At 52.6% G+C, this 112,887-nt stretch carries 120 protein-coding genes and 1 riboswitch (1 of these 121 cut by a window edge); of the genes, 77 read left to right on the top strand and 43 right to left on the bottom strand.

The annotated features are described in order from the left end of the window. The first annotated feature begins 107 nt into the window (after positions 1–107). Entirely contained in the window at positions 108–326 is a 219-nt protein-coding gene (locus tag KNP79_RS05325) for a hypothetical protein (RefSeq protein WP_034780509.1), read from the top strand. Positions 327–387: 61 nt separating this feature from the next. After that, positions 388–858, top strand: coding sequence for a hypothetical protein (locus KNP79_RS05330; protein ID WP_214797379.1), 471 nt, complete (start codon positions 388–390; stop codon positions 856–858). A 17-nt stretch (positions 859–875) separates the two neighbouring features. Here KNP79_RS05330 and KNP79_RS05335 read toward each other — a convergent pair whose 3' ends face one another. Continuing rightward, positions 876–1,982, bottom strand: a complete 1,107-nt coding sequence (locus KNP79_RS05335; RefSeq protein ID WP_034780513.1) for a glycerol dehydrogenase — start codon at positions 1,980–1,982, stop codon at positions 876–878. A gap of 373 nt (positions 1,983–2,355) precedes the next feature. On the opposite strand from KNP79_RS05335, the gene KNP79_RS05340 reads away from it, so the two are divergent. The 5 genes from KNP79_RS05340 to KNP79_RS05360 all read left to right on the top strand — a co-directional run bounded on the left by KNP79_RS05340 (position 2,356) and on the right by KNP79_RS05360 (position 6,135). After that, on the top strand, positions 2,356–3,015 hold the full coding sequence (locus KNP79_RS05340; RefSeq protein ID WP_034780515.1) for a type 1 glutamine amidotransferase domain-containing protein: 660 nt from the start codon (positions 2,356–2,358) through the stop codon (positions 3,013–3,015). Between the two features lie 109 nt (positions 3,016–3,124). Then, the gene (locus tag KNP79_RS05345; protein ID WP_034780518.1) at positions 3,125–3,550 is read left to right on the top strand and encodes a DMT family transporter; all 426 of its coding nucleotides are present in this window, start codon (positions 3,125–3,127) and stop codon (positions 3,548–3,550) included. An 11-nt stretch (positions 3,551–3,561) separates the two neighbouring features. Next, a complete protein-coding gene (locus KNP79_RS05350) occupies positions 3,562–4,233 on the top strand; it encodes a Crp/Fnr family transcriptional regulator (protein ID WP_215191471.1) in 672 nt (223 codons plus the stop codon). Between the two features lie 11 nt (positions 4,234–4,244). Beyond that, positions 4,245–4,721, top strand: coding sequence for a DMT family transporter (locus tag KNP79_RS05355; protein WP_215191473.1), 477 nt, complete (start codon positions 4,245–4,247; stop codon positions 4,719–4,721). Between the two features lie 112 nt (positions 4,722–4,833). Further along, positions 4,834–6,135: a hemolysin family protein gene (locus KNP79_RS05360; RefSeq protein ID WP_371743419.1), complete on the top strand. Its 1,302-nt coding sequence runs from the start codon at positions 4,834–4,836 to the stop codon at positions 6,133–6,135. Between the two features lie 10 nt (positions 6,136–6,145). Here the strand turns inward: KNP79_RS05360 and KNP79_RS05365 are convergent, their stop codons facing one another. After that, positions 6,146–7,330 carry a M20 metallopeptidase family protein gene (locus tag KNP79_RS05365; RefSeq protein ID WP_138860143.1) on the bottom strand — a complete coding sequence of 395 codons (1,185 nt, stop codon included), beginning with the start codon at positions 7,328–7,330 and terminating at the stop codon, positions 6,146–6,148. After that, complete coding sequence (locus KNP79_RS05370; protein WP_138860142.1) at positions 7,321–7,773, bottom strand: NUDIX hydrolase; 453 nt, start codon at positions 7,771–7,773, stop codon at positions 7,321–7,323. The genes KNP79_RS05365 and KNP79_RS05370 overlap by 10 nt, the downstream gene beginning before the upstream one ends. Positions 7,774–7,911: 138 nt before the next feature. Between KNP79_RS05370 and KNP79_RS05375 the strand changes: the two genes are divergently transcribed. Continuing rightward, the gene (locus KNP79_RS05375; protein ID WP_034780526.1) at positions 7,912–8,460 is read left to right on the top strand and encodes a LemA family protein; all 549 of its coding nucleotides are present in this window, start codon (positions 7,912–7,914) and stop codon (positions 8,458–8,460) included. A 21-nt stretch (positions 8,461–8,481) separates the two neighbouring features. Further along, the gene (gene htpX / locus KNP79_RS05380) at positions 8,482–9,363 is read left to right on the top strand and encodes a zinc metalloprotease HtpX (RefSeq protein WP_034780909.1); all 882 of its coding nucleotides are present in this window, start codon (positions 8,482–8,484) and stop codon (positions 9,361–9,363) included. Positions 9,364–9,669: 306 nt separating this feature from the next. Here htpX and nagE read toward each other — a convergent pair whose 3' ends face one another. The 3 genes from nagE to KNP79_RS05395 are packed head-to-tail and all read right to left on the bottom strand — an operon-like array spanning position 9,670 to position 12,492. Next, positions 9,670–11,157 carry an N-acetylglucosamine-specific PTS transporter subunit IIBC gene (gene nagE, locus KNP79_RS05385; protein WP_215191475.1) on the bottom strand — a complete coding sequence of 496 codons (1,488 nt, stop codon included), beginning with the start codon at positions 11,155–11,157 and terminating at the stop codon, positions 9,670–9,672. Continuing rightward, positions 11,154–12,002 (bottom strand): PRD domain-containing protein, encoded by an 849-nt coding sequence (locus KNP79_RS05390; RefSeq protein ID WP_215191477.1) that lies wholly within the window; start codon positions 12,000–12,002, stop codon positions 11,154–11,156. Before KNP79_RS05390 ends, nagE begins: the two co-directional genes overlap by 4 nt. A gap of 19 nt (positions 12,003–12,021) precedes the next feature. Beyond that, positions 12,022–12,492 carry a PTS sugar transporter subunit IIA gene (locus tag KNP79_RS05395; protein ID WP_251132887.1) on the bottom strand — a complete coding sequence of 157 codons (471 nt, stop codon included), beginning with the start codon at positions 12,490–12,492 and terminating at the stop codon, positions 12,022–12,024. A 477-nt stretch (positions 12,493–12,969) separates the two neighbouring features. Here KNP79_RS05395 and KNP79_RS05400 point away from each other — a divergent pair, with 477 nt between their 5' ends. Next, entirely contained in the window at positions 12,970–14,880 is a 1,911-nt protein-coding gene (locus KNP79_RS05400) for an endonuclease MutS2 (protein WP_215191479.1), read from the top strand. Positions 14,881–14,970: 90 nt separating this feature from the next. After that, positions 14,971–15,678 (top strand): hypothetical protein, encoded by a 708-nt coding sequence (locus tag KNP79_RS05405; protein ID WP_215191480.1) that lies wholly within the window; start codon positions 14,971–14,973, stop codon positions 15,676–15,678. Between the two features lie 29 nt (positions 15,679–15,707). On the opposite strand, the gene KNP79_RS05410 is transcribed toward KNP79_RS05405, so the two are convergent. Then, on the bottom strand, positions 15,708–16,277 hold the full coding sequence (locus KNP79_RS05410; RefSeq protein WP_215191482.1) for a hypothetical protein: 570 nt from the start codon (positions 16,275–16,277) through the stop codon (positions 15,708–15,710). Positions 16,278–16,419: 142 nt separating this feature from the next. On the opposite strand from KNP79_RS05410, the gene KNP79_RS05415 reads away from it, so the two are divergent. The 6 genes from KNP79_RS05415 to KNP79_RS05440 all read left to right on the top strand — a co-directional run bounded on the left by KNP79_RS05415 (position 16,420) and on the right by KNP79_RS05440 (position 23,548). Then, positions 16,420–17,070, top strand: coding sequence for a response regulator transcription factor (locus KNP79_RS05415; RefSeq protein ID WP_215191484.1), 651 nt, complete (start codon positions 16,420–16,422; stop codon positions 17,068–17,070). After that, entirely contained in the window at positions 17,067–18,344 is a 1,278-nt protein-coding gene (locus KNP79_RS05420; protein ID WP_214797384.1) for a sensor histidine kinase, read from the top strand. The genes KNP79_RS05415 and KNP79_RS05420 overlap by 4 nt, the downstream gene beginning before the upstream one ends. Next, positions 18,335–19,075: an AAA family ATPase gene (locus tag KNP79_RS05425; protein ID WP_084592953.1), complete on the top strand. Its 741-nt coding sequence runs from the start codon at positions 18,335–18,337 to the stop codon at positions 19,073–19,075. The genes KNP79_RS05420 and KNP79_RS05425 overlap by 10 nt, the downstream gene beginning before the upstream one ends. Positions 19,076–19,286: 211 nt before the next feature. Continuing rightward, complete coding sequence (gene licT, locus KNP79_RS05430) at positions 19,287–20,138, top strand: BglG family transcription antiterminator LicT (protein WP_034780544.1); 852 nt, start codon at positions 19,287–19,289, stop codon at positions 20,136–20,138. A gap of 99 nt (positions 20,139–20,237) precedes the next feature. Next, positions 20,238–22,088: a beta-glucoside-specific PTS transporter subunit IIABC gene (locus KNP79_RS05435; protein ID WP_215191486.1), complete on the top strand. Its 1,851-nt coding sequence runs from the start codon at positions 20,238–20,240 to the stop codon at positions 22,086–22,088. A 14-nt stretch (positions 22,089–22,102) separates the two neighbouring features. Continuing rightward, positions 22,103–23,548, top strand: coding sequence for a glycoside hydrolase family 1 protein (locus KNP79_RS05440; RefSeq protein WP_215191488.1), 1,446 nt, complete (start codon positions 22,103–22,105; stop codon positions 23,546–23,548). Between the two features lie 119 nt (positions 23,549–23,667). On the opposite strand, the gene KNP79_RS05445 is transcribed toward KNP79_RS05440, so the two are convergent. After that, positions 23,668–24,102, bottom strand: a complete 435-nt coding sequence (locus KNP79_RS05445) for a DUF6188 family protein (protein WP_214710730.1) — start codon at positions 24,100–24,102, stop codon at positions 23,668–23,670. Between the two features lie 238 nt (positions 24,103–24,340). On the opposite strand from KNP79_RS05445, the gene KNP79_RS05450 reads away from it, so the two are divergent. Then, positions 24,341–25,858, top strand: a complete 1,518-nt coding sequence (locus KNP79_RS05450; RefSeq protein ID WP_215191490.1) for a sensor domain-containing diguanylate cyclase — start codon at positions 24,341–24,343, stop codon at positions 25,856–25,858. After that, positions 25,855–26,349 (top strand): hypothetical protein, encoded by a 495-nt coding sequence (locus KNP79_RS05455; RefSeq protein WP_215191492.1) that lies wholly within the window; start codon positions 25,855–25,857, stop codon positions 26,347–26,349. The genes KNP79_RS05450 and KNP79_RS05455 overlap by 4 nt, the downstream gene beginning before the upstream one ends. Before the next feature lie 39 nt (positions 26,350–26,388). Here KNP79_RS05455 and KNP79_RS05460 read toward each other — a convergent pair whose 3' ends face one another. Together KNP79_RS05460 and KNP79_RS05465 are read right to left on the bottom strand one after the other, a co-directional pair. Continuing rightward, positions 26,389–27,261, bottom strand: coding sequence for an ROK family protein (locus tag KNP79_RS05460; RefSeq protein WP_215191494.1), 873 nt, complete (start codon positions 27,259–27,261; stop codon positions 26,389–26,391). 13 nt (positions 27,262–27,274) lie between these two features. Beyond that, positions 27,275–29,059 carry a type I phosphomannose isomerase catalytic subunit gene (locus KNP79_RS05465; protein WP_215191496.1) on the bottom strand — a complete coding sequence of 595 codons (1,785 nt, stop codon included), beginning with the start codon at positions 29,057–29,059 and terminating at the stop codon, positions 27,275–27,277. A 141-nt stretch (positions 29,060–29,200) separates the two neighbouring features. Between KNP79_RS05465 and KNP79_RS05470 the strand changes: the two genes are divergently transcribed. The 9 genes from KNP79_RS05470 (at position 29,201) to KNP79_RS05510 (ending at position 36,452) form a co-directional block, all read left to right on the top strand. Further along, positions 29,201–29,497, top strand: coding sequence for a PTS sugar transporter subunit IIB (locus KNP79_RS05470; RefSeq protein ID WP_215191497.1), 297 nt, complete (start codon positions 29,201–29,203; stop codon positions 29,495–29,497). A 4-nt stretch (positions 29,498–29,501) separates the two neighbouring features. Next, the gene (locus tag KNP79_RS05475; RefSeq protein WP_215191499.1) at positions 29,502–29,846 is read left to right on the top strand and encodes a PTS sugar transporter subunit IIA; all 345 of its coding nucleotides are present in this window, start codon (positions 29,502–29,504) and stop codon (positions 29,844–29,846) included. 23 nt (positions 29,847–29,869) lie between these two features. Further along, complete coding sequence (gene celB / locus KNP79_RS05480; RefSeq protein WP_214797458.1) at positions 29,870–31,180, top strand: PTS cellobiose transporter subunit IIC; 1,311 nt, start codon at positions 29,870–29,872, stop codon at positions 31,178–31,180. Between the two features lie 32 nt (positions 31,181–31,212). Further along, positions 31,213–32,637 (top strand): glycoside hydrolase family 1 protein, encoded by a 1,425-nt coding sequence (locus KNP79_RS05485; protein ID WP_214797389.1) that lies wholly within the window; start codon positions 31,213–31,215, stop codon positions 32,635–32,637. An 80-nt stretch (positions 32,638–32,717) separates the two neighbouring features. Next, positions 32,718–33,446 carry a GntR family transcriptional regulator gene (locus KNP79_RS05490; protein ID WP_021068003.1) on the top strand — a complete coding sequence of 243 codons (729 nt, stop codon included), beginning with the start codon at positions 32,718–32,720 and terminating at the stop codon, positions 33,444–33,446. Positions 33,447–33,485: 39 nt separating this feature from the next. Next, positions 33,486–34,160, top strand: coding sequence for an ABC transporter ATP-binding protein (locus KNP79_RS05495; RefSeq protein WP_214754340.1), 675 nt, complete (start codon positions 33,486–33,488; stop codon positions 34,158–34,160). Further along, complete coding sequence (locus KNP79_RS05500) at positions 34,157–35,164, top strand: ABC transporter permease (protein ID WP_215191501.1); 1,008 nt, start codon at positions 34,157–34,159, stop codon at positions 35,162–35,164. Before KNP79_RS05495 ends, KNP79_RS05500 begins: the two co-directional genes overlap by 4 nt. Beyond that, positions 35,161–35,772, top strand: coding sequence for a class I SAM-dependent methyltransferase (locus KNP79_RS05505; RefSeq protein WP_029596332.1), 612 nt, complete (start codon positions 35,161–35,163; stop codon positions 35,770–35,772). The genes KNP79_RS05500 and KNP79_RS05505 overlap by 4 nt, the downstream gene beginning before the upstream one ends. Positions 35,773–35,789: 17 nt before the next feature. Further along, positions 35,790–36,452 (top strand): NAD(P)H-dependent oxidoreductase, encoded by a 663-nt coding sequence (locus KNP79_RS05510; protein WP_215191503.1) that lies wholly within the window; start codon positions 35,790–35,792, stop codon positions 36,450–36,452. A gap of 36 nt (positions 36,453–36,488) precedes the next feature. On the opposite strand, the gene KNP79_RS05515 is transcribed toward KNP79_RS05510, so the two are convergent. Further along, complete coding sequence (locus KNP79_RS05515; RefSeq protein ID WP_034780571.1) at positions 36,489–37,124, bottom strand: nitroreductase family protein; 636 nt, start codon at positions 37,122–37,124, stop codon at positions 36,489–36,491. Then, positions 37,121–37,567 carry a MarR family winged helix-turn-helix transcriptional regulator gene (locus KNP79_RS05520; protein WP_029596329.1) on the bottom strand — a complete coding sequence of 149 codons (447 nt, stop codon included), beginning with the start codon at positions 37,565–37,567 and terminating at the stop codon, positions 37,121–37,123. The genes KNP79_RS05515 and KNP79_RS05520 overlap by 4 nt, the downstream gene beginning before the upstream one ends. Positions 37,568–37,750: 183 nt before the next feature. Here KNP79_RS05520 and KNP79_RS05525 point away from each other — a divergent pair, with 183 nt between their 5' ends. The 6 genes from KNP79_RS05525 to modB all read left to right on the top strand — a co-directional run bounded on the left by KNP79_RS05525 (position 37,751) and on the right by modB (position 43,918). Next, a complete protein-coding gene (locus KNP79_RS05525) occupies positions 37,751–39,943 on the top strand; it encodes a malate synthase G (protein ID WP_251132889.1) in 2,193 nt (730 codons plus the stop codon). Beyond that, on the top strand, positions 39,940–40,236 hold the full coding sequence (locus KNP79_RS05530; RefSeq protein ID WP_029596327.1) for a hypothetical protein: 297 nt from the start codon (positions 39,940–39,942) through the stop codon (positions 40,234–40,236). The genes KNP79_RS05525 and KNP79_RS05530 overlap by 4 nt, the downstream gene beginning before the upstream one ends. A gap of 66 nt (positions 40,237–40,302) precedes the next feature. Next, positions 40,303–41,583, top strand: a complete 1,281-nt coding sequence (gene aceA, locus KNP79_RS05535) for an isocitrate lyase (protein WP_371743420.1) — start codon at positions 40,303–40,305, stop codon at positions 41,581–41,583. A gap of 147 nt (positions 41,584–41,730) precedes the next feature. Continuing rightward, on the top strand, positions 41,731–42,438 hold the full coding sequence (ric, locus tag KNP79_RS05540) for an iron-sulfur cluster repair di-iron protein (RefSeq protein WP_029596325.1): 708 nt from the start codon (positions 41,731–41,733) through the stop codon (positions 42,436–42,438). 107 nt (positions 42,439–42,545) lie between these two features. Then, the gene (gene modA / locus KNP79_RS05545; RefSeq protein ID WP_034780575.1) at positions 42,546–43,280 is read left to right on the top strand and encodes a molybdate ABC transporter substrate-binding protein; all 735 of its coding nucleotides are present in this window, start codon (positions 42,546–42,548) and stop codon (positions 43,278–43,280) included. After that, the gene (gene modB / locus KNP79_RS05550; RefSeq protein ID WP_214823454.1) at positions 43,277–43,918 is read left to right on the top strand and encodes a molybdate ABC transporter permease subunit; all 642 of its coding nucleotides are present in this window, start codon (positions 43,277–43,279) and stop codon (positions 43,916–43,918) included. Before modA ends, modB begins: the two co-directional genes overlap by 4 nt. Here the strand turns inward: modB and KNP79_RS05555 are convergent. Beyond that, complete coding sequence (locus KNP79_RS05555; protein ID WP_034780581.1) at positions 43,915–44,286, bottom strand: DUF3221 domain-containing protein; 372 nt, start codon at positions 44,284–44,286, stop codon at positions 43,915–43,917. The two genes, modB and KNP79_RS05555, sit on opposite strands and share 4 nt — an antisense overlap. Positions 44,287–44,420: 134 nt before the next feature. Here KNP79_RS05555 and KNP79_RS05560 point away from each other — a divergent pair, with 134 nt between their 5' ends. The 7 genes from KNP79_RS05560 (at position 44,421) to KNP79_RS05590 (ending at position 50,117) form a co-directional block, all read left to right on the top strand. Continuing rightward, positions 44,421–45,548 carry an MFS transporter gene (locus KNP79_RS05560; protein ID WP_214823455.1) on the top strand — a complete coding sequence of 376 codons (1,128 nt, stop codon included), beginning with the start codon at positions 44,421–44,423 and terminating at the stop codon, positions 45,546–45,548. After that, positions 45,529–45,816, top strand: coding sequence for a hypothetical protein (locus KNP79_RS05565; protein WP_114164958.1), 288 nt, complete (start codon positions 45,529–45,531; stop codon positions 45,814–45,816). The genes KNP79_RS05560 and KNP79_RS05565 overlap by 20 nt, the downstream gene beginning before the upstream one ends. Continuing rightward, a complete protein-coding gene (locus tag KNP79_RS05570; RefSeq protein ID WP_034780591.1) occupies positions 45,809–48,055 on the top strand; it encodes a molybdopterin oxidoreductase family protein in 2,247 nt (748 codons plus the stop codon). The genes KNP79_RS05565 and KNP79_RS05570 overlap by 8 nt, the downstream gene beginning before the upstream one ends. Continuing rightward, entirely contained in the window at positions 48,052–48,594 is a 543-nt protein-coding gene (locus tag KNP79_RS05575; RefSeq protein WP_015880388.1) for a 4Fe-4S dicluster domain-containing protein, read from the top strand. The genes KNP79_RS05570 and KNP79_RS05575 overlap by 4 nt, the downstream gene beginning before the upstream one ends. 20 nt (positions 48,595–48,614) lie before the next feature. After that, positions 48,615–49,121 (top strand): QcrA and Rieske domain-containing protein, encoded by a 507-nt coding sequence (locus KNP79_RS05580; RefSeq protein ID WP_034780593.1) that lies wholly within the window; start codon positions 48,615–48,617, stop codon positions 49,119–49,121. Further along, positions 49,111–49,314 carry a hypothetical protein gene (locus KNP79_RS05585; protein ID WP_214718588.1) on the top strand — a complete coding sequence of 68 codons (204 nt, stop codon included), beginning with the start codon at positions 49,111–49,113 and terminating at the stop codon, positions 49,312–49,314. Before KNP79_RS05580 ends, KNP79_RS05585 begins: the two co-directional genes overlap by 11 nt. Before the next feature lie 110 nt (positions 49,315–49,424). Further along, a complete protein-coding gene (locus KNP79_RS05590; RefSeq protein ID WP_034780597.1) occupies positions 49,425–50,117 on the top strand; it encodes a Crp/Fnr family transcriptional regulator in 693 nt (230 codons plus the stop codon). Here the strand turns inward: KNP79_RS05590 and KNP79_RS05595 are convergent, their stop codons facing one another. Beyond that, entirely contained in the window at positions 50,118–50,630 is a 513-nt protein-coding gene (locus tag KNP79_RS05595; RefSeq protein WP_214754328.1) for a hypothetical protein, read from the bottom strand. A 222-nt stretch (positions 50,631–50,852) separates the two neighbouring features. On the opposite strand from KNP79_RS05595, the gene KNP79_RS05600 reads away from it, so the two are divergent. The 10 genes from KNP79_RS05600 (at position 50,853) to KNP79_RS05645 (ending at position 58,113) form a co-directional block, all read left to right on the top strand. After that, positions 50,853–52,169, top strand: a complete 1,317-nt coding sequence (locus tag KNP79_RS05600) for an MFS transporter (protein ID WP_211781932.1) — start codon at positions 50,853–50,855, stop codon at positions 52,167–52,169. Positions 52,170–52,232: 63 nt separating this feature from the next. Continuing rightward, positions 52,233–53,240, top strand: a complete 1,008-nt coding sequence (gene moaA, locus KNP79_RS05605) for a GTP 3',8-cyclase MoaA (RefSeq protein WP_214797395.1) — start codon at positions 52,233–52,235, stop codon at positions 53,238–53,240. Positions 53,241–53,245: 5 nt separating this feature from the next. Then, positions 53,246–53,749 (top strand): MogA/MoaB family molybdenum cofactor biosynthesis protein, encoded by a 504-nt coding sequence (locus KNP79_RS05610; RefSeq protein WP_114164944.1) that lies wholly within the window; start codon positions 53,246–53,248, stop codon positions 53,747–53,749. Further along, a complete protein-coding gene (locus KNP79_RS05615) occupies positions 53,746–54,294 on the top strand; it encodes a molybdenum cofactor guanylyltransferase (RefSeq protein WP_214797396.1) in 549 nt (182 codons plus the stop codon). The genes KNP79_RS05610 and KNP79_RS05615 overlap by 4 nt, the downstream gene beginning before the upstream one ends. Next, positions 54,294–55,529: a molybdopterin molybdotransferase MoeA gene (locus tag KNP79_RS05620; protein ID WP_215191509.1), complete on the top strand. Its 1,236-nt coding sequence runs from the start codon at positions 54,294–54,296 to the stop codon at positions 55,527–55,529. Before KNP79_RS05615 ends, KNP79_RS05620 begins: the two co-directional genes overlap by 1 nt. Beyond that, the gene (mobB, locus tag KNP79_RS05625) at positions 55,505–55,981 is read left to right on the top strand and encodes a molybdopterin-guanine dinucleotide biosynthesis protein B (RefSeq protein ID WP_034780611.1); all 477 of its coding nucleotides are present in this window, start codon (positions 55,505–55,507) and stop codon (positions 55,979–55,981) included. The genes KNP79_RS05620 and mobB overlap by 25 nt, the downstream gene beginning before the upstream one ends. Beyond that, the gene (locus KNP79_RS05630) at positions 55,959–56,414 is read left to right on the top strand and encodes a molybdenum cofactor biosynthesis protein MoaE (RefSeq protein WP_015880399.1); all 456 of its coding nucleotides are present in this window, start codon (positions 55,959–55,961) and stop codon (positions 56,412–56,414) included. Before mobB ends, KNP79_RS05630 begins: the two co-directional genes overlap by 23 nt. After that, a complete protein-coding gene (locus KNP79_RS05635; RefSeq protein ID WP_015880400.1) occupies positions 56,411–56,638 on the top strand; it encodes a MoaD/ThiS family protein in 228 nt (75 codons plus the stop codon). The genes KNP79_RS05630 and KNP79_RS05635 overlap by 4 nt, the downstream gene beginning before the upstream one ends. 3 nt (positions 56,639–56,641) lie before the next feature. After that, entirely contained in the window at positions 56,642–57,106 is a 465-nt protein-coding gene (gene moaC / locus KNP79_RS05640) for a cyclic pyranopterin monophosphate synthase MoaC (RefSeq protein ID WP_034780615.1), read from the top strand. Further along, on the top strand, positions 57,103–58,113 hold the full coding sequence (locus tag KNP79_RS05645; RefSeq protein ID WP_215191511.1) for a ThiF family adenylyltransferase: 1,011 nt from the start codon (positions 57,103–57,105) through the stop codon (positions 58,111–58,113). Before moaC ends, KNP79_RS05645 begins: the two co-directional genes overlap by 4 nt. Positions 58,114–58,150: 37 nt before the next feature. On the opposite strand, the gene KNP79_RS05650 is transcribed toward KNP79_RS05645, so the two are convergent. Continuing rightward, positions 58,151–59,344: a LysM peptidoglycan-binding domain-containing protein gene (locus KNP79_RS05650; RefSeq protein ID WP_214823457.1), complete on the bottom strand. Its 1,194-nt coding sequence runs from the start codon at positions 59,342–59,344 to the stop codon at positions 58,151–58,153. A 278-nt stretch (positions 59,345–59,622) separates the two neighbouring features. On the opposite strand from KNP79_RS05650, the gene KNP79_RS05655 reads away from it, so the two are divergent. Beyond that, the gene (locus tag KNP79_RS05655; protein ID WP_215191513.1) at positions 59,623–60,378 is read left to right on the top strand and encodes a FixH family protein; all 756 of its coding nucleotides are present in this window, start codon (positions 59,623–59,625) and stop codon (positions 60,376–60,378) included. A 33-nt stretch (positions 60,379–60,411) separates the two neighbouring features. On the opposite strand, the gene KNP79_RS05660 is transcribed toward KNP79_RS05655, so the two are convergent. Then, positions 60,412–62,037 (bottom strand): ABC-F family ATP-binding cassette domain-containing protein, encoded by a 1,626-nt coding sequence (locus KNP79_RS05660; RefSeq protein ID WP_034780623.1) that lies wholly within the window; start codon positions 62,035–62,037, stop codon positions 60,412–60,414. A 132-nt stretch (positions 62,038–62,169) separates the two neighbouring features. On the opposite strand from KNP79_RS05660, the gene KNP79_RS05665 reads away from it, so the two are divergent. Further along, positions 62,170–62,781, top strand: coding sequence for a stage II sporulation protein M (locus KNP79_RS05665; RefSeq protein ID WP_215191515.1), 612 nt, complete (start codon positions 62,170–62,172; stop codon positions 62,779–62,781). 23 nt (positions 62,782–62,804) lie between these two features. Here KNP79_RS05665 and KNP79_RS05670 read toward each other — a convergent pair whose 3' ends face one another. The 7 genes from KNP79_RS05670 to KNP79_RS05700 all read right to left on the bottom strand — a co-directional run bounded on the left by KNP79_RS05670 (position 62,805) and on the right by KNP79_RS05700 (position 70,386). Beyond that, positions 62,805–63,527, bottom strand: a complete 723-nt coding sequence (locus tag KNP79_RS05670) for a DNA/RNA nuclease SfsA (RefSeq protein WP_084592958.1) — start codon at positions 63,525–63,527, stop codon at positions 62,805–62,807. Between the two features lie 2 nt (positions 63,528–63,529). After that, entirely contained in the window at positions 63,530–63,976 is a 447-nt protein-coding gene (locus KNP79_RS05675; protein ID WP_215191516.1) for an SACOL1771 family peroxiredoxin, read from the bottom strand. A gap of 55 nt (positions 63,977–64,031) precedes the next feature. Then, a complete protein-coding gene (gene pepT, locus KNP79_RS05680) occupies positions 64,032–65,270 on the bottom strand; it encodes a peptidase T (RefSeq protein ID WP_114164929.1) in 1,239 nt (412 codons plus the stop codon). Positions 65,271–65,415: 145 nt separating this feature from the next. Further along, positions 65,416–66,090, bottom strand: coding sequence for an LrgB family protein (locus KNP79_RS05685; RefSeq protein ID WP_138860118.1), 675 nt, complete (start codon positions 66,088–66,090; stop codon positions 65,416–65,418). Continuing rightward, positions 66,087–66,443, bottom strand: coding sequence for a CidA/LrgA family protein (locus KNP79_RS05690; RefSeq protein WP_034780640.1), 357 nt, complete (start codon positions 66,441–66,443; stop codon positions 66,087–66,089). The genes KNP79_RS05685 and KNP79_RS05690 overlap by 4 nt, the downstream gene beginning before the upstream one ends. A 202-nt stretch (positions 66,444–66,645) precedes the next feature. Beyond that, positions 66,646–69,789 carry an efflux RND transporter permease subunit gene (locus tag KNP79_RS05695; protein WP_215191518.1) on the bottom strand — a complete coding sequence of 1,048 codons (3,144 nt, stop codon included), beginning with the start codon at positions 69,787–69,789 and terminating at the stop codon, positions 66,646–66,648. 24 nt (positions 69,790–69,813) lie between these two features. Continuing rightward, on the bottom strand, positions 69,814–70,386 hold the full coding sequence (locus KNP79_RS05700) for a TetR/AcrR family transcriptional regulator (RefSeq protein ID WP_215191520.1): 573 nt from the start codon (positions 70,384–70,386) through the stop codon (positions 69,814–69,816). Between the two features lie 228 nt (positions 70,387–70,614). Between KNP79_RS05700 and KNP79_RS05705 the strand changes: the two genes are divergently transcribed. The 3 genes from KNP79_RS05705 (at position 70,615) to KNP79_RS05715 (ending at position 74,161) form a co-directional block, all read left to right on the top strand. After that, complete coding sequence (locus tag KNP79_RS05705; protein ID WP_034780649.1) at positions 70,615–71,682, top strand: Fe(3+) ABC transporter substrate-binding protein; 1,068 nt, start codon at positions 70,615–70,617, stop codon at positions 71,680–71,682. Between the two features lie 134 nt (positions 71,683–71,816). Beyond that, positions 71,817–73,454 carry an ABC transporter permease gene (locus KNP79_RS05710; protein WP_214754837.1) on the top strand — a complete coding sequence of 546 codons (1,638 nt, stop codon included), beginning with the start codon at positions 71,817–71,819 and terminating at the stop codon, positions 73,452–73,454. Next, a complete protein-coding gene (locus KNP79_RS05715) occupies positions 73,454–74,161 on the top strand; it encodes an ABC transporter ATP-binding protein (RefSeq protein ID WP_021068048.1) in 708 nt (235 codons plus the stop codon). The genes KNP79_RS05710 and KNP79_RS05715 overlap by 1 nt, the downstream gene beginning before the upstream one ends. 93 nt (positions 74,162–74,254) lie before the next feature. Here the strand turns inward: KNP79_RS05715 and KNP79_RS05720 are convergent, their stop codons facing one another. The 3 genes from KNP79_RS05720 to KNP79_RS05730 form a co-directional block, all read right to left on the bottom strand. After that, complete coding sequence (locus KNP79_RS05720; protein ID WP_215191522.1) at positions 74,255–75,151, bottom strand: class F sortase; 897 nt, start codon at positions 75,149–75,151, stop codon at positions 74,255–74,257. Between the two features lie 20 nt (positions 75,152–75,171). Continuing rightward, the gene (locus tag KNP79_RS05725) at positions 75,172–76,512 is read right to left on the bottom strand and encodes a globin family protein (RefSeq protein WP_034780656.1); all 1,341 of its coding nucleotides are present in this window, start codon (positions 76,510–76,512) and stop codon (positions 75,172–75,174) included. Between the two features lie 82 nt (positions 76,513–76,594). Continuing rightward, positions 76,595–77,419, bottom strand: coding sequence for a helix-turn-helix domain-containing protein (locus tag KNP79_RS05730; RefSeq protein WP_371743421.1), 825 nt, complete (start codon positions 77,417–77,419; stop codon positions 76,595–76,597). 69 nt (positions 77,420–77,488) lie between these two features. Between KNP79_RS05730 and KNP79_RS05735 the strand changes: the two genes are divergently transcribed. After that, positions 77,489–79,138, top strand: a complete 1,650-nt coding sequence (locus tag KNP79_RS05735) for a glycoside hydrolase family 13 protein (RefSeq protein ID WP_215191526.1) — start codon at positions 77,489–77,491, stop codon at positions 79,136–79,138. Between the two features lie 104 nt (positions 79,139–79,242). Further along, positions 79,243–79,749, top strand: a complete 507-nt coding sequence (locus KNP79_RS05740; protein ID WP_215191528.1) for a flavodoxin domain-containing protein — start codon at positions 79,243–79,245, stop codon at positions 79,747–79,749. On the opposite strand, the gene KNP79_RS05745 is transcribed toward KNP79_RS05740, so the two are convergent. Beyond that, positions 79,713–81,311, bottom strand: coding sequence for a glycoside hydrolase family 55 protein (locus KNP79_RS05745; protein ID WP_215191530.1), 1,599 nt, complete (start codon positions 81,309–81,311; stop codon positions 79,713–79,715). The genes KNP79_RS05740 and KNP79_RS05745 overlap by 37 nt on opposite strands. A gap of 267 nt (positions 81,312–81,578) precedes the next feature. On the opposite strand from KNP79_RS05745, the gene KNP79_RS05750 reads away from it, so the two are divergent. The 4 genes from KNP79_RS05750 (at position 81,579) to KNP79_RS05765 (ending at position 83,394) form a co-directional block, all read left to right on the top strand. Then, positions 81,579–81,779 carry a cold-shock protein gene (locus KNP79_RS05750; protein ID WP_016507985.1) on the top strand — a complete coding sequence of 67 codons (201 nt, stop codon included), beginning with the start codon at positions 81,579–81,581 and terminating at the stop codon, positions 81,777–81,779. Between the two features lie 126 nt (positions 81,780–81,905). Next, positions 81,906–82,319, top strand: a complete 414-nt coding sequence (locus tag KNP79_RS05755; RefSeq protein ID WP_029596304.1) for a pyridoxamine 5'-phosphate oxidase family protein — start codon at positions 81,906–81,908, stop codon at positions 82,317–82,319. Positions 82,320–82,511: 192 nt separating this feature from the next. Beyond that, positions 82,512–83,015 (top strand): DoxX family protein, encoded by a 504-nt coding sequence (locus KNP79_RS05760; protein WP_215191532.1) that lies wholly within the window; start codon positions 82,512–82,514, stop codon positions 83,013–83,015. Positions 83,016–83,097: 82 nt separating this feature from the next. Further along, complete coding sequence (locus tag KNP79_RS05765) at positions 83,098–83,394, top strand: DUF3817 domain-containing protein (protein WP_034780670.1); 297 nt, start codon at positions 83,098–83,100, stop codon at positions 83,392–83,394. Between the two features lie 24 nt (positions 83,395–83,418). Here KNP79_RS05765 and KNP79_RS05770 read toward each other — a convergent pair whose 3' ends face one another. After that, positions 83,419–84,672: an MFS transporter gene (locus KNP79_RS05770; protein WP_215191534.1), complete on the bottom strand. Its 1,254-nt coding sequence runs from the start codon at positions 84,670–84,672 to the stop codon at positions 83,419–83,421. A 110-nt stretch (positions 84,673–84,782) separates the two neighbouring features. On the opposite strand from KNP79_RS05770, the gene KNP79_RS05775 reads away from it, so the two are divergent. Beyond that, entirely contained in the window at positions 84,783–85,973 is a 1,191-nt protein-coding gene (locus KNP79_RS05775) for a helix-turn-helix domain-containing protein (RefSeq protein ID WP_214754849.1), read from the top strand. A gap of 4 nt (positions 85,974–85,977) precedes the next feature. Here KNP79_RS05775 and KNP79_RS05780 read toward each other — a convergent pair whose 3' ends face one another. Then, complete coding sequence (locus KNP79_RS05780) at positions 85,978–86,985, bottom strand: S66 family peptidase (RefSeq protein WP_215191536.1); 1,008 nt, start codon at positions 86,983–86,985, stop codon at positions 85,978–85,980. 64 nt (positions 86,986–87,049) lie between these two features. Next, a complete protein-coding gene (locus KNP79_RS05785; RefSeq protein ID WP_034780682.1) occupies positions 87,050–87,376 on the bottom strand; it encodes a winged helix-turn-helix transcriptional regulator in 327 nt (108 codons plus the stop codon). Positions 87,377–87,482: 106 nt separating this feature from the next. Here KNP79_RS05785 and KNP79_RS05790 point away from each other — a divergent pair, with 106 nt between their 5' ends. Next, entirely contained in the window at positions 87,483–88,283 is an 801-nt protein-coding gene (locus tag KNP79_RS05790; RefSeq protein ID WP_034780685.1) for a VOC family protein, read from the top strand. A 14-nt stretch (positions 88,284–88,297) separates the two neighbouring features. Here KNP79_RS05790 and KNP79_RS05795 read toward each other — a convergent pair whose 3' ends face one another. Beyond that, positions 88,298–89,290: a 5'-3' exonuclease gene (locus KNP79_RS05795; protein WP_034780689.1), complete on the bottom strand. Its 993-nt coding sequence runs from the start codon at positions 89,288–89,290 to the stop codon at positions 88,298–88,300. 192 nt (positions 89,291–89,482) lie between these two features. Next, positions 89,483–90,793, bottom strand: a complete 1,311-nt coding sequence (locus KNP79_RS05800; RefSeq protein WP_052090261.1) for a hemolysin family protein — start codon at positions 90,791–90,793, stop codon at positions 89,483–89,485. A 203-nt stretch (positions 90,794–90,996) separates the two neighbouring features. Here KNP79_RS05800 and KNP79_RS05805 point away from each other — a divergent pair, with 203 nt between their 5' ends. Further along, positions 90,997–91,794, top strand: a complete 798-nt coding sequence (locus tag KNP79_RS05805; RefSeq protein WP_215191538.1) for a glucose 1-dehydrogenase — start codon at positions 90,997–90,999, stop codon at positions 91,792–91,794. A gap of 41 nt (positions 91,795–91,835) precedes the next feature. Here KNP79_RS05805 and KNP79_RS05810 read toward each other — a convergent pair whose 3' ends face one another. Beyond that, positions 91,836–93,791: a HAMP domain-containing sensor histidine kinase gene (locus KNP79_RS05810; protein ID WP_215191540.1), complete on the bottom strand. Its 1,956-nt coding sequence runs from the start codon at positions 93,789–93,791 to the stop codon at positions 91,836–91,838. A 191-nt stretch (positions 93,792–93,982) separates the two neighbouring features. Here KNP79_RS05810 and KNP79_RS05815 point away from each other — a divergent pair, with 191 nt between their 5' ends. Next, complete coding sequence (locus KNP79_RS05815; protein ID WP_034780699.1) at positions 93,983–94,303, top strand: PadR family transcriptional regulator; 321 nt, start codon at positions 93,983–93,985, stop codon at positions 94,301–94,303. Next, on the top strand, positions 94,300–95,325 hold the full coding sequence (locus KNP79_RS05820) for a DUF4097 family beta strand repeat-containing protein (RefSeq protein ID WP_215191542.1): 1,026 nt from the start codon (positions 94,300–94,302) through the stop codon (positions 95,323–95,325). The genes KNP79_RS05815 and KNP79_RS05820 overlap by 4 nt, the downstream gene beginning before the upstream one ends. A 58-nt stretch (positions 95,326–95,383) precedes the next feature. Here KNP79_RS05820 and KNP79_RS05825 read toward each other — a convergent pair whose 3' ends face one another. The 4 genes from KNP79_RS05825 to KNP79_RS05840 all read right to left on the bottom strand — a co-directional run bounded on the left by KNP79_RS05825 (position 95,384) and on the right by KNP79_RS05840 (position 99,747). Further along, positions 95,384–96,079 carry a LutC/YkgG family protein gene (locus KNP79_RS05825; protein ID WP_215191544.1) on the bottom strand — a complete coding sequence of 232 codons (696 nt, stop codon included), beginning with the start codon at positions 96,077–96,079 and terminating at the stop codon, positions 95,384–95,386. Beyond that, positions 96,076–97,479, bottom strand: coding sequence for a LutB/LldF family L-lactate oxidation iron-sulfur protein (locus KNP79_RS05830; RefSeq protein ID WP_034780929.1), 1,404 nt, complete (start codon positions 97,477–97,479; stop codon positions 96,076–96,078). Before KNP79_RS05830 ends, KNP79_RS05825 begins: the two co-directional genes overlap by 4 nt. A 2-nt stretch (positions 97,480–97,481) precedes the next feature. After that, on the bottom strand, positions 97,482–98,219 hold the full coding sequence (locus KNP79_RS05835; protein ID WP_138860095.1) for a (Fe-S)-binding protein: 738 nt from the start codon (positions 98,217–98,219) through the stop codon (positions 97,482–97,484). 238 nt (positions 98,220–98,457) lie between these two features. Continuing rightward, complete coding sequence (locus KNP79_RS05840) at positions 98,458–99,747, bottom strand: NCS2 family permease (RefSeq protein ID WP_214710179.1); 1,290 nt, start codon at positions 99,745–99,747, stop codon at positions 98,458–98,460. A gap of 236 nt (positions 99,748–99,983) precedes the next feature. Here KNP79_RS05840 and KNP79_RS05845 point away from each other — a divergent pair, with 236 nt between their 5' ends. The 5 genes from KNP79_RS05845 to KNP79_RS05865 all read left to right on the top strand — a co-directional run bounded on the left by KNP79_RS05845 (position 99,984) and on the right by KNP79_RS05865 (position 102,795). Then, positions 99,984–100,217 (top strand): hypothetical protein, encoded by a 234-nt coding sequence (locus KNP79_RS05845; protein WP_034780710.1) that lies wholly within the window; start codon positions 99,984–99,986, stop codon positions 100,215–100,217. Positions 100,218–100,228: 11 nt separating this feature from the next. Beyond that, a complete protein-coding gene (locus KNP79_RS05850; RefSeq protein ID WP_215191545.1) occupies positions 100,229–101,188 on the top strand; it encodes a LacI family DNA-binding transcriptional regulator in 960 nt (319 codons plus the stop codon). A 67-nt stretch (positions 101,189–101,255) separates the two neighbouring features. Continuing rightward, positions 101,256–101,537: a HesB/YadR/YfhF family protein gene (locus KNP79_RS05855; protein WP_021068075.1), complete on the top strand. Its 282-nt coding sequence runs from the start codon at positions 101,256–101,258 to the stop codon at positions 101,535–101,537. Between the two features lie 94 nt (positions 101,538–101,631). Beyond that, complete coding sequence (locus tag KNP79_RS05860; RefSeq protein ID WP_021068076.1) at positions 101,632–101,769, top strand: hypothetical protein; 138 nt, start codon at positions 101,632–101,634, stop codon at positions 101,767–101,769. Between the two features lie 96 nt (positions 101,770–101,865). Further along, positions 101,866–102,795, top strand: coding sequence for a manganese-dependent inorganic pyrophosphatase (locus KNP79_RS05865; RefSeq protein WP_021068077.1), 930 nt, complete (start codon positions 101,866–101,868; stop codon positions 102,793–102,795). Positions 102,796–102,846: 51 nt separating this feature from the next. Here the strand turns inward: KNP79_RS05865 and KNP79_RS05870 are convergent, their stop codons facing one another. The 3 genes from KNP79_RS05870 to KNP79_RS05880 are packed head-to-tail and all read right to left on the bottom strand — an operon-like array spanning position 102,847 to position 106,218. Beyond that, positions 102,847–103,974: a DUF418 domain-containing protein gene (locus tag KNP79_RS05870; RefSeq protein WP_215191547.1), complete on the bottom strand. Its 1,128-nt coding sequence runs from the start codon at positions 103,972–103,974 to the stop codon at positions 102,847–102,849. 21 nt (positions 103,975–103,995) lie between these two features. Next, positions 103,996–105,549 carry an ABC-F family ATP-binding cassette domain-containing protein gene (locus tag KNP79_RS05875; RefSeq protein WP_021068083.1) on the bottom strand — a complete coding sequence of 518 codons (1,554 nt, stop codon included), beginning with the start codon at positions 105,547–105,549 and terminating at the stop codon, positions 103,996–103,998. A 60-nt stretch (positions 105,550–105,609) separates the two neighbouring features. Next, complete coding sequence (locus tag KNP79_RS05880; RefSeq protein ID WP_215191549.1) at positions 105,610–106,218, bottom strand: NAD(P)-dependent oxidoreductase; 609 nt, start codon at positions 106,216–106,218, stop codon at positions 105,610–105,612. Between the two features lie 131 nt (positions 106,219–106,349). Next, positions 106,350–106,451, top strand: a riboswitch (purine riboswitch). A 77-nt stretch (positions 106,452–106,528) separates the two neighbouring features. Here KNP79_RS05880 and KNP79_RS05885 point away from each other — a divergent pair. From KNP79_RS05885 to KNP79_RS05900, 4 genes are read left to right on the top strand one after another with little or no spacing between them, the layout of a single operon-like run. Then, positions 106,529–107,110, top strand: coding sequence for a xanthine phosphoribosyltransferase (locus KNP79_RS05885; RefSeq protein WP_214797422.1), 582 nt, complete (start codon positions 106,529–106,531; stop codon positions 107,108–107,110). After that, positions 107,107–108,411 (top strand): nucleobase:cation symporter-2 family protein, encoded by a 1,305-nt coding sequence (locus tag KNP79_RS05890; RefSeq protein ID WP_214797423.1) that lies wholly within the window; start codon positions 107,107–107,109, stop codon positions 108,409–108,411. The genes KNP79_RS05885 and KNP79_RS05890 overlap by 4 nt, the downstream gene beginning before the upstream one ends. A 34-nt stretch (positions 108,412–108,445) precedes the next feature. Beyond that, complete coding sequence (locus KNP79_RS05895; protein ID WP_034780733.1) at positions 108,446–109,093, top strand: NAD(P)H-binding protein; 648 nt, start codon at positions 108,446–108,448, stop codon at positions 109,091–109,093. Then, the gene (locus KNP79_RS05900; RefSeq protein ID WP_034780735.1) at positions 109,090–109,482 is read left to right on the top strand and encodes an RDD family protein; all 393 of its coding nucleotides are present in this window, start codon (positions 109,090–109,092) and stop codon (positions 109,480–109,482) included. The genes KNP79_RS05895 and KNP79_RS05900 overlap by 4 nt, the downstream gene beginning before the upstream one ends. Before the next feature lie 20 nt (positions 109,483–109,502). Here KNP79_RS05900 and KNP79_RS05905 read toward each other — a convergent pair whose 3' ends face one another. Next, positions 109,503–110,768 (bottom strand): purine/pyrimidine permease, encoded by a 1,266-nt coding sequence (locus KNP79_RS05905; RefSeq protein WP_034780737.1) that lies wholly within the window; start codon positions 110,766–110,768, stop codon positions 109,503–109,505. Between the two features lie 75 nt (positions 110,769–110,843). Here KNP79_RS05905 and KNP79_RS05910 point away from each other — a divergent pair, with 75 nt between their 5' ends. Further along, on the top strand, positions 110,844–111,548 hold the full coding sequence (locus tag KNP79_RS05910) for an alpha/beta hydrolase (RefSeq protein WP_215191551.1): 705 nt from the start codon (positions 110,844–110,846) through the stop codon (positions 111,546–111,548). A 33-nt stretch (positions 111,549–111,581) separates the two neighbouring features. Here the strand turns inward: KNP79_RS05910 and KNP79_RS05915 are convergent, their stop codons facing one another. Then, positions 111,582–112,763, bottom strand: coding sequence for an MFS transporter (locus KNP79_RS05915; protein WP_251132890.1), 1,182 nt, complete (start codon positions 112,761–112,763; stop codon positions 111,582–111,584). Positions 112,764–112,879: 116 nt separating this feature from the next. After that, positions 112,880–112,887: the 3' portion of an endonuclease/exonuclease/phosphatase family protein gene (locus KNP79_RS05920; protein WP_215191555.1), read on the bottom strand. It continues 784 nt past the right edge of the window; the window shows 8 of its 792 coding nt (coding positions 785–792); its start codon lies off the right edge, out of view; it ends in the stop codon at positions 112,880–112,882.

Here is a 112,887-nt window from a genome sequence, read left to right on the forward strand (position 1 = left end):
TCCGCCTCTTGACCTGCTTTCTGTACTGCGCGAGCCCGATGTGATGGAGAGCGGGAAGTAGTACACTGGATGTAAGAGAATGGTTGAGACTAGAAAGGAGTGAGCGTATGGAACTCATTTTTGGTTTACCGTTATTGTTGCTCGTCTTGTTCTTCGCCTTTTTGTATTTCAACATCAAAGGGTTATCGAACATGTGGAAAGACTATGATCGGACGAAATCGATGATGCCGCTCGGGTTCTTTATCGTCGGGATTATCGGGATCTTCACCGGCGTTTGGACGTGGCTCGTCATCTTGATCTACTATGCAGTCCGTCCGAAAGCCTGACCTGACACCGTGTGCGAAAGCGCATGGTGTTTTTTTGTTATACTGGGGGTGAGGTGTTGTCATGGAGAAATTGATCAAGGCGTGGTTCATCATCACGCTCATAACGTTTGTATTATTCAAACTCGGCGAGACGATGACTGCCGCCTATACAGAAACGGCGGGTGAAGGGAATCCCTACGTGCTCGTCTTGCTCATCGGTTGGCCGTTCGTCCTGTTGTTCATCTGGATTACGATTCGGCTTGCTCGGCGTGCGGTCGAATCAGTTCATCGCCTGGGACGAGTCGGTCTTTTAGCCGGGAGCCTCGTGATGGCTGGAATCGGTCTATATATCAACGCCGGTCAAGCGGCTTCGCTCCGGGCTGGAATCCGTGCTTCTGAGAATGCGGCGTACGCATCAGGATGGAACCAGTTCACGAACATCATTTATGCGAACCAATTGACGTTTTTCGTCTTGACGGTCAGTTGCATGGCAATCGGGGTAACGTTTTCCTTCGTCACGCGAAAACAAACGAACGAGGAACGGCTCAACTAGCCGTTCCTCGTTCTTGTTCACTGCAATTTGTTTTGATAGAGACGAGCGTACCGGTCGGCCGCGATGATGGCATCGGCCACTTGTTCAGCGGTCACATCGAACCCACTATGAATCGTCTCACCTTCCGCCGTTGCCGCTTGACCGACTTTTAGGATGTCTTCACGGGAAGCGTCTTTCAACTTCACGTCTTCGAGTGTGACCGGCAACTCGAGCGCCATATACAAGGCGACGTAGCGGTCGAACTCTTCCTGCGTTCGGCCTTCGAGCGCAAGTTGGACGAGTGTGCCGAACGCGACTTTTTCCCCGTGCGTCAAATGGTGGATGTCTCCGTGGAGGGCGGTGAAGCCGTTATGAATGGCGTGGGCCGCTGCGAGCCCGCCGCTTTCAAAACCGAGACCACTTAGAAGTGTATTCGCCTCAACGACGGACTCGAGTGCCGGAGTGACGACTTTGGCCTTCACCGATTCATAAGCAGGGATTCCGTAATCGAATAGCACCTCTTCGCAGCGTTTGGCGATGGCTTCCGCCGCAATCGTCGGGACACCACCCGCCATCGTTTTGCCGCCGAAGGCGAGGACGCTCCGGACTTCGACCCATGTCGCGAGCGCATCAGCAATCCCCGAGGCGAGGAATCGGGCCGGGGCCTCGGCGATCAATTTCGTATCGACGAGGACCAAATCCGGGTTCTTTTTATAGAAGCGATAGCTTTCAAAGTTTCCTTCATCCGTATAGATGACGGACAAGGCGCTCGTCGGGGCATCCGTTGAGGCGATGGTCGGGACGATGACGATGCGGGCATCGAGTTCGTCGGCGACAGCTTTCGCCGTGTCGAGCGTTTTTCCGCCGCCCATTCCGATGACGAAAGCAGTATGGCTCTCTGCTGCCGCTTTGGCGATCCGTTCAATCTCGTGACGTGACGCTTCCCCGACAAAATCGGCCTTTTCTGCGTTCACGCCACTCGACTTGAGTGAATCGGTCACCCGTTCCCCAATCAAGCGCCAGACGATGTCATCGGCAATCAAGAGAGCCTGTGATCCAAAATGGCTAACGTGTTCCCCGATGCGATCGATTGTATTTTTTCCTTGCACGTACTTGGCCGGACTGATAAATACGCGTTCTGACATATTCAACATCCTTTCTAAAGTAACAGTGACGACAGGACAACAGTAGGTTTGTTCCCGATACAGCCCCTCCTTCAAACAGTCCTACATGTGACATCTCGGTGAAACTGTTTTGGACTTCCTTCACAACCCGCCAATAATCACGAGTACCACAATCAAAGCGACGACGGCAAGAAATCCCCAGTCGAGTACATGCTTCATCACGGTCGTTCCCTCCTGCCAGCTGATGAGACCAGTATAGATGGTGGATTGATTTCTGCCGTTCTAAAAATAGGACCGGGTCAAAAAAAGAGTAGCGTTAAGGGTTACAAGGTTTGAATGAACTCACAGCGGGAACAACTCTTTCGTATGCTTAATTTAGAAGGAGGAATTTGCAATGTCTAAACATGTACTGATTGTCACGACTTCTGCGAATCAATTAGAGAACGGTCACGCGACAGGGCTTTGGCTCGAGGAGTTTGCTGCACCGTATCTTCAATTCGAGAAACAAGGTTATAAAGTCACAGTAGCGAGCATCGAAGGTGGAGACGTGCCAATCGATGCGAACAGCCTAGAAGGCGATTTGCCGCAAGAGGTGTTGGACACGAAGCACCTGTTGAAAGATACGGCGCGACTCGATCAAGTGGCCGATGACACGTATGACGCAGTCTTCCTTCCGGGAGGACACGGTACGGTCGTTGATTTCCCGAACAGTGAAACGTTACAGCGTGTCATCCGTGATACGTATGAAGGCGGAAACGTCGTCGCGGCCGTCTGTCATGGACCGATTGGACTCGTCAACGTTAATTTGAGCAACGGCGATCCGCTCGTCAAAGACAAGCGCGTGACAGGATTCACGGATGCCGAGGAACGCGAGATGCAGCTTGACTCAGCGGTACCTTTCCTCCTTGAATCGGCGATGCGCGAGCGCGGTGGAAAATTTGATGGCGCAGACAACTGGGCTGTCAACGTAACGGTCGACGAACGTCTCGTTACCGGACAAAATCCGCAATCTTCAGAACAAGTCGGGGCAGAAATCGTCAAATTGCTCGGATAATCCCACAGACAGCTTAGGTTACTCCTAAGTTGTCTTTTTTTCGGACATATGTCCTTTTCAAGCCTTCTCATCTCACGTAAAGTCAGACGAGGAGATAGGAGGAAATCGGATGGGTCTGTTATTTGCCGTGCTTTCGGGCACGTTCATCGCATTGCAAGGGATTTTTAATGCCAAGCTCGGCTACGCGGTCGGTGCTTGGATGTCGGTCACGGTCGTTCACCTCGTTGGTCTTGTACTTGCTCTTCTCATTTATGCGTTCAAGCGGGATGCAGACATGACGGCGTTTCGACGCGTACCTTGGTACTATAGCTTGGGCGGTCTGTTCGGGGTGTTTGTCGTTTTCGGAGAACTGACCGCTATTCAACAGCTCGGTGTGACTTGGGCGATCTGCGTCTTGCTCGTCGCCCAATTGATCGGGGCGTTTTTGATTGATGTGAACGGATGGTTTGGTGTGAAACGGAAACCGCTCAACCAAGGTCAGCTCACAGGACTTGCCTTGATGGTCGCCGGGATTGGCATTTACACGTTCACGTAAGGGGGAGACGGATGAAAGTAGAGACAGCACTAGAACGACTCGGGTGGGCCCACCTGTTCTCGGAACAAACATTAGAGGCATCGACGATTGTGACGTATCCGTCCGGAGCGATGCTCTGCACGAACGATAACCCGATCGAGTCTCTCTTCGTCGTGTTAGAAGGGCGTGTCAAAATCTATACGTTGAGCGAGGAAGGCAAGTTGCGCTTGCTCCGTTTAAAGATGGCCCCGACATTGATTGGGGATATCGAATACGCCAGCGGACGCAACGTACTCCACACGGTCGAGGCGGTCGGGGCAGTAACCTGTCTGCGCGTGCCGTTTGATGTGCTCCGCACGCATAACCGAACGATCGAGTTCACGGAGCATCTTCTGCGCGGCGTATCTGAGAAACTGTTCATCGAGGCAAATGCCTCGTCGAACCATCTCATGTCGACACTCGAAGAACGATTGGCGGGATATCTCGTCTCGCTCAGCGAATCAGGGAACGACTTGTTCCAAGACGAGATGAGTCAGTTGAAACGAAAAGAAGTGGCGGAATGGCTCGGGACGAGTTATCGTCATTTGAATCGGACGTTACAATCGTTCGCGGATGAAGGGCTCGTCGAAAAGACGCGGACAAAAGTAACGATTTTAGATGCGACTCGATTAAAAGAACGTGCCAATGGCATGTTGTACGAATAAGGAGGCAACTCATGATAGTAGGAATCATCTGTTCGGCGGTAGCCGGCGCATTCATTAGTGTACAAGCTGCAGTCAATGCCAAAATGAACGCCCATCTGGGGGCATGGGCGACAACGGTGCTCGTCTTCATCGTCGGCTTGCTTGGATCGCTCGTCCCACTCGCTTTGTTCGGTGGTAATGTTCACGGCGTATTCGAAATCTCGCCGATATACGCGCTCGGTGGGTTGCTCGGGGTCGGTGTCGTCTTCTGTGTGATGCGAAGCATTCAATTGCTCGGACCGACGCTATCGGTGTCCATCATTCTCGTATCTCAGTTGATATGGGCGCTCGCCGTCGACCTAACGGGAGCGTTCGGGATGCAACAGTTGTCACTGTCCCCAGGGCAGGTCATCGGGTTGATGGTGTTGCTCTTAGGCGTCATCGTCTTCAAACAATCTCAAGCGGCGGCCCTGCATCAGGAAGCCGCACCCGAAGCCACTTCACATTGAAGGGGCTTTTTTCTCGAGTGAAACGGGTACAGGTGAATAACAAATCTCTGATATGATGAGATTGTAGTACGAAATATACGCAGAGGTGATGAAAACAGTGGATTCTTCCATAGTGATCGATTTACTGATCGTTTTATTCTTGATCGTGTTGAACGGGATTTTCGCGATGACGGAAATCGCACTGATCTCGTCCAAACCGGCCAAACTTGAAGTCGAGGCGAGCCGTGGTAAACGCAGTGCCGAAATCGCACTCAAGTATTCAAAAGATCCGACCGACCTGTTATCGACGGTCCAAGTCGGAATCACGTTGATCGGGATCATCAACGGGGCTTACGGGGGTGCGCGTTTCTCGGCGCCGCTCGCCGATGTGTTCGCCAATCTTGGCATGAGTCCCCAGTACGCACCGACCGTCGGTTACGTCGTCGTCGTCACGATTATTACGTATTTGTCGCTCATCATCGGTGAGCTCGTGCCGAAACGGATTGCGCTCGTGGCTCCGGAAAAAGTCACGATGGCGATCATTCCGGCACTCGACTTATTTAGTAAAGTGATGCGACCGTTTATTTGGATTTTGTCGAAGTCGACACTCTTCCTTTTCAAATTGCTGGGCTTGAAAGCGGAGCAGTCGAGTGGTGAGACCGAGCTCGAAATCAAGCAACTCTTGTTCGAAGGAGCCCAGCAAGGGGCATTCGCACACGAGGAAGTGCAGCAGGTCGAGCGTGTGTTTGCGTTCCATGACCAGCTGATTTATGAATTGATGCAACCGCGGACGACGCTGGAATGGGTCGACCTTGAAGACGATATGGACGATATCAAGAAATCGATTTATGAGAGTAAACACAATAAACTCCCGGTCGGGCGCGATACGCTCGACGAGTTCGTCGGTTATATCGATGTCCGTGACATTTTGACATTATCGACGCTTCGGGAGCCCTCACAAATTTTGAAGCGAATCAAACAACCACTCATCGTCCCAAAACAGCGAGAAGCGAGCCAAGTGTTGCAGATGATGCAAAAGAATGGCGTCGAAATCGCCTTCGTGCTCGATGAGTACGGCGGATTCCTCGGGATGGTCACATTGTTCGATATTCTAGAAGAAATCGTCGGCGAAGTGATGATTGAAGAAGAGACACCGGAAGTCGTGCGCCGTGAAGACGGTTCGTACTTGGCCGATGGTTTGCTCGGGATTGAGGATTTGAAGCGGACGTTCGGAATTCGAGACAATCGTTTTGATGAAGGGCGTAACTCGTATCATACTCTTGCCGGACTTGTTATTTATGCGCTCGGCGATTTCCCGAAACGGGGAGACGTTGTCGAAGCATATGGTCTTCGATTCGAGGTCGTCGATATGGACGGCAAACGTGTTGACCAAGTGCTCGTATCGATGTTGCCTGAACAAACAAAAGAAGACTGACGCCGCTGCGTCAGTCTTCTTTTTTAGGCGCGTTCCATGTCTCGAATGCCGCCTGCATGAGGACGCGGGCGGTATGAAGCATCGCCCGTTCGTCCACATCGAAGCGGGGATGATGATGAGGGAAGACGGCACCGACTTCCGGGTTACCGGCTCCGGTGAAGAAGAAGCTGCCCGGTACGTGTTGCATATAATAGGCAAAATCTTCTCCGACCATGAGCGGGGACATTTCGATGACGCCATCGGTGCCAACGACGCGAGCGGCGCTGCGACGGACGTGATCGGTCTCGATGGGATGGTTGATCACGGCGGGGTAGCCCCGGATATAGTCGAGCTCGTAGTGCGCTTCGCTCGCCGAACAGATATGGGCGATAGTCCGCTCCATCTCGGCGATGATGCGTGTTTGCGTCTCCGGTGTGAACGTCCGTACCGTGCCAGACAGCTTCGCTTCATCGGCGATGACGTTGAACGCCTGACCGGCAACGAACGTGCCGACAGTTAAGACGGCCGGTTCGAGCGGATCGATGCGACGACTGATGACTTGTTGCAACTGGCTGACGATATTCGTTCCGACCATGACGGCATCGACCGTGTGTTGCGGGATGGCCCCGTGACCACCTTTGCCTTTGACGGTCAGTTCGAAGCGGTCAGCCGCGGCCATGATCGGTCCCGTCTTCACACCAATCGTCCCGTATGGAAGCGGGGTCCAAATATGAGAGCCGTAAATATAATCGACACCGTCAAGACACCCATCTTCGATCATCGGTTTGGCCCCACCTGGCGCGAGTTCTTCCGCGAACTGGTGAATGAGGACGACATCTCCCGGAAGGTCGATTTCCGTGAGTGCTTTCGCAAGGACGAGCAACGTCGCCGTATGCGCATCATGACCGCAAGCGTGCATCGAGCCATTCACTTTCGAACGGTACGGGACGTCCTTTAAATCTTGAATCGGCAAGGCGTCAAAGTCGGCCCGAAACGCGATGGTCGGGCCTTCGCCGCCATGAATCCGTGCGACAACACCGTTGCCACCGACATGTTCGCGCACATCGAGGCCGAGGTCGCGCAAATAAGCTGCAATCGTCTGAGGTGTCTCTCGTTCTTCGAATGAAAGTTCGGGATGTTGATGGAAGTGGCGGCGGAGCGTCACCATCTCGTCGTATAGCTCAGTCAAGCGTGAATCGAGGTCAGTCACAAGCATGATTTACACTCCTGTCCGTTGATCATTTTTGGTTGAAGCAAGGTCCATACGTCGTGTGAATTCAAATCGTCGAGAATCGGACGATGTAATAAGGTTTGCGCTTCGTCAGCCGTCACCCATCTGGCATCACTGTGCTCCTCGGAGAGGGTGACGGTCGTCGCGACCGGGTGAGCTAAGTACGTCATGATGACGACTTGACGATCCGGGGCGGTCAAAAACGTCGTGGCGTACAACAATTGCTGGACCGCCACATGCAAACCGGCCTCTTCGAACACTTCCCGTTCAAGAGCGTGTTCGAGCGACTCGCCAAAGTCGAGTTTGCCTCCGACGAGTTCCCACGTGCCGGGATTGACCTCGTCATCATCAGCTCGTTTGATGATGAGCATGTGGTCGTCTTGCACAATCACCGCTTTCACGGCAACAACGATGGTAGGAACGGACATGATGACACTCCTTTGTATGAATTCGTGAGAGAACCCACAGCATATATGAATCATTTTCTACATATTCCCTAAGTTATGCTTATGGTATACGACAAAAGGGAATTAATACAGGAGAAAATCATGAAATGAGGTGTCGAAATGGGTTGGATTATCGCAATCGGTATCATCGTTGTCTTGGCGTTCATCTATTTTTCGATGTACAACGGACTCGTCAAATATCGGAACTGGGTCGACGAGGCGTGGGCACAGATTGATGTGCAGCTGAAACGGCGTTACGATTTGATTCCGAACTTGGTCGAAACGGTAAAAGGCTATGCCAAGCATGAGCAAGAGACGCTCGCAAAAGTTGTTGAGTTACGGAATCAACTCGGTTCGAAGACGAGCCGTCAAGAACAGATGGAAGTGAACGATCAATTGAGCGGCGCATTGAAGAATTTGTTCGCGCTTCGGGAGGCATACCCAGATTTGAAAGCGAACGAGAATTTCAAGATGCTCCAAGAAGAATTGACGCAGACGGAGAATAAAGTCGCCTATTCACGGCAGTTATATAACAATACGGTCATGAAATATAACACGAAAGTCGAATCGGTCCCGACGAACATCATCGCCTCCGTCCATAATTTCGAAAAACGCGACATGCTCGAAGCACGTGAGGAAGAACGCGAAAACGTGCGAGTCTCATTCTAATGGATTGGGGTGGCGACGATGATCCTGTATGAACAAATTCGTAAAAATAAAATCAAAACCGTGTTCATCGTGGCCGGATTCGTCCTTCTCGTCTTGGCCGTTGGAGTGGTCATCTCATATTTGAACTATGGTGATCCGCTCCCAGGCCTCATCTTCACTCCGGTGTTCTCGTTGTTTTATATCGGGATTGTCATCATGTCGAGCACGAACATCGTCATGAAGATGAACCATGCCCAAGAAATCACCTCGGTCGACCAGCACCGATTTCTGTGGCATACGGTTGAGAACATGGCCATGGTCGCGCGTGTCCCGATGCCGCGCATCTTTATCATCAACGATGCGTCACCGAATGCGTTCGCGACCGGCCTGAAACCAGAGAAAGCGGCCGTCGCCGTGACGACCGGACTGCTCGATCAGTTGACGCGAGAAGAAGTCGAAGGCGTCATCGCCCATGAAGTCGCCCATATTAAAAATTACGATGTGCGATTGGCGACGGTGACGCTCGCCCTCGTCTCGGTCATCGCCATCATGAGCGATATCGGCTCACGGATGCTCTTCTTCCGAAGTGTCGGTGGACGCCGTGACAACAACCAAAACCCGATTTTTATGATCGTCGGGCTGGTGTTATTGATTCTTGCGCCGCTCATCGCCACGCTCGTCAACTTGGCCATCTCGCGAAATCGCGAGTTTTTGGCGGATGCGAGCGGGGCCGAGTTGACGCGTAATCCGGATGCGCTCGCGTCGGCGCTAGAGAAAATCGCGAATATCCAAACACCGGTGAAGGAAGCCTCTCGCGCCTCGGCGTCGCTCTACTTTTCAGACCCGCTTAAGAAAAAGCTGAGCGGTCTGTTCTCGACGCACCCGAACCCGGCTGAACGGATTGCCAGACTTCGCAGTATGTAGCCTATAACGAAGGCCCTCTTTTTAGAAGAGGGCTTTTTTGTACGTGAATAGGACCAACTCATTTCGCAAATCCAGTTTGTATCAATATTAAATGGGAATGATAGTAAAAAGAGGATGAAATGGAGGAGATTCCATGTTTGAGTCGGCACTCGAGTTAGGCATTGTCCTATTTTTATTGATTTATTCCATCACGGTTTCGCTCATGTTGATGTCAGTCAAAAAGAAGAGCTGAGTGAACGACAATTTTATTAACATATGAGCCAAGACGGCAAAAAGCCACCTCGTGCGCGAGGTGGCTTTCGTCAGTTACCCGGCGCGATGGCTCCGGAGTTTTTCAATCTCTTCGAGGACGAATTGGACGTTCGTTCCGACGATGACTTGAATGTGGTTCGGGCTGACAACCTTGATACCAGGGATGCCCGCTTTCTTGATTTGGGCTTGGTCGACCGTATCCATGTCTTTCACATCGACGCGGAGGCGCGTGACGCATGACTCGATGCCTGTGACGTTTTGATCGCCACCGAGACCATCGTAAATCATCGCTGCCATCGCTGAATATTGACCGCCGGCAGCGACTGGAGCCGTTTTTGTTTCGCCTTCAGGAGTCGTTTCCGTTGCGACCGCGTCAACCGCTTCGTCTGATTCACGACCTGGTGTTGCCAAGTTGAGCTTGACGATCATGAAGCGGAAGATGACGTAGTAGATGGCACCGAAGACGAGACCTTGAACGAGCAACATGTACGGCTGGTTCGCGAGCGGTAACCGTGAGCTGAGGACAAAGTCGACAAGACCGGCGCTGAAGCCGAATCCGGCCGTCCATTGGAACGTCGCCGCGATGAAGAGGGAAACCCCTGTCAAGACCGCGTGGACGAGGTAGAGAACTGGTGCGAGGAACATGAACGAGAATTCGAGCGGTTCCGTGACACCTGTGAAGAACGATGCGAACGCTGCGGCGAGAAGGAGCGAGGCCGCTTGTTTTTTACGTTTTGTTTTCGCTGTATGGTACATGGCGAGGGCTGCTGCCGGAAGACCGAACATCATAATCGGGAAGAACCCGGCTTGATAGCGTCCAGTAATCCCTTTCACACCTTCACCTGACCAGAAGTTACCGATATCGTTAATGCCGGCCACATCGAACCAGAATACCGAGTTCAAGGCGTGGTGAAGACCAGTTGGGATTAACAGACGGTTGAAGAAGCCGTAAAGGCCTGCCCCGATTGCACCCATTTTAGAGATCGTTTCCCCAAATCCGACGAGTCCTGTGTACACAACCGGCCAGACGAAGTAAAGGGCGACCGAGACGAGGATCATCGAGAATGCCGTCATGATTGGCACGAGACGCTTCCCACTAAAGAAGGCGAGTGCATCTGGTAGCTTCACATGACTGAAGCGGTTGTACATTTGAGCGGCGACGATACCTGACAAGATACCGACGAACGCGTTGGCAATCTTACCGAACGCTGGGTTGACGGCTTCGACGTCGACACCTTGGAACAAGGCGACCGTTGCCGAAGATAAGAGTGTCGTGACCGTGAGGAAGGCGACAAGTCCGCTTAGAGCGGCTGAGCCGTCACGGTTTTTCGCCATCCCGAGGGCGACCCCGACTGCGAAGAGAATTGGAATGTTATCGATGATGGCTGCACCGGCTTTGATCAAGAATGCGGCAGCGATGTTTTCAGAACCCCAGCCGACCGGGTCGATCCAGTAACCGATCCCCATGAGAATGGCAGCTGCAGGAAGTACGGCAACCGGCAACATGAGGGAACGTCCGAGACGTTGTAAAAAGTTCATCATTGTGAATGTCCTCCTTTTTGATGGTGTTGATCTTGCAGGCGTTGAATGTGGAGCGTGATGTAACCAAGCTCTGATTCGGGCAAGACGATGCCGTATAAGTCTTCCATTTCGTTTGCGACGTCAGACGCACATGCATAGGCCGACGAGAACTTCGTTTGAATCATGAGAAGCATATCTTCGTCGATCGTATGGTGATCGTAATGGTTGACCCGATCCATGACGAATCGTAAATGAGTTAATAAGCGTTGATAGGATAAGTCATCTTCTTCTATAGATAGATCGAGTCGTCTCGAAATCGATTGAATCATGTCACGTACGATTGTCGTCTGTTTGACCGTCTTGCGTAAATCACCTCCCTTCACTTTTAGTGTATGGATATGCAGCGCGATAAAGGCCGCCTCATCTTTCGGCATCTTCACGCCGAGTTTGTCCTCGATGAGGTGAAGCGCCCATAACCCGATTTCGTATTCGTTGCGATATAAAATCTTAATCTCGTTCAACAGTTTGTTCCGGAGCGAGATTCCTTCTTGCTCGCGCTCGATGGCAAACGAGATATGATCGGTGAGCACGATATGGATGTGTTCGTTGAACGTCGTCTCGAGCCGTTTTTCCGCATGCGAAATGATTTCTTCTGAAATCGTGAAGTGCTCAATCGGAATCCGTGTCAGCAGTTGTTGAAACTTATCATTCTCCGACATGACGAACAGCTTTTCCACCTTATGCGGATTGACGATATCGTTGCGAGCCTTCCTGAACGCGACGCCTGGTCCGATGGCGATCTTCTCTTCGCCCTCGTCCGAGACGATGACCGCGTTGTTGTTTAAAATCTTTTTAATTTTTAACATGTGTCCTCCTAACGAGGAGTCATTTTTCCGCTTGAGCGACGACGGTTTTCCCGGGAAGCGATGGGCCTCCTGCATGGAACGAATACGGGTGCTCTAACGTGCTCCCGTTTGTGATGACCATCGGAGTGACCGTGTCTTTACCGGCTCGCTGAATTTGTTCCAAGTCGGCCGTCAAGAGTGGCTGTCCGGTCGTCACCGTGTCACCGACTTTGACGTGGACGTTGAATGGGCTACCCGCAAGTTCGACCGTATCGAGTCCGACATGAATCAAAATTTCAGCTCCGTCTCCCGAACGGATACCGATCGCGTGCTTCGTCGGTGCGACCTGAATGATGGTTCCATCTACCGGTGCGACGACCGTTCCGTCCGTCGGCATGATGGCAATCCCGTCGCCCATCATCTTCTCGCTAAAGACGGGGTCGGTCACTTCCTCAAGTGGAATGATGTCTCCTTCCATGGGTGCGTAAAGTGTCAGTGTATGTCTCTTCATCCACTTATTCAATAACATAATCAAATCATCCTTTCGCTTGAAAAATGATTGTGAAAAAACAAAACAGGCATGGAGTATAGACGGGTGGCGTGAGCCTTTCGTCTTACCCCATGCCTGATCGAATCAGTCACATGTGATCATTATTCGTTTCGTCACCCTCAAGATAGCACGCCGATGTATAGATATCAAGACCTAATTTGAAAGCGTTCTCTAGAAATTTTACTTCTTCGAAAATCTGTTGTATAGTTAGGGCGAAACTGAATGAGAAAGGTGTTGCATGTTAATGAGTGAGGTTGTATCTGCCTAACGAACTGAAAAATGTTGGATGACGTGTCTTTTTGTCATGCCTTCATGTTCTGTTACAGATACCGCCCTTCATAAACTGCCAGACACCGGTCTGTCTTTTTGCGTTGGTCGTCATCGGCCGACGCTTTTTGTTTGCGCGGTATCTCCATCACAAAATAAGGAGACTCCATCATGAATGAACAAACATTAGACAAACTACAATATAACGACTTGATTCATCACGTCGAACGATATTGCATCAGCGGATTCGGACGCAACTTGTTACGAAACCAGCGTCCGACGAGCCATCTGCAAACGGTGAAAAAACGGCTTCAAGAGACATCGGAAGCACGCGCGATTCTCGACGCGACGTCACACGTCCCCTTTATCGGGGTATCCGATATGGAACCGCTCATCGGTAAAATCAGCCGTGGCATCCAGCTCGAGGCAAGCGAACTCGAAGCCGTCGCCGAATTTTTCCGCGGGGCCCGTAAACTGAAGCGGTTCATGGCCGAGCAGGCGTTCTTTGCCCCGCTCTTGTCCCTTTACGCGGATGAGATGAGCGAGTGGCGCAGCATCGAGGAAGACATCGTCCAATCGATTCGCGGGGGACGGGTCGTCGACGAGGCGTCCAAAGAATTGAAACGCGTTCGCAAACAAATCGACATTCTCGAAGGACGGATCGAGGAGCGGTTGAGCAAGTTCTTGAAGAGCGCCGCAAACCGGGAAGCGATTCAAGACGGCTTTGTGACGAAGAAACAAGACCGATTCACAATTCCAATCAAAGCGTCATATAAACATAAAGTCGCTGGGGCAATCATCGACACGTCGAGCCGAGGGACGACGGTCTTCATCGAACCAGAGGCGGTCGCGAAGTTGAACGCGGAACTCGTCGTCAAACGAACGGAGGAAGCGGTCGAAATCTATCAAGTGCTCGCCACGCTCACCGGCATGGTGGCGGAAGCGTTGCCGACCATCGAGGCGACGCTTGATGTCATCGCCCAATACGACATGGTGTTCGCGAAAGGGAAGTATAGCCAAGCCATCGATGGCATCGCCCCTCGCGTGAACGCTGTCGGGAAAATCCGTTTGAAACAAGTCCGCCATCCGCTCCTCGAACGGGCGGTCCCCCTCGACTTCTCGCTCGGGGACACGTACCGCGGTCTGATCATCACCGGACCGAACGCCGGCGGGAAGACGGTCGTCTTGAAGACGATCGGTCTGCTCAGTTTGATGACGATGAGCGGGCTTCATATCCCGGCCCATCCGGACACGGACATCTCGACGTTTGACGACGTATTCGTCGATATCGGGGACAACCAGGATATGGGGTCGGCGCTCAGCACGTTCTCGGCCCATATGCATAACGTGGCGAACATCATGCAGAAGGCCGGGAAACGGTCGTTACTATTATTCGATGAGATTGGAAGCGGGACCGAGCCGAACGAGGGAGCGGCCCTCGCCATCGCGATTTTGGAAGAGGCATATAAGCGCGGCTGTCTCGTCGTCGCCTCGACCCATTACGGCGAAATCAAAGCGTACTCCGAGACGCATCCGGACTTCATGAACGCGGCCATGCAGTTCGACCCGGAAACGCTCGAACCGAAGTATCGGCTGTTGATTGGGCAGTCCGGCGACAGCAACGCCTTATTCATTGCCCGGAAAATGAAATTGCCCGAATCGATTTTGAAGCAGGCGGCCCGCTATATGCACGACAAGACGTACGACCAGTCGCTCGTCGATCCGGCACGTCTGACGCAAGCAGTCGTCTCATCCGTCATCGAACCAGATCAAGTTCTGTCAAAAGGGGACCGGATCCGTCTGCTCGAGACGAATCAAGTCGGACTCGTCTATGCGATGGACGCATCGTTGCGCCAAGTCACCGTGTATGTCGACGGTGTCTTCAGCGAGCATCCGCTCCGTCGGGTTCGGCGTGAGGCGAAAGCGCTCGACTTGTATCCAGCTGGTTATGACCTGGAAACGTTATTCATCGATTACCGGGACCGGAAAGAAGCGCATGACTTTGCTCGCGGTTCGAAGAAGGCGCTCCGTCGCGTCGAGAAAGAGATTCGGGCGCGGCAACGTGCCGAACGAGGCGAATGAGTGTATCCGGGAGGACACTCGGGTAAGGAACAAGGACCGGGAGTCATCACGTACAGTACGGCTTTCGGGTAACGTGTCGGAGGTGACTGGATGTTTTGGTTAAGCTTGTTGTTCGCCATCGGATTTGCCTTGATTCACTACTTTTCAGGACAGTTGATTCACGTGCGCGAGACGCCGCGGAGCCGGTTTCTGTCACTCGCCGGCGGTGTCGCCGTCGCCTATGTGTTTCTACACCTTTTACCTGAGCTGAACGAATATCAACGCGAGCTCGAAGGACATCTCGAGAGCGGACTGTTCGCCTCGATCGAGAATCATATCCTCGTCGTCAGCATGCTCGGTCTGGCCGTGTTTTATGGCTTGGAACGGTTGGCCACGCAAATGAAACGGCGTGGCAACGGCAGCGTTTTTTGGATTCATATGGCGTTGTTCATCGTCTACAACTTCAGCATCGGCTACGTGCTCGCGGAGAGCGAGTTCGATACGGCATGGGCAATGACACTCTACTTTGTCGCATTAGGGATTCATTTCATCACGGTCGACCAAGGTTTGAGGCACCACCATCGCCAGCAATATGACAGGCGAGGCCGATTGTGGTTGTCGTTGGCCGTGCTTGCCGGGTGGGGCGTCGGCGTATTTTCCGCGCTCCATGAAGTGACGCTGTCGATGATTGTCGCGTTCTTGGCCGGTGGGATTATTTTGAACGTCATGAAGGAAGAGTTGCCGGAAGAGCGGGACAGCAGTTTCCGCGCCTTTGCCGTTGGGCTTATCGGATACGCTCTGCTGTTATTGGCCATATGAAAAGGCAACCCTCGTGGTTGCCTTTTTGCTTACAGTGAATTGGTGCTCTGTTTGTCTACATTGTCGTCCGTTGAAGGGACAGCTTCGTCGTTTTGGTTCGGTCCACCGAATTGGCCACCGTGACGAGGACCGTGCCCGTGACGGCCTTTGCCGCCAAAGCCACGCATATCACCCAAGTCTTCGTAACTCGTGACGTCAGCAAAACGTTCTTCGTGGTCGGCAAGAATCGCGTCGGCCTCATCTTGCGTCAAGTCACCGGATTCGATGGCTGCCTCAAGTTTCGCTTCATGAGAAGTGATGATCGCCTCGATGAACTGTTCGATGGTGATTCCTGTTTCTTCCGCGAGTTCAGGAAGCGATTGTCCTTCTTCTCGCGCTGCTTCCACTTCGGCTTCGGTCAAACCGAGCGCCTTGAGCAAAGCGGCCTGCCCGGCTGCCCGGTCACCGAACATGCCCCGCTCGCCGCGTTCTCCGCGTTCGCATTGGGTCGTCGTTTCCGTTCCGTCGGTTGTTGTCGTATCGTTCGTGGCGGCATAGACGCCGGTTCCTGAGACGGCAAGAAGGCCGGCCAGGGCGATGGCTAATTTAGATGTTTTCATATTAATCTCCTCCTTTACTACTTCAAGTGTAGGACGTGGACGTTCAAAAGTTGTGAGGGAGTTGCAAGGTTTCTGCAAATTGTCTTTGGGAAATGATGGGTTCGTTTCGCGATGCGATATAATGGGGTTGGAGGCGATAAAGATGAACGTACTCGTAGTCGAAGATGAACCGAAATTAGCGGACGGGTTCGCCCGCTTTTTAACGTACGCGGGGTTTCATGTCAGTGTGGCCGGTACACTCGCCGAAGCGAAGCAGCAGCTCGAGCAACCGTTCGATGCGGTCCTGCTCGATATTCGTCTGCCGGACGGGGAAGGATGGACGCTCATCCCGAAATTGAAGACGCTCAAGCCGCGGCCGGCCATCATCTTGGCGACGGCACGGGGAGAGGCGGATGACCGTGTGTTCGGCCTCGAGCTCGGGGCCGACGATTATTTGGTCAAACCGATCGTGTTAAAAGAACTCGAAATCCGCTTGAAACGTCTTGTCAAACAGACGGACGAGATTTCGTTCGGCGACATGACGGTGGACGCACGTTCTCGCACGGTGACTGACGCCGGGCAAGCGATTCGGATGACCAATAAAGAATATGAGTTGTTGCTTTACTTCTTGAAACATAGCGGAGAAGCGCTCGATCGCAACCGCCTACTCGACGAGGTGTGGGATTATACGTTCGCCGGGGACACGCGCACGGTCGATACGCACGTCAAACAGTTACGTGACAAATTGCCGACGATGAAGCGGTACTTGAAGACGGTGCATCGCGTCGGTTATCGATTGGAGGAAGTCCGATGAGTCGATTGATGAAGAAGTTGCTCTGGACCGCGATCCTCCCTCTCGTCGTCATGGCGGTGCTCACATTTGGTCTGACATCACTCCTGATTGGGCGTTTCGCGGAGACGGAGAGCTATGACCAACTCGAGCGTGAAGCGGACATCGTGTATGAGGCGCTTGTGGATGGACGCGGCATACCGGGTCAACTCGATGTTCTCGTGTTTCAAGACGGGGAAGCGGTCAATCTTGATCGTGGGGGCAGGATGCGTCGACATATGTCGCCAGGCCTCGATCCAGACTCACTTTCCGAACGAGATGAGGTCAGCGTGAACGGGGCGCGGTTATTGACGTTTCTTCGGGAAGAAGGAGATGTGCAAATCGTGACGTACGCACCCGTCCCGCTGTCGAATCCGCAGTTTCGTCAAATCTACGTCATTCTCGGGAGTGGGTTCTTGCTCGCGCTCATCGTCGCCGTCGGTGTGACGTATTGGATGGGGCGGCGTTTGACGTCCCCGCTCGTCGAGTTGAAGCAGGCGACCGCAGCCATCATGTCGGGTCGGCATGACATCACACTACCGCCTGTCACCGACGACGAGATTGGAGATTTGACGGAAGCGGTCCGTCAGATGAATACATCACTCGAAGAGAAAGAACGGATGCAAAATACATTCATCTCAGGGGTTACGCACGATGTCCGGACCCCGCTTGCCATCGTCCGGAACGAGGCCGAAATGCTTGAACTCGGTGTCGTCAAACAAGAAGATGTGGCGACGACGGGTCGAAGTTTAACCGAGGAAGTCGATCGGATCGATCGGCTCGTCAGTCAGATGCTCGAATACTCCAAACTATCCGCGGGCAACGTGACACTTTCGCTCGAATCCATTCGTTTGGATGCATTGATCAAAGAGACTGTCTCGCGGATGGATGAATGGTTCCGTCATAAGGAAGTGACGGTCACACTTGAACTCGTCGAGGACGCGGTCGTCCAGGCGGACCGATTGGCGATGGAGCGTGTGCTGTCGAACTTTCTTCAGAACGCGTATCACGCCAGTCCACTAGGAGGTGTGATCACGATCAGGCTCTCCGAGCGACGGCTTGAAATCGAAGACGAAGGGCCGGGCATTGCCGAGACGATGCGCGCCAACATCTGGGATATGTATGTGAAAGGGGACCGTTCGAACGGTCACGGACTTGGTCTGGCCATCAACAAGCTGTTGCTCGAGGCTCAAGGACTCGTTTACGGAGTCGAATCGAGAGAGGGAGAGGGGGCGTTGTTTTGGATCGAATGGGACTAAATTTATTTTTGCGGGGTGTCCGCTTAGAGCGAGATCGGATTGAAAAGCCAGGTTACCCGTTCTCGCTACCGATTTTTGATGGATTTGATGAATTGACGCTGACGAAGCCGGTCACGTTCTTGGTTGGTGAGAATGGGAGCGGGAAATCGACGTTGGTCGAAGGGATGGCCATCGCCGCTGGATTCAATCCGGAAGGCGGCGCGACGACGTTCCGTTTTGAGACCGAGTCGACACATAGCCCGCTGTTCGAAGCGCTTCGTCCGATTCGGGGCGCGTACCGGCCGAAAGACGGATTTTTCCTCCGGGCCGAGACGGCATATCAACTGTCGAGCTATGTGGATGAGATCGCGCGAACGTCGCCCGACCCGGAACGGTTTTATGCGTCCTACGGCGGTCGATCGCTCCATGAGCAGTCGCACGGGGAGGCGTTTTTGTCGCTCATGCTCCATCGTTTCCGAGACGGCGGACTGTATATTTTAGATGAGCCCGAGGCCGCCTTGTCCCCGATGCGGCAGTTGACGATGCTCGCAAGGATGCATGAACTCGTCCAGTCGGGAAGTCAATTCATCATCGCGACCCATTCGCCGATCCTCATGTCGTATCCGGACGCCGACATCCTCCAAGTCGAGACGGGACTCCGGCCGACGACGTTCGATGAACTCGAACACGTCCGTGTCATGCGCGACTTTCTAGCGGCACCGGAACGGATGCAACGTATCCTATTCGAATGAAAAACGGTCACGGTGTAAGCGTTTTATTTTTATGTTGACGTCAAGATTTCAAGGGAGTATGCTAGTAGCGAGAAGAAGAAAATCCACTTTGGGATTGTTACTGGTCAAGCAGGCAAAACCTAAATTGATGCCGATCATCCAGATGTGGGGACCGGTGTGAATTTAGGTTTTTTTCTTTTCAATCGAACTTGAGCGGAGGTGAATTGATTCCATGCAAATTTCAAAAGTGTTCAACAATAACGTCGTGGCCATTCAAGCGAACGGTCAAGAACAAGTCGTCATGGGACGGGGAATCGCGTTCCAAAAGCGTCCAGGCGATGCAATCGATCAAACGCGGATTGAAAAAGTCTTTACGCTCGAGAGTAAAGAAAGCCATGAACGGTTCGTCCATTTTTTGAATGAGATGCCAGCTACCGAGATGGATACGGTCAAAGAAATCGTCAAGCTCGCGGAGACGCGACTCGAGAAGCCGGTCCATGACTCGCTTTATGTGACCCTCGCCGACCACATCCATTTCGCTCTCAGCCGATATCGAGATGGAATCATCATCCGTAACCCGCTCGTTTGGGAAGTGAAGCGGTTTTATGGACCCGAGTTCGCGATCGGGAAAGAAGCGGTCGCCCTGATTAACGACCGGCATGACGTCAAGTTAGACGAGGATGAGGCGGTCGCGATCGCCCTCCATCTCGTCAACGCGACGATGTCGGGTGCCAAAGGTGAGAACTTACATCTCGTCACCGAGATGACGCGTGCCACGCAAGCGATTCTCACCATCATCACGTACCACTTTCAAATCGATTTGGACGAAGAGTCGTACGCCTACTCACGGTTTTTGACCCACTTGAAATACTTCGTCCAACGGCTCGCCTCCGGGGAGAAGATTAAACCCGGCGGTGATGAGACGCTGTTTGAGATGGTGAAGCTGCGCTATCCGGACGCTTATGAGTGTGTCGAGAAAATCGCAGGGTTGATCGCCACGAAGTACAATTACGAGGTCTCGACCGATGAGCGGTTGTATATGATGATTCATATCGAAAACTTAATGAAAGAACGACGATCCTAAGGATGGTTACTGATGATGCAGGCCAAACCTAAATGACGACACCTCCCGTGTGCGTTCATTTAGGTTTTTCTTTTTACCCAAATTGAAGGAGTGAACACTATGAGCCAAACAAAAACGCTCGCGGCGGACATCATTCGTCACGTCGGCGGGAAAGATAACGTCAAAAGCGTGTTCCATTGTGCGACAAGGCTACGTTTTAAATTAAAAGATGAACAGAAAGCCAATCCCGAGGCGTTAAAAAACCATGACGGTGTCATCACGGTCGTCCAAAGCGGCGGTCAGTTCCAAGTCGTCATCGGCAACAACGTCCCTTATGTCTACCAAGACGTGGTCGAGGCGGGCGGATTCCAGACGTCATCGAACGACGATACGGAAAAAACGGACGTCTTTAATCGGTTGATTGATGTGATTGCGGGGATTTTCACCCCGATTCTCGGTCCGATGGCCGGAAGCGGTCTGTTGAAAGGGTTGCTCGCAATTCTCGTCGCCCTCGGCCTGCTCACGCAAGACATGGGCACGTATATTGTCTTGAACGCAGCGGCTGACGCGCTCTTCTACTTCCTACCGGTCATTCTCGGCCATTCGGCAGCGAAGAAGTTTGGCGGCAATCCGTATATCGGGATGATTATCGGGGGTGCGCTCGTCTACCCGGCCATCGTCGCGATGCAAGGAGCGGGCGAGTCGCTCACGTTCCTCACGGTACCGGTCGTCTTGATGAGCTACGCGTCATCGGTCATTCCAATCATCTTAGCAGCGTATGTGTCATCGAAAATTGAGACATTCTTTAACAAACACACGCATGAAGCGGTCCGTAACTTCACGACACCGATGATGGCACTCTTGATCGTCGTCCCGCTCACATTCCTCGCGATCGGTCCGGTCGCGACATACGCGAGCCAAGGACTCGCCGGCGGCTATTCGTTCTTATATGAACTTAGCCCGGTCGTCGCTATTGCCTTCATCGGCGCGTTCTGGCAAGTGCTTGTCATGTTCGGTCTCCACTGGGGGCTCGTGCCGATCATCATCAACAACTTGGCGGTCGTCGGCATGGACACGATCGTCGTCGGAGTCCTCATGGCGACGTTCGGTCAGGTCGGGGCAACGCTCGCCATCACATTGAAGGCGCGTGACCCGAAGACGAAAGGACTTGGTACCTCGTCGACGATCGCTGGTGTGTTCGGCATCACCGAGCCAGCGATTTATGGATTGACGCTTCCGCGCAAAAAACCGTTCGTCTTCGGGATGGTTGGCGGTGCGGCCGGCGGGGTCGTCGGAGGTATGCTTGGCACGGCGGCTTACGCGATGGGTGGTCTCGGCGTGTTCAGTATCCCGGTCATGATTCCGGCGACGGGTCTCGATATGACGTTCTACGGCGCCTTGATCGGTCTTGCGGTCGCGACACTCGTCTCGTTCGGACTCACGTTCGCATTCCATAAAGAAGTCGAGACAGGCGAACAGACAACAGCAGAAGTAGCGCCGGCCGTATCGGAGCACGTCGGTTTCCCGGTATCGGCTCCAGTCAAAGGAGAAGCGGTTTCCCTCGAGACCGTTCGCGATGAAGTGTTCTCGAGCGGTGCGATGGGGAAAGGACTTGCTATCATGCCGACAGAAGGGGTCGTCTACGCCCCATTCGATGGCGAAGTCGTCACGGTCTTCCAATCGAAGCACGCCATCGGACTCCGTTCACATAGCGGCGTCGAAGTATTGATTCACGTCGGGCTCGACACGGTCCAGCTCGGTGGGAAACATTTTGAAACGTTCGTCCAAGCCGGACAGCGTGTGACCGAGGGCGATGTGTTAGTGAAATTTGATTTAGAGGCCATTGCCCAAGCCGGTTATGACACGATTACCCCGGTAATTGTCACGAATACAGGGAATTACTTAGATGTCTTGCCGACACATGTCGGCATCGTCGAACCAAACCACGGCGTCTTGCGCGTCTTAGCCTAAGAGGAGGAACAAACATGAAACAAGTAGCGAAGAACTTTTTATGGGGTGGCGCCACGGCGGCGAACCAATTTGAAGGCGGATATCAAGAAGGCGGCAAAGGACTGTCGATCGCGGATGTGATGCCGGGCGGCAAGGACCGAATGAAAATTATCCATGACCCGACGTTCGATTTCGAGTTGCATGACGAGTATGCGTACCCGAACCACGAAGGCATCGACTTCTATCATCACTACAAGGAAGACATCGCCCTCTTCAAAGAGATGGGCTTCAAGACGTTCCGCATGTCGATCGCTTGGTCGCGCATCTTCCCGAATGGAGATGAGCTCGAACCGAACGAGGAAGGGCTCAAATTCTATGACCGCGTCATCGATGAACTCGTCGCGCAAGGAATCGAGCCACTCGTCACGATTTCACATTACGAGTTGCCGCTTCATTTGGCGACAGCATACGGTGGTTGGCGCGACCGTCGCCTCGTGACATTTTTCGAGCGGTACAGCCGTGTCTTGTTCGAACGTTACCAAGGCAAGGTCAAATATTGGCTCACGTTTAATGAAATCAACGGGGCCCAGTTCATGCCGATGCTCAGTCTCGGAATGGCAATCCGTGAAGGGGACGACCAGTTGCAGTTGACGTACCAAGGGTTGCACCATCAACTCGTGGCAAGTGCGCTCGCGACAAAAGCGGCAAAAGAGATTGATCCGTCGATGCAGATCGGCTGCATGCTCATCGCGGCGCCGGTCTATCCGTACAGCTCGAATCCAGAAGACATCTGGTATGCACACGACGCCGAGCGCATGATGAACTTTTTCTGTGGCGACGTCCATGTCCGTGGTGAGTATCCATCATTCGCGAAACGCTTCTTCCGTGAGAACGGAATCGAACTTGTGATGGAAGACGGGGACTTCGAGACACTGAAAGCGAACACGGTCGACTTCTTCTCGCTCAGCTACTATATGTCGCGTACCGAGAAAGCGGAGAAGACGGAAGATGAGGCGGCGGGGAACATTATGAGCGGGGTGAAAAACCCTTACCTCAAGGCGAGCGACTGGGGTTGGGAAATCGATCCGATGGGACTTCGCGTCATCTTGAACAAACTGTATGAGCGCTATGAATTGCCGCTCTTCATCGTCGAGAACGGTCTCGGTGCTTATGACAAGGTCGAAGCGGACGGTTCGGTCCATGACGATTACCGGATTGAGTACTTGCGTGACCATTTGAAAGCGATGGTGGAGGCGATTGAAGATGGTGTCGACGTCATCGGCTATACGAGCTGGGGCTGTATCGACCTCGTCAGTGCGTCGACCGGGGAGTACAGCAAGCGTTACGGCTTCATCTACGTCGATAAGCATGACGACGGGTCGGGGACGCTCGAGCGTTCGCGGAAAGACTCGTTCTTCTGGTATCAAGACATTATCCAGACGAACGGGGCGAGCTTGTTCGAAGATGAGACGGTAAAATAAGAAAAGAGCGGCCGCGGCCGCTCTTTCTTATGCTTTCGTGACTTTGCGCAAGACGATGATCGCGAGACTGACACCACCGGCAATCAACATATACGTGAGAATCTCCGTCCAGGCTGCCATCAGACGTCTTCCTCTGCAAAGACGGCCAAGTCCCCTTGAGGCATGGCGACGAGTAAGAAGTGTTCGCCTCCGAGCGGACGGGCGTCTCCGGCCTGCCAACTTTCATACTGTTCGTGATAGCCGTTCACGAACAGGACGGCTCCAGATTCAAATGTCAGTTCAAGATGGGGATTGTCTTCAGATAACAGGATGGAACGGACGCGTTCACGCCGGAGTCCGACGAGGTGATGGAGTTGTTCATCTTCGTTGAACGAAGGTCCCGATGAATGGACGTACCAAGGTCCTTCAATCGAGAGCCATGACTCGTTGCCGTCTCGGTTGAAGTAGAGTAGATGATGATTGGGGCCGGAACCGAAGTCGATTCCGACGAAGGAAGACGCGTTAAACAAATGCTGTAAAATCCGTGTTGCTTCAAGATGTTCGGTACGGGTCACGCTTCCACCTCGCTTAAATAGGTTAGTTAATTCCATCATTCCACGTTACTTCGCTAAAGTAAATGAAAGGATTATGTGAAATCACTCATATGAGAAAGAACAAGCGAGTTCGACAACTTATGGAAAATACTTCAAGTAAGTTAAAAGTTTGGTCAGTGATTGGACAAATCCGGTCCCGCGTTCGATGATTCGACTTATAATCAAATGTATAGATGACTCGATGAAACGAGGGGTAACCATGGTTTATGGCCTATTGATTGGCGGCATCATCCTAATCACCATCGTCCTCAACGTCCTTCGGTTGATGACGACCCCCACCTTGAATCGCTGGCTGCTCGCCGGGACGAGCAGCCTTGTCGTGATTTGGCACGGGGTGTTGTTCGATTTTTATGATTTACATTGGTCAGTGCTGTTATTGATTATGACAGGGCTCGTCTGTTTTCACTGGAAAGGCATGACTGTTGCAATCATGGTCAGCTGGCTTTTAGTATACAGTCAATCGGGAACGCTGTCGTTCCCGCTTTTGCTTAGTTATATCTTCTTCGGGCTAGGGGCAGCATTGCTTTTCGGCTACGTCAACCAATTGAAGCGAGAGCGATCAGGTCGGTTGCGGATGCTGACGGCGAGTTCCCGTCAATTGAACGTCTTCCGGGAAGTCAGTTTTACGATGCAAGACACGCTCGACCCGGACCGATTGCTGCAAACGATTTTGACATCGGTGACGGCGGGGCACGGACTCGGCTTTAACCGATCGATCATCTTTTTCGCTGATTTGGAAAAAGATAGCATTTACGGAGTCATGGGCACGGGGCCGATGAATCCGGAAGACGGGTTTCAAATTTGGGAAGAAATCACCCGACAACATTATGATCTCCAAGGACTGATTGATGAGAAAGAGACGGACTCGACGCACGATGAACAGTTGAACGAACGAATTCGGAAGATGACGATCCCGTTTCATGGAGACCACCTGTTCAAACAGACGCTCGACTCGGGACGGCCGCTCCACGTGTATGCGAGCATCACCGACGATCCGGTGCTGCGCATGTTACATACCGACTTACAGATGGACGAGTGCACGATTTTTCCGCTTCATCATCAAGGAATTCCATACGGACTTCTCGTCATCGACAATGTCGTCAATAAAAAACCAATCACCCCTCAAAAGATTGACAGTGTCCGACCGATTGCGGAACAAGCCTCGCTCGCGCTCCATCAGACGATGCTGTACCAGCGCATCGAAACGTTGGCGCTTCGTGACGGGTTGACGCGTCTTAAAAACCATCGCTCGTTTGAACAAGATTTGGACGTTTTGTTCCGGGAGTGCGAAACGGACGAGCTGTCACTGATTGTGATGGATATTGACCATTTCAAGCATTTCAACGACACAAACGGTCACTTGGCTGGAAACGAGTTACTCACGCGGCTCGCGAGTGTCATTCGACGAAGCGTGCCGGATGAACAGATGGCGTATCGGTTCGGTGGCGAAGAGTTTGTCGTTCTCTTGCCGCAGTTCGACGAAGTCGAGGCGTCCCACGTCGCGGAGACGATTCGTGCGGCCGTGCTCGGCACCAACTTCATGTACGGGGAGCGACAACCAGGTGGTCAGTTAACGCTGAGCTTCGGTGTCGCTTCGAAGCACACGCTTCACGAACAGTCACGCGAACGGTTGATTGAGTGCGCCGATCAAGCGTTGTACGCGGCCAAATCACGAGGGAAAAACCAAGTCTGCCGCTGGGAAGGGGTGCCGCTATGACCGAATTCAGTGTCATGATCATGACCGTCGCCTTTATCGCGACCATCTTGTTTACGAGCCGTCCGAGTTATCGATTTGTGACGGGTAGTGTGGCCAACCGACATGCGGAGGCACTGGGCGTCTCGCTGAAAGACGTCTCATTCTCGTTCGACCAAATGGTGTATTTCATCGCCTTGCCGACAACGATTCCCGAAGTGCGGGATGCGATGAAAGAAGAGCTGGCCGTCGAACCGTATTATGAGTCGTATTTCTTTCCAGAAGTGAACGGCGTGCAAGTCTCGGTGAAATCAGGGTCCGCCGTGATTCCTATCGCCTATTTGCCGATTGACGACTTCAGCCTTCCCGTGTTGGATCGACACTTGGAGGCCGGCAAGGTTAATGAACGCGTCAACCGAACGATTCGGGCACACATGATCGTTCATGAGCGTACGCTCGAAGCGATTCGAGACGAGGTGTACCATCACCTCCATGAAGACCGCCTGGCACAATAAAAGGGTTTCCATCACAGACTCGTGGTGGAAACCCTTTTTTCACTGCGCCAACATGTGAAACCGTGCGGCACCGATCAAGTTGGCCTCGTTGAAGTGGGCACACGTCTCGACGTCGATGCGGAACGTTCCGAACGCGTCGCAAAGCGCGTCCAAGTGTCGCTCGATGCCGTCCCGAACTTCCGGACGACGACTGATACCGCCACCGATTAAAATACGCTCCGGGTCGAGCCCGAATTGGAGGTTGTAGATGCCAATCGCGTTCCAGCGATAGAAGCGCTCCAGTTCCGCCTGGATGATTGGGTCGCTTTGAAGCGCGAACACATCTTTTCCGGTGAGCGGACGTCCGAGTTGCTCACTGCATCGATGGACAAGAGCGGCCGTGGCACCGATTTTACTCCATGTCCCATCTGGGTGGGGAAGAGACGGGTCGAGAATCCAATATCCGAACTCACCGCCATGGAAGTGGGATCCGATCATCACCTGATCATGGTCGACGAATGCTCCGCCGACGCCCGTCCCGATGACGACCGTCGCGTAGCTCGTCACCGACGCCGCGGCACCGGTCCATCTTTCTGCGAGCGCTGCCGCGTTGGCATCGTTCAAGACAGTGACAGGCAAGTCATACCGTTCTTTGAACGCCTGTAAGAAAGGGCGATCATGAATGTAGGGAAGTGCACTGATTCCATGAATCACTCCGGTCGTCGAATCGACGGCGCCGGGCGCACTGAAGCCGATACCGTCGAAGCGGGCTTCGGCGGTCGTTTCGTTAAAGATCACATCGACTTGTTCGAGCAAGCCGTCCCACGTCGCAGGGGTTGGGACGTGTTTGTTTGACAGTAGGGTGCCATCGGATCGGACGACTCCGTATTTGATACTAGTTCCACCGATATCGATGGCTAAATAATGTTGCATTTCTTTCCACTCCTTATGGCAAGAACGCGGCCCCGATGACGCCAGCGTCGCCGTGCAACTCATGCAGGACGAGGGGGGTCGCTCCTCTCAAATGGGGGTATACTCGCATCGCGACCGCGTCTTGTAACTGATTCCAGTATAACGGAGCCGACGCTGTCACGCCTCCCCCGAGGATGATGATATCGGGGTCGACCGTATGGATGATGTTGGCGAGACCCGTTGCTAAATCCTCGACGAACGTATTGCGTTCGATGTTGTCTGTCAAAAGCGTCATCGAATCAGTCACTCCTTTAGTGAGGGCGCGTTCGTGAAGTGCCGTTCCACTCGCATGCGTCTCAAGCGCTCCGACGTTCAGTGTCGGATGTGCTGGTCCGTCCGTACGAATGATCATATTGCCGACTTCTCCGGCGCTACCGTGAGCCCCGCTAATCAAATTTTGCTTATAGACAAAACCGCCGCCAATCCCTGTGCTGACCGTGACGTAAAAGACGGAGTCGACATGACGGCCGGCCCCAAACTTTGCTTCGGCGAGCGCTGCTGCGTTGGCATCATTCTCTAACGTGACAGGTAGACCGAGCAGAGTGCATAGCGGCTCCACAATCGTCTGATGATGCCAGTTCGGGAGGTTTGGCGGGGTCAAAAACGCACCTCGTTTTAGGTCGAGCGGACCCGGTGCAGCGATACCGACGTGCGTGATGTCATATTCGAGTTGGAATCGTTCGGCGGCAAGTGTGATTTGATTTAACAAGGCGTCGAGCTCAAGGTGAGGCTGTGTCTTCAATTTATATTGTTTCTCGACACGTCCGTCCGTCGACACGACGGCGACGCGTGTATTCGTGCCGCCCAAATCGATGCCGATGCGGGCTTTTTGTTTGATTGGGGATGAGACACCGGCGATGAGGCAGGTGGCCGTTCCGTCCAGCTGAAATGACTGACCTGCTGGCAATAGCAACGTCGCACCAATCTCGAAGGACGAACCGTCAATCTCAAGTGTCCCTTCCACGACCGAAAGCAGGCGGAACGTATCTGTCGAGACGGATTCCTCGCGTTCGATGTTCCATTTTTCGACGAAGAAATACGGGTTACGTGTCAACTGTGTCCGGAAATGATCCAGGCGCAGGACAGGTTCCGCATAGTCGAGATGTGGTGCGAACGAGGCGAGGGCGCCTTGCTCGACATGGAGGTCACGAGTGTGTCCAGTTGATGTTTCAATTCGTCCGTAGTCGTAGAGACGGTACGTCGTGTCCGAACTTTGTTGAATCTCAAGGACGCACACGTCTTTCGTTAAGGCGTGTACGGTCCCGGCCGGAACGTACAGAAAATCGCCGCGGGTGACAGATTTTCGAGTTAATCCGGTCATCACGTCTCCGGTCGCGAGCGCCTGCTGCAACGCGTCTTTCGATTCAAACGTATGGCCATAGATGATTTCTCCTCCCTCTGGTGCGTCGAGGATGTACCAGCATTCATTCTTTCCATAAGGTTGACCCTCGAGCGACTGTGCCAACGCATCGTCGGGATGGACTTGAATCGAAAGGTCATCGTTCGGATCAATCCACTTGATCAATAACGGAAACACAGGTGAATCAATGCCGAACAGTTCTGGATGCATGGCATAAAGGTCGTCTAGCGTTGTCCCGATATGCGATCCGGCAGACACGACGGAACTGCCTCGCGGCAACGCCGAGGCGGTCCATGCTTCGCCAATCGAGGCCTCGTCAAAATGAAAACCGTAACGCTTTAAGCGGTCGCCTCCCCATAAGCGATATTGGTAATGCGGTTGTAACGGGATGATCTTCATCGTCAATTCCCTCACTCTCGTTTATTATCATATACACTTTTAAATTTAAAAACTAAACAAAGTTTAAATCAAGTATAGACATGAAATAAATCATGTGTATAATAAAACTTGTAAACGATTTCAAAAAAGGAGTGGTTGAACATGAAAAAAGTATTACTCGCTTGTAGCTCAGGGATGTCGACGAGCCTGCTCGTCACGAAAATGCAACAGCACGCGGCGTCAATCGGGGACGAAGCGAAAATTTGGGCAGTCGGTCAAGACCAGGTCGGTAAGGAGATGGAAGAAGCGGACGTCATCCTCATCGGACCGCAAATGCGCTTTTTGCTCGACAAATTGAAAGTGCAAACATCGAAACCGGTCGAAGTCATCGACATGATGGCCTACGGAACGGCGAATGGGAAAGCGGCGTATGAGCAAGCAATTAAATTGATGGGGTGAGGTCATGGAAGGAACGGAAGAGTTAACGTTAGAACAGATGGCGTTCATGATGATTTTGCATAGCGGCAACGCTCGGAGCACGATTCAAGAAGCCATCCAAACGTATAAGAACGGTTCATACGAAGCGTTTGAAACGCAGCTAGCGACAGCACGTGAACAGTTAAAAGAAGCGCATCAGACGCACTTCGGCCAAATTCAAAAAGAGGCGAATGGGGAGAAGACGGACATGTCACTGTTGCTCCTTCACGCCGAAGACCATCTCATGTCGACCCAGACGATGCTCGATTTGACGGCAAGCCTGATCGAGATGATGGAGCAAAAGATTGTAAATCCTAATCAAGAAGGGTGAATCCTATGTCACAGGACAACAAAATGTTCTTACTGATCAGCAAGTTGCTCATGCCGATGGCGACTTACTTGAACAACAGTCGGTATTTGCAAGTATTGCGGGATGCGTTCATGCTCGCGTTCCCGATTACCATGTTCGGTTCGATCGTCGTCGTTATCGCCAACTTGCCGTTCTTAGACAAGTTCATGTCGGAAGGGACGCTGAACGCGTTCAAATCGTCACTCGGTAACGCCCCATCGGCCACGATGGGAATCATGTCAATCTTCGTCGTTTTCGGTATTGGCTATTATCTTTCGAAAAGTTACAACGTCGAAGCCGTCTTCGGTGGGGCGATTTCGCTCGTATCGTTCCTCTTGTTGACACCGTTCCTCATCGAAGTCGAAGGAATGACAGAAGCGGTCGGTAACGTCCTCCCGCTCGATCGTCTTGGCGCCAAAGGAATGTTCCTCGCCATGATCACCGGTTTCCTCTCAGGTGAGATTTATCGATTCGTCGTTCAAAAGAACTGGACGATCAAAATGCCGGACGGCGTACCGCCGGCGGTGGCGAAGTCGTTCTCAGCGCTCGTACCGGCCTTGTTGACGCTCACGGTCTTCTTGCTCCTCAACATCGGTGTGACGAGCTTGTTCAATACGAACTTACATGACGTCATCTTCAACGTCGTGCAACAGCCGCTCGTTAAATTGGGTAACGGTCTCGTCCCAACGTTGATCGCCATCTTCTTCGTCCAATTGTTCTGGTTCTTCGGGTTGCACGGACAAGTCATCGTCAACTCGGTCATGGATCCAATTTGGAATACGTTGTCGCTTGAAAACTTGAACGCGTACACGGCGACCGGAGATGTGCCGAACATCATCAGTAAACAATTTGTCGAAATCTATACGGTCGGCCTTGGCGGCTCGGGCTCGACGCTTGCCGTCATCGTAGCGATTTTGTTGTTCTTGAAATCGAAGCAGTTGAAACAAATCGGGAAACTGTCACTCGGACCAGGGATCTTTAACGTCAACGAACCGGTCATTTTCGGTTTACCGATCGTTATGAACCCGCTCATCATGATTCCGTGGATCGTTGCTCCGCTCATCACGGTCACGGTCACTTACTTTGCGATGTCGACAGGGCTCGTCCCGCCGCCGACTGGGGTCGCGGTACCTTGGACCGTCCCGATGTTCATCAGCGGGATGATGGCGACGAACTCACTTGCCGGCGGATTGCTACAACTCGTCAACTTCTTGATCATCTTGGCGGTCTGGTTCCCATTCCTTAAATTTATTGACCGTTTGAACGTGAAGAAAGAACAGGAAGAAGCCGCTAACCATAAAGACGAAGCGGTATGAATGAGAAATAGAGAATAAGGGAGAGAGAGTTTATGACGAACCCGACAGAAACGAAAACATCAGCAGCAGTGACGTATCAATTCCCGACCGATTTTTGGTGGGGGACGGCCTCTTCGGCGACGCAAATGGAAGGTGCGGCGTTTGAAGGCGGCAAAGGCTTAAATATTTGGGATTACTGGTATATGCAACAACCGAACCGATTCTTCAATGGTGTCAGCGCGACCGAAGCGTCTAACTTCTATCATTTGTACGAGCAAGATATCGCGCTCATGAAAGAGCTCGGGCATAACACGTTCCGCTTCTCGATTTCGTGGTCACGTCTATTCCCAGACGGCGTCGGTGAGGTGAATGAAGAGGCGATCGCGTTTTATAACAATGTGATCAATTGCCTCATCGATCATGGCATCGAGCCGTTCATCAACTTATATCACTTCGACATGCCGATGGCGCTTCAAAACCGAGGCGGCTGGGAGTCACGTGACGTCGTCGACGCTTACGTACAGTTCGCGAAGACGTGTTTCGAACTTTTCGGAGACCGTGTGACGACATGGTTCACCCATAACGAACCAATCGTGCCGGTCGAAGGTGGCTACTTGTACGATTTCCACTATCCGAACGTCGTCGATTTCAAGCGTGCCGTCCAAGTCGCTTACCATTCGATCTTATCGAGCGCGCTCGCCATTCAGGCGTACCGGGAGCAGGGACAGGCCGGTCAAATCGGGATCATCCTGAATTTGACACCGTCGTATCCGCGCAGCCAACATCCGGCTGATGTGAAGGCGTCACGCTTGGCCGACGCCATCTTCAACCGCTCGTTCTTGGACCCGTCCGTGCTCGGGACGTTCCCTGAAGAGCTCATCGACGTGTTACAGGAACAAGACGCGATGCCGGAGATGCAACCTGGAGACTTGGATCTCATTCGGGCCAATACGATTGACCTTCTTGGCATCAACTACTATCAACCGCGTCGGGTCAAGGCAAAGGCGTCGCTTCCGAATCCTGATGCGCCGTTCCTGCCTGAGAATCTGTTCGACTTCTATGAGATGCCGGGTCGTAAGATGAACCCGTATCGTGGTTGGGAAATTTATGAGCAGGGCGTCTATGACATCTTGATCAACTTGAAAGATAACTATGGCAACATCCCCTGCTTCATTTCTGAGAACGGGATGGGCGTCGAAGGAGAAGAGCGTTACCGTGACGCCGACGGAAGCGTCCAAGACGACTACCGGATCGACTTCATTCGTGAACACTTGAAGTGGACGCATCGGGCGCTCGAAGAAGGAGCGAACGTGAAAGGGTACCATTTATGGACGTTCATGGACAACTGGTCATGGAGCAACGCCTATAAGAACCGCTATGGGTTCGTCGGTGTCGATTTGGCGACCCAAGAGCGGAGCGTTAAAAAGTCTGGTCACTGGTTCAAACAAGTGATTGCCAATCATGGATTTACAGATTAATAGGAAAAGCTGACAAGGACCTACTCTTTGTCAGCTTTTTTTGATATATTATTTGTATATGTCTATACATGAGGTGGAATATGTCTACAAAGAAAAAACCAAAATATGAATCGATTGCTGACGAGATTCGGCATCGCATCAATGAACAGGCTTATGAACTCGAAACACCGCTTCCAGATGAGATTCAATTGGCAGAAGAGTTTGGTGTCAGCCGCATGACGATGAAGCGCGCTCTTGAGATTCTCGTGATGGAAGGCTTGATTTATCGGAAGCGTGGCAAAGGGACGTTCATTTTGCCGGCCAGTTTCCAAAAAGAGCGCATCAACATCATCAGTAAAGAGACGAGAGGATTGACGCAAGTCATCGGCGACCGCAGTTTGCGCAGTGAAGTGCTCGATTTTGAAGTGAAGTTCCCGACCCAGGAAGTCGCCGACCATTTGATGATTGAGCTGACGGAACCGGTCTATGAGATTCGTCGTGTCCGCTATGTGGACGAAGAGCCGTACGTCATCGAATTGACGTACATGGTCGCCAATCTAATTACAGGACTGTCGCGTAAAATTTTGGAGAAGTCGGTCTATAGCTACATCCAACAGGAGCTCGGCTACACGATCACGAGCTCACACAAGATGATTCGGGCCGATAAGCCTGACGAATATGATCAACGTTACTTGAAGAATGACATTACCGACCCAATCATCGAGGTCGAACAAGTCGTTTACTTGAGTAACGGGAAACCGTTCGAATACTCATTCGCTCGGCACCGCTATGACAAGTTCGTCTTCTCTTCGGTCAATATCGTTCGATGACGTCGCCTGAAAAGGCGACTTTTTGCGAAGGAGGTTCTCATGAACGTTCACATTGAACAAGCCGGGTATGAACACGGTGAGTCGGTCATTGAGGACATCGAATTTGAGGTCCGGCCGGGCGAAATCGTCGGGATGATTGGGTCGAACGGGGCCGGGAAGAGCACGACGCTCGCCTGTCTCATCGGAACGATCCCGTGGATGCGTGGAACGGTGCAAATCGACCGCTACGCCTACATCCCGGAGCAACCGGTGTACTATGACTATTTGACGCTCGAGGAACATATCGCTCTCGTGTTGGAATTGACGGACGTTGATAATCGTGAGCGGACGGAAGAACTGATCCGGTTGTTTCGGCTCGAGACGGTCCGCCACGATTATATCGCCTCGTTCTCAAAAGGGATGAAGCAAAAAGCGATGATTCTCTTGGCGCTCATCCAAGAAGCGAAGTTTCTCCTTGTCGACGAACCGTTCGTCGGACTCGATGCGACGACGACGATCCAGCTGCTTCGTTTACTTGAAGCGGAACGTCGTCAAGGCACCGGGGTGCTTCTCGTCACCCACGTCCTCGATACGGCAGAGCGGTTATGCGACCGCTTCGTCTGGATTGATGACGGACGCATGCTCGCGGGCGGGACAAAAGAAGAGTTGCGTCTCAGCCTGCAAACCGAAGGCGAGTCGCTGTTCGAGATGATGGAAGATGTGGTCATGCGATGAATGAACATCAGCTGTTCGTTAGACGTGTCCGTACCCATGTGACCAAGCAGTGGAAGACGTGGCGGCTCATCTTGGATTGGACAGTCGTTCTGTACGGCGTCATTCCGTTCGCCATCTTTCTTGGGTATCAATACCGATTGCTTTGGCAAGGCGAAATCGAGTGGGTGAGTCAAGTGCCGATGTTCGTTTGGACGCTTGGAATTGGAATCGTCCTCCTTAGAAATCAGTTTTTCGTCTGGGTCGAACGGGCGGACGTGACGCTGGTGGCCAAACGTTCTTTGGTTCGCAGGTTGAAGCACGATTCGTTGCTTTATCACGCCATCACACTCGGCTTGAAGATTCTCTTCGTCATGTTGGCGTTCACACCGGTGCTAAGGCTGGATGGGTGGTCTGGTGCTTCGATTTTAGCATTCGGGACGGCCGTCCTGCTTCTAGCATGGATTCATATGTGGACGCGGTATCAGCTGACGGTACGGCGGGTTAACTGGATATTTCGTATTCTGGTTACGTGTATGGTGTTCTTTTGTCTATACGCGCTCCTCATCGACTCACCTTTATGGGCGGTTGTCCTAGGAAGTGGTATCGTAGCGTTCGCAATGTACGTGGGAGAAGGGTGGCTGTCACGCCACCCATATCTTAGCCAAGAACTCGAACGGAGTGAGGCGTTGCGTACCGCCTTTGACCGGGCATTATTATCAACGTCGGGCGCCATCGAGAAGCCGAGCCGGCGCAAGCGTCCGCTCTATCGACCGAGACCGAATCGGTTTGGAACCGCTCGGCGCACGACGGCCATCTTACTTTATATACGGACGCCGCGTCATCGGAACTTATGGCTGCGTCTCATCCCGCTTGCCGTCACGGGGATGCTCCTCGTACCGAGTTGGTTTAAGTTGCTCATCCCGCTCTACGTCGGCTATGTGATGTGGCAAGAACGACAGGCGTTTAAACAAGAGATGGAGCGGCATCCGTTTTTCCGCGCCATCCAAGAAAGGACACATTCATGACTGAACAAGACTATGAACGATTGCTCCAAATCGAGACGGCGAAACCGCAACAAGGGTTCCCGGCCTCGGCTGAATATCATCGCTATGAACCGACCCCGTATGAGGCGCTCGACTTGTTGCGTGACGCCTATCCGCTCGCGGCCACGGACACGGTCGTCGACTTCGGATCGGGGAAAGGGCGCCTCCCCTTTTATCTCGCCTATACGTTCCGAGTTCGGGCCATTGGCATCGAGATGGATGGCGGCTTCCACGAAGCGGCACTTGAGAATTGGATGAACTACGCCAAGAAACACCGGACGCGTGGCAGTGTCCAGCTCGTCCGCGGTTACGCCGAACAGTTTGAGGTGCCGGCTGAGGCGAACCGCTTTTATTTCTTCAACCCGTTCTCGGTGAACGTGTTCCGGCAGGTCGTTGCGAACATCATCGAGTCGGTCGAGCGCGCACAGCGTCCGGTCGACCTCATCCTCTATTATCCGGCCGATGAGTACTTACATTTTTTGAATGACGAGACGCCTTTCCGCTACGTACAGGACGTTCGCTTGCCGTTAAAGAATCTCCATGAGCGCTTTCTTATTTATCGTTTTGATATGATGGAGTCATCTTGGTAAATGGGGAGTGGATCATCGTGAAAAAAGAAGAGATTTTAGATGCGTATCGTTGGCGTCAAGCGACGAAAGAGTTCGACGCGGACCGCAAAATCGATGAGGAAGATTTCGAATTCATTCTGGAGACGGGTCGCTTATCACCGAGTTCGTTCGGTTTCGAGCCTTGGCAGTTCGTCGTCATTCGTCGCGAAGACTTGCTCCGGAAGATCAAAGACCACGCGTGGGGTGCCCAAGGACAGGCGTTAACGGCGAGCCATTTCGTGTTGATCTTGGCGCGGACGCCTGAAGCGATGCGCTACGACTCGGACTACATCCGTCACATCGTCACGGACGTCCAAGGACGGACCGAGGACGAGTACGCCCTTCGGGTGAAACGGGTCCGTGAGTTCCAAGAACAAGATTATCGACTGTTAGATGATGAGCGTGTGTTCCAAGAATGGATTAAACGCCAGACGTATATCCCGCTCGGCAACATGATGACAGCCGCCGCACAGATCGGCGTCGACTCATGTCCGATTGAAGGGTTCAATCAGGCAGACATCGATGAATTATTGATCTCGGAAGGGGTCATGGAACGAGGTGCCTGGTCGCTCTCGGTCATGGTCGCGTTCGGACATCGGGCCCGCGACTTCGCGCCGAAGACACGTCGCGATTTCAATGTAGTCGTCAAATACATCGGATGAAAAAAAGCTCAAGCGCCGAGGCGCTTGAGCTTTTGCTTATTTCCAGTCGGTGATGCGGTCGATTGGGAAGCGGACCGATTGGTAACCGTCTTCCGCGGCTTTTCCGATTGAGAGGAGCATGACCGGAAGGTAGCGCTCTTTCTCGAGGCCGAACGCTTCCGCGATGTTCGCTTTGTCATAGCCACCGATCGGGTTTGTGTCGTAGCCGTGAGCACGGGCGACGAGCATGAGTTGCATCGCGACGAGACCGGAGTCGAGCAAGATGCTGTCTTTAACAGACTCTTTCGGTGCGTCTTTGAAGATGCCTTTGATCATGTCAACTTGACGGTCGCGGACTTCTGGTGGCATGAGGCCACGCTCGACGGCCGTATCAAAGATCTCTTGTGTGTAATCGGCCATCTGGTAGTCGGCAAAGATGGCGATAACGGCTGATGACGTCTCGACTTGGCGTTTGTTGAAGCTTGCGAGCGGAAGGAGAGTATCTTTGCCTTCTGCGCTATCGATGACGACGAAGCGCCACGGTTGAAGGTTGAGTGATGACGGTGCCGTCGTCGCTTCCTCCAGGATTTGTGTCATCTCTTCTTTTGAGATTTTGACGTTCTCATCATAGACGCGAATCGAGCGGCGTCCTTTGAGGATTTCCATAAAGTCTTTCTGTGTTGTCGTGTTCATATAAGGGTCTTCCTTTCATGTTGAATGTTGGTTTGTAACGTATTTAAAAGTTCGAGTAACTGTCGTTGCTCCTCTACCTTCATGTTTACAAAAAGACGGTCCGATAAGCACTTCTTTTGCTCGGTCCAATGTGCAATCCGCTCCCGACCGACATCGGTCAAATCGACAAAGATGACCCGATTGTCTTGGAGGCAGCGTTCGCGCGTGATCAAGCCCTGTGTCTCGAGCTGTTTCAAATGTCGCGTGATGGCGGCATGATCGACGCCGACCCGTTGTTGCAGTTCACGCTGACGCAAAGGGCCGACGTGATGCAAGTTGCTTAAAATATCGAAGCGGGTCGAGCTGAGCCCGTCCATTTCCGTATCGAACAGTTGGGCCAGTTCTTTTTGTACGGTGATGACGTGGTAGAGAATCTCATCGCTGAGCGAACAAGCGTCGCGCATCGGATATCCTCCTTCAAAAACTAATTGATGAATCAATCATTGATAGGTCACACAATGTATACTAATCGGTTTTGAAATAGATCGCAAATAAAAAGTTTCAAAAAAACTGTTGTCAAACTGTTATATAATAGTCTATATTAAAGTCAACTGATATATAACAATTGAATGAGAGGATGTGACGGCTTGGAACATTACAAACAAGTAGGTACTTATCACGTACATGAAACGTTGCTCGATTTCATCTCGGCTCGTATATTGCCTGAAGAAGAGGCACACCAACAATTTTGGGCTGGGGTCGGGCGCCTACTCGATGAGTTCATTCCTCGCAATGAGGCAATGCTTCACGAACGTGAGTCATATGAGCGACTATTACAGGGGTGGTACAGCGAGCATAAGCAAGCGTTTGACATGGAAGACTACGAGCGTTTCCTTCGGTCCATCGATTACATCGAAGCAGCCGTCCCCGATTTCAACATCGACGTTACGGGTGTCGACTCAGAAATTACAAGGCAAGCCGGACCGCAGCTTGTCGTTCCGCTCGACAATGCACGCTATGCATTGAACGCGGCGAACGCTCGCTGGGGAAGCCTCTATGACGCCTTGTACGGAACGGACGTCATCGACGAAGAGGACGGGAAAACGAAGTCGAGCGGCTATAATCCAGTTCGCGGTGAAGCGGTCATCGCCTATGCCAAACAATTTCTCGACGATACATTTCCGCTCCGGGAGGGCTCGCACGAAGAAGCGAACGGCTATCTCGTGTCAGAGGGCAGGCCATACGCCATCATCGAAGGGAACCGCATCGCGTTTCAAGACGATTGTCTCGTCGGCTATGTCGGGGAAACGAGTGATCCGAATAAGCTCTTGCTCGTCCATAACGGGATTCACGCCGAGTTGAAGTTTGACCGGGACCACCCAATCGGACGGGTCGATCGAGCAGGGCTCATTGATATCGAACTCGAGTCCGCCTTGTCTGCCATCGTCGACTGTGAAGACTCGGTTGCCGCTGTTCGGGCGGAAGACAAGGTCCACCTTTACGCGAACTGGCTAGGCCTGATGGACGGAACGCTCGAAGCAACGTTCACGAAAGGAGGTCGGCCGCTCACTCGGAAGTTGAACCCTGACCGGAAGTATGTCGGGAAAGACGGGCGTGAAGTCACGCTTCCGGGCCGATCGCTCCTCTTTATTCGAAACGTCGGGCACTTGATGACGACAGACTTGATGCTCGACGCGGAAGGACGTGAAGTACCGGAAGGGATTTTGGACGGGATTTTCACTGCGCTCATCGCGAGCCGCCACCTTGATACCAGACGAAATTCCCGCGAACGCTCCATCTATATCGTCAAACCGAAGATGCATGGCTCGAAAGAAGTCGCGTTCACGAACGACTTGTTCGATGCGATTGAAGATGTACTCGAGTTACCGCGTCACACGCTCAAAGTCGGCGTGATGGACGAGGAGCGACGCACGTCGCTTAATTTGAAGAACTGTATCGAGCAAGTGAAGGAACGCATCGTCTTCATCAATACCGGATTCCTCGACCGGACGGGCGATGAGATTCACTCCTCGCTCACGCTCGGACCGATGCGCAAGAAAGGCGAGATGAAGACATCGGAGTGGCTCGATGCTTATGAACGTCTGAATGTCCAGATCGGGCTTGACGCAGGATTCCATCAACACGGGCAAATCGGGAAAGGGATGTGGGCGATGCCCGATCGGATGCGCGATATGATGCGTGAAAAAAGCAATCATGTCCGGTCCGGGGCGACGACGGCTTGGGTGCCGTCCCCGACGGCGGCCACGCTTCATGCGCTGCATTACCATCAAGTCGATGCGTTTGACGTTCAGCGTGAGTTGGCGAATCGTTCGTTTGATCCAGCAACTGAGCGAGGGCGTCTGCTCGAGGTACCACTCGCCACGCGTCTCTATACAGATGAGGAAGTGAACGAGGAACTCGAGAACAACCTGCAAGGGTTGCTCGGTTACGTCGTCCGTTGGGTCGAGCAAGGTGTCGGTTGCTCCAAAGTGCCAGATATTCATCATGTCGGGTTGATGGAAGACCGAGCAACGCTTCGTATTTCGAGTCAACATGTCGCCAACTGGCTATACTATGGAATCTGTAGCCGTGAACAAGTCGAAGCGACGCTTTACCGGATGGCCGAGGTCGTCGACGCGCAAAACGCGGAAGATCCGCACTATCGTCCGATGACGCCAGATGTAGACTGCTCCATCGCCTATCAAGCGGCGAAAGAGTTAGTGTTCGAAGGCGATGCATCACCAAATGGATATACGGAACCGATCCTGCACCGGCGCCGCCGACAGTTTTTACAACAAGTGACATTAGAACCGAATTTAAAAGGAGGAGCATCATCATGACAACGAAAAAAATCGAAAGCGAACAGTTGATTGAACGTTGGGTCGTCCGTCGGATCGTCTCGGGGGAATCGACAGCGGCGCTCGCTAACACGGCGTTCGTCTATGGGAACGATTTGATGCGCCTCGTGCTCGACCGGGCCGACGGGTCGCTCCAAATCATGAGAGAGCCGGTCGAAGAGGTCGTCATATTCCGTAAACCAGAAGATCGTGACGAAGAAAACGTCTGTCGTTGCTGCGGGATGGAGCACTCGTCATTCAAAGCGGCGCTCGAATGCTGTGCATACTTGGATTAAGCTTGCATTATCTGTTATATAACAAACGATAAATATATAAATTAATATAATACAGGAGGAATGGATATGAATGAACAACAAATGCAACTAGAGGATATGTTACAGTCGGAACGGTTTAACGGGGTCGAACGTCCATATGGGGTCGAAGACGTGATGAGGCTTCGGGGGTCTGTCCTAATCGAGCATACGCTCGCGACAAAAGGAGCGGAACGGTTATGGGAGTTACTCCACGAACGAGACTACGTCCACGCGCTCGGCGCGTTGACGGGGAACCAGGCCATCCAGCAAGTGAAGGCGGGTCTCGAAGCCATCTATTTGAGCGGATGGCAAGTCGCCGCCGATGCGAACTTGTCGGGGCACATGTACCCGGACCAAAGCCTATACCCGGCTAACTCGGTGCCGAGCGTCGTCAAACGGATTAACCAGGCGCTTCAACGGGCCGATCAAATTCAAACGGCGGAAGGGAAAGGCGATACGCATTGGTTCGCCCCGATCGTCGCTGACATGGAAGCCGGTTTCGGCGGTGTGCTCAACGTGTTCGAGTTGACGAAGGCGATGATTGAGGCGGGTGCAGCCGGCGTCCACTTGGAGGATCAACTCTCTTCAGAGAAGAAGTGCGGTCACCTCGGCGGCAAAGTGTTGCTGCCGACACAGACGGCCGTGAAAAACTTGATTGCCGCACGTCTCGCGGCAGACGTCATGGGTGTTTCGACGATTATCGTCGCCCGGACCGACGCCCACGCCGCGAACTTGATTACGAGCGACATCGACCCGATCGATCATCCGTTCATCGTCGGCGACCGGACGCCAGAAGGGTTTTATCGGACCAAGGCAGGAATCGAACAGGCGATCGCACGCGGTCTCGCCTATGCACCGTACGCCGACCTCGTTTGGTGCGAGACGTCCGAGCCTGATTTGGACGAAGCGCGTCAATTCGCGGATGCGATTCATGCGAAGTATCCGGGCAAACTTCTCGCTTACAACTGTTCGCCGTCATTCAATTGGAAGAAGAAGTTGTCGGATGACGAGATCGCAACGTTCCAACAAGAGATTGGTGCGATGGGATACAAGTTCCAATTCGTGACGCTCGCTGGCTTCCACTCGCTCAACTTCGGAATGTTCGAACTCGCACGCGGGTATAAAGACCGCGGGATGGCCGCCTACTCGGAACTGCAACAGGCCGAATTCAGTGCAGAACAGCACGGTTATACGGCGACACGTCACCAACGTGAGGTCGGGACCGGGTATTTCGATGAGGTGTCTCTCGTCATCTCGGGAGGCCAGTCGTCAACGACGGCGCTCGCCGGATCGACCGAGGCAGAACAATTTGAAGCGCCGTCCCATTAAGCGTCGCCCCTCCACAAGAGGGGCTTTTTTTGTGTCCAAATTCAGAACGCGTGCATCCTGTTCACTTAAATGTGACGTATTTCACATTTTTGTCGTCAAACTCTTGCTACGCTGAACATGTCAAAATGAATATGGAGGTTATGACAGATGACACAGACATTCACGGGCGATACGCACGTATCTGAAATCGTCAAACAATGCCCGCAAGCGGCAGACATTTTCAAACGGAACCGAATCGATTTTTGTTGTGGCGGCAACCGGCCACTCGCTGAAGCGACTGACAAATCGAAACGGTCGACGGAAGACATTTTAGAAGAAGTCAATGCGCTCTATCAACGCAAGCAAGAGATGAACGAGAAGAGCATCGATTGGGATGCTGCTTCTTCATCGGAATTGATTGAGCACATCATTTATAAGCATCACCAGTTTTTGACGGACGAATTGCCACAGCTCACACCATATGTGACAAAAGTGTTCCGGGTTCACGGACAAAACCATCCGCACCTCGGACGCATTCATCAACTGTTCAATCAATTGAAAGTGGAACTTGAACAACATATCGTCAAAGAAGAGACAGAAGACTTCCCGACGTTGCTTCGTCACGAGACGGCACCGACAGCTGAAACGAGACGGGAGCTTGATGACATCTTGGCCTCGCTCGAGTCAGAACACGCGGCAGCCGGTGACATTTTAAAAGAGTTGCGTCAAATCACGAACGACTATACGCCGCCTGAAGGAGCGTGTGGGACGTATCGTCTTGTCTATCAACGGTTAGAAGCGCTCGAATCGGATACATTTGAACACATTCATCTCGAAAACAACATTTTATTCCCGCGGGCGCGCACGTTCGCTTAAGCAGTGGCACACCTCTACTTACGTGGGGGTGTCTTTTTGTGACGTTTGATACAGATGGGAGGCAAATCAAGCGCTACGATAAAGGGGAGGCAAAGGAGTGATTAATCATGAAACGGGTGAGTGGAGTCATCGTAGGGGTGACGGTCGCCTTATTACTAAGTCAAGTCTGGTCGAGTTCAGATTCGGAGGACACCACCGTGACCATTTTGGCGGCGGCAAGCTTAGGACCGGCTTTAGAAGCGGTAGAGCGACAACTTGAAGCGGAATTCGATGGGATCGACGTTCGGGTCGTGACGAACGGGAGCGGCGCCTTGCGAGCACAAATCGATCACGGGTCTCCGGCAGATATCTTTTTAGCCGCGAGCGTTGATGATGTCGACCGATTACAAATCCCGATTCTAGAGCGGGATGCGTTTTTGCATAACGAGCTGTGGCTCGTGACACCGAAAGGGAATCCGTGCGCGGAGACGTGGGACGACTTAAACGCATGTGCTCGGATCGTCATCGGTGACCCGGTCAATGTCCCGGCCGGTCGCTACGCGAAAGCGGCGCTAGAAGTGGAAGGCGTGTGGGAAGAAGTGGAACCACGAATCATGTTCGCCCAGAATGTGAGACAAGTGTTGACGCTCATCGAACAAGGCGACGCCAATGCGGGATTTGTCTATAAGACGGAACTGACGACGGACGTCGAGTCGCTTCAGGCGGTCCCGTTTGAAGCGACGGGTACGATCGCGTATCCGGCGGTCCGATTGACGCACAACCCATACGTGCGCGATGTTTACGCGCGTTTGTTTGACGATGATATCCAAGCTCACTTTTTAGCGAAAGGATTTTCTAAATGACGCAATCTCCACTTCAACTCACATTCGAAGTCGGGATGATGGCGACGGTGAGCGCCTTCATCCTCGCCTTCGGAGCGGCCTATTTCATGCATCACCGTCAATTCAAAGGAAAGCGGCTGTTGGAGACGGTGTTTTTACTGCCGCTCATCTTGCCGCCGACAGTCATCGGACTATACGCCTTGATTGTCCTCGGGAACAACGGGATCGGCGGATTGTTACCGATTACTATCTTGTTCACCAAACAGGCGAACGTCATCGCGTCCGCCTTGGCCGCGTTCCCACTCATCTACCAAACGATTCGTCTCGGTCTCAAACAACTCGATGCGGAATGGTATGAGGCCGGACGCGTGCTCGGCGGGTCAGAGCGTCAACTGTTCACCTACGTGACGATTCCGCTGCTGTTACCTGCGTTGACGAGCGGCTTTGTCCTCGGCTTCGCCCGATCAATCGGCGAGTTTGGGATTACGATGATGATTGCCGGAAATATCCCGGGCGAGACGATGACGCTCGCCACAGCGATTTATATGGCGACAATCAACGGAGATATGACCCAGGCACTCGTCTGGAGCGGATGGTTGGTTGGTTTGGCGTTTTTAGTCCTCTGGCTGAGTGAACGTTATGGCAAGCGTTCATATTAGTCGATCACGTCGATTTTTTTCACATAAGACCGGTTCGGAGTATTTAAGATACTCGGACCGGTCTTTTTCCAAATGTGGACGTGGTCTCCGACAGTGATTTGCTCGAACGTGGCTTTCACTTGAAACTTGAACCAGCTTACGTCTTCCGGTTCACTTTGTGCGAACAAGGTGTCAGGAGAGAGCGTGGCCTCTTCTGCGGTAATTCCGCTGATGACGAGTGCGGTGCGGTCAGATTCATTTATTTCAATCACATACCCCTCGACATCTGGTTCGGTCGTCGCTCGATTGGCGAAGACGAAACCGATGGAAAAGACGACGAGCATGGCCGCGATGGTGAGGAATAACATGATTTTAAGCGATGATTTCATAAGGGAACGCCTCCTTCGTTCATTATTCTGTCACGTCTCGAATCGCTTATCTGTGAAAAAAGTAACAGTTAAGTCGAGATGTCATCTTTATGATGAAACTATGAAGTCGCTCGGAAAGAGAAGGGGGAACACATATGTCCGATCGTTATTTTTATTCGACCGCCGCAAAGTGGTCGTTCGTAGGATTCACCGTCTTGGTGCTCTCGACATGGATCGCCTCGGCAGGATTTGAGCACGTAGACATGGCGCTGTTCGGCTACTATATCGCCGCCGTCATTTGCATGATTGGGATGGTCGTCCGCTTGACGTTATTTTTTGCACGGCCGGCCACCTCACAAGTATTGAAGCGGAGCCTCAAACAAATAAAGGCAGAAAAGAAACGGGCCAGCAAGGCCGTCGCCGCCACGACCGTCAACAATATTGTCTTACAGAAGTTCATCTGGGAACGTGGCTGGTACCGCTGGACCCAACATATGTTGATTGCCTGGGGATGTCTCGGGTCGTTCGCCATCACATTCGGGCTGACGTTCCAATGGATGCGGTTTGATTTGATTGATATCGAGACGTATCAGATTGTCGTCTTTAACATCCCGACCATCAAGATGGCTGCGCACGGGTTGTTCGCGGAGCTCGTCTATAACGGGTTGAACATCACCGCGCTCATGTTGCTCGTCGGCGTGCTCATGGCACTCTATCGCCGGATCAACGACCAGGACGTGAAAGTGACCCAGCGGTTCGAATTTGATATTTTACCGCTCCTCATGTTGCTCATCGTCACTGTCTCGGGGTTGTTGTTGACCGTGTCGTATGTATTCTTCGGAGGCTTCATCCATCACGAGCTCGCCTTGTTCCATCAATTGACCGTCATCATCTTTTTATGTTACTTCCCGTTCGGTAAACTGTTCCACTTGCCGGTCCGACCGATGGCGGCCAGCGTCCCGATGAACTACCGGGAAGTCGAAGCGGATGAGACCCGTGTCTGCGCCGGGTGCGGGACACGTTATGCGACGGATAATCAAGTCGAGGACGTCCAAGCGATTTTGCAAGCACAGACGATCCAGCTCGGGCTCAGTGACGGGACCCAGCTCTCCGATTACTGCCAACCGTGTCGACGTTCGATGCGTGTGAAGATGCAATTGAACTTGATGAACGGACAGTTACCGACACACCCGGTCGATACGAACACGGGCATGTCGATGCCAGGATTCGGACGACCGAAGGAGACGAAAGGTGAGGCAAAAGATGAGACACCTGTGCGTTAAGTGCGGCGAACCGACCGGCACGCTTGAAGAGATTGAACAAGTGAAACAATTGCTCGAGGGGTCGGACCAACTCGTGAAAGTCGATGCGGCGCACACGGTCCAAGACCTCTGTCACGCCTGTCGTCGTCGCGCCCGGCTCGATTCGGCGCTCGGACGGCCCGGAAGTGACGGGATGCATTATCCGCTTCAAACGATTAACGGCTATCACGTCAGTGGATTTTCAAAACGAAGAGCGGAAACGTTCTATGGAGGGGAAGACGATGAGTGACTTTTTAACGTCGCCAGAAGTACAGAATTTAATCAAACCGGGTGAAAAGTTGATCACGACCCACTGTTGTTACTGTGGCATGCAGTGCGGCATGCATATCCGGGTCGATGAGAAAACCGGGGCCGTCAAAGGCGTTGAACCACGCTACGATTTCCCGGTCAACAAAGGAAAACTTTGTCCGAAAGGCGTCACGGCCTATCAAACGATCGAACATCCGGACCGCATCATGACTCCGCTCATCAAACGGAACGGCAAGTTTGAAAAAGCGACATGGGAAGAAGCGCTCGACGTGATCGAAGCGAACTTTAAACGCATTCAACGAGAGCATGGGAAAGATGCGGTGTCCGTCTTCGGCGGCGTCTCGATGACGAATGAAAAATGTTACCTCGTCGGGAAGTATGCCCGGGTCGCACTCGGCACACGGTTCATCGATTACAACGGTCGCTTCTGCATGTCGTCAGCTGCCGGCGGTTTCTTAAAGACACTTGGGATTGACCGCGGAGCGACGCTTCCATGGACGGAGTTCGAGCACGTCGACACATTCTTTGTCGCCGGTTCGAATATTGCCGAATGTCATCCGACGACGACACAACATATTTGGAAGGCGAAAGACAAAGGCGCGAAAATCATCGTCGCCGACCCGCGTGAAATTCCGATGGCGCGCGTCGCCGATGTCCATCTCGATTTGAAGCCAGGGACGGATGCGGCGCTTGCGATGGGACTGCTCAACTTTTTAGTCGAACACGATTATGTTGATCAAGCGTACGTGGATGAGCGTTGCGATAACTACGAAGAGTTGAAAGCGTCGGTCCGAGACTGGACGCTCGAGCGGACAAGTGAGGTGACCGGTGTCGCCATCGAAAAACTCGAGAAGGCCGGTCATATTTACGGGAAGAGCCCACGTTCGGTCATGTTGTTCGCCCGCGGCGTCGAACAACAGTCAAAAGGCGTCGACAATGTCTCGCTCTATACGTCGATGGCGCTCTTACGAGGCATGATTGGGAAGTTTGCTTCGGGCGTCGCCACGATGACGGGGCAAGGGAACGGGCAGGGTGGACGAGAACATGGACAAAAAGCAGACCTGTTACCAGGCTACCGGAAATTAACTGACCCGAAAGCCGTTGAATATGTGAGCGGGGTTTGGGGCATCGATCCTTCCGAGATGCCAAAACCAGGTGTGTCCGCGTTCGAAATGTTCGATGAGATTCAAGCGGGAACGATTCGGGCGATGCACCTCATGTGTTCGAACCCAGCCGTTTCAGCACCGAACCTTCCGTACGTGTGGGACAGCTTCAACAAACTCGATTTCTTCGTCGTCAGTGACTTCTTCATGTCGGAATCTTGTGAGTTCGCTGATGTCGTCTTACCGGCTTGTTCGTGGGCCGAAGACGAAGGGACGACGACAAACCTAGAAGGACGTGTCATTCGAATCCGGAAAGTGCGCGAACCGCTCGGGGATTCGCTCCCAGACTGGGAAATCATGAAGCGGATCGCTGAGCGGATGGGACGTGGACAGTACTTCCCATACGAGACGGCGCGTGACATTTGGGAAGAGTTCCGCATCGCGACGAAAGGTGGAGCGGCTGACTACTCTGGGATCACATGGGAACGAATCGACGACGAGTATGGTGTCTTTTGGCCATGTCCGTCCGAAGATCATCCCGGCACACCGACGATGTTCAAAGAACGGTTTGGAACGGCGAACGGAAAAGCGAATTTGCCTGTCGTCACATATCGGCCGGCCGGTGAATATGCGAATGAAGAATATCCGGTCACGCTCACGACAGGGCGGGTCGTCTTCCATTACTTGTCGGGCAATCAGACGCGCCGTGTCGACTTCTTGAGCACGATGTCAAAACTGCCGTTCGTGGAAATCCATCCGGAGTTGGCATCAAGTTATAGCCTTCAAACGGGCGACAAAGTCGAACTCCGCACACGTCGCGGATCGATGGTCGTCGAAGCACGTTTGACGAAGGCGATTCGAAAAGATACGGTCTTCGTCCCTTATCATTGGGGCAAGGAGCTCGCCATCAATCAATTGACGAACCCGTGTCTCGATCCGATGTCACGCATGCCGGAGTTCAAGGTATGTGCGGTACAAATGAAAAAGTTACCGGCCAACACCCCGTTACACATTAATCCGTTGACGGTCCCGCTCGGATCAAGCGTGCCGTTCATGGCGGACCATGCGATTGCGACGAGCTGTCACGTCATGGATGAGGAGGTTCATACGAAATGAATAAGGTCATGTATTTAGAGTTTGAACGTTGTATCGGCTGTCGGGCCTGTCAGGCAGCTTGCCGCGAATGCGGGGACCACGAGGGGCTCGAGCGCAACTATGTGGATTATATCGATTTCTCGGAGAACCGTCAGACGTTCCCAATGATCTGTATGCAGTGTAAAAATCCGGCTTGTGCTCAAGTGTGTCCGGCCAATGCGATTCAAATCACGCCAGAGGGCGTCGTGTTATCGGCTTCGGAAGAAAAATGTATCGGCTGCCGGAACTGTACGTTCGCTTGTCCGTTCGGGATTCCGAAGTTCGACTTTGAGAAGAATAAGATGTATAAGTGCGACATGTGTTACGACCGCTCCAAACATGATATCGCGCCGATGTGTGCGTCGGTTTGTCCGTCAGATGCGATTCGCTTCATCGACCATGACGAGATGATGCAACTCCGTCGTCAACGCGTCCAAATGAACATGATCGAAGGGAAAAAGCCTTCGCAAGACGATAAATGGAATTACGTCCCTGAATTCTTTGGCGTCTATTCCGATTGAGATGGAAAGGAAGATGACTTATGTCAAATGAATCAAAAGACCGGGAACGGTTATCCGCACTCGTCGATAACTTGAGCCGGGCCGATGACGTGAAACTGAATCGACGGGCGTTCATCAAATCAACGTTCGGCGCCGGTATCGCACTCGGTCTCGCGACCGTCCCGTTCAATATCGCGGCCTTCGTTCGAAGCGAGCCGAGAACTGACCGTCAGTTCATCACGACGGTCGAGGCGCTAGAGCGCGGGAAATCACTCGAATTTGAATATCCGGGTACGGAACCATCGTTGCTCGTTCATTTAAAGAATGGTGAGTTCGTTGCCTATAACAACAAATGCACCCATCTGCAGTGCCCGGTGTTTTACGTAGAGGAGGAGGACGTACTCCTCTGTCCGTGCCACCGTGGTTACTTCGGTGTCGACGGCCAACCACAGGCCGGTCCGCCGCAGCGGGAACTCCCTAAAATCTTGCTTGAAATCGAGAACGGGAAGATTTTTGCGGTCGGAAGAGAGATTCATCATGGGGCGTAACGGTTGGAGTTTAATCGGATTGGTCATATTGCTCGCGACGAACATGGTACTCTTGCAATATACAATTGAGAGCTACATGGTGTATGATCATGCCTCGATGCGACTGTATATGATCATCGCTGTCATCAATGTCGGATTGATCGGCTTATTATATCGATATTGGAAAAAAATTGAATATCGTACGAAAGAATAGTCCTCCCCTTGAAACGCTTCCAAATGTTGATTGCGTTTCGAGGGGGTTTGTGTTTAGAATGAAGGCAAGCTTTAATATGGCGCAACGTGTTTTAAGGAAGGTCGGTGGAAATGGCTCATTCAAGTAAAGCGATGGTGCTCGAGGAAACAAAAAAATTGGCACATCGAATCATTCATGTCCCAAAAGGCGGTTTTCTGTTCCGAGAACAAGAAGACGCAGCTGAATTTTATATTGTAAAGAGTGGACTGATCCAAATTTCGAAATTGACGGAAAATGGAAAAGAATTGACGTTACGTTGTTTAAGCGCTGAGGCTTGTTGCGGAGAGTTGACGTTATTCGCAATCGAACCAAAATATTTATTTAACGCCAAGGCGTTAGAAGATAGTGAAATTTATGCGGTCAAAATCGAGCGTATTGAAACGATGATTTTGTCGTCGAACCCGGAATTCGTCCGCGAGTTCATGGTCATGATCAACGAACATATGCGGAAACAGCATACGAAATTTAGAGACTTGGTATTGAACGGGAAAAAAGGAGCGCTCTACTCGACGCTCATTCGTATGGCGAACAGCTATGGGGTGGAAGTCGAAGACGGCATTCTCATCGACTTGAAACTGAAAAACCAAGAGCTCGCCAACTATTGCGGGACATCGCGTGAACGCGTGAACCGCATGTTGAACGAGCTCGCTCAAGAAGGGATTATTTCGCTCCCTTCCCGTCAAATCATTATCCATGACCTCGACCGGTTGAAACTGCTCAACCATTGTGAGGACTGTCCGGTCTCGGTCTGTGTCATCGATTGATCACATTACGGCGGCAAGTGATAGCTCGCCCTCGAAATGTTCTAACCCATCGGCCTCGATTGTACAGGCCGATACATAAAAATCGCCATCTTCCATCAACTCATAAGACCGGAGCACGCCTTCGGCTAGCTTGACCCCGTTAGCACGGACCTCGACGACGACACCTTCCATCGAGCGAACGCGCGCTGCGGACAAAAAGTCCAGCCAACGTTTGAAGTGGCGATAGACGGTGACCACCGTCCCGTCCCCTAAGTAGCCGATGACCGCCTGGGTATCATCGATCGTCACGTCGTGGTTTGTATCGATCCGAACGAGCAAGGTGTGCAGCGCTTGTAGTTCTTCCATCGGACTTTCCAGTGGGAACGTGATATCGAGCCCCGTCTCGGTGAACGCAGCCTCGGCGATCGCGACGCCGAAGACACGGAACACGTGGGCCCCGTCTTGACTGAAGAAATATGGTTGTAGCGCCAAGCGAACTTCGGGCGCACAGTGGATTTGAATGAGATGTGACAAATTAATCCCTCCTCTATTCCTTATCGTAAGGAATCGGGGAGGGTTTTTCTGTGTTCAATGTCACAGAAACAAAAGATAGGCGATTTTGTCACAGATTGATGACAGGGTGAGAAAAAAACTCAAGATGCGAAATAAGTGTGAAAGAAGGCACACTTTTTTAAGAGGACGGTCGATAGGATGGGATTAGGGTACGAATTGAACCGTTAAGAGGAGGAATAGACCATGCAACAATTAGACAAAGGGTCACACGCACTCGCCGAGTGGAAGCCGGAGGATGTGGGATTTTGGGAAGGGACGGGAAAACAAGTCGCCAATCGGAACTTGCTCGTCTCGGTCCCGGCACTGACGCTTGCATTCATCGTCTGGCAAATGTGGTCGGTCGCGGCCGTCCAATTGAATTCAATCGGGTTTAGCTTTACGCAAGGCCAGTTGTTCACGTTGGCCGCCCTACCTGGACTCGTCGGGGCGACGTTGCGCTTTTTCTATACGTTCGCAAACAGTATATTCGGCGGTCGGAACTGGACGATCTTCTCGACATCGATTTTGTTGTTGCCGCTCCTAGGCATCGCCTATGCCGTTCAAAACGTCAATACGCCGTATTGGGTATTCATGATTTTGGCCGCACTTTGCGGACTAGGCGGCGGAAACTTCTCGTCATCAAACGCCAACATCGGCGCGTTTTATCCGAAAGCGAAAAAAGGGACGGCGCTAGGGATTAACGGAGGCATCGGGAACTTGGGCGTCTCGCTCGTCCAATTGATCACACCGCTCGTCATCACGACAAGTATTTTCGGGTTCATCGGCGGGAACGCACTCGTGACCGAGACCGGCGAAGAGATTTGGCTTCAAAACGCCGCGCTCCTTTGGGTCGTGCCGACCATCATTTTGACGGTCTGCGCATACTTGTTCATGGATAACTTACCGACCGCGCGTCAATCGCTTCGTGAACAGGCGAGCGTGTTTAAAGACAAACATTTTTGGATTCAAACGTTGCTCTACACGGCGGCGTTCGGTTCCTTCATTGGATATGCCGCAGCGTTCCCGATGATTTTAAAGTTAAAGTTCCCTGAGTCGGACTTGATGGCGCTCGCCTTCCTTGGTGCATTCCTTGGCGCCTCTTCGCGTCCGTTCGGGGGCTGGATCAGTGATAAGATCGGAGCGGCCAAAGTGACATTAATCGTGTTCGGAATCATGGCGCTCGGTACGATCAGTGTCATCATGGCCATCACGAACAGCAACTTGACGATGTTTTTCATCTCCTTCGTCGTCTTGTTCATCGCAACAGGACTCAACTCTGGAGCGACGTTCGCGATGATTCCCCACGTGTTCGTGGCGACGAAGACACCGGCCGTCGTCGGATTCTCGGCAGCGTTTGCTGCTTACGGAGCCTTCTTCATTCCGAAGATGTTCGGTTGGTCGCTCGAGCTCGTCGGTTCGTTCAACGGTGCGTTGTTCGTCATGCTAGGGCTCTATGCGATCTCGATTGCCACCACAATTTATTATTACTTGCGCAGCGGTGCTGAAAAGCCGATTCGCTGACAAATCGACGCAGGGACTGTGAGGGTCCCTGCTGTCGTTGATGGATAGAAAGGATGAACCAAGATGACACCATGGACCGATCGACGGAGACGACCGTTGGAAGACTTACGCATCTCAGTCATTGATAAATGCAACTTTCGTTGCCGATACTGCATGCCGGAAGAGGCGTTCCGCCACCACCAATTTTTAAAACGAGATGAGTTGTTATCGTTTGACGAGATCGAGCGCTTCGTTCGCATCATCGCCCCACACGGCGTGAAAAAAGTGCGTCTGACCGGGGGCGAACCGCTACTCAGGCCGAATCTCGATGAACTGATTCGCCGCCTTCGCGCGGTCACGACCATCGAGACGATCGGGTTGACGACGAACGGCGTCTATTTAGAACGGATGGCGAAAGTGTTGAAGCAAGCTGGGCTCGACCGGGTCAACGTCAGTCTAGACGCCTTATCGGCCGAGACGTTCGGGATGATGAACGGACGCGGCACGTCGCCCGAGACGGTATTACGAGGAATCGATGAGGCGAAACGGCAAGGGCTCGAAGTGAAAGTGAACATGGTCGTCCGAAAAGGCTGGAACGATCATGAAGTCGCCCCTATGGCCGCGTATTTCAAAGAACGGAACATCACGCTCCGTTACATCGAGTTCATGGATGTCGGCACGGCGAATGAATGGAACGTCGAACATGTCGTGTCGTCTGAATCGATTCTTGAGGTGTTGAAACAACGAAATGGATTACTTGAACCGCTTGCACCCGAAACACTAGGAGAAGTCGCGCAACGTTACCGTTACACGGATGGGGCGCAAGTCGGCTTCATCTCTTCGGTCAGCCAACCGTTCTGCGGAACGTGCACGCGAGGCCGCCTATCGAGTGACGGCAAATGGTACACGTGCCTGTTCGCTGAAGACGGGACCGATATCCGCGAATTGCTCCGCAGTGGGGCGAGCGATGAATTGATTGCCATGACACTGAAAATGGTATGGGAAGTACGGGACGACCGCTATTCGGAAGAACGGTCACAAACTGGGAGTCGGACACGTAACCGGATTGAAATGAGTTATATCGGAGGATGAAGACGATGCAAGCACACAACCATGTACATCAAAACACACAGCGTGTCCGGGCAGCGATTTTAACGATCTCGGATACGCGCACACTCGATACGGACGTGTCAGGCGAACATATTTGCACGCTGTTAAAAGAAGAAGCACACACGGTCACATACCGTGAGATCACGAAAGATGACCCATTTGAAATCGAAGCGGCTGTCAGACGAATGGTCGACGAAAAAATGGATGTCATCTTGACGACCGGAGGAACGGGCATCACGAAACGGGACGTCACCATTGAGACGATTCGACCGCTGCTTGACCGGGAAATGGTCGGCTTCGGCGAGTTGTTCCGTTATGTCAGCTTCACGGAAGATATCGGACCGGCGGCGATGTTGTCGCGAGCTTTAGCAGGACGCATCGGGGATACGATCATCTTTTCGATGCCAGGGTCGCGAGGCGCCGTCGACTTGGCGATGACTCGCTTGATTCTCCCTGAGCTCTCCCATATCGTCTGGGAAGCGACACGATGATTGGGATCGTCTTGGCAGGCGGGAAGTCACGTCGGTTCGGGTCTCCCAAATGGAAAGCCCGTTATGAGGACGTCTCGTTTGAAGACCGGGCACGACAGACGCTTAGTACCACGACGACGTCCCAATGGAGCGTCGTGCCGGCCGGACAGTCGATGACACCCTATCAACTCGAAGACGACAGAGAATGGTGCGGCATGGGGCCGCTCGCTGGCATCGTCACCGTCATGCGGCACGTCCCGGCTGAATGGTATGCCATCTGTGCGTGTGATACACCTTTGTTGCCGCCGACCGTTTATGAACGGCTTGCGATAGAACGAGGGAATCAGCCGGTTGTCGCCTACGCCGACAATCGAATCCATCCGCTCATCGCCTTGTATCCCCGCTCGATACTGTCCCAGTTCGAATCCGCGTTACGTCGAGGCGAACGGGCGGTCATGCCTCACTTGACAGAGGCGACAATCGTCTCGTTTGCTGAACGGGACTGGTTTAAAAATGTGAACACACTGAGAGATTATGAAGAAGTGCTAGGAAAGGAAGTGGAGTAATGGAAAAGGGATCGACGCTATTTCGTAAGCCGCTCGCCGTTGACGAGGCGGTCGCACGCGTCGAAGAAGCGACGGGGAGAGGTCGGACGGAAACGGTACCGTTGCATCGGACGAACGGACGGATTTTAGCGATGGATCTCGTCGCGACGCATGACGTTCCGGCGTTTGACAAGTCGCCACATGACGGTTTTGCTGTCCGCTCCGCGGACTTGTTGACTGCGAACCGCGATGAACCGGTGACATTACCCATTCAATACGTTCAGGGAGCTGGACACGTCGGAGAACCGCTCCGCGCCGGCGAGGCGATTCGCATCATGACCGGGGCAAAAATTCCAGACGGAGCCGATGCGGTCGTCATGCTCGAGCTCGTACAAGCGGATGAACGAGTCGTGACGTTCAAACGACCGGCCCGTGATGCCAACATCTCCTATCGCGGGGAAGATGTGGCGGCAGGAACGCATATCGTCGGCCGAGGCACCCGCATCAATCCAGGCGTCATCGCCTTGCTCGCAACGTTCGGCTATGAACAAGTCGACGTGTACGTGAAACCACACATCACCGTGTTCGCGACTGGAGACGAGCTCGTCGAACCGGGGCGGAAGAAAGCCGACGGGCAAATTTATAATTCGAATGCGTATATGATTCTTGCCCAAATCGAGGAGCTTGGCGGCGCGGCAACGTATGGCGGCATCTTGCCGGATACGTTCACTTCGACGAAGCGGGCGGTCGAAGAAGCGCTTCAGACGAGTGATGCCATCGTCACGACAGGCGGGGTATCGGTCGGCGATTTCGATTATTTACCGGATGTGTATGAGGCGCTCGGAGCGACAGTACTGTTTAATAAAGTCGGGATGCGGCCAGGATCCGTCACGACGGTCGCGCATGTCGAAGGTCGGCTGTTGTTCGGTTTATCCGGCAATCCGTCTGCCTGTTTTGTCGGCACGGAACTGTTTGTCGGTACGTACATGAAGACGTTGTTCGGACAAACGGAACGTCCTGTCATTTTGGCGGAACTCGGTGTCGATTTCCCGAAACCGAATCCGTTCGACCGCTTCGTCCGTGGACATGTGACGATTGATGCGACCGGGCAGACGGTCGTTCATCCGAGCGGTAAAGATAAGTCGGGCATCGTCTCCTCGCTCGCGACGTGTAACGCGTTGATTCATCTGCCAGGCGGGACGAGAGGGTTTCAGAAAGGAGACACGGTGCGATGTCGAATCATCGATCGGCTTTGATTTTACAAGTGGTCGGCTATCAAAATAGCGGCAAGACATCGTTCGTCTCCGAGCTGACAACACGCTTGTCGGCGACGGGGCTCCGTGTCGGCGTCATCAAGCACCACGGTCACGGAGGGTCGTTCGACTTGCCGATGACTGACTCGCACCGTCACGCGTTGGCCGGTGCCGTGCTATCGAGTGTGATCGGTGAGGACGGGACGTTGATCGAGTGGCAAGCGGTCGATACGTTTGAATTGCTCCTCAACTGGTACGAGGCGCACGTCGACATCGTGCTCATCGAAGGATACAAACGGAAAGATTATCCGAAAGTGGTGCTCGTGCGAGACGGGCATGAACAACCGGTCGATGTGACGAACGTGATCGCACGCGGAGACTCCGTGGCAGACAAGGACCGGTTGATGCGTTCAGTGGAAAGGTGGATGGAGGATGAAATGGTATCAAGTGAATGAACATCCGCTCGAACCGATGGCACTTTACGAAACGGTCCGACATCGAAACGTCGGGGCGGTCGTGCTGTTTATCGGGACGGTGCGGGAAATGACTGGTTCCAAACAGACCGAACTCTTGGAGTATGAATCATACGTACCGATGGCCGAGAAGATGCTCGAACAAATCGCGAAAGAAGTAGCAGAACGTTGGCCTGGTGCGTTGACGGCGATCCATCACCGGATTGGACGACTCGATATCATGGAAGAAGCGGTCGTCATCGCGACGAGTTCTTCCCATCGCGCCGACGCCTACGAGGCGAATCGTTACGCCATCGAACGGATTAAAGAAATTGTCCCGATTTGGAAACGGGAGCATTGGACCGACGGCACGAAATGGATGGGTGATCAAAAAGAACAACACCCAGGACGCCCGGAAGGAGTGACGTACACATGATTGAGGTATTATGTTTTGCCCACGTGGCAGAAGAGTTGGCGGTCCGGTCCTATACCGTTTCAGCGCCACAAACAATCGCCGCCTTGCGAGCGGATTTGGCCGAGCGGGGCGTGTCAGGAGCGGAACGTCTCATGTTCGCGGTCAATGAGCGTTATGAGACGGACGAATACACGGTTGCAGACGGGGACACGGTCGCCGTCATTCCAATGGTGAGCGGAGGGTAAACGATGGAATTGACACATATGAACAACCAAGGGCGGGCGCGGATGGTCGATGTCTCGGATAAACCGGAAACGACACGTACTGCTCGGGCCCGTACATCAGTTGAACTGAGCGGTGAACTCAAACAGCTCATCACGAATGGGGGTCTTGCAAAAGGGGATGTACTCGCTGTCGCTCAAGTGGCTGGCATCATGGCCGCCAAAGAGACGAGCCGCATCATTCCGATGTGTCATCCGCTCGCCTTGAAAAAAGTCGATTTGACGTTCGAATGGGACGGGACACAGCTCATCATCGAGTCGTTTGTGAAGACGAAAGGCGATACCGGTGTCGAGATGGAGGCGTTGACGGCAGCAATGGTCGCTGCATTGACCGTGTACGATATGACGAAAGCAGTCGATAAAGGCATCGTCATCGGACCGACATACTTGCTCGAGAAACAAGGCGGGAAGTCAGGGGACTACATCCGATGACACATATCCCGGAACGTTACGCGCGGCAGGCCCGGTTCCACGGCATCGGGGTGGAGGGCCAAGAACATCTGATGGAGAAACGAGTGCTCGTCGTCGGTCTCGGCGCGCTCGGGGCGGCCGTTAGCGATCAACTTGTTCGGGCCGGCGTCTCGCTCATCCTCGTCGACCGCGACTATGTCGAGGTGACGAACTTACAACGACAGACGCTCTATACGGAACAGGACGCACGTGCTGAGACGCCGAAAGCGGTCGCGGCACTCGAACGCCTGCGGGCCATCAACTCAGACGTTGAGTTGGACGCGCAAATCGCCGATGTCTCGTGGGATTGGCTTCGGCCTTTGCCGCCCATTGATCTCGTCTTGGACGCAACCGATAACGTCGAGACGCGCCTTCTATTGAACGATTTCGCACTCGAGCGTGGCATTCCGTTCTTGTTTGCCTCTTGCGTCGGGGCATACGGCATGAACTATACGGTGATGCCGGGAAACGCGCCGTGTCTTCGTTGTCTCATGCGTCATTTGCCGCTAGCCGGGCAAACGTGCGCGACAGCGGGGGTGGTGGCGCCAATCGTGCAACATGTGGCAAGTCGTCAAGCCGTCGAGGCTTTGAAATATTTGACGGGGCGTCATGAAAAGATGGAACGTCGACTCTTGATTGAAGACATGTGGGAAAACCAGTCACAGCGACTCGATGTCGCACGGCTCGTCGATGTGTCTTGTCCTTCTTGTCAAACCCACGACTATCCGAGCCTCGTCCCGAATCGGCAACAGACAGCACTCCTCTGTGGGCGTGACGTCGTCCAAGTCCGGCGGTCCATCGAAGGGCTTGAACCAATCGCACATCAACTCGAACGTGCGGACATCGCTGTGAAGCAAACACCGTTCACGTTAGAATGGCGATGGCGGAATCATCGGATGCTTTTGTTTAAAGACGGTCGTGTGCTCGTCCATGGAATTGATGACGCGAACGTCGCAATCGCGATGGTCGATGAGTGTCTTGGCGCATAGAAAAGTGTCCCCCGAAAAGCGGAGGACACTTTTTTGGTTAGCGTGGGATTGTAAGCACTTGCCCGACGCTGATCAAGCTGACGTTCGTAATATTGTTGGCGGCTGCAATCTTAGCGACAGTCGTGTTATACATCGTCGCAATCTTGTAGAGCGTATCCCCTGATTTTACCGTGTATTTCACCGTAGTCGTCGGTGGTGTGACGGTTGTACCTGGGATGATCAGTACTTGTCCGACATAGATGGAGTTGACGTTCGTAATATTGTTGGCGGCTGCAATCTTAGCGACAGTCGTTTTGTACAAAGTGGCGATCTTATAGAGCGTGTCACCCGATTTAACCGTATACTTGACGGTCGTCGTAGGTGGAGGAGTTACAGTGGTACCCGGGATGACGAGCACTTGTCCGACATAGATGAGACTGTAGTTTGTAATTTTGTTGGCCGCGGCGAGCGCAGCGACTGTGACGTTGTAAGCTCGGGCGATGCTATAGAGCGTATCGCCTGATTTGACGGTATACGTTTTGCTGGTAGATGTGTTTTGGTAAGCGAGCAATTGCGAGACAGTGACGAACTTGTAGCCTTTCGCTTTCAACTGGGCAATCATCGTCGGCAAGGCGAGTGGTGTACCTGGAGCGCCGGCACCGGTGTGCATCAAGACGATTGAGCCTGGTTTGATGTTCGCCTGTACTTTCGTATTGATTTGGCTAGCAGTGACTCCTTTCCAGTCCACGGTATCGATGTTCCATTGAATCGTATAACCGTAGCCGGCAGCGCCGACTCCGCTCAACACGGCGCTATTGACGGCGCCGAACGGTGCCCGGAAGATTGGTTTTGTCGTTTTACCAGTAATGGATTTGATTTTTGCTTCCGTCCGATCAAGTTCTGATTTCATTTGCGTGGCGGTCAACTTTGTAAAGTCTGGATGGGTATACGAATGGTTACCGAGTTGGTGACCTTTAGCTGCGATGTTTTTAATGTATTGAGGATGGTTATTGGCGCCTGATCCAGTCAAAAAGAAAGTGGCTTTGACATTGTTCTTGGCAAGTATGTCCAAAATCTTATTCGTATTCGCACCATCCGCCCCGTCATCGAACGTCAACGCGACAACTTTACTCGTCGTATTCACGCTCGTAATGAATTTCGAAGCGGCGGCGTCAGCCGATTTTGGATAAGCGACTAACGGTGCCAACATGATCAACAAGGCCATCAACACACGTACAAACTTGCTCTTCATTTTGGTTTCGCCTCCATTCTTGGGTGTATGTATCTTGATGTTAAGGCTTTCCATATATTGAGCTGTGTATATATTTTATATACCCCCTTTTAGTGGTAAACATCGTCTAACCCTAAAAATAGGGAAAGGAATTTTTGGATAATGACTCTCAATATTTGTGTTCAATTTATGAGCGACAAACGTGCCAAATATCACACAATCCTCACACATTTCCTAAAAAAGGGTGCTATCATGAACAATGTGTGAAGAATGTAAGCGATTGAATAGGGGGATTCAACATGAGCAAATCAATGAAACGGTTCGGGGTGGCATTTGGTCTCGTCGGTCTGTTCGTCCTTGGGGCGTGCGGAGCCGATGAAACGGCCAGTGGTACGGAGACGGTGCAGTCGATGGAACCGGTAGAAGCAGAATTAAACGTTCCGGCCACGGCGGACAAAGACGAGACGGTCACGTTGGCGGTTCGCGTCACACAAGACGGTGAAGCGGTCGATGATGCCGACGAGATTAAGTTCGAGGTCTGGAAAAATGGCGCCAAGGAAGAGAGTGAGATGACGAAAGCGTCGCTCACAGAAGATGGAGTCTACGAGGCGGAGACGACGTTTGTCGAAGAAGCAGTTTACACGGTGCAAGTCCATGTGACGGCCCGTTCGATGCATACGATGCCGACGACGAACGTTACGGTTGGCCATCCGGAGACGGCGGCCGAGGCTGAAGCTGAAGCTGAGCAAGACCATCACAACCACGCGGGAGCAGACATTGTCCTTGATCCGACTCAAGCTGTCGCCAATGAAGTCCAACCGTTCACAGTCAACGTCGAAATTGAGCATGAGGCGTTGACGGGTGCGGACGTCCAACTCGAAGTGTTCAAAGACGGAGCGGACAAGCACGACTGGGTGAAGCTTGATGAAACGGAAGACGGAAGCTATGCAGGTGAGCATACATTCAAAGAGTCAGGCATATACAACGTTCAAGTCCATGTGACGAAAGGACACGACATCCATGAACACATCATGGAGACGGTCGAGGTCAAATAAAAAAACGATCGGCCGCGGCCGATCGTTTTTTTCTTATGCGTTCTGATAGAGTGACTCGACTTGCTGTTGAAGCGATTCGTTCTCGAGGAACTCGTCGTACGTCGCTTCTTTGTCGACAATCCCGTTCGGCGTCACTTCGATGATGCGCGTGGCAATCGTCGAGATGAGCTGATGGTCATGCGAGCTGAAGAGGAGGACGCCTTTGAACGTTTCGAGACCGTTGTTGAGCGCTGTGATCGACTCGAGATCCAAGTGGTTCGTCGGATCGTCGAGGACGAGGACGTTCGAGTTCGAGAGCATCATTTTCGAGAGCATGCAACGCACTTTCTCTCCCCCTGAGAGGACAGATGCTTTCTTCATGACTTCTTCGCCTGAGAAGAGCATACGTCCGAGGAAACCGCGAAGGAACGTATCCGACTCGTCGGCTGGTGAGAACTGGCGTAACCAATCCAAGATGCTCTTATCCGAGCCTTCGAAGTATTCCGAGTTGTCTTTCGGGAAGTACGACTGTGTCGTCGTCACGCCCCATTTGACCGTACCCGTGTCCGGTTCCATCTCGCCCATGATGATTTTGAAGAGAGTCGTAATGGCAACGTCCGAACGGCCGACGAATGCGACTTTGTCCGTCTTGTTGAGTGAGAACGTGACGTTGTCGAGTACTTTGACGCCATCGATCGTCTTCGAGACGTTGTCGACGTAGAGCACGTCGTTCCCGATTTCACGTTCCATCGAGAAACCGACGAACGGATAGCGACGTGATGATGGACGGATATCGTCGAGCGTGATTTTATCGAGCAACTTCTTACGCGACGTCGCTTGACGCGCCTTCGAGGCGTTCGAGCTGAAACGGGCGATGAAGTTTTGAAGTTCTTTGATTTTCTCTTCTTTTTTCTTGTTCTGGTCGTTGGCCATACGCGAAGCGAGTTGGCTCGACTCGTACCAGAAGTCGTAGTTCCCGACGTACAATTGGATCTTCCCGAAATCAAGGTCGGCCATGTGCGTACAGACTTTGTTCAAGAAGTGACGGTCGTGGGATACGACGATGACGGTATTCTCGAAGTTGATCAAGAACTCTTCGAGCCATTGGATCGCTTTGAGGTCAAGACCGTTCGTCGGCTCATCGAGGAGAAGAATGTCAGGTTTGCCAAACAATGCTTGAGCAAGGAGGACTTTGACTTTCTCGCCACCTGTGAGCTCGCTCATGAGCTTGTGGTGTGATGCATCCGTGATCCCTAGTCCTTGAAGGACCATGGCAGCTTCTGATTCGGCTTCCCAACCGTTCATCTCAGCGAATTCGCCTTCGAGTTCAGCAGCGCGCATACCATCTTCGTCAGAGAAATCTTCCTTCATATAGATGGCGTCTTTCTCTTTCATGACTTGATACAAACGCTCGTGGCCCATGATGACCGTCTCGAGTACCGCTTGATCTTCGTACGCATAATGGTCCTGCTTGAGGACGGCGAGGCGTTCGCCAGGTGAAAAGCTGACGTCACCTGTTGTCGTTTCTTGCTCACCGGCAAGAATTTTTAAGAATGTCGACTTCCCGGCACCGTTCGCGCCGATCAAGCCGTAGCAGTTGCCTGGTGTGAACTTGATGTTCACGTCTTCGAACAACTTGCGTCCACCGAATTGGAGACTTACGTTATTTACTGTAATCATGTATAGGATCCCTCGTTTTTCTGATTAGTTTACGACGTGTATTGTATCACGTTTTTTGAAAACGCGCAGTCGTGGGTAAAAATGAAACAAACAGCAGCCTGATTCGTATAGAGAAGAAAGGGGGAATCAGCCATGAAAACAACACTCTCGCTGAAAGAAGCGTGGTCAAACTACTACAGCCGAGATTTCTTCCGGCTCTGGGTCATCTTCCTCGTGACGGGCATCGGGTCGTATTTTCTATTCAGGGCCGTCATCGCCCCTGAACAAGTGGACGAAATTTTAGCTCAGCTCGGCGAATCATTTGAATCACAAGGATTGACGTTCGATTCGAGCGCACGCGAGACGATGATCGCCCTATTCGTGAACAATACGCGCGTCACGTTGCTCGCTTTCCTGCTCGGGATGATCCCGCTCTTCATCCCGTATGTGTTCGTCGTCATCAACGCCGCGGTCATCGGCCTGGTCGCCATGCTTGTTGGGTTTGCCGGCGAGTCCGTGATCCGGGTCATCGTGCTCGGCATTTTGCCCCACGGCATCACCGAAATCTCGGCTATCTTGCTCGGAGCGGCGATGGGGTTGTCGCTTAACCGTTACATCTGGAAAAAACTACGCGGGAAAGAGACCGACGTCACGTTCAAGGCGCTGTTCGTGGCAGGCGTGAAGACATTTCTCGTCATCGCAGTTCCGCTCCTCGTCATCTCTGCGATCATCGAGGCGTACGTGACCCCACTGTTATTACAGTAAAAAAGCCATCGCTGATGGCTTTTTTACTTGAAATGAGGCGTCGTCTCGACACAGTGGGTTAAACGAATCCCTTCCGTAGACACCTCGCCATTCACTTGCCAGATTTCAAGTCCGTCCGCGATTGCGTCGCGAATCAGCTGCCGAATTCGTAAGTCGTGTTTCCGATTCGAGTTGCCGGTGAAGATGGGCGCATCATATAAGAAAACATACAGCAAGACGGCCCGACCAGTTTTCGGCAACGTCGCAATGAGTGTCTCGAGATGTCGAATCAACCGTTCGGTCTCGATTGGTCTCGTCACCGCACGCCGTTCAAAGCGGGGGAGAGGCGTTACGAACAACTCGGCTAGAGGTGCTTTCACTTCGATATAAGTGCCATCGACTTTAAAGTCGATTCGTGACGCATCGACGACTTTCTCTCGTTCCACATGTCTCGGAGAAGGAAAAGCTGAAATCACGTTCGTCCGCAACCAATGTTCGACGAAATCGTTGACGCGGCCTTGATGAATTCCAATCCATTGTCGGTCCGCGTCAATCGAGATGGCCTCCACCGTGAAGGCGGTGTTCCGTCGCGGGTCGTCCGTCGCTGAGACGAGGCAAGGAACCCCGTCAAAGACGAGGTCACCGATGCGGCCTGTGACCGGACAGTGGCAGGCGACGACAGTGTCATCGAGCAATACGTCCATCACGAACCGGTTACGTCGTCTTAAGATGATTCCTTCCTGCAGGTCTTGTGCGAAGCGATACATCGTCAGTCGACGCGTGTGACCGTCGTGTCGAGCTCGAACGTGACGTTGCCGGCTAAGGCGCGTGAAATCATACAGCCATCTTTCGCTTTTTTAGCAATCCGTTCGACGAGCGTGATGTCACGGTCTGTAAACGCGACTGGCACATTGATGCGAGTCGTGTAACGAATCGTCTCATACGTGAAGACACCGTTCGTCACGTCGACGATGCCTTCGGCGTCGATCGTGATGCCTTGATGTGACAGGTCACTCCGTCCAAGCATGGCCGCAAGTGTGATGATATAGCAGGTCGCCGCAGCACCGAGCAACATCTCATCCGGGTTCGTGCCGATGCCGGGTCCGTCCATTTCCGGGGGAATCGAGATCTGTGTCTTTAACCGTTCGGCCTCGATCGTTCCGACGTCGTTGCGTCCGCCGGTCCAGTCGAGGTTCATTTGAAACGTATGCTTCATAAAAAATCGCCTCCAATGTCTCTATTCTAGAAGAGAACGATTGGAGGCGCATGTGTTATGCTCGCGCGCGTTCAGCGAACGTACGGAGCGTCTGGATGATGACGTGGGTCGCTTTTTCCATGTTGTTGACGGAGACGTACTCGAACTTGCCGTGATAGTTCTCGCCACCCGTGAAGATGTTCGGGGTCGGGAGTCCCATATACGACAGTTGCGAACCGTCCGTCCCGCCGCGAATCGGTTCGATTTTCGGTTCGATGCCTAGTTCGCGCATGACGTCGGCGACGGTGTCGACGATGTGTTTTACCGGCTCGATTTTCTCGGCCATGTTGTAATATTGATCGTCCATTTTCAAGTCGATACGCGCTTCGCCGTACTTCTGTTTCCATTCGACGACGAGCTTTTCAAGCAACGCTTTGCGCGCCTCAAACTTTGTGCGGTCGTGGTCGCGGATAATGTATTGCAGCGTCGTCGTCTCCACGTCGCCAGAGAAGCCGTTCAGATGGAAGAAGCCTTCATAGTCGCTCGTATGTTCCGGTGCCTCATCGGCCGGGAGGCGGTTGTGGAACGCCATCGCCAATTTCATCGAGTTGACCATCTTGTTTTTGGCGCTGCCCGGGTGCACGTTCGTCCCATGGAACGTGACCGTGGCGCCGGCAGCGTTGAAGCTCTCGTATTGCAGTTCACCGAGCGGGCCGCCGTCCATCGTATAGGCGAAATCGGCGTTGAAGCGGGCGACGTCGAACTTATGTGGTCCGCGTCCAATCTCTTCGTCCGGTGTGAAGGCGATTCGCACCGGGCCATGCGGGATTTCCGGATGGGCCAATAAGTATTCGACCGCAGTGACGATCTCGGCCATGCCGGCTTTGTCGTCGGCACCGAGCAGCGTCGTGCCGTCTGTCGTGATGAGTGTATGTCCGACGTAGCCATCGAGCTCCGGGAAGTCACGCGGCGACAAGATGACTTGGAGCGCCTCGTTCAAGACGATATCGCCGCCCTCGTAATGTGCGACGAGTTGCGGGTTGACGTTCGTCCCGGTGAAGTCGGTCGCCGTATCGACGTGGGCGAGCAGGCCGATCGTCGGTACGTCATGGTCGACGTTACTCGGAAGGGTGGCGAACAAGTAGCCATAGTCATCCGTCTCGACGTCCTCGAGTCCAATCGCTTTTAACTCAGCCTCGAGATGGCGAATCAAATCCCATTGTTTCGCTGTCGACGGTGTCGTCTCACTCGTGAAGTCGGACTGTGTATCAATTTTTGCATACGTGATTAAACGTTCAATTAATTTCGATTGCATGGTCTGCCTCCTCTAATCAATCTGTTCTCGTTTAGTGTAGCATGAGAGCCGTTTTGAGAAGTATCGAAATTGTTTGAAAATAAAAAGAGAGGCGCAAGGCCTCTACTTTTACTCAATTTGTATGAAACAAGGGTGCTGGCCTTTTTTAAAGAAGGAACGGCAGGAGAAACGGCAACAAAAACGACGTGAAGATGGCGGACAGGCCCATCGCCGCGCCCCCGGTGGCCCCTGAGAGCGGATGTTCTGTCGCGGCTTGAGCCGTGCCGATGCCGTGGCTGATCGTTCCGAGTGCGAGTCCTCGCGTGAACGGATCAGTCACTTTGAAAAGCGACAACATTAGCGGACCGAACATGGCACCGAGTATGCCACAGGCGACAGTGATGGAGGCAGCAAGCGCCGCGTCTCCTTGGAGCTGTTTTGCCAGTTCGAGTGCAATCGGAGCAGTGACGGATTTGACCGCTAGCCCGATGAGCACTTGGTCCGTCAGTTTGAGCGCCGTTCCGATCATGACTGCGACGATGATCGTCGAGACGGTACCGGCAACGATTGCACTGAGGGCACGTCTCGCGCGTGCGAGTAGCGTCGGCAAGTTGCGGTACAACGGCAGACCGAGGGCGACGGTCGCCGGGCCGAGTAAAATCGTGATCAAATCTTTGGCCGGTTCATACACGTCGTACGGTTGTTCAAAGAGAAGGAGGATCACAATCAAAATAGTTGTGCTCAAGAAGACGACGTTCGTGAACGGAGACGCCCATTTAAATGATAGTTTTCGGCTGATGAGATAGACACCAACTGTGACGAGTACCCAAAATAATGTCATGACGCTTCACCTCGTCTTCCGGAGATGATGGCGGTCACGATGAGCCCCACACTTAGACTGATCATCAAGGCGAGAAAGAGCGGAATCCCTTCTGCTTTTAATAGATTACTATAAGACATGAGACCGACCGCAATCGGGATGAAGAAGAAAGCGAGATGTTTCGTGAGGAAGCCGGCACTGTCCTCGATCCATTCGACTCGGATGATTTTTGTCATAAGTAATATCAACAACAGCATCATCCCGACGACGTTCCCAGGCACTTTCCATTCTAAAGTGGCGACGATCCAATTGCCGAGCGCGCTTAACCCGAATAAGAGCGAAAGGCCGATCATCCATTTGATAAAGAGTTGCATGTATACCATCCTTTCGCGAATACGTTCAAAACGTAAGAATTTTCTCAGATTTATTTGTACAGGTCAAGGTTAGGCAATCATCAAAAAGTGAAGTTCTTCTCTCCAAAGAGGTTTTATAAAAGCACGGAAAGCCGTGTGGAACACATCAAGAATGACCGAATCGAAAAGAGAGTCGACCCTGTGCGGGCGACTCTCTTTTGAATTACGCTTCTTTTTTCTTACGGAACCGTGCGAAGAACTCATACACGATTGGAACGATGAGGAGCGTCAATAGCGTTGAACTTGTCAATCCACCGATGACGGTCACACCGAGACCTTTCGAAATCAAAGCGCCACCTTCAAGACCGAGCGCGAGCGGTGCGAGGGCACCAATCGTCGCGAGTGCCGTCATGAGGATTGGGCGGAGGCGCGTACCGGCTGCCTCGAGCAAGGCATCACGCGTCGAGAGACCAGCTTCTTCTTTATGAATAACACGGTCAATCAAGACGATGGCGTTCGTCACAACGATCCCAATCAACATGAGCGCTCCAATCAAGGCAGATACCGAGATCGTCTCGCCAGTTATGAGAAGGGCGACAAGTCCCCCGATAATCGCGTAAGGGAGCGAGAATAGGACGACGAACGGTGTAACGGCACCGCCGAACGTGATGACGAGCACCAAGTAGACGATGGCAACGGCTGCGAGCATGGCGAGACCGAGCTGAGTGAACGATTCTTGAATCTGTTCCGTGACACCGCCGACATCATACGAGACGCCAGTCGGGAGCTCGATGTCAGACACACGTTCTTCGATGGCCGCCGAAGCTTCCGTCGCTTTGTCCGTGCTGAGCTCGACGTTGACGCGAGCGAGGAGCTTGCCGTCACGCTGGACGAGCGTATCCGGTGTCGTGCCTTCCTCGACTTCGATGAAGTCTGAGATTGGACGTGGTCCGAACGGCGTCGTCACTTCTTGTTCCTGCAAATCGTCAATGCTGTCGTACGTGACTTGTTCTGTCGGAATGATGACGTCGAGTTGCTTGTCATCAATCGTCACGGTCGAGAGCGGACTTTCTTGCGCTTGGAACTGTCCAATCGTCTGGGCGAGCTGAGCGGCCGATACACCTGCCTCAGCAGCTGCTTGCTGGTCGACGTTGAACGTGTACTGGACGTATGATTCACGAAGATCAGACGTCGCTTGACGGACGTAATCTGTCTCTTCTTCAATCGTCTCAATGAACGTCGGAACGATGGCTTCGAGGTCTTCGAGTGAGTTGGCGTAGACGTTGTACGTCACGCCGCTCGTTCCGGCACCGCCGGCGAAGTCTTGTTCTTTCCATTCACCGCCAGAGGCGAGTTCGTTCAAGCGTTCGACGTCGGCGATTTTGACATCGGCGAAATCTTCCGTGTCCGGATCGTACTGGACGATGAAAATTCCTTGTTTGTTGTTTCCTGGGTTAAGCGGGTTCTCGCCACCGACCGTGAATTGAACATCGGTCGCGTCCGCTTGCTCTTCCATGAAATACGTCTCGGCGATTTCGGCCGCCGCAATCGAGTCGTCAAGCGTTTGTCCCGGCTCTGGGTCGAACGTGACGTAAAGCGTCTTCTCAGATTCTTGGTTCAAGAAGTTGACCCCGATGGCTGGGACGAGGGCGAAACTTCCGATTAAAAGAACGGTAGCCAGGCCGAAGACGACGAGTTTATGGTTGAGCGACCAGTTGAGGACGCCGCGATACCATTCGGCGAGTTTCCCTGGTCCTTCTTCCGGCTTCAACTTGTCACGGTTCTTAAAGAACGAGTCGGCCATCATCGGCACGACCGTGATCGCGACGAGAAGTGATGCGAGCAAAGCGAAGACGACGGTCAAGGCGAACGGTAAGAACAGCTCGCCGACGAATCCGGTGACGAACCCGAGCGGCAAGAAGACGGCAATCGTAACGATTGTCGACGACGCGATCGGAATGAACACTTCTTTCGTCGCGGCGATAATCAGTTCTTTGCCGCGCAACGTCTCGTTCGGACGGGTGAGGCGACGGTAAATGTTCTCAATGACGACGATGGAGTCATCGACGACCCGTCCGATGGCGACGGTCATCGCGCCGAGCGTCATGATGTTGAGCGTGATGTCGAGCTGTTTCAAGACGATCAACGCCATCAAGAGCGAGAGCGGGATGGAGATGACCGCAATAATCGTCGAGCGGAAGTTACGAAGGAACACGAGAATAATCAAAATGGCGAATAGACCACCGAGTAACGCTTTCGAGACCATCGTCTCGACCGATTCTTCAATCGGTTGACCTTGGTCGAGCGTGACGGAGACGTTGGCCGTGTCATAGTCGGCTTCGAAGTCGGCGAGCACCTCTTTGACGGCGTTGACGACGTCGACGGTGTTCGCGTCTTGTGTTTTCGTCACTTGAATCCCGATTGAACGTTCTCCGTTTGAGCGCGAAATCGATTCCTCGATGCCACGGTCTTCAATCGTCGCGAGTTCGCTCAAAGCGACGGTCGGGACGGTTGTCGGGATATTGGCAGGTGGGACGGCACCTGGTACTTCAGTCGGGACTTGTGGGGTCTCGCCAGTCGGAAGTTCCGTTGGCGCACCTGGCACCGGCTGTTCCGTTTGTGCGGGTGAGTACGGAATTTGGAGGTCGCGGAACGCCTCGAGCGTCTCCGACTTCCCGTCGATGACGACGGCTTGCTCCGTATCACCAAGTTCATACAGGCCGAGCGCGATGCGGGCGTCGTTCGCTTGAATCAACTGTTTGACCGTGTCTTCCGTCAAGTTGTATTCGGCGAGTGCCTCCGCATCGAACTGAAGCTCGACGCGACGAATCTCTTGTCCGGCGATTTGGACGGTCTGAGCGCCTTCGACGCCTTCAAGGGCCGGCTGCAACTCATCTTCGACCAATTTCGTCAATTCGGCCAAATCGAGGCTCTCATCTGAGACGGCTGCACCAACGACAGGGAACGCGTCAAAGCTGAGTCGTGATACTTGTGGGTCTTGAACGGCTTCTGGCAATTCGACGTTGCTGAGCGCGTCTTTGACGAGCTGTTCAGCTTCTTCCATATCAGTGCTGAAGTCATAATCGATTTGAATGTTTGAAGCGTTCTGGAACGAAGACGAACGAACTTGTTCGACCCCGTTCAAGCTCTTCAAGCGCTCTTCGAGCACGGTGCTGACTTCGTCGAGCACTTGTTCAGGTGAGGCTCCTGGGTAAATCGTCGTCACCGAGACGGTCGGTGTCGTGATATCAGGCAATGTTTCTAGTTTCATCGTCAAGCCGGCGAAAATTCCGGCGGCCGTCAAGATGATGGTCATCAACCAGACGGCGAACTTGTTATTGACGGAGAAGGACGTGATTTTTTGCATGGGGTTCATTTCTCCTCTAATAGATTAGTCTGTTTTACCCGAATCGATGTTCTGGGCTCGCTCGATCAAGCGAGCGATAATGTCTTGTTTTAAAGCAGGTGGGGCGACGCCGACATTGAAGTGCTCGGACATCATCATTCCTTCGAGCGCATAGCGGATGATCATCGTCTCCACTGGATCGCTCGTCTGTTGAAACTGTGCGAAGAACGTGTCGAGGTCGTGTTTCCACCGCTCTGCGTACTCTTGGTCGACGGCGAACAATGTGAGGAACGCAATCATCTTTTCGGCGTCGATGTGGATGGCTGAGCGCTCCGGATGAAGTTTCGTCTCGTCAAAGAGACGCACGAACGCCTCGACAGGGCCATTGCCATCGGCTTGGAGCGATTCGTACAACTCGTTTTGCTCGGTTTGGAGCCGTTCCACGATGGCGGTCAACAACGCTTCTTTGGATGGATAGTGGTACAAGAGACCACCTTTCGAGACACCCGCCGTCTTGGCGACTTCATCCAATGTCAGGTGATGCACACCGTGCTCCATGATGATATCCGTCGCGGCATCTAACAGTTTTTGCTTGGTGATTATTGATCGGTTTGTCATGTCATCCCTCTTTTCTGTACCGACCAGACGGTTTGTTCTCTTCTACTATAGGTGCGTAGTCATTTTGAAGTCAAGAAATGATGACGTCAAAACTGTTAAGTTATGTATTTATAACTACTGTAAACGATTTCAAAAAAAGGTTGACGTGAGAATGATTATCAGTGATGATAGTAACTGAGAGTAATTATCATTACCAACAATAGAGATGAATAAGTGGGGGATAATCAAATGAACAAAAAGTACATGGCGCTCGGCCTATCGGCTGCGCTCACAACATCACTCCTGGCCGCTTGCGCGAGCACGGAAGAGACGACGTCAAATGATAACGAGACAGCAGAAGAGTCAAAAGTCGTCAACGTCTACTCGAGCCGTCACTATGACGTCGATAAAGAACTTTACAAGCAGTTCGAAGAAGAGACGGGCGTAAAAGTTAACGTCGTCGAAGGGAAAAGCGATGAGCTTCTCGAGCGTTTGAACACAGAAGGTGAGAGCACAGAAGCCGACCTCTTTATCACGGCAGACGCCGGGAACTTGTATCAAGCGAAAGACGCGGGTCATCTTCAAGCGGTCGATAGCGACGTGCTTGAGTCGAACGTCCCTGAAAAATATCGTGATACGGACAACGAGTGGTTCGGTCTCACGAAACGGGCACGTGTCATCGTCTATGCAAAAGACCGTGTGAAACCAGAAGACTTGTCAACATACGAAGCGCTCACAGAAGAACAGTGGAACGGAAAAGTGCTCGTTCGTCCGTCTGAGAACATGTACAACATCTCACTCCTCGCTTCATTCATTGAAGTGAACGGTGTCGATCAAGCGAAAGAGTGGGCGAAAGGCATGGTCAACAATATGGCGCGTGATCCACAAGGGAACGACCGTGACCAAGCGAAAGCGGTCGTCGCCGGTGAAGGGGACGTCGCCATCATGAACACATACTACATGGGTCTCATGTTGAACTCAGAAGACGCGGAAGAGAAGAAAGTGGCCGAGCAACTCGGTGTCTTCTTCCCGAACCAAGACACGACGGGGACACACGTGAACATCTCGGGGATTGCGATGACAAAAGCAGCCAAGAACTCAGAAAACGCGAAGAAACTCATGGAGTTCATGTCTGATCCGTCAGCACAAGAGCAGTTTGCGAGCGTGAACTACGAGTATCCGGTTAACGAATCGGTTGAACCGAACGAGCTCCTTCAATCATGGGGTGAGTTCAAAGAGCAGGACATCAATTTGTCTGTCCTCGGCGAAAACCAGCAAGAAGCCATCCGTATTTTCAACGAAGCGGGCTGGAAATAAGACGACTTCGGCTTGAACAGATGTTCAGGCCGAAGGTTTTTGTGTTTCATGGCACGCTGACGGTACACCGTAGGCGCGGAAACTGATATGATGGGACAGGAAGTGACTGAACGAAAGAACGGGAGTTGTACGACATGAACTGGTACGCGCTGAAACGACAACTGAATGGATGGGCCATCCTCAGCTTTATCGCGCTGGTGTTCATCGTCCTGCCAGGCGTCGTCGTCTTGGTCGAGCTGTTCGCACCGGTCAACGAGAACTGGCAACACATTCGCGAGTACTTGTTGCCGACTTATGTGCGCAATACACTGTTCATCATGCTCGCGACCGGATTGTTGACGACCGTCATCGGAACGAGCCTGGCTTGGTTCGTCACGGTGTACGACTTTCCGTTCCGTCGGTTCTTCAAATGGGCGCTCATCTTACCGCTCGCCATCCCGCCTTACATTGGGGCTTATACGTATCACGGGATTTTAAACTATACGGGCGTCATCCAGACGACGCTTCGCAACGAGTTCGGTATCACGGTCGACCAGACGTATTTCAACATCATGACGATTCAAGGGACGGTGTTCATCTTCACGCTGTTCTTGTATCCATACATCTACACGATCACGCGTGCCTTCCTGCACAATCAATCGTCCTCGATGATTGAAAACGCCCGTATCCTCGGCCGCGGCTCGTGGGATATCTTCTTCACCGTCGTCATCCCGATTTCGCGCGTCGCCATCATCGGCGGGGTCAGCCTCGTCTTGATGGAAGTGTTGAACGACTATGGCGTCGTCAAATACTTCGGGATTCAGACGTTCAGTACGGCCATCTTCAGTACGTGGTTCGGGATGAAAGATACGTCCTCAGCGCTCAAATTGGCTGGGACGCTTATGATTCTCGTCATCGCCATCTTGACGATGGAACGGCTGATCCGAGGTCGAAAACAGTTCAGCTATGCGACGACGAAAGTGAAGCCGCTCAAACCGAGACAACTGAATGGATGGCATCGATACGCCGTGTTCGGTTATGTAGCGACCATCTTCGCGGTCGCATTCTTCATTCCGTTCGTTCAACTCGTTGCTTGGACGGTATTGACGTTTGAACAAGTGTTCACAGCCGAGTTTTTCCGTCTCGTCTGGAACACGGTGAGCGTCGCCTTCATCGCGACGATGATCATTCTCGTGTTTGCGCTCATCATCGCGAACTATACGCGCCTGTTCCCGTCAAACATGACACGCGTCATCTCGAAAGTGACGACGCTCGGTTATTCAATCCCGGGAGCGGCCATCGCCATCGCCGTCATCACGTTGTTCTTGCTGCTTGATGAGTGGGTGTTGAACGTGGCGCTCGCTTTGGACTTAGGCCAGACGTTCGTGTTCAGGACGACGCTCATTATGCTCATCTTCGCCTACGTCATCCGCTTCCTCGCCATCGGCTATAACTCAATCGAGAGTGGATTTGAGAAAGTCGGGAAGTCGTTCACGGAAGCGTCACGCATGCTCGGGTGGGGGACGGTGCAGACGTTCTTCCGGGTCGATATCCCGATGATTAAAGGGGCGATCATGAGCGCGTTCATCCTCGTCTTTATCGATATTATGAAAGAGTTGCCGCTGACGCTGTTTTTACAGCCATTCAATTTTTCGACGCTCGCCACACAGGCGTTCAAATATGTCAGTGACGAGAAGATACATGAGGCCGCGCTCGCCTCGATCGTCATCGTGCTCATGAGCGGACTGTTGATCTTTGTGTTCCATAAGGTGCTTGATAAGGAGGCCGACTAATGTTTGTTCAAATCAACGATTTACACTTCAGCTATAAAGGTGCGCAAGCCGAGACGATTAAAGGATTCTCGATCTCGATCACGAAAGGTGAAATCGTCTCGCTTCTCGGTGACAGCGGTTCTGGGAAGAGTACGATTTTACGCCTCATTGCGGGACTCGAGATGCCGAATCAAGGCGTCGTCGTCGTCAACGACTGTGTCTGTTGCGACGATTGCCAGTTCATGCCGCCTGAACAGCGTGGTGTCGGGATGGTGTTCCAAGACTATGCGCTCTTCCCGCATATGACCGTTGAGAAGAACATCCGCTTCGGTCTGCATAAATTGAGCCGGAAAGAGCGGAACGAGCGCGTCGAAGAGATGTTGACGCTCGTGAACTTGTCCGAGTTCCGTCATCGCTATCCGTACGAGCTCAGCGGCGGTCAGCAACAGCGTGTCGCGCTCGCGCGTGCGCTTGCTCCGAAACCATCGCTTCTCATCTTGGATGAGCCGTTCAGCAACTTGGACACGTCGCTCCAACATCGCATTCGGGACGATTTGCGCCGCCTCCTCAAACAGACGGGTACGACGACAATCTTCGTTACCCACGATGAAGAGGACGCAGAGGCGCTCGCCGACCGTATCGTCTATCTCGGCGAAGGCAAAATCAAGAAACAAATCATGACGGAGAACAATAAGACGTTCAACCCGCAGATTCCATGTTTCGTCTAAACGAAAAAGCATGCCTCATCGAGGGATGCTTTTTTTGAAGGCGAAATCAGATACAAAGCACCCACAGATGGCGGTCTGTGGGTGCTTTGGTCATCACTTCGTCTGTGCGGAAGGACTCGACTCGTTCCCGAGTTGATCGATGGCTGTCACGTAATAAGTGGCCTGTTCGTTCGTGACTTCGATGCTCTTCCGGGCGTGCGACGGGATACTTTCGATATGCGTCGCTTCACCGTCGACGACCTCATAGACGCGATAGCCGATGACGGCGTCGTCACGGACGGCGTGCCACGTCAATAAGTTCCCGCGGAGTTCGACGCTCGTCGGTGCGTCGAGTTCGACTTCGGTATTGATCTCGGTAGCGACAAGTTCGGTATAGACGACGAAACGCTCGTCGTAACCGCCGTCACCGAACGTACCGGAACACGTGATCAAGTTCAAATGTCGACTCGACGTGGCCCCGAAGATATCCTCGATCGGTGCGTTTTTCGTATCGTAACTCTCTGTTTTTGTGACACGAAACGTCAACGTGTTGCCATTCTCGTCGATGATCGTCACGTCATCGCCTGTCTTCAGTTGATCGAGCTCATAAAAGACGGCGGGGCCGGTCTTACTGTCGACGTGTCCAGCGATGACGGCATTCCCTTTACTGCCTGGCTTGACGCCCGGCTCGAACCAACCGACTTGGTTCTCGTCTTTTGGGACGCCCATCTGTCCGTTGTCGAGTACGCCGACCTGTTCAATCGCGGTGTCGACCTTGATTTTGGGAATTTGAAGTTGGACGGGTGTCGCGGCCTTAGCACTTTCCTCTTCCTCGGCTAATCGAAGCTTTTTCACCTCTTCCTGTAGAAGTGAGAATTCAGCCGATAAATCTGGGCTCTCCTCTATTTGTTTTTCTTCTACAGGTGGTGACGACGATTCTTGGGCGCTCGTCCACGTCCAGAAGCCAAAACAAAAGAGAGAGAGCGCCAGAAACAAATGGCGCTTGTTCATGGGGCTCCCTCCTTATTGAATTATTGAACAGATTCTTTGCGGTTGCGAAGCGTTACGAAGGCGAGCAAGATTCCGCCAAGTACAGCAAGGCCAGCGTAGAGCGTGTTCATTGATTGTTCCTGTGCACCACCGAGACCTGTTTCAGGCATCTCTTCAGGCATTGTTGTTTCCGCGAACTTGTCAGGCATTTGTGTCACGATCGCGTTACCGAGTGTCTCACCAACACCGAACATGAACGCGTATCCTTCACGGAATGACATCCAAGCGGCATCCGCGTCACCAGCTACATACTGATCGAACGTTTGAAGCACGAGGGCCTCATGTTGTTTGATGGCTTCTTGGCCAGCTTCTTGTGGCAAGTTACCTTCTGTCGCTGCATCGAGGAATGTGCTGAAATCGACAGCGAACTGGTCGAGCTTCATGCGTGCTTCTTCAATTTTAGCTTCATCGCCTTCGAGTGTAGCGGCAACGATGTCACCTTGGGCTGTGATGTGGTTCCCGTTCCATACTTTTTCGAATTGGGCCGCACCTTCATCACCGTAGACTGAACCGATGGCTGCTTTGAAGTCGAGTGTGTTCTGATCTTCAGCCCAGCTCACGTAGTCGAAGTCTTCTGCTTGATCGTAGCCTTTTTGCATGCCGATTGCTGCGAGGGCGAAGTGTTCACCAGCAAGGCTGTTCAATGTTGAACGAAGCTCGACGGCCGGTGTGTCAGCAGCAGTTTCAAACTTGTCAGGCATCTGTGTAACGATTGCGCCTGAGAGGGCTTTACTGATGTCGAACATGAGCTTGTACCCTTCACGGTACGTCATGTATGCCGACTCGTAATCACCTGCGACATAGTTGTCGAATACTGAGAGAACTTGGTCTTCGTGAAGCTCAAGTACGTCAGCAGCAGCGTCTTTCGGTAAGTTACCTTCTGTTGCTGCATCAAGGAATGTTGAGAACTCTTCGACGAATTCATCGACTTCGGCTTCCGCGTCAGCGCGAAGCTCTTTGTCTTCTGATTTAGCCGCTTCAACGAAGTCAGCTGAGTAATCGTTGTGACCAGCGAAGATGTCTTCGAACTGGGCTGCGCCCTCATCTCCATAAATTGAAGCGATGGCCGGTGTCATGTCGAGTGCGTTTTGATCGAGTGCCTTCATCGCGACTTCAGCGTCTGGTGCTCCGTCGTAAGCTTTCATCATCGATGTGACGGCTAAGACATAATGCTCAGACAGTAATTGGTCGAGCGTGGCTCGTAAGTCACCTGCTGGTGTGCTTGCTGTCGGCGCGTGATCCGCTGCCTGTGCATTCAATGGTACGAGTAAGCCGAGTGCGAGTGCCGGTGCTACAATCTTGTTCATTGTTTTCTTCTTCATGGGTAATCGCTCCTTTTTTTGAGTGGTTGTCGTTGTTTACACCCATCTAACGGAGCGGTTCAAAAAATGGATCACTCTTTTTTTATTTTTTTTCGTTTTTTTGTTGAAGTGTGCGATAAACCCCTGGTGCGACGCCATATTTTCGTTTAAAGATACGATGAAAATATGGATAGGAGCGGAATCCGGACAGCTCGGCAATCCGTTCGAGAGAGTGTTGCGTATACTGCATCTGTTCTTCGGCGAGCTGGAGTCGAATCGATTGGGCATAAGCGACAATCGTCATACCGGTCACTTCTTTGAACAAGTGGACGGTCCGCGATACACTGAGCCCGACCGCGTCGGCGACGTCCGCCACTTTGAAGTCGCTCGTGACGTTTCCTTCTATATAACGCATCATGCGTGACGCGACAGGTGGTCGCACGTTTGCGTGCACTTCTTGGACTGAACGGTCGAGCATGAGGAGCAAGGCTTCAATCAGTGTTTCAATCAAGGCCGGACTTTGTTCAGTCGTCGGGCGTCGTGCCTCTTCGGTGATGTGCTGCCAGAGTGACAACAGGCGAGGGTCGATCGAGATGGACGTGATGCGGGAACGATTCGCCGCAGTCCACCACGTATCAAGTGATGAACCGTTGCAGAAGAGATGATAATCCCCGCTCGCCGGGGTGTCGACATGCAGTTCGTACTCGTCACCAGGTTTGACGAGCAACAAATCGCCAGGCCGTACCGTATACGTCTCTCCATTGACGACGATTCGTGCCGTGCCTTCAGTCTGCAAGCGAATCAAATACGTCTCCAATCGATTAGGGAAAGGAAAAGTGTAGGTCGTTGTATGATACGAATAGCCACAAAAGCCAATTTCCATCGAATCATCCTTTCTTAATAGCAAAATCGTGCATATTCTCATCATATCATGGATAGAAATCAAGGCGAGGAGCGGGTACGATGAAATCGACAGAAAGTATGAGGAGGATGAAACATGAAACAATGGTGGAAAGAAGCGGTCGTCTATCAAATTTACCCGCGCAGCTTTAATGACTCGAACGGTGACGGGATTGGGGACATCCCTGGAATCACCGAGAAGATGTCGTATTTGGCGGAACTCGGCATCGATGTCATCTGGCTATCGCCGGTGTACGATTCACCGAACGACGACAACGGATACGACATCCGCGATTACCGGGCCATCATGGATGAGTTCGGAACGATGGACGATTTCGATGCGATGCTCGAAGAAGCGCATCGTCACGGCATCAAAATTATGATGGACCTCGTCGTCAACCACTCGTCGGACGAACACCAATGGTTCATAGAGTCGCGCTCCTCAAAAGACAGCCCATATCGGGACTACTACATTTGGAAAAAAGGCGAGAACGGTCAGCCACCGACGAACTGGGGTGCTTTCTTCGGAGGGAGTGCCTGGCAATACGATGAGGCAAGCGACGAATACTACTTGCATCTGTTCAGCAAAAAGCAACCAGACTTGAACTGGGAGTCAGAGACGTTGCGCCGTGAAGTATACGATTTGATGACGTACTGGCTCGACAAAGGGGTCGACGGTTTCCGAATGGATGTCATCAACATGATCTCGAAAGATCCGAGCTATCCAGACGGCGAGACGCGGGGGACAGGTTACGGAGACGGTACACCGTTCTTCTTCAACGGACCGCGCATCCATGAGTTCATGCAGGAGATGAATCGTGAGGTCCTGTCGAAATACGATACAATCACGGTCGGTGAGATGCCGGGCGTCAGCGTCGACGAGGCGAAACTGTATACGGGAACAGACCGTGACGAGTTGAACATGGTGTTCCATTTCGAGCACGTCGACGTCGGCAACGGCAGTTTCGGCAAATGGAACCCGACGGACTGGAAGTTGACGGACTTGAAGACAATCTTCTCGCGTTGGCAAGAAGGTCTTGAAGAAGATGGCTGGAACAGTCTCTACTGGAGCAACCATGACCAACCGCGAGCCATTTCACGGTTCGGGAACGACTCGGACGAGTATCGTGTCGTCTCTGGCAAGATGCTGGCGACGCTCCTGCACATGCTGAAAGGGACGCCATACATCTATCAAGGTGAAGAGTTCGGGATGACGAACGTGGCGTTCGACTCGATTGATGAGTACCGTGACATCGAGACGCTCAACGCGTATCGGGATTACACGACGAATGGCTTGTTGACGCATGATGAGATTTTCCGCGGCATTCACGCACGTGGGCGCGACAACTCACGGACGCCGGTCCAGTGGTCGGCCGAGGCGCAAGGCGGATTCACGTCCGGCACGCCTTGGATCGGGGTCAACCCGAACTATGTGACCGTGAACGCGGAAGCGGCGCGGCGTGATCCAGACTCGCTGTTCCATTACTATCGCCAGTTGATTCAGCTCCGGAAACAACATCCGATTGTCGTTTACGGGAAGTATGAACTGTTACTCCCAGACGATGAAGCGGTATACACCTTCACGCGAACGTTCGAAGGGGAGACGTGGCTCGTGCTCTGTAACTTCTCGGATGAGACGGTGACACGCGAACTCCCGTATGACGTGACAGAACGTGTCATCGGCAACATGGAACCGATCGAACCGTTCACGCTTCGTCCGTATGAAGCGCAAGTGTATAAAGTGTGACGAAAAAAAACTCGCCTCCGCGGCGAGTTTTTTTGTGGTTACTAGTAAACGTGGCTGCTTTCGGGAATAAAGATAGTAGAGTCTGACCGAAAGGGGGAAACGCGATGAATACGTTAATTGCTTACTCGACCCGCTACGGGACGAGTGAGAAAGTTGCTCATTTGTTGGCCGAACGGCTTCCGGGAGACGTTCACATCCAAAATGTAGTCGAGCAGCCGAATGTCGAGTGGGAGACGGTCGACCATGTGATTGTCGGCAGCTCGATCCGGATGGGCAAAATTCAAGACGAGATGACGGCTTGGCTGCACAGGAACGAAACCCAACTGCTCAAACGACCGCTCGGCCTCTATTTATGTGCCGGTACGCCGACTGCGGCCGAACGGCAACGAGAACTCGAGGATGCTTATCGAGAAGTGTTGCGGGCACATGCTTATTTCGTCGAAGTCGTCGGCAACGGCTATGATTTCGAACGAATGGGCTTTCTCGACAAAGCCATCGTCCGCATGATGGCGAAACAGACGGTGAGTTCACTCAATTTAGATGAGGCGATGCTCGATGAACTCGTCGAGTCGGCTCAAGCGTCATTGCGTACGCGATCGGAAAACCCATAAGCGAATAAATCATGGGCCTCGATCGGGCTACTCGTGGAGATGAGTACATCTCCACTTTTTTGTTCGCCTTCAATCCGACGGAGCATGACGTTCGTCAGTTGCCCGCCGACTTTCAACGCGACCGGGGCCGAGTTACGGCAAATGACCTCCTCGATCGTGACGTGATCGGTCCGGTTATCGCCGCCGAACAGTTCGATGTCGGCCCGTCCCGAAGTAAACCCGCTCGCCGCAATCCGTTTCAAGCGGACGTTCCGAGACTTGTATTGAACGGCGAGCGCCGGATTTCCACGATAGTCATATTCAGGATTCCCAATCGCCGTGAACCCGTGAATGAACACGTCTTGATACGCTGATATGACGAGGCTACGCGCAGAAGACTTCTTATAAAGACTCGAACGGACCGGCTCCATCGAGACGAGGTTCGTCCCTGAAAGGAAGCGTGCCGTCTTCGACTGCGGATCATCAACCAAGTGGTGGCTGATGTGCCGGAAGTTGAACGAGCGATTGTCGTGATATGAGAAGTGTCCGAATATGTGGACGTCGTGAGCGGCTGAAGACGTCCCGTGCGCCTTCACTTCGACGCCCCCGAAGCAACCCTCGCTCATATTGTTGACGAGTGTGACATGGCGTGACCCGTCATCAATCTCGATTCCGTTCGAGTTCGAGAATCCATGGGCATGGGTGCGTCCGTGTGGATGATGACAATAGCAGTTCGTGATATAGATGGCGTCACTATGGTGGGTCGTGATGCCATCGTCGCCGTAATTCGTCGCCTCGCAATGATCGAGCCACACGTAGCGGCTGCCTTTTTTGGCGCGTAATCCGTCTCCCAAGTAATGATAGTGGGGTGCAGTGATATCAAAGGCATGCAGTCCCGCGTTTTTCGCCGTGACGTGATGGATCCAACCGAATTTGACGTGCGCGAACGTCAACGCGCTCGAAGCGGTATCGCCACTCGACGTCCGGTCGACGTCACCGAGGCGCTCCACGTTCCAGTCGAGCGTCAAATGTGCGACTTCGATATGGTGGTTGCCGGCGAAGGGAGTCGCATTTCGAAGTAATCGTCGATGTTTCGGGGCCCGGTCCGAGAGCTTGATGATCGTTTCCTGCTGGCCGGCCCCTTCAAGCACACAGTTCGACGGGATACGGATCCCGCGGACGATATATACGCCAGTCGGCACGTGGACGTGGCGGTTCGACCTAAGGGCGAGCCGGAAAGCGAGGGTGCAATCCGTCTGCCCATCCCCGATGGCGCCATAATCGGTGACGTCGACGTGCTGACGCGTCATTTGTCTCAAGTTCAAGTGCTCGGCGTCGAGCCGGCGCATCCACACCGGGCGGACGATTCCTTCTACTATTTCAAGCGGCAACGAACTCGTCACTGGAACGATACGCTCCGTCATTGGCAAATGGGAGAGATAAGTTTTTGCTTGATCGGGATAGGCCGTACGTCGAGTCGCCTCATGCCAATCGAGTGTTTCCGTCAGTAACTTATCAAGTGCCCAATTCGAATGCTGGGCGATCGTGGCGGCAATGTTCGAACGGTCAATGTATGCTGTCATATGGTTCATCCTCCTAGCGTTCACTACAATTGGATGTACCCGTTTTAGAAGTATTTTTAGCAAACCGAAGTATTTAGTAGACAGAAGCATTTATCCATGGTATATTCTATATGTGCTTAATTAAGAATAGCTGGAAACATAATTCACAAAACGCTTTGGATTATTTTTCGTTTAAGATAATCCTAGAGGTTTGTGATTTTTTATTGGTCAGTTTTTTCTAGTAAGGCACTACTAGAACGCACAGCGTTTATTTCAGGAGGGTTCATTATGAACACAGGTAAAGTAAAATGGTTTAACTCAGAAAAAGGTTACGGCTTCATCGAAATGGAAGGCGGAGACGACGTATTCGTACACTTCTCAGCAATCCAAGGCGACGGCTTCAAGACACTTGAAGAAGGCCAAGCAGTAACTTTCGAAATCACTGACGGAGCTCGTGGACCACAAGCTTCTAACGTTGAAAAAATCTAATCTTCCTTTCTAAGGAATTTTATAACCTGCTCGCTTCGGCGAGCAGGTTTTTTGTTGTCCGCGTGTTTAATCACTTGCCCCGGGGGAATCAATATACGAGTGACTACCACAAGGAGGTTTTTCAGAATGGATGCAATGCAAACGGCAAAACAGATTTTAGATCATAGTAACGTAGGGACAATGGCAACGGTTTATAAAGGGAAGCCGCACAGCCGTTATATGACATTTTTCCATGATGACTTGACGCTCTACACCGCAACTTCGAAAGAAACGGATAAAGTGGATGAACTGAAAAATAATCCGTATACGCATATTTTGATTGGCTATGACGGGGACGGCGTCGGGGATACGTACCTCGAGATTTTAGGCGAGACGAGTGTATCTGACGATGAATCGATGAAAGAAAAGGTATGGAACGAGAAACTCGAAGGTTGGTTCGACGGTCCAGATGATCCAAAACTCGTCATCTTAAAAATCGCGCCACAATCGATGCGCGTGATGAATAAAAAAGGACAGCCACCTCAAGAGGTGAAGTTGTAACTCAAACAAGGACGTCCCTCGCGGATGTCCTTTTCGAATTGACCAATTTCCAAAAAGTGACTGACATGTGACGTACATATGAACGAAACGTGAACTCTTGTCCTAATCTATGTGAAAAGATGAACATGGATGGTATATTGTGAATGTAATCACATATAAGTCATCATTCACTCATTCAAAGGAGGAATTATCATGTTCACAAAATTTTGGCAAAACCACAACATTGCCACCGGTATTTTGACAGTCCTTCGTCTCTGGCTCGGCTATCACTGGCTCACAGCAGGTTGGGGCAAAATCACAGGCGGATTTGGTTCAGAAGGATATCTTCAAAACGCAGCTTCTCTCGCCACGGGTGATCACCCAGCCGTTGCCGGTTGGTGGGCAGCATTCCTTGAAAACTTCGCCATTCCGAACGCGGCCTTGTTCGATGTGTTGATCCCATACGGTGAATTCCTAGTCGGTCTTGGACTCTTGGTTGGTGCCCTCACACGTAGCGCAGCCTTCTTCGGTCTTGTTATGAACATGGCGTTCTTGCTCTCAGGTACGGTCAGCACGAACCCGACGATGTTAATCGTCTCAGTCCTCATTCTCGTCGCAGGCTACAATGCTGGTAAACTTGGCGTCGATGGATTGTTCCTTCGCAAGTTCGTGGAAACAAAAGTCATGCATCGTTCACCAAATCGTCAAATAGCGTAACGACTTTATGACGTTCTCCTGTGACAAACCTCACCACTTTCGGCTACGATGAACGTAGCATCGATTGAAAAGGAGAACGAATATGAACGCGACACATTTTAAATGGCTCGGATACACAGAAGGAGTGTCTTTCTTACTCTTGTTGCTCATCGCGATGCCACTCAAGTATTTGGCGGGCATGCCGCTCGCTGTCAGTATCGTCGGCGCGGCCCATGGTTTCCTGTTCGTCGCTTACGTGGCGGCAGCCGTCTATATGGCATGGCGCTTCCATTGGGGCTTCAAAGTATTGGTCCTCGCCGTCATGGCGTCGGTCATCCCACTCGGACCGTTCTTGTTAGAGAAACGCGTCCTTCCATCAACAGAAAAGACATCGAACTGAAAAACGTTCGATGTCTTTTTGTGTTCACGCACTTTCTGCTTTCGCTGAAACATTTGCTTTTTCGGCAGAGATGTCGTGACGGATCCGATACATCGCGAACAACGTGATGGTGAGCAGGCAGAGCATGCAAATCGTATAGAGTGAGGCGACCGGCATCCATTCGCTCAATAGGCCAAACACGATAAATCCGAACGGTGTGATGCCCATGGCGAGGGATTCGAGAACACCGATCACGCGACCGAGATAACTTGGTTCCGTGTTCGTCTGTAAATAGAGCTGGATGGGGATATTGACGCGGATGATGAAGAATCCGCTTAATAAGGCGAAACCAGCGAAGAAGACGATAGCTGGTGTGACTGAGAAGGCAAAATAGAGCGGGACGGCCGGTCCGATAAAGAGGCAACTCATAATGATTAGCGCGGTTCGGGTCGTGGCTAGCCGATGCTTGATTTGAAAGACCGGTAACGCATGGGCGAGCGAGGCGACTAAAAAGCCGACGGCGAACATGCTTTCTAAAAAACCGAACTGGAGGGGACTGACGCCGATTTCTTGTAGGGCGGCAATCGGGAATAGTACTTCTGCCGCAACGAAGAAGAAATTGAGCAATGCTGCTAAAAGGGTCAACGTCCAAAGTACGCGCTGGCGTTTCAAGTAGTGGAAGCCAGATCGGACCTCGTTCCAAGTCGACTGCTCGGTGGGGACATGGTCATACGTTTTAAAGTGGAGACGAGAGGCGAAAAAGGCGGCGATGACAAACAAGAGCGACGAACTGAACAAAAATGCCGAGACGGGCAGCAAAGTGAACAGTGCTCCGGCGAGTAGCGGCGTGCCGATGCTTGAGATGGAAATGGTGCTTTGAACGAGCGAGTTTGCGCGTTGGAGCCCGTCTTCGTCAAACAAGAGCGGAATCGAGCTCGACAACGTGACCGATAAGAAAGTCGAGACGACAGAGAGCAGACATGTGATAATCAAGAAAGCAGGGACGCCGAACGTCCAGACGAGACTCGCGATGCCAGCAGCCAAAAATAATAAGGCGTTCACTGACTCCATCGTGATAATCACGCGTTTGCGATCCAGTTTGTCGGCGAATGCCCCGGCAAACGGAGATAATAAAACGCGCGGCACTGTGCCGGCGAGCAAGACGAGCGCGAACTGGAGCCCTGAGCCAGATGTTGTCAGCACGGTCAATCCCGCGACGAACGTGAAGAGACTGGATGCGAACAACGACATGAATTTTCCGAGCAACAATACATACAAGTTTGATGAGGTAGTCGTCATATCGATTCTCCTTTACAATTAAGTTCAACCTGATTTAACTTTATAGTAAACGATGACAACCGATTTGTATACAATAAGTTCAATTAAATTTAACTTTTAAGAGGTGGCCTATGATTGGACAACGGATTAAAGCGTTACGAAAAGAAAAAAAATTGACGCAAAGTCAACTGGCCGAAGGCATCATCACAAAATCGATGCTCAGTATGATTGAAAATGGAAAGGCGGAGGCGTCGATGCGCAGTCTTCGTGAACTCGCGAAACGGTTGGACGTGTCGGTACAGTCATTGCTCGTCGATCCGCGTGAGATTGAGCTTCAAGCACTCGTTGAAGAGATTGAATATGCCGACTTGACCCTTAGCCCGTGGAGTGAAGAAGCGACCAAACAGGCGCTTTCACCGTACTTGACGACAGAAATGAACTCGATTTGGCAAGGGAAGGCATACGTCATTATGGGTGATAACTTAAAACATGTCGATAAACGCAGTGAGTTGTTAGCCTACTATGATAAGGCGATCAAGTTATTTGAGCGGCTTGATGAGAAAGATGAATTGGCGATGGCGCTTGTTGGAAAAGCCTATTATCACATCTTATGGAATCAATTTGAGGAAGCGAGTGAACAGCTTGATCGCTTGGAACTATTAGATGTTCGAAACATGTCGTCACGAACTCGGATTGAATATGCGATGTTTCTCGTCATGAAAGAACTGACGTACGAGGGAAATCTAGCAGGGGCTATTCATCATTTAGATGACGCACTTCAATATATGCATCAGACACGAACGTACTATCGAGCGGACGATATATATCGAACAATTGCGTTATGTTCGCTGTATTTGAAGGATGAACAACGTATCAATGAAGCCTTTGTGAAAGCGAGACAATACATTCAGTTCACCGATGATCACGTCGCGAAAATAAGACTCGCGTTGTCAGAGGCGCTCTATGCCATCCATTATCGTCATGTCGAGCAGCTAGGACAGCGTATCGAAGAAATGGAACGATTATTAGCTGGCGATTACCCGTTCATTGCCGCCATTGAGATGTCCAAAGGAGTATACCACGCGATGAAAGGGGAAATTGAAGATGGCAATAGAGCCTTCAAACGTTTGTGGGAAGGTATGGATGGCTGGAAGAAGCATAGCTTGATCGATCAAGCCGTTTATTTTGAAGGTGTATTAATTGGAGCTAGCTATGGATGCGGCATGGATTTGGTACCTTCAATCCAAGAGGATGTTCAAAAATTTCCAGAAGGATTTTACCGGACACATTTGACTGAGCTGTTACAAAAAATCAAGGGCTGACGCGTCAGCCCTTGAACGTTTGAATGAGTGTCCCTTTACCGTCCTCGACTTGAATCGAGGCATGGGCACCGTTGATCAGTGTCATTTGCGGCGGGACGTGCCCGCAGTCGATGTCGTAGATGACAGGAACGTCGAGCAGTTCCTGCAGTTCCGCATACACGTCTTCTGCCGTGTAGCCTTGAACGGGCTGTTGGGCCGCACTGCGTCCGAACAGAATGCCAGACGTATGATCGAACCAACCGGCCCACTTCATTTGAAGCAGGGTCCGTTTGAGTGCCGGTACATCGAGCTCGGCGTTCTCGAAATACCAAAGAATCGGTTCCCCGTTCAAATGGGTCTGTTGGAACGTGGCGACGTCGCCATACGGTGTGCCGATCGTATGCAACAAGACGTCGATACAGCCGCCGAGCAATCGCCCGGTCGCCTCCGTCCCGCCGAGTGATTTCCATTCGGTCGGCTCGGTCAAGTGATACACATGAGGGCTCGGGTTCTCATGCTGCCACTCTTTTTGGAACTGTTCCGAGGCGAGCTGGATGACCGTCTCGCCTTCTTTCGCCGATACGACGTCGAGCCAACGCGAGATCGTCGCGTCCCATTCTTCGCCGCGCAGGTCGACGAGGTTTGTGCCGTGTGCCGAGGCGATGCCGGTCTTGAGTGTGTATACGAATAAAAATAAGCTGACGTCCGAATATCCGAGCATCCATTTCGGCGGGAGCGCATCCCAGTCGATGGTGTCTAATAGCTCGATCAATAAGACGCCGCCCCATGGCGGAATAATCAGGTCAATGGCCTCGTCATGGAACAAGCGCGTCAACTCATCGGCCCGGACTTCTGCCGGTGCCGATTTCGCTTTGTCCTGCGTCCAGACCGATGGTTCAAATTGGAGCGTGAAGCCATGGCGAGTGAATGTGGCTTCGGCCTCGTGGAGCAACTTGTGCAGTTCAGCAGGAACACCCGATGAAGGGGCCGTCACACCGAAGTGATGACCGGTTAACTGTGGATAACGAATCATGTGAGCCTCCTGTGGATAAGTGATAGATGATGTTACGGAAATGGGTTATCCACATGTGGACAATTTACTTGTTGCGCATGCGTTCGGCGTGTTGAATGCCCCAAGCGTTCATCGTCTCGAGCACCGGGATGAGCGTTTTCCCATACTCGCTCAAGCGATAGTCGACACGAGGCGGCACCTCCGGATAGACGGTCCGGATGATGAGGTCCTGCTCCTCTAAATCGCGGAGCTGGGCCGTCAAAATCTTTTGACTGATGTTCGGAAGGGAACGTTTCAATTCGCTGAACCGCAACGTGTCTTCGTTGATGAGTGCGAGTAAAATCGATGGTTTCCATTTTCCCGTGATCATCTCGAGTGCGGTATCGACCTCACAGCTTGAAATCAGTGGCATCTGCCTCACTCCTCTCTAAGTATCCTTTAGGTAACTATACCACCTTTTTGTGCCGTCTTCTGTCGATCCTACTTAGCGAGTATACTGAGGACAGAGGTGATTAACTATGAAATTAACAAACATACAACTCGGCGCTGTCACGCTGCGCGTCAATGATTTAGAAACGATGAAAACGTATTATGAGCGCGTCATCGGAATGGATGTACTCGAGACGTCAGAACATCGCGTCACGCTCGGAACGAACGAAATGGCGCTCGTCGTCTTACATGAAGTGAAGGGTGTTCGTCTGAATCCACGGGCAGCCGGCTTGTTCCATATGGCAATTTTATTGCCGGACCGTGTCGAACTCGGACGGATTCTTCGTCATTTGATTGAGCAACGGATTGAAGTCGGCCAAGGTGATCATTTGGTCAGCGAGGCGTTTTATTTGAGCGACCCGGAAGGCAACGGCATCGAGCTCTACGCGGATCGTCCCCGGGAGCAGTGGGAATATGAAGCGAACGGTCATGTGAAGATGTCGACGGACCCGGTTGAATATGAATCGATGCTCGAGGCGGCGGCCGACCGTCCGTTCACGGGCCTTCCGAACGGGACGACGATGGGGCATGTCCACTTCAAAGTACGTTCCCTAGAAGCGGCAAAATTATTCTATCAAGATCGTCTCGGTTTCACGGTGACGACCGATTCGTATCCAGGCGCCTTATTTTTAGCGGCCGACGGGTATCATCACCATATCGGGACGAACGTCTGGGCCCGGCCGAGCCAGGCGATGGGACAAGAGGCTGGTCTGGAGGCGTGGACGCTTTTGGTCGACGCAGAGACGAACCGCGCGCTTGGCGGGACGACACCGGAATGGTCGCTCACCGACGATGATGGCATCAAGGTGAATATAAAAAGCGTGGACTAATTGTCCGCGCTTTTTTAGCGTGCTGAAATTTTCTTTTGACTCGAATCAAACGAGAGGCGAATGCCGCGTTTTTGATACGCTTGTTCGACACGTTTTGAATTGATACTGAGCTCAAGATGAGCGAGTTTCAAGTGTTCGAGTTCTGGCACCGTGACATCGAGACGGACGAGCTCCATGTTGCGCTCGGCCTTTTTACGTGTGCGTCTCAAGTTACGGGGCACTTCTTCTGACGTCAGTGCCGCGATCGTTTCATTGATTAATTGTCGTTTGTCGCCTTTGACGCTTAGCGCCGTATAGAGCTTATCAAGCGAACCAAAACGTTTGATCAACTGGACCGATTGGCTTTCGTCCAATCCGGCCACAGGCGGGATCCCGTCTGAACGGTCTCCTGTCAATGCTTTGACTGCTGAGAGCTGTTTTGGCTTCAATCCTTCGTACAACGCCGCAATCTCCTCAGGACGAATCTCGAGATGTCGCTTGAGCGGGAGCGGGCGATTGTCTTTGATGTCGCAACGAGCCTGCATTTGTTGCAACTCTTGCGTTTGAAGCCAAACGGTGATGCGTGGGCTCACGAGCTGAAGCAAGTCCTTGTCTTTCGTCATGATGACGACAGGAGCGCTACAGCTAAACTTCCGAGCGATATGAGCGATCAAATCTTCTCCTTCATAGCCTTCGACTTGATATTGCGGAATCCCGCTATCTTCAAGCAACTGGCGCATGAGTTCCATTTGAGCTTTCAACTCGGGTGGTGTCTGGCGGCGACGGCGTTTATAGCCTGGATAAAGCTCGCGGCGCCATAATGTTTCACGTGAGACGTCCCACACGACGACAAAATGAGTCGGACGATGTCTACGTAGAATCGTCCGGATGAGGCCGGTCATACCGATGACGGCACTCCGATCGTTTTTAGATACCTCGCGTCCTTTTTTCGTTCGGCTCGCGGCGGCACCGTAATAGGCACTGGCCAGCATGGAGTTTCCGTCAATTAAAAATAGTTTACGTTCCATGCGTAACCTTCTTTCTGTAGTTGTTGGACCGAACATTCATGAACTGTTCGGTGATGTTGTGTCAATGAGTGACACGCACTCAAATAAGCAACATATGTGCAGTATATCACGACAAGGTCTGAAAATATAGCGACAGTTCGGACCGCCTACGAAAAGCCCTCCCCGATTTTTCGGGGAGGGCGGTCTAATTGGTCAGTCGAGTTCAGGTTGAATCTCGTCTTTATGAGCCAAAATCAAATCGACGAAAACGATACGGTGATTGTCGATTTCACGAACAATCAGCTCATGTTCGCCCGGTAAGACGAAGCGTTCTCCAGTACGTGCATTCGCTTTTTGTGATAAGACGAAGCCGCCGATCGTATCGACATCATCCTCGATTTCGATGCCGAACCGTTCTTCGATCTCTTGCGTCAAGACGAGACCGGACAGGCGATAATGCCCGGGTGTGACTTCGGTGATCTCAGCTTGCTCGTCACGGTCGAATTCATCACGAATCTCCCCAACGATTTCCTCGAGGATATCTTCAATCGTGAGAAGTCCCGCCGTACCCCCATACTCGTCGATGACGAGACACATCATCGTCCGCGCGTTCTGCATTTTCACCATCGCCTCTTGAAGCGGCGTGAACTCCGTCACGAGCGGGAGTTGATGGATGAACGATTCGAACGGGGCGTCGCTCTTGACGAGTTGAGCGGTGAATAGCTGCTTGGCGTTAATAAAGCCAAGCACATCATCGCGGTCACCGTCACGGGTGACCGGGTAGCGCGTATATTGGTGCTCTTGGACGGTAGCGATAATCGTCTCAATCGAGTCTTCTTCGTCGATGGTCACCATGTTCATCCGTGGGACCATCGCGTCTTTGGCGACACGTTCGTCGAAAGAGAAGATATTTTGAACGTAGGCGAGCTCATTCTCGTTAATTTCTCCACTGCGGAAACTCTCGGTCATGATGATTTTGAGTTCTTCTTCCGAGTGCGCCGTCTCCTGTGCTGTCGTCTGTACGCCGAACAAGCGAAGTGTCAGCCGGGCTGTGCCGTTTAGCACGTGGATGAACGGATACAATAATTTCGTGAAGAAATAAAGCGGTCGGGCGACGAGCAGTGTCAAGCGCTCGGCTTCGTGTACGGCCAGTGTTTTCGGGACCAGTTCCCCGATGACGACGTGCAAGAAGGCAATCAGTAAGAAGGCAATCAAAAAGGATAGGACGGTCGCGAGCGACGTCGATACGTTCAAACGGTCGACAAGCGGTTGAATCATCCCTTCGATTTGATCCGCACCAATCCAACCGAGACCGAGTGCGGCGAGCGTGATACCGAACTGTGAAGCCGATAGCGAGTCATCAAGATTTTCAATCACCTTTTTGGCGACAGAGGCCCGTTTGTTTCCCTCGAGCACGAGTTGGTCAAGACGGGCGCCGCGCACTTTAACAATCGAGAATTCAGCCGCCACAAAAAAGGCGGTCATGAAAATGAGCAGGGCGACGATCAATAAGCTGAATAACATGGGACTGTCCAAAAATTCCCCCAAAAATCGGGGAGTCACCTCCATTAGAGTAAGTTGTATGTCGTTCAGGAGAATCCCTGAAAACGAATAGTTTGTTTCAGTATAGTAGATTTGCCACAAATATTCAAAAAACAGCCTAAAAGGTTTCACGAAGAGGGGAATGAGGGAACTACAAATCGAGAAGAGACGAAGGAGGAATTGATATGGCTAACTATCCAGAACTGAAAGGCAAAGTCGCAGTCATCACCGGCAGTTCGAAAGGACTCGGTCGAGCGATTGCAGAGCGTTACGCAAAAGAAGGGGTCCATGTCGTCCTGAACTATCGCAGCAGTGAAGACGAGATGAAGAAAGTGATTCAAGGAATCGAAGAGGCTGGCGGCAAGGCAGTCGCGGTGAAAGGTGACGTCGCGGAAGAAGGACTCGCCGAGAAGATGATTGAAACGGCCGTGTTCGAGTTCGGGAAGATGGACATCTTCGTCAATAATGCAGGGGTGCAGGTCGAAGCAAAAACGCATGAGATGGAACTCGACAACTGGAAGAAAATCATCGACACGAACTTGACTGGAACGTTCCTTGGTGTGCGGGCCGCTCTCAAATATTTTGTGGAGCACAAAATCCAAGGGAACATCATCAACATGTCGTCGGTGCATGAAGTGATTCCGCGTCCTGGTTATACTCATTACGCAGCGAGTAAGGGTGGCGTCAAGATGTTCACGAAATCGGTCGCGCTCGAGTACGCACCGAACAAGATCCGTGTCAACGGCATCGCGCCGGGCGCGATCGACACACCGATCAACGAAGAGACAATGCAAGACCCGGAAGAGAAAAAAGGACTTGAGGCACTCATCCCGACGCATGAGATCGGGCGTCCTGAACAGATTGCGGCCGTGGCGGCCTGGCTTGCTTCTGACGAGTCGTCGTACGTCACAGGCGCGACGATTTTCGCGGATGGCGGTCTATCGCTGTACCCGGCTTTCGGACCTGAAAATAAAGTGCAATGACGAAAGGGAGGACTCGCTTTACGCGAGTCCTCCCTTGTTCGTTAGCTGCTCATCTGGTCTTCCATACTATACTTCGGCAAGATAATCGTGAACGTCGAGCCATGGCCGACGCTCGAATCGACTCGAATCGAGCCGCCGTGCCCTTCAGCAATCTCTTTACAGATGGCGAGGCCGAGGCCCGTGCCGCCGATTTTACGGCTGGCCGAATTGTCGACGCGATAAAACTTGTCGAACAGTTTCGGCAATGCCGCCATCGGAATCCCGATGCCTGTGTCTTGAATGGAAATCTCAATGACGTCTGATTTATCATTTGTAACGCAGACGGCCACTTTCCCGCCATCCGGCGAGTACTTGATCGCATTGTGGAGCAAGTTCGTGAACAGCTGACTGAGCCGATCCCGGTCACCATATACATAGAGATTTGTGTCACATTCGAGGGCGAGCTGATGATGTTCGCTCGCGCCTTGGTGGACGGCAATCGTCTCTTTCAAGATGTCATGCAGGCTCTCCGGTTGACTATGGTACGTCTGTTTGCCGGACTCCATCCGTTGCACGTCCAATAAGTTTGAAATCAAGTCCTCGAGACGCAATGTCTCTTGGTGGATCATTCCTAAATATTGGTCGGTGCGTTCGGCAGGCATCGTTCGATAACGCAACAGCTCGGTGAAGCCGATGATGCTCGTGAGCGGTGTACGCAATTCGTGCGACACGGTCGAGACGAGCTCTGTCTTCAACCGATCGACCTCGGTCTCTTGTGTCACGTCCCGGAAGACGAGCATCGTACCGTGCCGGGTACCACGCAAGTGAATCTTTTCCGCGTACATCTGGATGAAACGGGATTCTTGATTCATCGAGAACGTCACGCTCTCTTCCATGCTCTCACCATCAAACGCGCGACGCATAAATGAGAAGAACGAATCTTTTTGATCGACTTGAAGACCGAGTTCTTCTAGATCGGCGTCCAAGCGATACAAGTCCATCTCATTTCGTTTCGTGGCGGCTTGATTGAACATGATGAAGAGGGCCTGGTTAGCGAATTTTTCATGCGTCGTATGCTCCACATAAATGACCGCATCACGAATCGAGTGAAGGAGCCGCGCCGTCTTCTCGCGTTCTTCCTCGACTTGATTGCGTTGAGTCGCGAGCGAAGAGGCCATTTGACGGAAGGAGTTCGTCAATTGTCCAACCTCGTTTCGTGACGACACAGCCGCCGGGATCGGGATGATCCGTTCGTCCGCCAAACGTTCACTGTTGATGATCAGCTCATGAAGTTGACCGGTCAGTCGTTGGACGTAAGGACGGGCGGCGATAAAGAGGACGAGCAAGACCGCTAAGAGAGAGAGGAGCCATAACACTTGGGCCCACTTCGTATGTGTGGCCAGTTGCTCGCGCAACTGATTCTCTTCTTCATTCAACGAGTTGCGATACTCCGTGAACACCGTCTCCATATCGACGATGCTCGCGCTCATGTCAGCCGCACTTTTCGAATTGATCTTGAATTTGCGATCGGCAGGTGGTTCCGCTTGCGGATTCACTTTACCAAGCGTCGGCATTTTCAAGAACGGTTCAGTGATCGTTCCTTCGCGTTTGGCGATGACATATCGCTCTAGACTCGGCATGACGCGCTGCTGATAAGCAGAGAAGAGCGTCCGAGCATCACTTGCATATGTCTTCTCTTTTTCAGTGACCGCGTTCGTCTCAAACCATGTGGTCTGAATCTCAATCAATTCTTGTTTGTCTTTGACGCGAGCGAGCATCGCCTCGTCGCCGAGGATGACGTAACCACGCATTTCATATTGCATCGACTGCCACGTCTCGAATAGCTCGGTCGCATTTGTGCGCCGTTCGCTAATGTTTTCGAGCGATGACGTCGTCTGTTCGATTCGGTTTTCCGTATACATGTACACGGCGAGTGAGGTAAGGAGGATCAGTCCGATGAATAAATAGAAGACGAATAAAAACTGTCTTCCGATCCGCTGGTCAATCCATGCTTTCATAAAGACCGGTCCTTCCTGGAACTGCGTACGTTCCTACTGTGACAAATATCCTGCGAGTGTTGTTCCTTCATTGTACAGATTTGAACCAGTTGTTTCCACCAATCAAGAAATAAGCGGAAATTTCACTATTATCTATTGAATAATAGTGAACGATAAGCTATTGTTTAATGTATAATAGAGGAGGCGAATAAATGAACCCTCAGTTCAAGAAAGGCGTACTCAATTTATGTGTGCTCGCGCTCGTCGAGACGCATGACCGCTACGGGTATGAGCTCGTGCAAGCCATTTCGGCAAAAGTCGCCATCTCAGAAGGAGCCGTCTACCCGCTCCTAAGGCGGCTCACGTCAGACGGGTACTTCACGACGTATTTAAAAGAATCGGCAGAAGGACCACCGCGAAAGTACTACGCCATCACGGAGCAGGGGAAAGCTCATTTGGCGGAACTACGCGCGGAATGGGAGACGTTCACGACCGGCGTCAACGAATTGATCGAAGGGGGAACGGACAAATGACAGAAGAACAGTATTTATTGGAACTCGAACGTTTGTTGATGGGGATGAGCGTCATCGATCGGGTTGATGTTTTACGGGATGTGTCGGAGTACTTTGCGAGCGGACGACTCGACGGGAAAAGTGATGCGGCAATGGTCGAAGAGCTCGGGACGCCAAGCGCACTCGCGAGCGAGTTGCTCGGCACGGTCGAGCCACTCACTGCAGAGCGAAAGGAACCGGCTATTGTGAAAAGTCCGAACGTGGCGTTCCGAAACGTCTCGATCAACGTCCTGCAAGCACACGTCAAAGTCGTCCCATCTGATGACGGCTTTGCCTACACGACGCTCGAGACGGAACGGGACCACGGGGTGACGATGGATATCGTTGGAGACACGCTCGAAATCCGAATTGAGTCAGAACGTCGTTTCGATCTGTCGAACCTATTCTCCTGGATCGTCACGAAAGCACCGGTGTTACACGTCGAGCTGCCGCGCCATGCGTATGAGAAGGTCATGATCAAAAACCGTCTCGGCTCGTGCGATATGAGCAATGTTGACGCCACGTCGGTCGACGTCGAGAGTGAGAATGGGAGCATCACGGCCCACACAGTTCGCGCCGATCGTTCCTCATTCCGCTCCTCGAACGGAAAAGTCAGTTTGACGTCGATAACAGGACAGATCCTTGACGCGCAATCATCGAACGGGAGTGTGGAAGTGGGCGCCTCGAACGTGGACCGCCTCGAAATCCAATCGTCGAACGGTCGCCTCGATATTAACGACGTGACAGGAGCGATTGAGGGGAAAACCTCGAACGGCCGCATCGACTGTGTGATTGATGTCATCGAGCATCCAATCCGTCTGAAGACGAACAATGGCCGCATCGATATGCGTCTGAAGCAAGATCCGCGTGATGCCGTCATTCGGGCTAAGACGAGAAACGGCAAAGTCGAGCTGTTCGGGGATCGGGCGAACGAGCGGACGTTCGGGGACGGAGCGGTTGAAGTCAAACTGACGAGCTCAAACGGGAGTATCACGGTCGAATAAACTGAACACAAAAAGACTCGCTACGTGAATGGCTTCATCACGCGGCGAGTCTTTTTCCTTATAAATCATGGACGAGCAAATAGGCGACACGGACAGGTCCGTGGACGCCGACAATCAAATTCATCTCGATATCGGCCGAGTTCGACGGGCCGGAGATGAAGTTGACACCGTTCGGCGAGGCGAGGTCACCGGTCCGGTCAAGTTCGGCTAATTTTTTGGCTGCCTGTGTCATCCGCGGCACGAGCACCGATTTCGGGATGATGGCAATATGGTCGCGCGGCAATAAGCTGATTGTGCGTGACTTCCCTGGAGCCGCGTACTGGACGATCGTCGCACTCTCGGCGAGGGCCTGGTCGGCAATCGTGATACCGATATCGGCCTTCACGGCGAGAGCACGGCTGTCTTCTGGCCGCTCCGCATCCCACCAGTCGAACGATTCGCTCGTCTGGGGCGCCCATGCCTGGATTCGGTCGTCACGTTCGGCGATGATGCTCTGCCCATCATACCGTTCAATCAAGAGACGGAGTGTATCATCGAGGTTAGCCGACTCGCATTCGACGACGTCAGTATGGATGCGTGTCGCGACCATCCGGAACGTCTCGAGCAGTTCCTCGTCAGAGGCGTCTTTCAGCACCTCGTCTTGCGGGCGGTGCTTATACATGCGTTTCGGCGGCGTCAAGTCGACGTCACGTCCGAGCTGTCCGGCGATTCGTTTTAGAAAGTCTTCGCGATTGGTGATCGTGCCTGGATTCATTCTACATTCCCCCGTTTCTTGAACCAATCCCGTACCGTCTGCTTGGCGGGTTGCGGCAAGTCTTTCGAATCCGTCCAGGCCGGCAAGCCTTTCTCGATTTGTCCCGCTTTCGTGAATGGGGACGATGCGAACGGCGCGATGTGTTCGGCCGCTTCGAACAAGAACGGGCTCGACGACGTGACCGCAAAGCCTTTCATGGCGATGCGCTCGACGAACGGTGACTGTTTTTTCTCTTCGACGATGACACGGCGATGTTCGATCAATAGCTCGTGGAGCGGAATCTTGACCGGGCAGGCTTCCGTACAGGCACCGCATAGACTCGAGGCATACGGCAACTCTTTATAATTCTCGTAGCCGTCGAGGAGCGGGGCGAGCACGGCGCCGATCGGACCCGGATAAATCGAGCCGTAGGCATGACCACCGATGTGGCGGTACACGGGACAGACGTTGATACAGGCCGCACAACGGATGCATTGGAGCACAGATTGGAACTGTGTGCCGAGGATGCCGGAACGTTTGTTGTCGACGATGACGAGATGGAACTCCTCAGGTCCATCGACTTCGCCGTGATCGCGTGTGCCAGCGAACGTCGTGATGTACGAGGTGAGTCGTTGACCGACGGCGCTCCGGCACAACATGTTGACGAGTACTTCGAACTCCTCGTACGACGGGACGATCCGTTCCATCCCCATGACGGAAATGACAGTGTCCGGAAGCGACGTCACCATGCGGCCGTTCCCTTCGTTCGTGACGAGTCCGACGGCACCGCTCTCGGCGATGGCGAAGTTACAGCCGGTGATGCCGACCTCCGCTTTCAAAAAGTCTTTTCGTAACTCACGGCGTGCATAGCGCCCGAGCTCGGTCGGGTCGTTCGTCCCTTCGTAGCCGTGGGCCGTGAACGTCTCATGGACGGCGTTCCGGTCTTTATGGAGGGCCGGGGCGACGATATGCGACGGCGGATCATTATCGAGTTGAAGGATCCATTCCCCGAGGTCGGACTCGACGACCGTGCAACCTTCCTCATGGAGCGCCTCGTTCAGCCCGATTTCTTCTGTCACCATCGACTTCGATTTGACGACATGTTTGGCGTTTTTGGCGCGTACAACTTCCCGGATATAACGGTTTGCTTCTTCCGGCGTCTCGGCGAAGAAGACGTTGCCGCCTCGTTTCGAGATGTTCTCGCTCAATTGATATAAGTAATAGTCGAGATGTTCGAGTACGTGTTGGCGAATCTCTTCCGAATGGTCCCGGAACGCTTCCCAATCCCCGAGTTCACCTGCCGCGTTTAAACGACCGTCACGCAGACGGTTTTGCGCCGAACTGACGGCCTGACGCATGAACGGATTGTCGATTCCGTCTTTACGTCGATCCTGAAACTTCTCATCTAACCGAATCCCCATACTCATGCTTGTTTCACCCCTTCGTTCAACACTTCCGCGATATGCATCACTTTGATCGGATGACCTTGTTTATGCAAACGTCCCCCGATGTTCATCAGACATGAAGCGTCAGCCCCAATCAACACTTCGGCTCCCGAGTTCAAGATCGACTCGACTTTCTCATCGACCATCTGCACCGAGACGTCTGGCATTTTGACGGAGAACGTCCCCCCGAAGCCACAACAGTTGTGGACATTGTCGAGCGGGAGCATCGTCAATCCGTCGACATTTTTAAGTAGCTGGCCCGGTGCCGCCTCGATTCCGAGGAGGCGCGTCATATGACAAGACGCATGATACGTTGCCTTGGCTGGGAACTTGGCCCCGACGTCCGTCACTTCGAGCACGTCAACGATGAACTGCGTCAACTCGAACGTCTTCGCCGCATGAGCCTCGGCCCGCGCCTTCCAAACGGGATCATCTTTAAATAAATGTGGATAGTCGCGCATCATCATGACACAAGATCCAGACGGACCGACGATATACTCAGCATCCGCCTTCTCGAACGTCTCAATCATATGTTTCGCAATCTTTTTCGTCTCTTCATGGTAGCCGCTATTGTAAGCGGGCTGCCCGCAACACGTTTGTTCAAATGGGAAACTGACTTCACAACCTAGATGTTCTAATAGTTCGACCGTCGCTTGTCCTACCGATGGGAACAACGTATCGGAGAGACAAGTGACGAACAGCGCCACGTTAGGCATGTCCATTCCTTCTTTCCTGTTCTTAGTCAAAATCGAAAACGGTTTCACAGTTATTATTCCATAACAAACGAGTTCAAAACAGAAAAATGGAACGATTCTCACAAAAAAATGTCAAATCCTGTCTAATTGAGAACTAAATGATAATGAATCAATATTCAGAAGATGACTGCTATAAAACAGCATTACCCTGCCCGATAACAGAAAAACCCTCATCGGTCGACGAGGGTTCGAATCTAACTTATAAGAAAAACATTTCCAGGATGAATAGCGCGCCGAACAAGTAGATGAGCGGGTGGACCGTTTCTTTGTTCATCGCTTTAAAAATCGGATACAGGATGAAACCGAAGGCGATCCCGCGTTCGATGCTGCCTGAGAGCGGCATGATGAGAATCGTCATGAACGCCGGGAAGTATTCGCTGAAGTCTGTCCAGTCGATGTAACGGACGTTCGTCAACATGAGCGCACCGACGATGATGAGGGCCGGTGCCGTGATGGCGGCAACACCAGAGATGGCACCGATGAGCGGGCTGAAGAACAATGTCAGTCCGAACATGGCGGCCACGACCGCTGTCGTAAGACCGGTCCGTCCGCCTTGGGCGACACCGGCGGCCGACTCGATATAAGCCGTCGACGGGCTCGTCCCGACGAGCGAGCCGCCCATCGTCGCGAGCGAATCGGCGAACAAGGCGCGGTGCCCGTTTTCGATCGTCCCATCTTCTTTCAACAGGTTGGCCTGTTTTCCGACACCGACGAGTGTTCCGGTCGTATCGAACAACGTGACGAGGAAGAACGACAAGACGGCACCGAACAAACCGTACTGGATGACGTCCGAGAACGCCGTGAGCGGATTGACCATAAGTCCTTCCGGCAATGTCGGCATCGCCGTCACGCCTTCAATCTTCAAGAGACCCATGAAGGTGGCCGCGATGCCTGTGAGCACCATCCCGATGAGGAGTGAGCCCGGCACGTTCCGTGAGAACAAGAGGGCCGAGACGATCAAACCGCCGAGGACAAGCAGGACGCTTGGCGACGACAAGTCCCCGAGGCGAACGAGGTTTGCTTCATCGGCGACGATGAGGCCTGACAACTTCAATCCGAGCGAGGCGATGAACAAACCAATACCGGTCGTGATGGCGTGCTTGAGCGAGGCCGGGATGGCTTGAATCAGTTTCGTCCGAATCGGTGACAGCGACAAAATCAAGAAGAAGACCGATGAGACGAAAACGACGCCGAGCGCAGCGGACGGCGTGATCTGTTGCTGGGCGACGAGCGTATACGCGAAGAACGCGTTCAGTCCCATCCCTGGGGCGACGGCAATCGGAAGGTTGGCGTAGAACGCCATGAGCCCGGTACCGATCAAGATGGCGATAATGGTCGCCGTGAACGCTTGGGCGAACGGGATGCCGGCGTCTGACAGAATCGCTGGGTTGACGACAGAGATATAAGCCATCGTCACGAACGTTGTGATTCCCGCCATCACTTCTTGTTTAACGTTCGTTCCATGTTGTTTCAATTGAAATAAGTTCATGAGTAGGACTCCCTATAATTAGAAATTTCCGAACAATAATGCCCGACAATCGTCGAATTAACGTTATCAACTTGATGACTATACAAAATGAGCTGGCTGTCGTCAATGATTTTGAGTGAAAAAACTTTAAATATCCTCATGTAATCGTTGAATGTTCGGAAATAGACGAAATGAAAATAGTACTTGCTCTGAAACGCGTTTCAGACTGTACGGTTAAGTCAAAGGAGGGAAAGCTCATGAATCCGACAACGTGGAAAACATGGTGTAGTGGGATCGTCTACGAACTCGTCATCAATCAGTTGTATACGCCGCTCGGAAGAATGTTGTGCGCCCGTTTTCAAGACGAGTTTCTTCATCTACCCGTCGAAGAACGGTTCCGCCTCGTCCAAGCCATCCGAAAGCAAGTGATTGCGAAAGGTGACAGTCAGGAGTCAGACTGGGTACACTATATGCAAAGACTGACAGATTGAGGTGAAGCGGAATGGCGAACATCCGAGATATCGCGAAATATGCGGACGTCTCCGTGACGACGGTGTCGCGCGTGCTCAACGAGCATCCGTATGTGTCGAAAGAGAAGCGGGAGCGGGTGCGACGGGCGATGGCCGAGCTTGGCTATTTACGGAATCAGCAGGCGCTGACGTTATCGACCGGTCGCACGCAACGTTTCGTCGTCGTGTTGCCGTATTTGGATCATCCGTATTATGGACTGTTCGTCAACGGGCTCGCGAAAGCTGCCCTCCAAAGAGATTATCGACTCGTCATGTGGCAGACAGAGTATCAACTCGACCAAGAACGGCAAGCGCTTGATCTATTGAAGCACCGTGAAGTCGATGGGGCGATCCTGTTATCCCATACGATGTCATTCGATGAGATGGAAACGTATCGAAAATTTGGTCCGATCGCGGTCGCGACCGTCGGGGCGCCGCAGACGATTTCTTCGGTCCACGTCGATCATTACACCGCGTTCGTCGCCGGTTTGCGCGTGTTGGCGCAAGCGGGATATGCCGAAATCGGCATCGTGTTGTCAAGACAAGACAGTCCAAGCTCGATCGCGCGTCAGCAGGCGTACTTCGATGAAGTCGAACTTGCGCGTGAGCGATGGGTTTGGACCGGTTACTTGACGAGCGAGGACGGGATCGGACTGGCCGATGCGTTTCTGCGTCAACAAGAGCGTCCTCGAGCGCTCTTTTTCTCGTCGGATTATGTGGCGCTCGGTTTTTTAGGGGAATTACGCCGTCGCGGTGTCAGCATCCCCGATGAAGTCGCCATCCTGGGCTTCGATGGTCATCCGATCGGTCAGGCATTCGGTCTGTCGACGATGCACTCGCCAAATGAAGACATCGGCCGGACGCTGTTCGACGTGACGTTTGATGAAATGAACGGTGAAGCTTCGGTCACAAACAGTTTAACGGTCACGTATTTGCCGGGGACGACACTCTAGGCAACTTCCTCGCTCGTCTTTTCTGAAACGATTAGAATGGAGACAGAAGTCGAGAGGAGGATGACAGATGAAGATTAACGTGACAGAAGAAGCACTCCAATTTTTTAAAGATGAGATGGAGGTCGAGGCAGGCCAGACGGTGCGTTTATTCGCTAAATATGGGGGTTCGACCGATTTGACGCACGGTTTCTCAGTGGGGGTCATCACAGAAGATATCGACAACGCGGCGGTCGAAACGGAAGCGGACGGGATTCGCTTCGTCGTGGCTGAACAGGATGAATGGTTGTTCCAAGGACAAGACGTCAACGTCGAGATCCGTGGCGACGAGGTCGTCTTCGTTCAAGCGTGACATCACAGTTTGTTAACAGTAAGAATACATCCGTTTGAAGCCATCCAGCTCGGGGAACAGTCTACGACATGACAAAACCGAAAGGATGAGACAGATGTCAGAACAAGATAAAAAGCGTGAACAAGAAGAACAAGAGAAGTTGAAACGAGACCAACCGGATATTTCGCACGAAGAAGATTCAAAAGGGGATCATTCGGACCTCGAAGAGACGGACGAAGACGAACAAGCGTAAAGAGCCCCTAGTGGCTCTTTTTGTTTGGGAATTGAAAGAATGAGTATAGACGTTATAATGGATAAGGGAAAACTATCATAGTGAGGAGAATGTATGATGAGTACAGTACTAGTCTTTGGACATAAAAATCCAGATACGGATACGATTTGTTCGGCGCTCGCTTACGCGGAGCTCAAGAAAAAGTTAGGGATGGACGCTGAGGCAATCCGTCTCGGTGAAGTGAACGGGGAGACGCAATATGCGCTCGACCACTTCCGCGTCAAAGCACCACGCCTCGTGGAACGCGTATCAGACGAAGTGAATTCGGTCATTTTGGTCGACCATAACGAGTTCCAACAAAGCGCGGAAGACATCGCGGACGTACGCATCCTCGAAGTCGTCGATCACCACCGTATCGCCAACTTCCAAACAGCGGATGCCCTCTACTATCGGGCGGAGCCTGTCGGATGCACGGCGACGATTTTGCTCAAACTCTATAAAGAGCACGGTGTCGAAATCGCGCCTGACATGGCAGGATTGATGCTATCGGCGATCATCTCGGACTCGCTCTTGTTCAAGTCACCGACATGCACGGACGAGGATATCAAAGCGGCAAAAGAACTCGCAGCTATCTCAGGTACAGACATCGAGACATACGGTCTTGAGATGTTGAAAGCTGGAGCTGACCTTAGCCAAAAGACAATTCCAGAACTCATCTCGCTCGACGCGAAAGAGTTTGCGATGGGTGACTACCGCATTGAGATTGCTCAAGTGAACACGGTTGACGCGAACGATGTGTTGAGCCGTAAAGCTGAAGTCGAAGCGGCAATGGCCGTGAAGATGTTAGACAAAGAACTCGATTTGTTTGTCTTCGCCATCACGAACATTTTGACGAACGATTCAGAAGCACTTGTTGTCGGTAAGAAGACGGATCTATTCGAGCAGGCGTTCAACGTCAAATTGGTCGATGGTCTTGCGACACTCCCTGGTGTTGTCTCACGTAAAAAGCAAATCGTACCGGTGCTCACAGCAGCGGCGACGAACTAAGAAACGAGAAAGGCTCGAAGCAGATCAATCTGCTCCGAGCCTTTTTTGCGGTTAAGATGCTTGTTTTTGTCGTCCATACGTTCCGATGCGCCATAATTTCTCGAACGGACCGTATCGATGCGATTTCAGCCACCACATTGAGAAGAACGCTTGGGCAATCAAAATCACGATACTTAAGAACAATCCTTCCGTCAACGACAGGCGACCGTAGTAGCCGAGGGCGATGACCGGCAGGACGACGACGAGCGTGTGCGTCAAATAGTTCGTCAGCGCCATACGGCCAAGCGCCTGTAGCGGACGGAATGCGCGTCCGTTACGGACGGCGATCGTGAACAGACAGACGTACGCCGTCGCGAGCAGTTTGCCAGAGACGAGGACGGCCGTTAAGTTGACCCAATAATATATATAGCCGCCGCCGTAATGATGCCAAAGGATGACAGCGAAAAACGGGAGAGCAGCCACCGCACAAATGATGGCCGTCCGGGTCAATCCTCGGATGCTCCAAGTGAGGAGTTTCCGTTCCCGTCCGATATAAAGGCCGAACAAGAACAGGCTAAAGATCTCAATTCCGACGAGAAGGGAGTTCGAGATGGCAGAAAAGATTTCGACGTTGAGACGATAATCGAACCAATCGCCAAAGCCCATATTATAGGCGCTTGGGAAAGGATCACCTTCATAGAAAGCACCGCCGTTCGCCCATTCTGTCAGCGAAAATGTTACATAAAACAAAAAGAAACTCCCAATCAATAAGCTCCACGCCCATGTCAAAATCGCCCGGTTGCTTAATCCATAAAACAGTGGGAGCAACAAGCCCCACATCGCATACGTATGTAAGATGTCACCCGACCAAATGGCCAGGTGAACGAGTCCGAATAGAAACAAGATGGCGATGCGTCGGATGTAACGGCCGACCGAGTCCCCGCGCGCATACGAGCGCTCAAGGAAAATCGAGAAGCCGATCCCGAACAAGAGCGAGAAGATCGTGTAAAACTTCGTCTGAATGAACAAATCGAACAGCGTCCGGACGACGAGGTCACTCCCGTAATAGTCGGGGCGACCGAACATCCAGTCGCTCCCGAGCATGCTTGGGATGTTGACGAGGAAGATGCCGCATAGGGCAAATCCTCGAATGATATCATACAGAACGATGCGTTCGTTTACTTGAATCGGGCCAGCCATACGCCACTTCCTCTACATGGATTAGAATACTTTCGTCGTCCACGATTCACAGTTCCAGACGTCGGTGACGATGTCTTGATAGAACTCCGGTTCGTGACTGATGAGTAGGATACTGCCTTTATATTCTTTCAACGCACGTTTCAACTCTTCCTTCGCGTCGACGTCCAAGTGGTTCGTCGGCTCATCGAGGAGGAGCAAGTTCGATTCGTTGTTTTGGAGCTTACAGAGACGGACCTTCGCCTTCTCTCCACCACTGAGGACCGCGATTTTACTCTCGATATGCTTCGTCATGAGACCGCATTTCGCGAGCATGGCACGGACTTGTTGCTGGTTGAGGGACGGGAATTCGCTCCAAATCTCTTCGATACACGTGTTGTTGCTGACGGCCGCTTCTTGTTCGAAGTACCCGATCTCCAAGAACTCACCGCGTTCGACGGTTCCTTCAAGCGGGTTGATCATGCCGAGCAGACTCTTCAACAGCGTCGTTTTCCCGATCCCGTTCGCACCGACGAGGGCAATCTTCTGACCGCGCTCCATTTGGAGGTCGAGCGGGCGTGAGAGCGGCTCGTCATAACCGATGACGAGATTTTTGGCGTCAAAGATGAGACGACCTGACGTGCGTGCCTGCAAGAACCGGAATTCTGGTTTCGGACGTTCCGCACTCAATTCGATGACGTCCATCTTATCGAGTTTCTTCTGGCGTGACATCGCCATGTTCCGCGTCGAGACGCGTGCCTTGTTGCGGGCGACGAAGTCTTTCAAGTCGGCGATTTCAGCCTGCTGGCGTTTATAAGCCGATTCAAGCTGCGAGCGTTTCATCTCGTACACTTCCATGAACTTGTCGTAGTCCCCGACATAGCGTGACAAGTCTTGGTTCTCCATATGGTAGACCAAGTTGATGACGCTGTTTAAGAACGGGATATCGTGCGAAATCAAGATGAAGGCGTTGTCGTAGTTTTGGAGATAACGCTTCAACCACTCGATGTGGGCTTCGTCCAAATAGTTGGTCGGCTCATCGAGGAGAAGGATGTCCGGCTTCTCGAGAAGCAATTTCGCGAGCAATACTTTCGTCCGCTGACCACCTGAGAGGTCCGTGACGTCACGGTCGAGTCCAACATCTAAAATACCGAGACCGCGAGCGACTTCCTCGACTTTTGCGTCGATGATATAGAAGTCGTTCGAATCGAGCATTTCCTGCAGTTCGCCGACTTCAGCGAGCATGTCGTCCATCTGTTCAGGTGTCGCATCGCCCATTTCCATATAGAGCTCACCGATTCGTGTCTCCGTATCAATCAAGTATTGGAACGCGCTCTTCAACACGTCCCGAATCGTCATCCCACGCTCGAGGACAGCGTGCTGGTCGAGGTAACCGACACGGACGTTTTTCGCCCATTCGATTTTGCCTTCGTCCGGTTGGAGCTTACGCGTGATGATGTTCATGAACGTTGATTTTCCTTCACCGTTCGCTCCGATGAGGCCGATGTGTTCGCCTTTCAATAGACGGAAAGACACGTCGTTCAAAATGGCGCGGTCACCGAAACCGTGGCTCAAGTTTTGTACTGTTAATATACTCATATTTCTTATTCGTTCCCTTCAAAGTTGACTATCCGATATTGTAGCATGGATTCAAAAAAATTAGTACGCCAGCCCGACTGATTGGCGGACGAAGTGTTGTTCTTCAACGGCGTTCAGCATGAACTGGGCGACATCGGCCCGTGAAATCTGTTTTCCGTTGTCTGGAATGCTGTCGATAGACGTTCGATACACCGAGGTCCGAGGACCGTCCGTCAGTTGCATCGGCCGCACGATCGTGTAATCGAACGACGAGTTGCGCCACAAATCGACCGCGGCCCGGTGATCACGGAGCGGCTTCCGAAGCATGAACGTCACCACCGTACCAGCGATGCCCGGAATCTCTTTGTCGATTCCAGCAGAAGCGAGGTAGACGACCCGAGTGACGTCATTTGCTTTCAGCGCCGGGACGAGTGCATCGGTGACGCGGGCCAGGAAGTCGGGATCGCTCAAGTCGGTTCCGAGACAGCTGATGACGGCGTCATGACCAGCGAGGGCGTCTGTCAACGCGGCGCTGTCTGTGACGTCGCCTTCGATGATTTCAAGTTGCGGGGTCGGAATCAATTTTTTTTGTTCCCGCACGAAGGCGGTCACATGGTGGCCATGCTCGATGGCTTGGTCGACAAACTGATGACCGGTCCGGCCGGTGGCACCTAAAACGAATAGCTTCATAATGGATGTGGCTCCTCTCGTTTTTCCAGTATCTTTAGTATACAGGAGTTTCAGAAAAATCGAACTTTTAGCCGTCTTTTCAGAAACGGGTTGCAATTTATTAAATATCGTCTAGAATAAGTCCTATCTTATATAAATAAAAGATTCGCACTCGTATATCAGCGGGAATATGGCCCGCAAGTCTCTACCGAACCACCGTAAATGGTTCGACTACGGGTGACGCTTGTCGTGTGCATTCGTTTTGTTTCCATGCGGTTCGTCGTCCCCGGGTTGGGGTGACGAATCGCATTTTTTTATTGGAGGGAAAACAATGAAGCAGTTAGAAGACAAAATCAGAGATGAAGGACAAGCGTTGTCCGAACACGTGTTGAAAGTCGATGCCTTCTTGAACCATCAAGTCGATCCTGTCTTGATGCAGGCGATCGGACGCGAGTTCGCGGACCGGTTCCGTGACGCTGGAATCGACCGTATCGTCACATTGGAATCGAGCGGGATCGCTCCGGCCATGATGACGGCGCTCGAGATGAACATCCCGTTCGTCTTCGCTCGTAAACGCAAATCACTTACACTTCAAGATGACCTCGTCGAAGCGGACGTCTACTCCTTCACGAAACAAGAGACGAACCGCATCAGTTTGAGCCGTCGCTTCGTCCAACCTGGGGAGCGCGTGCTCGTCATCGATGACTTCCTCGCTAACGGGGAAGCCGCTCTCGGTTTGACGCAACTCGTCGAATCAGCCGGGGCGGTCGTCGCCGGTGTCGGCATCGTCATCGAGAAGTCGTTCCAACCGGGACGGGGCAAGTTGCTCGAGCGAGGCTATCAAGTCGAGTCACTCGCTCGGATCGCCAAGCTTGAAGCAGGTAAGATTTCCTTCATGGAGGTAGTCCGATGAACACGTTCAAGACAGCCAGTCTCGGATTCCAACACTTACTTGCCATGTACACGGGCGCGGCGATCGTCCCGCTCATCGTCGGCGGTGCCATCGGGCTCGGACCGACTGAACTCGCTTACCTCGTCGCAATCGATTTGTTCATGTGCGGCGTCGCGACGCTGTTGCAAGTATGGACGACCCGTTTCACCGGTGTCGGCCTCCCGGTCGTACTCGGTTGTACGTTCACCGCGGTCGGTCCGATGATTGCCATCGGTAGCTCGAGCGGCATCACCGCCATCTATGGGGCACTCATCGCGAGCGGGATCATCGTCATCTTAATTTCAGGTTTCGTCGGGAAACTGGCCCGTTTCTTCCCGCCAGTCGTGCTCGGCTCGGTCGTGACGATTATCGGTCTCTCGCTCATCCCAGTCGCTGTCAATGACATCGGTGGCGGGATGCCGGGTGAGCCTGGCTTCGCTTCGATGCAAAATTTGGCGCTCGGTGGTTTGACGATTGGTTTGATTCTCGTCTTGAACCGAATCGGTACCGTGTTCACACGGGCGGCCGCGGTCTTGTTCGCGGTCTTGATCGGCACAGGTGTCGCCGCGTTCCTCGGTCTCGTCGACTTCAGCCCGGTCCGTGAGGCCGGCTGGTTCCAAATGGTACAACCGTTCTACTTCGGGATGCCGACGTTTGACGTCTCGGCCATCCTCGTCATGACGCTCGTGGCCATCATCTCGATGATTGAATCGACTGGTGTCTTCTTGGCATTGAGCGATATCACGAAAAAACCGATTGGCTCGAACGAGTTGACGAAAGGGTATCGGGCCGAAGGTGTGGCGACGATTCTCGGTGGGATTTTCAACAGCTTCCCATACACGACGTTCAGTCAAAACGTCGGCCTCGTCCAATTGTCAGGCGTCAAATCGCGCCGTGTCATCTTCTGGACGAGCGGACTATTGATTTTGCTAGGCTTCTTGCCGAAAGTCGCGACGTTCACGACATTGATCCCGAAACCGGTGCTCGGTGGGGCGATGCTTGTCATGTTCGGTACGGTCGCCGCTTCAGGGATTCGAATCTTGAGCCAAGTCGATTTTGCGAAAAACGAGAACTTGATTACAATCGCCTTGTCGATTGGGGTCGGTCTCGGTATCACGGCCAACCCGGCCATCGTCGTGAACATGCCTGAGGCGGTGCAGTTGTTCACGGACAGCGCCATCGTCGCAGGATCGTTCACCGCCTTATTGTTGAACGGGTTCTTCCGACTCGTCGACCGGTTCCGTCCGGCCGAGGTCGTTGCCGAGAACCGGCAAGTCAGCTAGACTGAAAGGAACTACGTAACTAGGGGGAACAAGCATGGGGAAAACTGCACTTGTCGTTGGCGCCACCGGATTGATTGGACGCGAACTCGTCGAACAGTTGCTCGAACAAGAACGATATGATCAAGTCTGGATTGTCGTCCGTCGCTCGAAGCGTTGGAGTCACCCGAAACTGCACGAGGTCGTCGGATTTGAAGGAATGGACGAGGCGTTGCCGCATATTGATGACGTCTACTGCGCACTCGGAACGACGATCGCTGTCGCCGGTTCGCGTCAGGCATTCAAACACGTCGATCTCGACTTGCCGCTCGAAGTGGCACGGGTCGCGAAACAACACGGAGCGACACGTTATGCCGTCGTATCGGCTCAAGGCGCGTCACTTCGGTCACCGTTCTTCTACAACCGGGTGAAAGGGGAGCTCGAGAATGGGCTCAAAGTGTTCGGCTTCGAGCACTTGATTATCGCCCGGCCATCGCTCCTCCTTGGGGAGCGGGATGAGTTCCGACTCGGCGAAAAAGCGGCCGAAGTCGTCAGCCGTCCGCTCCAACCGTTGTTGCTCGATAAACTACCGGATGCAGCGCCGATTCAAGCGCTCCACGTGGCCCGCGCCTTGATTATGGCCGCAGAAGAAGGACAGGGCATCGAAGTGTTGACGTCAGGTATGATGCAGAGGATGAGCCAATGAACCCATTAACGAAGAAACGTACCCAAGCCGTCTTGATTGATGGCGTCATTGCCGGATTGCTCAGTTTTGGTGTCGAACAGCTCGTTCGGAAGAAAGTGAAAAGCGAGTTCGTCCATGCTGTCATCACCCCGACGCTCGTCTCCTACGCGCTTGAGGCATGTCAGATGCGCCGCAGTGGACAGACGCTCGGCTATAAGCTGATGGGTCTCGAGTTGAAAAATGACGACGGGACACCGGTCACGGCCGAGCAAGCGTTCAAACGGGCGCTTCACCGCGACACAATCTCGATTGTCGCCTACGTCAAAGACCGCGCGCACTTCGAGGCCGAAGACGGTGCCGTCTTGCCGCACGACGCAGCGTTCCATATGCACGTAACCGAAAAAAACTGACCTCTCGAGGTCAGTTTTTTTTAGTCTTTGATGCGGCTGAGAATGGCCGTCGTCAAGGCGACGATCGTTCCGAGGACGAGTCCGTTCGAGAACACGGTCGCCAAGAGCGGCGGCAAATCGTTCATTGCCCCAGGTGGGAGCAACATCGCCCCGGCCCCAATGACGAGCGGGAGACCGACAGTGAGTGAGGCCGTCTTTTGGTTCAATTCGAACGCCGCCTCGTTGATTCCGATGATAATCATCGTCGCGATGAGCGGGGTGACGATGGCGTATCCGACAGCGGCTGGGATACTTGCGATCAGCGAGACGAACGGACCGACGAGGGCGAGCACCATCATCAAAGCATGGGCGATGAGGTGTGGCGTGCGATGCACACTTTCAGTCGAAGACAGGAAGCCGGCTGTCCCAGAGATGGCGACCGGTCCCGGTGTCCCGAACAAGCCCGCGACCATTTGGCTGATGCCGCTGACAACGCCGGATGCCGGGACGTTCCCTTCGATTTGACGCTTCTCGCGCGAGCTGACGATGCGCTCAATCAATTTGATATTGGCAAGGACGTTCGTCATGAGCAGGAGCGTGATGACGAACGCAGTCGGGAGCAAGTTCCAATCCCACACCCACGTTCCGAACGGGAATAGTTCAGGGACGAGGAAAAATGACTCGGAACGGACGATCGGGTTCCCGAGGCCGAGCATGTTGAACAACCAAAATCCGGCGATGAGCGTCATGACGAGGCCGTACTGCTTGAACCGGCTCCGCTCGAGCGTGAGCGCGAATAAGACGAGGCCGGCCGTCGCCACGGCTTGGATTGTGTTGATGCCGTCCTCGGTCACACCGAAGCCGCCTTTGATGACGGCGCCGGACAATTGCAACACGAGCAAAATCATATAGACGCCAAGGACTTGCGGGGTAAACAACGACAGCATCCGTCGCAACAGGCCGGTGACAGTCATGACCACACCGAGCACACCACTTAAGAACAACATGAAACCGAGCGCTTGGAGCGTCTCTTGTCCGCTCCCATAAAGTGCTGGACCGATGGAGGCATAGAGTGTGAACACGCCCCACCAAATCCCGGCTGGTCCTTCTAAGATGGGCAGGCGGTGGCCGAGCAGCGTCTGGATAATGCTGAAGAGTGCGAAGACGAACAGTGAACGTGAGATGAACGTCATCGTCTCGCCTGGCGACAGTTCAAATAAGGCGGCAATCGAGAGCGGTGGTACAATGTTTGTAGCTAAAATAAAAATAAACCACTGAATCGTCGTGGTTACAGAACTTTTGGTCATGGTGTCCCCCTGGTATTTCCCTTTTTTACTACTAGTGTACCGTGACGGGGAAGTGGATGCAAATGGAGGTATATAATGAAGAAAAAACTGAAGTGGATTGGCCTCAGTCTATTAGGAGTCATGTTGGTCGCCATCATCGGCTTCCTCGTGTGGACGCAACTGACGTACGGACCGACGGAAGAAGCGCGCGGTTACGCGGCTGAGGCGAGGGAAGTGGACAATCGTCTCGAGTTCGGGCAGACGGACAGCGAGGTTGGGTTCATCTTGTATCCTGGGGCGAAAGTCGAGAAAGAGGCGTACGCTTACTATGGCACCGGACTGGCAGAAGAAGGTGTCTTCGTCGCCATCCCATCGTTGCGCTTGAATCTCGGGATAGCAGATATCGATGCAGCAGAAGATATCATCGCCGCCCACCCGGATATCGAACGTTGGGTCGTCGGGGGGCATTCACTCGGCGGTTCGGCCGCGTCTGGTTACGCGCTCGAACACGAGGAGCAAATCGACGGGGTCATCTTCCTCGCCTCGTATCCGATCAGTTCGATGGCGGACAGCGATTTACGTGTCTTGTCCGTCTCTGGGGAAATCGACGGTCTCGCGAACGAGAGCGATATCGAGGCGAGCCGTGACAATGTCCCGGATGACGCCGTCTTCCATCAAATCAAAGACGGCAATCACGCCAACTTCGGGATGTACGGCCCGCAGGACGGAGATAACGATAGCCCGCTCAGCGCCAAACAACAACTCGACGAGACGATCGATCAAATCTTGGATTGGTTATGAAAACAGCGTGCCCACATGATGGGGCACGCTGTTTTAACGTTGGTCGAGCTTATGACTGACCGCTGTCAGCAAGGCTGTCACGAGCGCGACGGCGCCGCCGACGATGGCGAGGGTCATCACGGGTGCGTTGGCATAGACAAGACCACCAAGCGCCGAACCCATGCCGATACCGACGTTGCTTGCGACCGGCATGAGCGATGAAGCCAGTCCTTTAGCGTCCGGATTGAACTTCTCGGCCAAGTCGATCAAGTAGATTTGCGTCGATGTCGTCAGTAGAATCGCCATGAATGACATGAGCGCGATATTGATCAGGCCGAGCGTCACGTTCGACGTCGTCACATACAAGGCCGCCAAGACGAGCGCTTGGATGAGGAAGACGAACCGGAGCCGTCCAATCGGATTATGGCTGGCGATTTTCCCGGCTGCCATATTGCTGAAGATGGAGATGAACCCGTAGGCAAACAAGATTGGGCTAATCCAGGCGACCGGGACGCCGAGTACACCTTTCAAAATCGGAACGAGATACGTATAGACGACGTACGTCGCCCCGAAACCGAACGCCGGGATGAAGAACGCGATTAAAATCCGCGGGTTCGTCAAGAGCCGCAATTGATCGGCAATCGACGTTTTGACACTCGTTAAATGGCTCGGCACGACACGGTAGACGGCGAGAAATGCGACGACGCCTAAAACGGTCGTCAACAGGAATGTCGTTTCCCATCCGGCGCGTTGGCCGATGAACGTACCGAGCGGGACGCCGAAAACGTTGGCCATCGTGAAACCGCCGAAGATGAATGAGACAGCGATGCCGCGCTTCCCGGTCGGCACCGATTCACTGGCGACGAGCATGGCGAGCGAGATGAGCACGCCGGTCACGACGGCGGTCATCATCCGGAGCACGAGCAATATTCCGTACGTCGGAGCGAAGCTGCTGAACAAGTTGAAGACGATGAACCCAGCGGTGAGCGTGAGCATCCATTTTCGTTTCGGCAAATGGCTCGTCAGTGACATCGTCAGCGGGGTCCCGATGGCGAAGGTGATGGCGAACGCCGAGACGAGCGTTCCGGCCGTGGCAATCGAAATCGATAGGCCATCGGCGATATCGGGTAAAATCCCGACGATGACAAATTCACTCGTGCCGAGCACGAACGTGAGCAATGCGAGCGATAAGATAAGCGTCCAGTCGGTCCGACTGAGCGATGGGGGAGTCGTCAAAATAAAATCACTTCTTTCGTTCAAGGTTGTTAGACTTCAGTCGTTTTCAACCATACAGGATTTCCACGCAAAGCAAAACCCTTTTCCCTTCCGTGAGGAAAAGAAAAGGGTGCCATTTACCGCC

It is taken from the genome of Exiguobacterium sp. s7, from assembly GCF_018618195.1.
GTDB classification, from domain to species: domain Bacteria; phylum Bacillota; class Bacilli; order Exiguobacteriales; family Exiguobacteriaceae; genus Exiguobacterium; species Exiguobacterium mexicanum_A.

Bases quoted from the DNA above. Each gene is read 5' to 3' on its own strand.
- KNP79_RS05325 (WP_034780509.1), top strand. From the start codon at position 108: ATGGAACTCATTTTTGGTTTACCGTTATTGTTGCTCGTCTTGTTCTTC.
- KNP79_RS05330 (WP_214797379.1), top strand. From the start codon at position 388: ATGGAGAAATTGATCAAGGCGTGGTTCATCATCACGCTCATAACGTTT.
- KNP79_RS05335 (WP_034780513.1), bottom strand. From the start codon at position 1,982: ATGTCAGAACGCGTATTTATCAGTCCGGCCAAGTACGTGCAAGGAAAA.
- KNP79_RS05340 (WP_034780515.1), top strand. From the start codon at position 2,356: ATGTCTAAACATGTACTGATTGTCACGACTTCTGCGAATCAATTAGAG.
- KNP79_RS05345 (WP_034780518.1), top strand. From the start codon at position 3,125: ATGGGTCTGTTATTTGCCGTGCTTTCGGGCACGTTCATCGCATTGCAA.
- KNP79_RS05350 (WP_215191471.1), top strand. From the start codon at position 3,562: ATGAAAGTAGAGACAGCACTAGAACGACTCGGGTGGGCCCACCTGTTC.
- KNP79_RS05355 (WP_215191473.1), top strand. From the start codon at position 4,245: ATGATAGTAGGAATCATCTGTTCGGCGGTAGCCGGCGCATTCATTAGT.
- KNP79_RS05365 (WP_138860143.1), bottom strand. From the start codon at position 7,330: ATGCTTGTGACTGACCTCGATTCACGCTTGACTGAGCTATACGACGAG.
- KNP79_RS05370 (WP_138860142.1), bottom strand. From the start codon at position 7,773: ATGTCCGTTCCTACCATCGTTGTTGCCGTGAAAGCGGTGATTGTGCAA.
- KNP79_RS05375 (WP_034780526.1), top strand. From the start codon at position 7,912: ATGGGTTGGATTATCGCAATCGGTATCATCGTTGTCTTGGCGTTCATC.
- nagE (WP_215191475.1), bottom strand. From the start codon at position 11,157: ATGATGAACTTTTTACAACGTCTCGGACGTTCCCTCATGTTGCCGGTT.
- KNP79_RS05390 (WP_215191477.1), bottom strand. From the start codon at position 12,002: ATGTTAAAAATTAAAAAGATTTTAAACAACAACGCGGTCATCGTCTCG.
- KNP79_RS05395 (WP_251132887.1), bottom strand. From the start codon at position 12,492: ATGAAGAGACATACACTGACACTTTACGCACCCATGGAAGGAGACATC.
- KNP79_RS05400 (WP_215191479.1), top strand. From the start codon at position 12,970: ATGAATGAACAAACATTAGACAAACTACAATATAACGACTTGATTCAT.
- KNP79_RS05405 (WP_215191480.1), top strand. From the start codon at position 14,971: ATGTTTTGGTTAAGCTTGTTGTTCGCCATCGGATTTGCCTTGATTCAC.
- KNP79_RS05410 (WP_215191482.1), bottom strand. From the start codon at position 16,277: ATGAAAACATCTAAATTAGCCATCGCCCTGGCCGGCCTTCTTGCCGTC.
- KNP79_RS05415 (WP_215191484.1), top strand. From the start codon at position 16,420: ATGAACGTACTCGTAGTCGAAGATGAACCGAAATTAGCGGACGGGTTC.
- KNP79_RS05420 (WP_214797384.1), top strand. From the start codon at position 17,067: ATGAGTCGATTGATGAAGAAGTTGCTCTGGACCGCGATCCTCCCTCTC.
- KNP79_RS05425 (WP_084592953.1), top strand. From the start codon at position 18,335: ATGGGACTAAATTTATTTTTGCGGGGTGTCCGCTTAGAGCGAGATCGG.
- licT (WP_034780544.1), top strand. From the start codon at position 19,287: ATGCAAATTTCAAAAGTGTTCAACAATAACGTCGTGGCCATTCAAGCG.
- KNP79_RS05435 (WP_215191486.1), top strand. From the start codon at position 20,238: ATGAGCCAAACAAAAACGCTCGCGGCGGACATCATTCGTCACGTCGGC.
- KNP79_RS05440 (WP_215191488.1), top strand. From the start codon at position 22,103: ATGAAACAAGTAGCGAAGAACTTTTTATGGGGTGGCGCCACGGCGGCG.
- KNP79_RS05450 (WP_215191490.1), top strand. From the start codon at position 24,341: ATGGTTTATGGCCTATTGATTGGCGGCATCATCCTAATCACCATCGTC.
- KNP79_RS05455 (WP_215191492.1), top strand. From the start codon at position 25,855: ATGACCGAATTCAGTGTCATGATCATGACCGTCGCCTTTATCGCGACC.
- KNP79_RS05460 (WP_215191494.1), bottom strand. From the start codon at position 27,261: ATGCAACATTATTTAGCCATCGATATCGGTGGAACTAGTATCAAATAC.
- KNP79_RS05465 (WP_215191496.1), bottom strand. From the start codon at position 29,059: ATGAAGATCATCCCGTTACAACCGCATTACCAATATCGCTTATGGGGA.
- KNP79_RS05470 (WP_215191497.1), top strand. From the start codon at position 29,201: ATGAAAAAAGTATTACTCGCTTGTAGCTCAGGGATGTCGACGAGCCTG.
- KNP79_RS05475 (WP_215191499.1), top strand. From the start codon at position 29,502: ATGGAAGGAACGGAAGAGTTAACGTTAGAACAGATGGCGTTCATGATG.
- celB (WP_214797458.1), top strand. From the start codon at position 29,870: ATGTTCTTACTGATCAGCAAGTTGCTCATGCCGATGGCGACTTACTTG.
- KNP79_RS05485 (WP_214797389.1), top strand. From the start codon at position 31,213: ATGACGAACCCGACAGAAACGAAAACATCAGCAGCAGTGACGTATCAA.
- KNP79_RS05490 (WP_021068003.1), top strand. From the start codon at position 32,718: ATGTCTACAAAGAAAAAACCAAAATATGAATCGATTGCTGACGAGATT.
- KNP79_RS05495 (WP_214754340.1), top strand. From the start codon at position 33,486: ATGAACGTTCACATTGAACAAGCCGGGTATGAACACGGTGAGTCGGTC.
- KNP79_RS05500 (WP_215191501.1), top strand. From the start codon at position 34,157: ATGAATGAACATCAGCTGTTCGTTAGACGTGTCCGTACCCATGTGACC.
- KNP79_RS05505 (WP_029596332.1), top strand. From the start codon at position 35,161: ATGACTGAACAAGACTATGAACGATTGCTCCAAATCGAGACGGCGAAA.
- KNP79_RS05515 (WP_034780571.1), bottom strand. From the start codon at position 37,124: ATGAACACGACAACACAGAAAGACTTTATGGAAATCCTCAAAGGACGC.
- KNP79_RS05520 (WP_029596329.1), bottom strand. From the start codon at position 37,567: ATGCGCGACGCTTGTTCGCTCAGCGATGAGATTCTCTACCACGTCATC.
- KNP79_RS05530 (WP_029596327.1), top strand. From the start codon at position 39,940: ATGACAACGAAAAAAATCGAAAGCGAACAGTTGATTGAACGTTGGGTC.
- aceA (WP_371743420.1), top strand. From the start codon at position 40,303: ATGAATGAACAACAAATGCAACTAGAGGATATGTTACAGTCGGAACGG.
- ric (WP_029596325.1), top strand. From the start codon at position 41,731: ATGACACAGACATTCACGGGCGATACGCACGTATCTGAAATCGTCAAA.
- modA (WP_034780575.1), top strand. From the start codon at position 42,546: ATGAAACGGGTGAGTGGAGTCATCGTAGGGGTGACGGTCGCCTTATTA.
- modB (WP_214823454.1), top strand. From the start codon at position 43,277: ATGACGCAATCTCCACTTCAACTCACATTCGAAGTCGGGATGATGGCG.
- KNP79_RS05555 (WP_034780581.1), bottom strand. From the start codon at position 44,286: ATGAAATCATCGCTTAAAATCATGTTATTCCTCACCATCGCGGCCATG.
- KNP79_RS05560 (WP_214823455.1), top strand. From the start codon at position 44,421: ATGTCCGATCGTTATTTTTATTCGACCGCCGCAAAGTGGTCGTTCGTA.
- KNP79_RS05565 (WP_114164958.1), top strand. From the start codon at position 45,529: ATGAGACACCTGTGCGTTAAGTGCGGCGAACCGACCGGCACGCTTGAA.
- KNP79_RS05570 (WP_034780591.1), top strand. From the start codon at position 45,809: ATGAGTGACTTTTTAACGTCGCCAGAAGTACAGAATTTAATCAAACCG.
- KNP79_RS05575 (WP_015880388.1), top strand. From the start codon at position 48,052: ATGAATAAGGTCATGTATTTAGAGTTTGAACGTTGTATCGGCTGTCGG.
- KNP79_RS05580 (WP_034780593.1), top strand. From the start codon at position 48,615: ATGTCAAATGAATCAAAAGACCGGGAACGGTTATCCGCACTCGTCGAT.
- KNP79_RS05585 (WP_214718588.1), top strand. From the start codon at position 49,111: ATGGGGCGTAACGGTTGGAGTTTAATCGGATTGGTCATATTGCTCGCG.
- KNP79_RS05590 (WP_034780597.1), top strand. From the start codon at position 49,425: ATGGCTCATTCAAGTAAAGCGATGGTGCTCGAGGAAACAAAAAAATTG.
- KNP79_RS05600 (WP_211781932.1), top strand. From the start codon at position 50,853: ATGCAACAATTAGACAAAGGGTCACACGCACTCGCCGAGTGGAAGCCG.
- moaA (WP_214797395.1), top strand. From the start codon at position 52,233: ATGACACCATGGACCGATCGACGGAGACGACCGTTGGAAGACTTACGC.
- KNP79_RS05610 (WP_114164944.1), top strand. From the start codon at position 53,246: ATGCAAGCACACAACCATGTACATCAAAACACACAGCGTGTCCGGGCA.
- KNP79_RS05615 (WP_214797396.1), top strand. From the start codon at position 53,746: ATGATTGGGATCGTCTTGGCAGGCGGGAAGTCACGTCGGTTCGGGTCT.
- KNP79_RS05620 (WP_215191509.1), top strand. From the start codon at position 54,294: ATGGAAAAGGGATCGACGCTATTTCGTAAGCCGCTCGCCGTTGACGAG.
- mobB (WP_034780611.1), top strand. From the start codon at position 55,505: ATGTCGAATCATCGATCGGCTTTGATTTTACAAGTGGTCGGCTATCAA.
- KNP79_RS05630 (WP_015880399.1), top strand. From the start codon at position 55,959: ATGAAATGGTATCAAGTGAATGAACATCCGCTCGAACCGATGGCACTT.
- KNP79_RS05635 (WP_015880400.1), top strand. From the start codon at position 56,411: ATGATTGAGGTATTATGTTTTGCCCACGTGGCAGAAGAGTTGGCGGTC.
- moaC (WP_034780615.1), top strand. From the start codon at position 56,642: ATGGAATTGACACATATGAACAACCAAGGGCGGGCGCGGATGGTCGAT.
- KNP79_RS05645 (WP_215191511.1), top strand. From the start codon at position 57,103: ATGACACATATCCCGGAACGTTACGCGCGGCAGGCCCGGTTCCACGGC.
- KNP79_RS05650 (WP_214823457.1), bottom strand. From the start codon at position 59,344: ATGAAGAGCAAGTTTGTACGTGTGTTGATGGCCTTGTTGATCATGTTG.
- KNP79_RS05655 (WP_215191513.1), top strand. From the start codon at position 59,623: ATGAGCAAATCAATGAAACGGTTCGGGGTGGCATTTGGTCTCGTCGGT.
- KNP79_RS05660 (WP_034780623.1), bottom strand. From the start codon at position 62,037: ATGATTACAGTAAATAACGTAAGTCTCCAATTCGGTGGACGCAAGTTG.
- KNP79_RS05665 (WP_215191515.1), top strand. From the start codon at position 62,170: ATGAAAACAACACTCTCGCTGAAAGAAGCGTGGTCAAACTACTACAGC.
- KNP79_RS05670 (WP_084592958.1), bottom strand. From the start codon at position 63,527: ATGTATCGCTTCGCACAAGACCTGCAGGAAGGAATCATCTTAAGACGA.
- KNP79_RS05675 (WP_215191516.1), bottom strand. From the start codon at position 63,976: ATGAAGCATACGTTTCAAATGAACCTCGACTGGACCGGCGGACGCAAC.
- pepT (WP_114164929.1), bottom strand. From the start codon at position 65,270: ATGCAATCGAAATTAATTGAACGTTTAATCACGTATGCAAAAATTGAT.
- KNP79_RS05685 (WP_138860118.1), bottom strand. From the start codon at position 66,090: ATGACATTATTTTGGGTACTCGTCACAGTTGGTGTCTATCTCATCAGC.
- KNP79_RS05690 (WP_034780640.1), bottom strand. From the start codon at position 66,443: ATGCAACTCTTTATCAAATGGATGATCGGCCTTTCGCTCTTATTCGGG.
- KNP79_RS05695 (WP_215191518.1), bottom strand. From the start codon at position 69,789: ATGCAAAAAATCACGTCCTTCTCCGTCAATAACAAGTTCGCCGTCTGG.
- KNP79_RS05700 (WP_215191520.1), bottom strand. From the start codon at position 70,386: ATGACAAACCGATCAATAATCACCAAGCAAAAACTGTTAGATGCCGCG.
- KNP79_RS05705 (WP_034780649.1), top strand. From the start codon at position 70,615: ATGAACAAAAAGTACATGGCGCTCGGCCTATCGGCTGCGCTCACAACA.
- KNP79_RS05710 (WP_214754837.1), top strand. From the start codon at position 71,817: ATGAACTGGTACGCGCTGAAACGACAACTGAATGGATGGGCCATCCTC.
- KNP79_RS05715 (WP_021068048.1), top strand. From the start codon at position 73,454: ATGTTTGTTCAAATCAACGATTTACACTTCAGCTATAAAGGTGCGCAA.
- KNP79_RS05720 (WP_215191522.1), bottom strand. From the start codon at position 75,151: ATGAACAAGCGCCATTTGTTTCTGGCGCTCTCTCTCTTTTGTTTTGGC.
- KNP79_RS05725 (WP_034780656.1), bottom strand. From the start codon at position 76,512: ATGAAGAAGAAAACAATGAACAAGATTGTAGCACCGGCACTCGCACTC.
- KNP79_RS05730 (WP_371743421.1), bottom strand. From the start codon at position 77,419: ATGATGAGAATATGCACGATTTTGCTATTAAGAAAGGATGATTCGATG.
- KNP79_RS05735 (WP_215191526.1), top strand. From the start codon at position 77,489: ATGAAACAATGGTGGAAAGAAGCGGTCGTCTATCAAATTTACCCGCGC.
- KNP79_RS05740 (WP_215191528.1), top strand. From the start codon at position 79,243: ATGAATACGTTAATTGCTTACTCGACCCGCTACGGGACGAGTGAGAAA.
- KNP79_RS05745 (WP_215191530.1), bottom strand. From the start codon at position 81,311: ATGACAGCATACATTGACCGTTCGAACATTGCCGCCACGATCGCCCAG.
- KNP79_RS05750 (WP_016507985.1), top strand. From the start codon at position 81,579: ATGAACACAGGTAAAGTAAAATGGTTTAACTCAGAAAAAGGTTACGGC.
- KNP79_RS05755 (WP_029596304.1), top strand. From the start codon at position 81,906: ATGGATGCAATGCAAACGGCAAAACAGATTTTAGATCATAGTAACGTA.
- KNP79_RS05760 (WP_215191532.1), top strand. From the start codon at position 82,512: ATGTTCACAAAATTTTGGCAAAACCACAACATTGCCACCGGTATTTTG.
- KNP79_RS05765 (WP_034780670.1), top strand. From the start codon at position 83,098: ATGAACGCGACACATTTTAAATGGCTCGGATACACAGAAGGAGTGTCT.
- KNP79_RS05770 (WP_215191534.1), bottom strand. From the start codon at position 84,672: ATGACGACTACCTCATCAAACTTGTATGTATTGTTGCTCGGAAAATTC.
- KNP79_RS05775 (WP_214754849.1), top strand. From the start codon at position 84,783: ATGATTGGACAACGGATTAAAGCGTTACGAAAAGAAAAAAAATTGACG.
- KNP79_RS05780 (WP_215191536.1), bottom strand. From the start codon at position 86,985: ATGATTCGTTATCCACAGTTAACCGGTCATCACTTCGGTGTGACGGCC.
- KNP79_RS05785 (WP_034780682.1), bottom strand. From the start codon at position 87,376: ATGCCACTGATTTCAAGCTGTGAGGTCGATACCGCACTCGAGATGATC.
- KNP79_RS05790 (WP_034780685.1), top strand. From the start codon at position 87,483: ATGAAATTAACAAACATACAACTCGGCGCTGTCACGCTGCGCGTCAAT.
- KNP79_RS05795 (WP_034780689.1), bottom strand. From the start codon at position 89,290: ATGGAACGTAAACTATTTTTAATTGACGGAAACTCCATGCTGGCCAGT.
- KNP79_RS05800 (WP_052090261.1), bottom strand. From the start codon at position 90,793: ATGTTATTCAGCTTATTGATCGTCGCCCTGCTCATTTTCATGACCGCC.
- KNP79_RS05805 (WP_215191538.1), top strand. From the start codon at position 90,997: ATGGCTAACTATCCAGAACTGAAAGGCAAAGTCGCAGTCATCACCGGC.
- KNP79_RS05810 (WP_215191540.1), bottom strand. From the start codon at position 93,791: ATGAAAGCATGGATTGACCAGCGGATCGGAAGACAGTTTTTATTCGTC.
- KNP79_RS05815 (WP_034780699.1), top strand. From the start codon at position 93,983: ATGAACCCTCAGTTCAAGAAAGGCGTACTCAATTTATGTGTGCTCGCG.
- KNP79_RS05820 (WP_215191542.1), top strand. From the start codon at position 94,300: ATGACAGAAGAACAGTATTTATTGGAACTCGAACGTTTGTTGATGGGG.
- KNP79_RS05825 (WP_215191544.1), bottom strand. From the start codon at position 96,079: ATGAATCCAGGCACGATCACCAATCGCGAAGACTTTCTAAAACGAATC.
- KNP79_RS05830 (WP_034780929.1), bottom strand. From the start codon at position 97,479: ATGGGGATTCGGTTAGATGAGAAGTTTCAGGATCGACGTAAAGACGGA.
- KNP79_RS05835 (WP_138860095.1), bottom strand. From the start codon at position 98,219: ATGCCTAACGTGGCGCTGTTCGTCACTTGTCTCTCCGATACGTTGTTC.
- KNP79_RS05840 (WP_214710179.1), bottom strand. From the start codon at position 99,747: ATGAACTTATTTCAATTGAAACAACATGGAACGAACGTTAAACAAGAA.
- KNP79_RS05845 (WP_034780710.1), top strand. From the start codon at position 99,984: ATGAATCCGACAACGTGGAAAACATGGTGTAGTGGGATCGTCTACGAA.
- KNP79_RS05850 (WP_215191545.1), top strand. From the start codon at position 100,229: ATGGCGAACATCCGAGATATCGCGAAATATGCGGACGTCTCCGTGACG.
- KNP79_RS05855 (WP_021068075.1), top strand. From the start codon at position 101,256: ATGAAGATTAACGTGACAGAAGAAGCACTCCAATTTTTTAAAGATGAG.
- KNP79_RS05860 (WP_021068076.1), top strand. From the start codon at position 101,632: ATGTCAGAACAAGATAAAAAGCGTGAACAAGAAGAACAAGAGAAGTTG.
- KNP79_RS05865 (WP_021068077.1), top strand. From the start codon at position 101,866: ATGAGTACAGTACTAGTCTTTGGACATAAAAATCCAGATACGGATACG.
- KNP79_RS05870 (WP_215191547.1), bottom strand. From the start codon at position 103,974: ATGGCTGGCCCGATTCAAGTAAACGAACGCATCGTTCTGTATGATATC.
- KNP79_RS05875 (WP_021068083.1), bottom strand. From the start codon at position 105,549: ATGAGTATATTAACAGTACAAAACTTGAGCCACGGTTTCGGTGACCGC.
- KNP79_RS05880 (WP_215191549.1), bottom strand. From the start codon at position 106,218: ATGAAGCTATTCGTTTTAGGTGCCACCGGCCGGACCGGTCATCAGTTT.
- KNP79_RS05885 (WP_214797422.1), top strand. From the start codon at position 106,529: ATGAAGCAGTTAGAAGACAAAATCAGAGATGAAGGACAAGCGTTGTCC.
- KNP79_RS05890 (WP_214797423.1), top strand. From the start codon at position 107,107: ATGAACACGTTCAAGACAGCCAGTCTCGGATTCCAACACTTACTTGCC.
- KNP79_RS05895 (WP_034780733.1), top strand. From the start codon at position 108,446: ATGGGGAAAACTGCACTTGTCGTTGGCGCCACCGGATTGATTGGACGC.
- KNP79_RS05900 (WP_034780735.1), top strand. From the start codon at position 109,090: ATGAACCCATTAACGAAGAAACGTACCCAAGCCGTCTTGATTGATGGC.
- KNP79_RS05905 (WP_034780737.1), bottom strand. From the start codon at position 110,768: ATGACCAAAAGTTCTGTAACCACGACGATTCAGTGGTTTATTTTTATT.
- KNP79_RS05910 (WP_215191551.1), top strand. From the start codon at position 110,844: ATGAAGAAAAAACTGAAGTGGATTGGCCTCAGTCTATTAGGAGTCATG.